General features: G+C 44.0%; 117 protein-coding genes, 3 tRNA genes and 1 riboswitch (1 of these 121 running past the window's edge). Of the genes, 29 read left to right on the plus strand and 91 right to left on the minus strand.

Translation table 11 applies throughout. The features are described from left to right. Nucleotides 1–3: 3 nt before the first annotated feature. The 4 genes from AYW75_RS11660 to AYW75_RS11675 all read left to right on the plus strand — a co-directional run bounded on the left by AYW75_RS11660 (nt 4) and on the right by AYW75_RS11675 (nt 1,068). Nucleotides 4–80: transfer RNA gene (locus AYW75_RS11660), tRNA-Met, on the plus strand. 12 nt (nt 81–92) lie between these two features. After that, nucleotides 93–167, plus strand: a tRNA-Gln gene (locus tag AYW75_RS11665). A 55-nt stretch (nt 168–222) separates the two neighbouring features. Then, a tRNA-Gln gene (locus AYW75_RS11670) sits at nt 223–297 on the plus strand. A gap of 117 nt (nt 298–414) precedes the next feature. Further along, the gene (locus tag AYW75_RS11675) at nt 415–1,068 is read left to right on the plus strand and encodes a TIGR04219 family outer membrane beta-barrel protein (protein ID WP_067099634.1); all 654 of its coding nucleotides are present in this window, start codon (nt 415–417) and stop codon (nt 1,066–1,068) included. 82 nt (nt 1,069–1,150) lie between these two features. Here AYW75_RS11675 and clpB read toward each other — a convergent pair whose 3' ends face one another. The 3 genes from clpB to rluD all read right to left on the minus strand — a co-directional run bounded on the left by clpB (nt 1,151) and on the right by rluD (nt 5,618). Further along, the gene (gene clpB, locus AYW75_RS11680) at nt 1,151–3,745 is read right to left on the minus strand and encodes an ATP-dependent chaperone ClpB (protein WP_067099636.1); all 2,595 of its coding nucleotides are present in this window, start codon (nt 3,743–3,745) and stop codon (nt 1,151–1,153) included. Nucleotides 3,746–3,848: 103 nt separating this feature from the next. Then, the gene (gene pgeF, locus AYW75_RS11685) at nt 3,849–4,580 is read right to left on the minus strand and encodes a peptidoglycan editing factor PgeF (RefSeq protein ID WP_067099639.1); all 732 of its coding nucleotides are present in this window, start codon (nt 4,578–4,580) and stop codon (nt 3,849–3,851) included. 60 nt (nt 4,581–4,640) lie between these two features. After that, nucleotides 4,641–5,618, minus strand: coding sequence for a 23S rRNA pseudouridine(1911/1915/1917) synthase RluD (gene rluD, locus AYW75_RS11690; RefSeq protein ID WP_067099641.1), 978 nt, complete (start codon nt 5,616–5,618; stop codon nt 4,641–4,643). 107 nt (nt 5,619–5,725) lie between these two features. Between rluD and AYW75_RS11695 the strand changes: the two genes are divergently transcribed. Beyond that, the gene (locus tag AYW75_RS11695) at nt 5,726–6,571 is read left to right on the plus strand and encodes an outer membrane protein assembly factor BamD (protein WP_067099643.1); all 846 of its coding nucleotides are present in this window, start codon (nt 5,726–5,728) and stop codon (nt 6,569–6,571) included. Between the two features lie 65 nt (nt 6,572–6,636). On the opposite strand, the gene AYW75_RS11700 is transcribed toward AYW75_RS11695, so the two are convergent. Next, on the minus strand, nt 6,637–6,849 hold the full coding sequence (locus AYW75_RS11700; protein WP_067099645.1) for a cold-shock protein: 213 nt from the start codon (nt 6,847–6,849) through the stop codon (nt 6,637–6,639). Between the two features lie 477 nt (nt 6,850–7,326). On the opposite strand from AYW75_RS11700, the gene AYW75_RS11705 reads away from it, so the two are divergent. Continuing rightward, entirely contained in the window at nt 7,327–8,538 is a 1,212-nt protein-coding gene (locus AYW75_RS11705) for an ammonium transporter (RefSeq protein ID WP_067099647.1), read from the plus strand. Between the two features lie 47 nt (nt 8,539–8,585). Next, the gene (locus tag AYW75_RS11710; RefSeq protein ID WP_067099648.1) at nt 8,586–9,092 is read left to right on the plus strand and encodes a DTW domain-containing protein; all 507 of its coding nucleotides are present in this window, start codon (nt 8,586–8,588) and stop codon (nt 9,090–9,092) included. Here AYW75_RS11710 and AYW75_RS11715 read toward each other — a convergent pair. From AYW75_RS11715 to AYW75_RS11725, 3 genes are all read right to left on the minus strand, one after another. After that, the gene (locus tag AYW75_RS11715) at nt 9,089–9,790 is read right to left on the minus strand and encodes a fumarylacetoacetate hydrolase family protein (RefSeq protein ID WP_067099650.1); all 702 of its coding nucleotides are present in this window, start codon (nt 9,788–9,790) and stop codon (nt 9,089–9,091) included. The genes AYW75_RS11710 and AYW75_RS11715 overlap by 4 nt on opposite strands. 11 nt (nt 9,791–9,801) lie before the next feature. After that, nucleotides 9,802–10,443 (minus strand): cupin domain-containing protein, encoded by a 642-nt coding sequence (locus tag AYW75_RS11720; protein WP_067099652.1) that lies wholly within the window; start codon nt 10,441–10,443, stop codon nt 9,802–9,804. 226 nt (nt 10,444–10,669) lie between these two features. Next, the gene (locus AYW75_RS11725; protein ID WP_067099654.1) at nt 10,670–11,611 is read right to left on the minus strand and encodes a porin; all 942 of its coding nucleotides are present in this window, start codon (nt 11,609–11,611) and stop codon (nt 10,670–10,672) included. Nucleotides 11,612–12,074: 463 nt separating this feature from the next. On the opposite strand from AYW75_RS11725, the gene AYW75_RS11730 reads away from it, so the two are divergent. Further along, nucleotides 12,075–12,833: a sulfite exporter TauE/SafE family protein gene (locus tag AYW75_RS11730; protein ID WP_067099656.1), complete on the plus strand. Its 759-nt coding sequence runs from the start codon at nt 12,075–12,077 to the stop codon at nt 12,831–12,833. A gap of 77 nt (nt 12,834–12,910) precedes the next feature. Here AYW75_RS11730 and AYW75_RS11735 read toward each other — a convergent pair whose 3' ends face one another. Beyond that, nucleotides 12,911–13,120 carry a cold-shock protein gene (locus AYW75_RS11735; protein WP_067030652.1) on the minus strand — a complete coding sequence of 70 codons (210 nt, stop codon included), beginning with the start codon at nt 13,118–13,120 and terminating at the stop codon, nt 12,911–12,913. Between the two features lie 339 nt (nt 13,121–13,459). Here AYW75_RS11735 and AYW75_RS11740 point away from each other — a divergent pair, with 339 nt between their 5' ends. Together AYW75_RS11740 and AYW75_RS11745 are read left to right on the plus strand one after the other, a co-directional pair. After that, entirely contained in the window at nt 13,460–14,464 is a 1,005-nt protein-coding gene (locus AYW75_RS11740) for a 2-hydroxyacid dehydrogenase (RefSeq protein ID WP_067099658.1), read from the plus strand. A gap of 133 nt (nt 14,465–14,597) precedes the next feature. Continuing rightward, entirely contained in the window at nt 14,598–15,551 is a 954-nt protein-coding gene (locus AYW75_RS11745) for a LysR family transcriptional regulator (RefSeq protein ID WP_067099660.1), read from the plus strand. Between the two features lie 87 nt (nt 15,552–15,638). On the opposite strand, the gene grxD is transcribed toward AYW75_RS11745, so the two are convergent. After that, nucleotides 15,639–15,968, minus strand: coding sequence for a Grx4 family monothiol glutaredoxin (gene grxD / locus AYW75_RS11750; protein ID WP_067099662.1), 330 nt, complete (start codon nt 15,966–15,968; stop codon nt 15,639–15,641). A gap of 201 nt (nt 15,969–16,169) precedes the next feature. Between grxD and argF the strand changes: the two genes are divergently transcribed. Together argF and AYW75_RS11760 are read left to right on the plus strand one after the other, a co-directional pair. After that, nucleotides 16,170–17,075, plus strand: a complete 906-nt coding sequence (gene argF, locus AYW75_RS11755; RefSeq protein ID WP_067099664.1) for an ornithine carbamoyltransferase — start codon at nt 16,170–16,172, stop codon at nt 17,073–17,075. Between the two features lie 92 nt (nt 17,076–17,167). After that, the gene (locus AYW75_RS11760) at nt 17,168–18,094 is read left to right on the plus strand and encodes a LysR family transcriptional regulator (protein WP_269447786.1); all 927 of its coding nucleotides are present in this window, start codon (nt 17,168–17,170) and stop codon (nt 18,092–18,094) included. A 23-nt stretch (nt 18,095–18,117) separates the two neighbouring features. Here the strand turns inward: AYW75_RS11760 and AYW75_RS11765 are convergent, their stop codons facing one another. The 6 genes from AYW75_RS11765 to AYW75_RS11790 form a co-directional block, all read right to left on the minus strand. Continuing rightward, the gene (locus AYW75_RS11765) at nt 18,118–19,608 is read right to left on the minus strand and encodes an ATP-binding protein (protein WP_067099666.1); all 1,491 of its coding nucleotides are present in this window, start codon (nt 19,606–19,608) and stop codon (nt 18,118–18,120) included. 5 nt (nt 19,609–19,613) lie between these two features. Then, nucleotides 19,614–20,333, minus strand: a complete 720-nt coding sequence (locus AYW75_RS11770; RefSeq protein WP_067099668.1) for a response regulator — start codon at nt 20,331–20,333, stop codon at nt 19,614–19,616. 42 nt (nt 20,334–20,375) lie between these two features. Continuing rightward, nucleotides 20,376–20,837 carry a DUF1499 domain-containing protein gene (locus tag AYW75_RS11775; RefSeq protein WP_082856503.1) on the minus strand — a complete coding sequence of 154 codons (462 nt, stop codon included), beginning with the start codon at nt 20,835–20,837 and terminating at the stop codon, nt 20,376–20,378. 16 nt (nt 20,838–20,853) lie between these two features. Next, the gene (rluB, locus tag AYW75_RS11780) at nt 20,854–21,771 is read right to left on the minus strand and encodes a 23S rRNA pseudouridine(2605) synthase RluB (RefSeq protein WP_067099672.1); all 918 of its coding nucleotides are present in this window, start codon (nt 21,769–21,771) and stop codon (nt 20,854–20,856) included. Nucleotides 21,772–21,910: 139 nt separating this feature from the next. Next, nucleotides 21,911–22,531 carry an L-threonylcarbamoyladenylate synthase gene (locus AYW75_RS11785; RefSeq protein WP_067099674.1) on the minus strand — a complete coding sequence of 207 codons (621 nt, stop codon included), beginning with the start codon at nt 22,529–22,531 and terminating at the stop codon, nt 21,911–21,913. A gap of 65 nt (nt 22,532–22,596) precedes the next feature. Next, entirely contained in the window at nt 22,597–23,442 is an 846-nt protein-coding gene (locus tag AYW75_RS11790) for a PHP domain-containing protein (protein WP_067099677.1), read from the minus strand. A 66-nt stretch (nt 23,443–23,508) separates the two neighbouring features. On the opposite strand from AYW75_RS11790, the gene AYW75_RS11795 reads away from it, so the two are divergent. Next, a complete protein-coding gene (locus AYW75_RS11795; protein WP_067099679.1) occupies nt 23,509–24,045 on the plus strand; it encodes a septation protein A in 537 nt (178 codons plus the stop codon). A gap of 4 nt (nt 24,046–24,049) precedes the next feature. After that, nucleotides 24,050–24,346 carry a YciI family protein gene (locus AYW75_RS11800; RefSeq protein ID WP_067099681.1) on the plus strand — a complete coding sequence of 99 codons (297 nt, stop codon included), beginning with the start codon at nt 24,050–24,052 and terminating at the stop codon, nt 24,344–24,346. A gap of 63 nt (nt 24,347–24,409) precedes the next feature. On the opposite strand, the gene AYW75_RS11805 is transcribed toward AYW75_RS11800, so the two are convergent. Next, nucleotides 24,410–24,697, minus strand: coding sequence for a SelT/SelW/SelH family protein (locus AYW75_RS11805; RefSeq protein ID WP_067099683.1), 288 nt, complete (start codon nt 24,695–24,697; stop codon nt 24,410–24,412). Nucleotides 24,698–24,784: 87 nt separating this feature from the next. Between AYW75_RS11805 and AYW75_RS11810 the strand changes: the two genes are divergently transcribed. After that, nucleotides 24,785–25,336, plus strand: coding sequence for a peptidylprolyl isomerase (locus tag AYW75_RS11810; RefSeq protein ID WP_067099685.1), 552 nt, complete (start codon nt 24,785–24,787; stop codon nt 25,334–25,336). After that, nucleotides 25,326–27,272, plus strand: a complete 1,947-nt coding sequence (gene mnmC / locus AYW75_RS11815; protein ID WP_067099687.1) for a bifunctional tRNA (5-methylaminomethyl-2-thiouridine)(34)-methyltransferase MnmD/FAD-dependent 5-carboxymethylaminomethyl-2-thiouridine(34) oxidoreductase MnmC — start codon at nt 25,326–25,328, stop codon at nt 27,270–27,272. Before AYW75_RS11810 ends, mnmC begins: the two co-directional genes overlap by 11 nt. 18 nt (nt 27,273–27,290) lie before the next feature. Here mnmC and AYW75_RS11820 read toward each other — a convergent pair whose 3' ends face one another. Continuing rightward, entirely contained in the window at nt 27,291–27,620 is a 330-nt protein-coding gene (locus AYW75_RS11820; protein WP_067030694.1) for a hypothetical protein, read from the minus strand. Between the two features lie 116 nt (nt 27,621–27,736). Between AYW75_RS11820 and cysE the strand changes: the two genes are divergently transcribed. Beyond that, nucleotides 27,737–28,543 carry a serine O-acetyltransferase gene (cysE, locus tag AYW75_RS11825; RefSeq protein WP_139084472.1) on the plus strand — a complete coding sequence of 269 codons (807 nt, stop codon included), beginning with the start codon at nt 27,737–27,739 and terminating at the stop codon, nt 28,541–28,543. 78 nt (nt 28,544–28,621) lie between these two features. Here cysE and AYW75_RS11830 read toward each other — a convergent pair whose 3' ends face one another. The 12 genes from AYW75_RS11830 to ccmA form a co-directional block, all read right to left on the minus strand. Next, nucleotides 28,622–28,852, minus strand: coding sequence for a YheU family protein (locus tag AYW75_RS11830; RefSeq protein ID WP_067099689.1), 231 nt, complete (start codon nt 28,850–28,852; stop codon nt 28,622–28,624). Further along, a complete protein-coding gene (gene ligA, locus AYW75_RS11835; RefSeq protein ID WP_067099691.1) occupies nt 28,852–30,888 on the minus strand; it encodes an NAD-dependent DNA ligase LigA in 2,037 nt (678 codons plus the stop codon). Before ligA ends, AYW75_RS11830 begins: the two co-directional genes overlap by 1 nt. 68 nt (nt 30,889–30,956) lie before the next feature. Beyond that, nucleotides 30,957–32,024 carry a cell division protein ZipA gene (gene zipA / locus AYW75_RS11840; protein ID WP_067099693.1) on the minus strand — a complete coding sequence of 356 codons (1,068 nt, stop codon included), beginning with the start codon at nt 32,022–32,024 and terminating at the stop codon, nt 30,957–30,959. A gap of 66 nt (nt 32,025–32,090) precedes the next feature. Beyond that, the gene (ccmI, locus tag AYW75_RS11845) at nt 32,091–33,269 is read right to left on the minus strand and encodes a c-type cytochrome biogenesis protein CcmI (protein WP_082856504.1); all 1,179 of its coding nucleotides are present in this window, start codon (nt 33,267–33,269) and stop codon (nt 32,091–32,093) included. Continuing rightward, entirely contained in the window at nt 33,266–33,688 is a 423-nt protein-coding gene (locus AYW75_RS11850) for a cytochrome c-type biogenesis protein (protein ID WP_067099695.1), read from the minus strand. The genes ccmI and AYW75_RS11850 overlap by 4 nt, the downstream gene beginning before the upstream one ends. Next, nucleotides 33,688–34,194 carry a DsbE family thiol:disulfide interchange protein gene (locus tag AYW75_RS11855; RefSeq protein ID WP_067099696.1) on the minus strand — a complete coding sequence of 169 codons (507 nt, stop codon included), beginning with the start codon at nt 34,192–34,194 and terminating at the stop codon, nt 33,688–33,690. Before AYW75_RS11855 ends, AYW75_RS11850 begins: the two co-directional genes overlap by 1 nt. Before the next feature lies 1 nt (nt 34,195). After that, the gene (locus tag AYW75_RS11860; RefSeq protein ID WP_067100136.1) at nt 34,196–36,133 is read right to left on the minus strand and encodes a heme lyase CcmF/NrfE family subunit; all 1,938 of its coding nucleotides are present in this window, start codon (nt 36,131–36,133) and stop codon (nt 34,196–34,198) included. 15 nt (nt 36,134–36,148) lie between these two features. Then, complete coding sequence (ccmE, locus tag AYW75_RS11865) at nt 36,149–36,580, minus strand: cytochrome c maturation protein CcmE (RefSeq protein ID WP_067099698.1); 432 nt, start codon at nt 36,578–36,580, stop codon at nt 36,149–36,151. After that, entirely contained in the window at nt 36,581–36,757 is a 177-nt protein-coding gene (gene ccmD, locus AYW75_RS11870; protein ID WP_067099700.1) for a heme exporter protein CcmD, read from the minus strand. Then, nucleotides 36,747–37,493, minus strand: coding sequence for a heme ABC transporter permease (locus tag AYW75_RS11875; protein ID WP_067099702.1), 747 nt, complete (start codon nt 37,491–37,493; stop codon nt 36,747–36,749). The genes ccmD and AYW75_RS11875 overlap by 11 nt, the downstream gene beginning before the upstream one ends. Then, the gene (gene ccmB, locus AYW75_RS11880) at nt 37,493–38,155 is read right to left on the minus strand and encodes a heme exporter protein CcmB (protein WP_067099704.1); all 663 of its coding nucleotides are present in this window, start codon (nt 38,153–38,155) and stop codon (nt 37,493–37,495) included. The genes AYW75_RS11875 and ccmB overlap by 1 nt, the downstream gene beginning before the upstream one ends. Further along, on the minus strand, nt 38,152–38,754 hold the full coding sequence (ccmA, locus tag AYW75_RS11885) for a cytochrome c biogenesis heme-transporting ATPase CcmA (protein WP_231886200.1): 603 nt from the start codon (nt 38,752–38,754) through the stop codon (nt 38,152–38,154). The genes ccmB and ccmA overlap by 4 nt, the downstream gene beginning before the upstream one ends. Nucleotides 38,755–38,871: 117 nt before the next feature. Between ccmA and fliK the strand changes: the two genes are divergently transcribed. Both fliK and AYW75_RS11895 read left to right on the plus strand, forming a co-directional pair. After that, nucleotides 38,872–40,626 carry a flagellar hook-length control protein FliK gene (fliK, locus tag AYW75_RS11890; protein ID WP_067099709.1) on the plus strand — a complete coding sequence of 585 codons (1,755 nt, stop codon included), beginning with the start codon at nt 38,872–38,874 and terminating at the stop codon, nt 40,624–40,626. After that, nucleotides 40,627–40,893 (plus strand): EscU/YscU/HrcU family type III secretion system export apparatus switch protein, encoded by a 267-nt coding sequence (locus tag AYW75_RS11895; protein ID WP_067099712.1) that lies wholly within the window; start codon nt 40,627–40,629, stop codon nt 40,891–40,893. It abuts the gene before it with no gap. A gap of 3 nt (nt 40,894–40,896) precedes the next feature. Here AYW75_RS11895 and AYW75_RS11900 read toward each other — a convergent pair whose 3' ends face one another. The 40 genes from AYW75_RS11900 to bioB form a co-directional block, all read right to left on the minus strand. After that, complete coding sequence (locus tag AYW75_RS11900; protein WP_067099714.1) at nt 40,897–41,313, minus strand: DUF2802 domain-containing protein; 417 nt, start codon at nt 41,311–41,313, stop codon at nt 40,897–40,899. A 26-nt stretch (nt 41,314–41,339) separates the two neighbouring features. Then, entirely contained in the window at nt 41,340–41,834 is a 495-nt protein-coding gene (locus AYW75_RS11905; RefSeq protein WP_067099716.1) for a chemotaxis protein CheW, read from the minus strand. A gap of 16 nt (nt 41,835–41,850) precedes the next feature. Then, nucleotides 41,851–42,984: a chemotaxis protein CheW gene (locus tag AYW75_RS11910; RefSeq protein ID WP_082856505.1), complete on the minus strand. Its 1,134-nt coding sequence runs from the start codon at nt 42,982–42,984 to the stop codon at nt 41,851–41,853. A gap of 5 nt (nt 42,985–42,989) precedes the next feature. Continuing rightward, nucleotides 42,990–43,763 (minus strand): ParA family protein, encoded by a 774-nt coding sequence (locus AYW75_RS11915; protein ID WP_067099718.1) that lies wholly within the window; start codon nt 43,761–43,763, stop codon nt 42,990–42,992. Between the two features lie 68 nt (nt 43,764–43,831). Continuing rightward, the gene (locus AYW75_RS11920; RefSeq protein ID WP_067099720.1) at nt 43,832–44,647 is read right to left on the minus strand and encodes a flagellar motor protein MotB; all 816 of its coding nucleotides are present in this window, start codon (nt 44,645–44,647) and stop codon (nt 43,832–43,834) included. Beyond that, complete coding sequence (locus AYW75_RS11925; RefSeq protein ID WP_067099722.1) at nt 44,640–45,377, minus strand: motility protein A; 738 nt, start codon at nt 45,375–45,377, stop codon at nt 44,640–44,642. The genes AYW75_RS11920 and AYW75_RS11925 overlap by 8 nt, the downstream gene beginning before the upstream one ends. After that, a complete protein-coding gene (locus tag AYW75_RS11930) occupies nt 45,377–46,447 on the minus strand; it encodes a protein-glutamate methylesterase/protein-glutamine glutaminase (protein ID WP_067099724.1) in 1,071 nt (356 codons plus the stop codon). The genes AYW75_RS11925 and AYW75_RS11930 overlap by 1 nt, the downstream gene beginning before the upstream one ends. Nucleotides 46,448–46,468: 21 nt before the next feature. Next, nucleotides 46,469–48,787, minus strand: a complete 2,319-nt coding sequence (locus tag AYW75_RS11935; RefSeq protein WP_067099726.1) for a chemotaxis protein CheA — start codon at nt 48,785–48,787, stop codon at nt 46,469–46,471. 15 nt (nt 48,788–48,802) lie between these two features. Beyond that, the gene (locus AYW75_RS11940) at nt 48,803–49,609 is read right to left on the minus strand and encodes a protein phosphatase CheZ (RefSeq protein WP_067099727.1); all 807 of its coding nucleotides are present in this window, start codon (nt 49,607–49,609) and stop codon (nt 48,803–48,805) included. A 9-nt stretch (nt 49,610–49,618) separates the two neighbouring features. Beyond that, nucleotides 49,619–49,999, minus strand: a complete 381-nt coding sequence (locus AYW75_RS11945) for a chemotaxis response regulator CheY (RefSeq protein ID WP_425643020.1) — start codon at nt 49,997–49,999, stop codon at nt 49,619–49,621. Nucleotides 50,000–50,056: 57 nt separating this feature from the next. Then, nucleotides 50,057–50,776 carry an RNA polymerase sigma factor FliA gene (locus AYW75_RS11950; RefSeq protein ID WP_067099731.1) on the minus strand — a complete coding sequence of 240 codons (720 nt, stop codon included), beginning with the start codon at nt 50,774–50,776 and terminating at the stop codon, nt 50,057–50,059. Between the two features lie 117 nt (nt 50,777–50,893). Beyond that, complete coding sequence (flhF, locus tag AYW75_RS11955) at nt 50,894–52,243, minus strand: flagellar biosynthesis protein FlhF (protein ID WP_231886201.1); 1,350 nt, start codon at nt 52,241–52,243, stop codon at nt 50,894–50,896. Nucleotides 52,244–52,371: 128 nt separating this feature from the next. Then, on the minus strand, nt 52,372–54,498 hold the full coding sequence (gene flhA / locus AYW75_RS11960; RefSeq protein ID WP_082856506.1) for a flagellar biosynthesis protein FlhA: 2,127 nt from the start codon (nt 54,496–54,498) through the stop codon (nt 52,372–52,374). A 20-nt stretch (nt 54,499–54,518) separates the two neighbouring features. Further along, nucleotides 54,519–55,658 (minus strand): flagellar biosynthesis protein FlhB, encoded by a 1,140-nt coding sequence (gene flhB / locus AYW75_RS11965; RefSeq protein WP_067099736.1) that lies wholly within the window; start codon nt 55,656–55,658, stop codon nt 54,519–54,521. Then, on the minus strand, nt 55,651–56,433 hold the full coding sequence (fliR, locus tag AYW75_RS11970; RefSeq protein ID WP_067099738.1) for a flagellar biosynthetic protein FliR: 783 nt from the start codon (nt 56,431–56,433) through the stop codon (nt 55,651–55,653). The genes flhB and fliR overlap by 8 nt, the downstream gene beginning before the upstream one ends. Beyond that, nucleotides 56,433–56,702 carry a flagellar biosynthesis protein FliQ gene (gene fliQ / locus AYW75_RS11975; RefSeq protein WP_067099740.1) on the minus strand — a complete coding sequence of 90 codons (270 nt, stop codon included), beginning with the start codon at nt 56,700–56,702 and terminating at the stop codon, nt 56,433–56,435. The genes fliR and fliQ overlap by 1 nt, the downstream gene beginning before the upstream one ends. A gap of 2 nt (nt 56,703–56,704) precedes the next feature. Continuing rightward, a complete protein-coding gene (gene fliP, locus AYW75_RS11980; protein WP_067099741.1) occupies nt 56,705–57,463 on the minus strand; it encodes a flagellar type III secretion system pore protein FliP in 759 nt (252 codons plus the stop codon). Then, the gene (gene fliO / locus AYW75_RS11985) at nt 57,453–57,758 is read right to left on the minus strand and encodes a flagellar biosynthetic protein FliO (RefSeq protein WP_231886202.1); all 306 of its coding nucleotides are present in this window, start codon (nt 57,756–57,758) and stop codon (nt 57,453–57,455) included. Before fliO ends, fliP begins: the two co-directional genes overlap by 11 nt. Before the next feature lie 89 nt (nt 57,759–57,847). Next, on the minus strand, nt 57,848–58,309 hold the full coding sequence (fliN, locus tag AYW75_RS11990; RefSeq protein ID WP_067099745.1) for a flagellar motor switch protein FliN: 462 nt from the start codon (nt 58,307–58,309) through the stop codon (nt 57,848–57,850). Between the two features lie 13 nt (nt 58,310–58,322). Next, nucleotides 58,323–59,294: a flagellar motor switch protein FliM gene (fliM, locus tag AYW75_RS11995; protein ID WP_067099747.1), complete on the minus strand. Its 972-nt coding sequence runs from the start codon at nt 59,292–59,294 to the stop codon at nt 58,323–58,325. Between the two features lie 9 nt (nt 59,295–59,303). After that, nucleotides 59,304–59,825: a flagellar basal body-associated FliL family protein gene (locus AYW75_RS12000; protein ID WP_067099749.1), complete on the minus strand. Its 522-nt coding sequence runs from the start codon at nt 59,823–59,825 to the stop codon at nt 59,304–59,306. 92 nt (nt 59,826–59,917) lie between these two features. Further along, on the minus strand, nt 59,918–61,723 hold the full coding sequence (locus tag AYW75_RS12005) for a flagellar hook-length control protein FliK (RefSeq protein ID WP_067099751.1): 1,806 nt from the start codon (nt 61,721–61,723) through the stop codon (nt 59,918–59,920). 47 nt (nt 61,724–61,770) lie between these two features. Then, on the minus strand, nt 61,771–63,465 hold the full coding sequence (locus AYW75_RS12010) for a fused response regulator/phosphatase (RefSeq protein WP_067099753.1): 1,695 nt from the start codon (nt 63,463–63,465) through the stop codon (nt 61,771–61,773). Between the two features lie 17 nt (nt 63,466–63,482). Beyond that, on the minus strand, nt 63,483–63,782 hold the full coding sequence (locus AYW75_RS12015) for an STAS domain-containing protein (protein ID WP_067099755.1): 300 nt from the start codon (nt 63,780–63,782) through the stop codon (nt 63,483–63,485). 45 nt (nt 63,783–63,827) lie between these two features. Further along, nucleotides 63,828–65,561 carry a hypothetical protein gene (locus tag AYW75_RS12020; protein ID WP_067099757.1) on the minus strand — a complete coding sequence of 578 codons (1,734 nt, stop codon included), beginning with the start codon at nt 65,559–65,561 and terminating at the stop codon, nt 63,828–63,830. A 1-nt stretch (nt 65,562) separates the two neighbouring features. Further along, complete coding sequence (locus AYW75_RS12025) at nt 65,563–67,284, minus strand: hypothetical protein (protein ID WP_067099758.1); 1,722 nt, start codon at nt 67,282–67,284, stop codon at nt 65,563–65,565. Continuing rightward, complete coding sequence (gene fliJ, locus AYW75_RS12030; RefSeq protein WP_067099760.1) at nt 67,284–67,721, minus strand: flagellar export protein FliJ; 438 nt, start codon at nt 67,719–67,721, stop codon at nt 67,284–67,286. Before fliJ ends, AYW75_RS12025 begins: the two co-directional genes overlap by 1 nt. Before the next feature lie 52 nt (nt 67,722–67,773). Then, nucleotides 67,774–69,108, minus strand: a complete 1,335-nt coding sequence (fliI, locus tag AYW75_RS12035) for a flagellar protein export ATPase FliI (protein ID WP_067099762.1) — start codon at nt 69,106–69,108, stop codon at nt 67,774–67,776. Between the two features lie 8 nt (nt 69,109–69,116). Continuing rightward, entirely contained in the window at nt 69,117–69,899 is a 783-nt protein-coding gene (locus AYW75_RS12040) for a FliH/SctL family protein (protein WP_067099764.1), read from the minus strand. Between the two features lie 3 nt (nt 69,900–69,902). After that, nucleotides 69,903–70,913, minus strand: a complete 1,011-nt coding sequence (fliG, locus tag AYW75_RS12045; RefSeq protein ID WP_067099766.1) for a flagellar motor switch protein FliG — start codon at nt 70,911–70,913, stop codon at nt 69,903–69,905. 1 nt (nt 70,914) lies between these two features. Beyond that, entirely contained in the window at nt 70,915–72,591 is a 1,677-nt protein-coding gene (fliF, locus tag AYW75_RS12050; protein ID WP_067099768.1) for a flagellar basal-body MS-ring/collar protein FliF, read from the minus strand. Nucleotides 72,592–72,617: 26 nt separating this feature from the next. Continuing rightward, nucleotides 72,618–72,977 carry a flagellar hook-basal body complex protein FliE gene (gene fliE / locus AYW75_RS12055; protein ID WP_067099770.1) on the minus strand — a complete coding sequence of 120 codons (360 nt, stop codon included), beginning with the start codon at nt 72,975–72,977 and terminating at the stop codon, nt 72,618–72,620. A gap of 70 nt (nt 72,978–73,047) precedes the next feature. Further along, complete coding sequence (locus AYW75_RS12060; RefSeq protein WP_067099772.1) at nt 73,048–74,394, minus strand: sigma-54-dependent transcriptional regulator; 1,347 nt, start codon at nt 74,392–74,394, stop codon at nt 73,048–73,050. Further along, nucleotides 74,387–75,547: a sensor histidine kinase gene (locus AYW75_RS12065; RefSeq protein WP_067099774.1), complete on the minus strand. Its 1,161-nt coding sequence runs from the start codon at nt 75,545–75,547 to the stop codon at nt 74,387–74,389. Before AYW75_RS12065 ends, AYW75_RS12060 begins: the two co-directional genes overlap by 8 nt. Continuing rightward, a complete protein-coding gene (locus tag AYW75_RS12070) occupies nt 75,548–76,018 on the minus strand; it encodes a helix-turn-helix domain-containing protein (RefSeq protein ID WP_067099776.1) in 471 nt (156 codons plus the stop codon). Nucleotides 76,019–76,125: 107 nt separating this feature from the next. Next, a complete protein-coding gene (bioD, locus tag AYW75_RS12075; protein WP_067099778.1) occupies nt 76,126–76,812 on the minus strand; it encodes a dethiobiotin synthase in 687 nt (228 codons plus the stop codon). Next, a complete protein-coding gene (gene bioC / locus AYW75_RS12080; RefSeq protein ID WP_067099780.1) occupies nt 76,805–77,593 on the minus strand; it encodes a malonyl-ACP O-methyltransferase BioC in 789 nt (262 codons plus the stop codon). Before bioC ends, bioD begins: the two co-directional genes overlap by 8 nt. Beyond that, nucleotides 77,574–78,380, minus strand: a complete 807-nt coding sequence (locus AYW75_RS12085) for an alpha/beta fold hydrolase (protein WP_067099782.1) — start codon at nt 78,378–78,380, stop codon at nt 77,574–77,576. The genes bioC and AYW75_RS12085 overlap by 20 nt, the downstream gene beginning before the upstream one ends. Nucleotides 78,381–78,386: 6 nt before the next feature. Further along, on the minus strand, nt 78,387–79,571 hold the full coding sequence (bioF, locus tag AYW75_RS12090; protein WP_067099784.1) for an 8-amino-7-oxononanoate synthase: 1,185 nt from the start codon (nt 79,569–79,571) through the stop codon (nt 78,387–78,389). Then, nucleotides 79,558–80,544, minus strand: coding sequence for a biotin synthase BioB (gene bioB / locus AYW75_RS12095; RefSeq protein WP_067031439.1), 987 nt, complete (start codon nt 80,542–80,544; stop codon nt 79,558–79,560). Before bioB ends, bioF begins: the two co-directional genes overlap by 14 nt. 107 nt (nt 80,545–80,651) lie before the next feature. Here bioB and AYW75_RS12100 point away from each other — a divergent pair, with 107 nt between their 5' ends. Together AYW75_RS12100 and bioA are read left to right on the plus strand one after the other, a co-directional pair. Further along, nucleotides 80,652–81,371: a ComF family protein gene (locus AYW75_RS12100; protein WP_067099786.1), complete on the plus strand. Its 720-nt coding sequence runs from the start codon at nt 80,652–80,654 to the stop codon at nt 81,369–81,371. 87 nt (nt 81,372–81,458) lie between these two features. Continuing rightward, entirely contained in the window at nt 81,459–82,748 is a 1,290-nt protein-coding gene (gene bioA / locus AYW75_RS12105; protein ID WP_067099788.1) for an adenosylmethionine--8-amino-7-oxononanoate transaminase, read from the plus strand. A 60-nt stretch (nt 82,749–82,808) separates the two neighbouring features. Here the strand turns inward: bioA and AYW75_RS12110 are convergent, their stop codons facing one another. From AYW75_RS12110 to rpsF, 6 genes are all read right to left on the minus strand, one after another. Further along, entirely contained in the window at nt 82,809–84,371 is a 1,563-nt protein-coding gene (locus tag AYW75_RS12110) for a methyl-accepting chemotaxis protein (protein WP_067099790.1), read from the minus strand. Between the two features lie 87 nt (nt 84,372–84,458). Further along, nucleotides 84,459–85,835, minus strand: a complete 1,377-nt coding sequence (gene dnaB, locus AYW75_RS12115; RefSeq protein ID WP_067099792.1) for a replicative DNA helicase — start codon at nt 85,833–85,835, stop codon at nt 84,459–84,461. Between the two features lie 164 nt (nt 85,836–85,999). Further along, complete coding sequence (gene rplI, locus AYW75_RS12120) at nt 86,000–86,446, minus strand: 50S ribosomal protein L9 (protein WP_067099794.1); 447 nt, start codon at nt 86,444–86,446, stop codon at nt 86,000–86,002. A 32-nt stretch (nt 86,447–86,478) separates the two neighbouring features. After that, on the minus strand, nt 86,479–87,336 hold the full coding sequence (locus tag AYW75_RS12125) for a hypothetical protein (RefSeq protein ID WP_067099796.1): 858 nt from the start codon (nt 87,334–87,336) through the stop codon (nt 86,479–86,481). Between the two features lie 22 nt (nt 87,337–87,358). After that, nucleotides 87,359–87,589, minus strand: a complete 231-nt coding sequence (gene rpsR, locus AYW75_RS12130) for a 30S ribosomal protein S18 (protein ID WP_067030853.1) — start codon at nt 87,587–87,589, stop codon at nt 87,359–87,361. Between the two features lie 22 nt (nt 87,590–87,611). Next, on the minus strand, nt 87,612–88,019 hold the full coding sequence (gene rpsF / locus AYW75_RS12135) for a 30S ribosomal protein S6 (protein ID WP_067099798.1): 408 nt from the start codon (nt 88,017–88,019) through the stop codon (nt 87,612–87,614). Nucleotides 88,020–88,290: 271 nt separating this feature from the next. Between rpsF and AYW75_RS12140 the strand changes: the two genes are divergently transcribed. Then, on the plus strand, nt 88,291–89,202 hold the full coding sequence (locus tag AYW75_RS12140; RefSeq protein ID WP_067030860.1) for a DMT family transporter: 912 nt from the start codon (nt 88,291–88,293) through the stop codon (nt 89,200–89,202). On the opposite strand, the gene AYW75_RS12145 is transcribed toward AYW75_RS12140, so the two are convergent. The 7 genes from AYW75_RS12145 to hldE all read right to left on the minus strand — a co-directional run bounded on the left by AYW75_RS12145 (nt 89,183) and on the right by hldE (nt 97,989). Continuing rightward, nucleotides 89,183–90,046: a DMT family transporter gene (locus AYW75_RS12145; protein ID WP_067099799.1), complete on the minus strand. Its 864-nt coding sequence runs from the start codon at nt 90,044–90,046 to the stop codon at nt 89,183–89,185. The genes AYW75_RS12140 and AYW75_RS12145 overlap by 20 nt on opposite strands. 85 nt (nt 90,047–90,131) lie before the next feature. Continuing rightward, nucleotides 90,132–90,821 carry a thiamine ABC transporter ATP-binding protein gene (locus AYW75_RS12150; protein ID WP_067099801.1) on the minus strand — a complete coding sequence of 230 codons (690 nt, stop codon included), beginning with the start codon at nt 90,819–90,821 and terminating at the stop codon, nt 90,132–90,134. Next, nucleotides 90,808–92,388 (minus strand): thiamine/thiamine pyrophosphate ABC transporter permease, encoded by a 1,581-nt coding sequence (thiP, locus tag AYW75_RS12155; protein ID WP_231886203.1) that lies wholly within the window; start codon nt 92,386–92,388, stop codon nt 90,808–90,810. Before thiP ends, AYW75_RS12150 begins: the two co-directional genes overlap by 14 nt. 3 nt (nt 92,389–92,391) lie before the next feature. After that, a complete protein-coding gene (gene thiB, locus AYW75_RS12160; protein ID WP_067099803.1) occupies nt 92,392–93,384 on the minus strand; it encodes a thiamine ABC transporter substrate binding subunit in 993 nt (330 codons plus the stop codon). A 46-nt stretch (nt 93,385–93,430) separates the two neighbouring features. Then, a riboswitch (TPP riboswitch) is annotated at nt 93,431–93,537 on the minus strand. A 21-nt stretch (nt 93,538–93,558) separates the two neighbouring features. After that, nucleotides 93,559–94,791, minus strand: a complete 1,233-nt coding sequence (locus AYW75_RS12165) for a 3-deoxy-D-manno-octulosonic acid transferase (RefSeq protein ID WP_067099805.1) — start codon at nt 94,789–94,791, stop codon at nt 93,559–93,561. 4 nt (nt 94,792–94,795) lie between these two features. Then, on the minus strand, nt 94,796–96,562 hold the full coding sequence (gene msbA, locus AYW75_RS12170; RefSeq protein ID WP_067099807.1) for a lipid A export permease/ATP-binding protein MsbA: 1,767 nt from the start codon (nt 96,560–96,562) through the stop codon (nt 94,796–94,798). Continuing rightward, entirely contained in the window at nt 96,562–97,989 is a 1,428-nt protein-coding gene (gene hldE, locus AYW75_RS12175; RefSeq protein ID WP_067100141.1) for a bifunctional D-glycero-beta-D-manno-heptose-7-phosphate kinase/D-glycero-beta-D-manno-heptose 1-phosphate adenylyltransferase HldE, read from the minus strand. Before hldE ends, msbA begins: the two co-directional genes overlap by 1 nt. A gap of 64 nt (nt 97,990–98,053) precedes the next feature. On the opposite strand from hldE, the gene AYW75_RS12180 reads away from it, so the two are divergent. From AYW75_RS12180 to AYW75_RS12195, 4 genes are read left to right on the plus strand one after another with little or no spacing between them, the layout of a single operon-like run. Next, the gene (locus tag AYW75_RS12180) at nt 98,054–99,205 is read left to right on the plus strand and encodes an AGE family epimerase/isomerase (protein WP_231886204.1); all 1,152 of its coding nucleotides are present in this window, start codon (nt 98,054–98,056) and stop codon (nt 99,203–99,205) included. A gap of 19 nt (nt 99,206–99,224) precedes the next feature. Next, a complete protein-coding gene (rfaD, locus tag AYW75_RS12185) occupies nt 99,225–100,172 on the plus strand; it encodes an ADP-glyceromanno-heptose 6-epimerase (protein WP_067099809.1) in 948 nt (315 codons plus the stop codon). Next, nucleotides 100,165–101,175, plus strand: coding sequence for a lipopolysaccharide heptosyltransferase II (gene waaF / locus AYW75_RS12190; protein WP_067099811.1), 1,011 nt, complete (start codon nt 100,165–100,167; stop codon nt 101,173–101,175). Before rfaD ends, waaF begins: the two co-directional genes overlap by 8 nt. Nucleotides 101,176–101,186: 11 nt before the next feature. Beyond that, nucleotides 101,187–101,984: a glycosyltransferase family 2 protein gene (locus AYW75_RS12195; RefSeq protein WP_067099812.1), complete on the plus strand. Its 798-nt coding sequence runs from the start codon at nt 101,187–101,189 to the stop codon at nt 101,982–101,984. On the opposite strand, the gene AYW75_RS12200 is transcribed toward AYW75_RS12195, so the two are convergent. The 4 genes from AYW75_RS12200 to AYW75_RS12215 all read right to left on the minus strand — a co-directional run bounded on the left by AYW75_RS12200 (nt 101,981) and on the right by AYW75_RS12215 (nt 106,367). Beyond that, entirely contained in the window at nt 101,981–103,069 is a 1,089-nt protein-coding gene (locus AYW75_RS12200; protein ID WP_156490851.1) for a glycosyltransferase family 4 protein, read from the minus strand. The two genes, AYW75_RS12195 and AYW75_RS12200, sit on opposite strands and share 4 nt — an antisense overlap. A 5-nt stretch (nt 103,070–103,074) precedes the next feature. Continuing rightward, on the minus strand, nt 103,075–104,091 hold the full coding sequence (locus tag AYW75_RS12205; protein ID WP_197478948.1) for a glycosyltransferase family 9 protein: 1,017 nt from the start codon (nt 104,089–104,091) through the stop codon (nt 103,075–103,077). Nucleotides 104,092–104,284: 193 nt separating this feature from the next. Then, nucleotides 104,285–105,454: a nucleotide sugar dehydrogenase gene (locus tag AYW75_RS12210; RefSeq protein ID WP_067099815.1), complete on the minus strand. Its 1,170-nt coding sequence runs from the start codon at nt 105,452–105,454 to the stop codon at nt 104,285–104,287. Between the two features lie 67 nt (nt 105,455–105,521). Beyond that, nucleotides 105,522–106,367, minus strand: a complete 846-nt coding sequence (locus tag AYW75_RS12215) for a sulfurtransferase (protein WP_067099817.1) — start codon at nt 106,365–106,367, stop codon at nt 105,522–105,524. A 100-nt stretch (nt 106,368–106,467) separates the two neighbouring features. Here AYW75_RS12215 and AYW75_RS12220 point away from each other — a divergent pair, with 100 nt between their 5' ends. Then, entirely contained in the window at nt 106,468–107,232 is a 765-nt protein-coding gene (locus AYW75_RS12220) for a TlyA family RNA methyltransferase (RefSeq protein WP_331709526.1), read from the plus strand. 4 nt (nt 107,233–107,236) lie between these two features. Here AYW75_RS12220 and AYW75_RS12225 read toward each other — a convergent pair whose 3' ends face one another. The 5 genes from AYW75_RS12225 to AYW75_RS12245 form a co-directional block, all read right to left on the minus strand. Then, nucleotides 107,237–108,619, minus strand: coding sequence for an MATE family efflux transporter (locus tag AYW75_RS12225; protein ID WP_067099821.1), 1,383 nt, complete (start codon nt 108,617–108,619; stop codon nt 107,237–107,239). 118 nt (nt 108,620–108,737) lie between these two features. Continuing rightward, on the minus strand, nt 108,738–111,170 hold the full coding sequence (gene lon, locus AYW75_RS12230) for an endopeptidase La (RefSeq protein WP_067099822.1): 2,433 nt from the start codon (nt 111,168–111,170) through the stop codon (nt 108,738–108,740). A 138-nt stretch (nt 111,171–111,308) separates the two neighbouring features. Next, entirely contained in the window at nt 111,309–111,929 is a 621-nt protein-coding gene (locus AYW75_RS12235; RefSeq protein WP_067099824.1) for a LysE family translocator, read from the minus strand. Next, complete coding sequence (locus AYW75_RS12240) at nt 111,926–112,579, minus strand: TetR/AcrR family transcriptional regulator (protein WP_067099826.1); 654 nt, start codon at nt 112,577–112,579, stop codon at nt 111,926–111,928. The genes AYW75_RS12235 and AYW75_RS12240 overlap by 4 nt, the downstream gene beginning before the upstream one ends. 274 nt (nt 112,580–112,853) lie before the next feature. Continuing rightward, nucleotides 112,854–113,996, minus strand: coding sequence for a GGDEF domain-containing protein (locus tag AYW75_RS12245; RefSeq protein WP_067099828.1), 1,143 nt, complete (start codon nt 113,994–113,996; stop codon nt 112,854–112,856). A 103-nt stretch (nt 113,997–114,099) separates the two neighbouring features. On the opposite strand from AYW75_RS12245, the gene AYW75_RS12250 reads away from it, so the two are divergent. After that, a complete protein-coding gene (locus tag AYW75_RS12250; protein ID WP_067099830.1) occupies nt 114,100–115,080 on the plus strand; it encodes a glutathione S-transferase family protein in 981 nt (326 codons plus the stop codon). Between the two features lie 171 nt (nt 115,081–115,251). Next, nucleotides 115,252–115,343 carry the 5' end (the start) of a glucosaminidase domain-containing protein gene (locus AYW75_RS12255; RefSeq protein WP_067099832.1) on the plus strand. It continues 814 nt past the right edge of the window, so the window shows 92 of its 906 coding nt (coding positions 1–92); it begins with the start codon at nt 115,252–115,254; the stop codon falls past the right edge of the window.

Raw genomic sequence — 115,343 nt, forward strand, 5'->3', positions numbered from 1 at the left:
AAAGGCTATGTAGCTCAGTTGGTTAGAGCACATCACTCATAATGATGGGGTCACTAGTTCGAATCTAGTCATAGCCACCAATATTGATGTATTGGGGTATAGCCAAGCGGTAAGGCAACGGGTTTTGATCTCGTCATGCGTTGGTTCGAATCCAGCTACCCCAGCCATCAAGCACTTCCTAAAACATTCAGCTCTACTGGTTAGAACGACTTCTCGTCCTGATGGGGTATAGCCAAGCGGTAAGGCAACGGGTTTTGATCTCGTCATGCGTTGGTTCGAATCCAGCTACCCCAGCCATCTAAACTTCTCCTATTAAAGATTCAAATTTCTTCACTATTTAATACTCTTCCTTAGCTTTTTTGATTGGCTTCTATATAATTCACAGAAATCTAAATCAAAAAAGGGATTCCTTTCATGAAGAAAGCTCTGATTGCCTCTACATTAATTTTAGCAAGCACTGCTCACGCTGATATTTTGGGTCTAACGGCAGAAGTTGGACAATTTTCACCAGACTTATCATTTGATGGACGTATCAATAATCAATCTGCTAACGTTGATATTGCTGGCGAAGACAACACTTATTACGGCATTGCTTTTGAACATCCAGTACCGCTTATTCCAAATGTACGCTTACAAGGCTCTTCAATGGAAGGCAAAAGCAACAACGTCGACATGAAAATCGACAGTACAGATTACACACTTTATTATGAGTTTTTAGACGGTCTTGCTTGGCTTGACCTTGATGCTGGCATTTCAATCCGCGATATGAACATTGATGCTCGCGTAAACAGCAGTGCCACCTCAGAAAGCGTTGTATTACCAACGGGTTACCTATCGGCTTACTTCACCATCCCAACACTTCCTATTCAAATTGGTGGTGAAATCAAAGCTATTTCTGCTGGTGATTCAAGCATCAGTGATACAACATTTAAAATTAAATACCAATCACCGTTTGTGGTCGGCGTAGAAGGCGGTTACCGCAATGCTAACTTCGATATCAACGAAGGCAGCATCGACTCTGAGATCGAATTTGATGGATTCTTCGTAGGTGTCTTTGCGGATTTCTAAACACTCTTTCTAGCACGTAATGCAAAGACATAAAAAAGCCAGCTTAATTAAGCTGGCTTTTTCGTTTCAAGTAATGCGCACTTTAAAGTGACTCTTTCAATGCCTCAAATGTCATATCGTCCCCAGCCACATCGACTTTTATCAAATCCCCCGCAACAAACTTACCCGCAAGCAATTCATTTGCCAGAGGGTTTTCAATCCATTGTTGAATCGCTCGCTTCAATGGGCGAGCACCGTAAATAGGGTCATACCCGACTTCGGCTAGACGCTCCATCGCAGCGTCACTTAAATTCATCGCCATCCCCATTTCAACTAGACGCTCATTAAGATGCGCTAGCTGGATCTTAGCAATCCCTTTAATTTGCGACTGCATTAATGGGTGGAAGACGACAGTTTCATCAATACGGTTAATGAATTCAGGACGGAAATGCTGCCCCACCACTTCCATTACCTTACTCTTGATGGCTTGGTACTCTTCATTGCCTCGATATTCCTGAATAACATCTGAACCCAAGTTAGAGGTCATCACAATGACCGTATTACGAAAATCGACGGTTCGGCCTTGTCCATCAGTAAGACGTCCATCATCCAAGACCTGCAGAAGAATGCTAAACACATCCGGATGCGCCTTCTCGACTTCATCCAGCAGCAATACTGAATATGGACGACGACGCACTGCTTCTGTTAAGTAGCCGCCCTCTTCATAGCCAACATAACCTGGCGGCGCACCGATCAGACGGGCGACAGAGTGCTTCTCCATAAATTCCGACATATCGACACGCACCATAGCCTGTTCAGTATCGAATAAGAACTTCGCCAACGATTTACACAACTCGGTTTTACCCACACCAGTTGGACCAAGGAACAAGAAAGAACCGTTAGGACGATTAGGATCAGCCAAACCTGAACGAGATCGACGCACAGCATTAGACACTGCGTTAACCGCTTCGTTTTGACCGATAACCGATTCATGTAAGGCATCTTCCATGCGTAACAATTTATCACGCTCGCCTTCTAGCATTTTATCTACTGGAATGCCGGTCCAGCGCGACACGACGGTTGCAATCTCTTCTTCTGTCACACGGTTCTTGAGCAGCTGAGTGACAGCTTCACTCTCTTCTGCAAGGGCCGCTTTTTCGATTTCGGCTTCCAACATCGGAATGACACCATATTGGAGCTCTGACATTTTCGCCAGATTACCTTGGCGACGAGCTTCCTCCATCTCATGACGAACACTTTCAAGCTCTTCTTTTAATTTTTGAGCACCTTGGACTGCTGCCTTTTCTGCATTCCAGATTTCTTCTAAATCTGAGAACTGCTTCTGCAAAGCGTCTATTTCACCTTCAAGCTCCTCAAGGCGTAGCTTAGAAGCCCTGTCTTTTTCTTTCTTCAGCGCTTCTTTTTCAATTTTCAGTTGAATCAAACGTCGCTCAAGTCGGTCCATTTCTTCAGGCTTAGAGTCCATCTCCATCCGAATACGACTGGCTGCTTCATCGATAAGGTCAATGGCTTTATCTGGCAACTGACGGTCTGTTATGTAGCGCTGCGATAGCTTAGCTGCAGCAATGATCGCAGAATCTGTGATATCGACACCATGATGCACCTCATAGCGCTCTTTTAAACCACGTAAAATAGCAATCGAATCAAGTACACTAGGCTCTTCAACCAGCACTTTTTGGAAACGACGTTCTAAGGCAGCATCTTTCTCGATGAATTGGCGATATTCATTAAGTGTCGTTGCACCCACACAGTGCAGCTCACCTCGGGCTAATGCGGGCTTCAGCATATTTCCAGCGTCCATTGAGCCTTCCGATTTACCAGCGCCAACCATCGTGTGAATTTCATCGATAAACAGAATGATTTGACCTTCCTGTTTAGACAGTTCATTCAACACACCTTTTAGGCGCTCTTCAAACTCACCTCGATACTTGGCGCCTGCAATCAAAGCAGCCATATCCAAAGACAACACACGTTTATTCTTTAATCCTTCCGGCACCTCACCATTAATGATTCGCTGAGCCAATCCTTCAACGATAGCAGTTTTACCCACGCCAGGTTCACCAATAAGCACTGGGTTATTTTTCCGGCGACGCTGTAGCACTTGAACTGTACGACGAATTTCATCATCACGGCCAATAACAGGATCCAACTTACCTTCCGCAGCGCGCGCCGTTAAATCTACCGTATATTTATCCAATGACTGCCTATTCTCTTCAGCATTAGGGTCGTTTACCGCATCACCACCACGTACAGAATCCACTACGGAGGCGATATCAGCTTTCGTTACGCCGGTTGCTTTTAATGCTTTCGTTACATCGTCTTTGCCATCAAATATGGCCAGTAGCAGTAACTCAGACGAGATATATTGATCTTTGCGCTTCTGAGCCTCTTTATCCGCTAAGTTTAATAAACGCCCCAGCTCTGGTGACATTTGAACATTGCCATCGTGATTATTCACTTTTGGCATACGCTCTAAAATGGCATTGAGTTCCTCTCGAAACTTGGCAACATTAACACCCGCCTGCTGCAAAATAGGACGCGTTCCACCACCTTGTTGATCCAATAAGGCCATTAATAAATGGGCCGATTCAATATATGAATGGTCGTGTCCTAGCGCCACAGACTGCGCGTCTGAAAGAGCTACTTGTAATTTACTGGTTAATCTATCAATTCGCATATTGACCTCCGAGGAATCGACAACAAAATTTAGCTTCTGATTGCTTTATAGGATCAGTATTTTGCTTTTCAATGGCGCAGTGTCATTTTTTTGACACCTATCATCATTCTTGCCAAATAAGTGAGGCCATTCGCCCTGTAACGCCATCTCTGCGATAGGAATAAAAACGCTCAACATCACTGAAGGTACAAAATTCCCCACCGTATATATTGCAACAGCCCAGACTCGACAAACGCTGCCGAGCAATCGAATACAGATCACCTAACCACTTCCCATCGTGACTACTGGGCTTAAAAGCCAGCTCTGCCTTAGGATCAACAGCCATGAACGCACTGCGAACTTCTGGGCCAACCTCAAATGCATCCGGACCAATAGCAGGACCAAACCAAACCACAACATCTTGAGGATTGGAAAACTTCTTCAGCGTCTCTTCCAACACACCATCGCACAAGCCACGCCAACCTGCATGAGCGGCAGCCACTTGCAATGTATTAGGGTCACAAAACAAAACAGGCAAACAATCTGCTGTTAACACTGCGCAGACGGTATCCGCTTGGTTCGTGTAACACGCATCGGCATTACGATCTTTTTCCGAAGAAGGAAGCTCTAAAACAAAGGTGCTGTGAGTTTGGTTAAGCCATTGAATGTCGCCGGGATAACATGCCAATGTTTTCAGCAAAAGACGATTGCTCATAACGTCTTGCATCACATCACCAACGTGCCCTCCCATATTAAAACTGTCATAAGGCTGCTGACTGACACCACCAATACGAGTAGATACAAACGCTTTGATATTACTCGGCACAGGCCAATTAGGGGTAATGATTGAGTCCATGTTATTTCCACCTAAGAAAAAGGCAGCTAAGCGCTGCCTTTGGAATATTTTTTGATCGGGTTACATGTAGTGGTTCTCACCACCGTTATGCAAATCTGCTTCAAGTACTTCTAAGATTTCAAGCATATCGTCCGGTAAATCTATCTCCCACTCCATCCACTGACCTGTAGCAGGATGAGCCAACTCGAGCTTTTTCGCATGCAAAGCCTGTCGACGAAACCCTCTAAGCGCATCTTGAAGTTCAGGAGAACAGCCCTTTGGCATTTTCAGTCGACCAGCATACTGCGGGTCACCTACCAGCGGATACTGAATGAAAGCCATATGTACACGTATTTGATGCGTACGCCCCGTTTCTAACTTCAAACGGATATGCGTGTGGTTATTGTAGCGTTTAACTAGGCGGTAATGAGTGATCGCCTCTTTTCCATTCACAGGCTCGACCGCCATTTTTTGACGGTTATGTGGATGACGGCCAATCGGTTCATCAACTGCACCACCACCGGTCATAGCGCCAATAGCGATGGCTTCGTATTCACGTCCCATGCTTCGATCTTGCAGCTGAGCAACGAGATCCGTTTGCGCCTGAAGCGTTTTCGCTACTACCATCAAGCCAGTGGTCTCTTTATCAAGACGATGCACAATACCTGCTCGGGGTACAGTGGCTGTTTCCGGAGCATGATGCAAAATAGCATTTAACAATGTCCCGTCATGATGCCCCGCCGCTGGGTGTACAACAATCCCTGCTGGCTTGTTGATGATTAAAATATCATCGTCTTCATAAACGATGTTTAGTGGGATTTCTTGAGCGTTATGTACTACCTGCTCTTCCAATTCCACACTTAATGTGATTTTCTCACCACCAAAGAGTTTCTCTTTTGGCTTAGTCTGTTTACCATCAACCAGAAGTACTCCATCTTTGATCCAACTTTGGATTCTAGAACGTGAGTAATCTGAAAATAATTCGGTAGCAATTTGATCAAATCGCTGTCCTGAGAAATCCAATGCAACTTGGGCTTCTTTTACAATGCGCTCTGCCATACAATAAACTTTCTATGCTCGATGCTGCGTCATCGTGACGCGAAATATGCCAATCGCATAGCAATTTTTCAAAATGCTATGCCTCTTTTACTAGGGTTGTATTATACATGGGATTTAATAAGACATTGTCACGAATTCTGACAATTGCTGGCTTTTACACCGCTTTGACGGCCTGTTCAGCCAATCAACCAACTGTAGAACCTGATTTACCGGAGAAAGAATATTTCCGTCTTGCTCAAGAGGCACTAGATAACAATCTTCCAACGACTGCGGCAGAGCAGCTGAAAGAACTTGAAACGCGCTATCCATTTGGCGAATACTCGATTCCAGCACGTTTAGATTTAATCTATGCTCAGTTTGAAGCGGGGAATTTTGCTGCTGCGCACGCCACTGCAGACCGTTTTATCAAAAACTATCCTGACAATCATGCCATTGATTACGCCTACTATATGCGAGGCCTGTCAACTTACAAAGGTGCCGAAACGTTTTTAGGCCGCTATTTGGACTTAAATCCTGCCGAACGAGATACCACGGAGTTCGACAAAGCGTTTAGTGAGTTTGCAGACTTTTTACGTCGTTATCCATACAGTGAGTTTGCACCGGATGCGAAAGCGCGCATGGTGTATTTGCGTAATCTAATCGCCGAACATGAAGTCTCCATTGCGCATTATTACTTCAAACGCAAAGCGCCGATGTCAGCATTGCGCCGTGCTCAAGAAGTCGTGAAAAGCTACCCTTCTACGCCAGCAGTAGAAGAGGCATTAGCAATCACCATACAAGCCTATATCGACCTTGGGTTGTACAACGAAGCAAAACAGAATTTATCTGTATTAGCTAATAGCTTCTCGGACAGCAAGCATCTAAATGAAGATAATAAGTTCATTCCATTTGAACTACCGCGTGAAGCTGATCCGGATACACTTTACTGGGTAAGTTTAGGATTAATTGAATAATTCCAGATAAGGCACAATCAAAAAAGCCAAGCAAAACTGCTTGGCTTTTTTGGTTCTATGCCAGATCAAACAATCGTGACATTCTCAGCTTGAGGACCTTTCTGGCCTTGAGTAACTTCGAAGGTGACTTTTTGGCCTTCTTGCAAAGTACGGCGACCAGTTCCATTAATTGCACGAAAATGAACGAATACATCTGCACCGCTATCGCGCTCAATAAAACCAAAACCTTTCTCATCGTTGAACCATTTAACGATACCGGATACCAATTGATCTGACATAACAACCTCTTTTACGCTAACTACCACGAAGCGGTAGTTTGTTAAACTTTTTCATCTTGTTATTCACAAGACAATGTTCCTTTGCACTGCCTCAACAGCTTTTTATTAAGGCTATTTTTAAGCAGCACTTCGATAATAAGTTGACTGTGAAGAAATATAAACCCTGAATTCACACAAATAGTGCACACTAAAATCAACCATCACCAACTTCTATACTGACAATATCCTAGCTCTGCTTCTTGATAATTGATTGACAGTAATAACAAAACTTTCAACAACAGGCCGCACCAAAACAAACCAAACAAAAGCACCAGCATATAACACGGCACCAAATAAACGCACTTCAGGCACATTTTTTGCTTAATAAAAAGCCATTAAGGAAAGGACACCTCAAAGCACACCTTCAACGAACCATATGAAGGCAGATAAAAAACAAACAACACCATATTGGTGCAAAAATCTCATTTAGGAGTGCATGTGGAACAGATTAACAGTGCAGTCGAAACATTAGTTTCTAGCTCAAACACCTTATTTATATTACTCGGTGCCATCATGGTTTTTGCCATGCATGCAGGATTTGCATTCTTAGAAGTAGGTACTGTTCGCCACAAAAACCAAGTAAACGCTTTAGTGAAAATCATGACTGATTTTGCGGTTTCTGCTCTCGTTTACTTCTTTATCGGTTACCAAATTGCCTATGGTGTTACCTTCTTTGATAGTGCAGAAGTTTTATCGCAAAACAATGGCTATGAGTTAGTGAAGTTTTTCTTTCTAATGACCTTTGCTGCCGCAATACCCGCGATTATCTCAGGCGGAGTCGCTGAACGTGCCAAATTTTATCCAATGCTTATCTCAGCGGCCTTTATTGTTGGTATCGTTTACCCTTTCTTTGAAGGGATTATCTGGAATGGCAATTACGGTTTCCAAAGCTGGCTAGAAAGCACTTTTGGGGCCGCATTTCATGATTTTGCTGGCTCTATCGTAGTACACGGCGTAGGTGGTTGGGTTGCCTTGGCAGCAGTTATTTTACTTGGCACCCGTAACGGACGTTTTCGCCAAGGCCGATTAGTTGCTTTCGCCCCCTCAAATATCCCATTTCTTGCATTGGGTGCTTGGATTCTATGCATTGGATGGTTTGGTTTTAATGTTATGTCTGCTCAGACCTTAGATGGTGTTAGTGGACTGGTGGCCGTCAATTCATTAATGGCCATGGTTGGTGGCGTTATTACGGCGATGCTTATTGGCAAGAATGACCCAGGCTTTATCCATAACGGCCCATTAGCAGGGCTTGTCGCAGTATGCGCTGGCTCAGATATTATGCATCCAATTGGCGCTTTGATGACCGGAGCTGTGGCTGGTGCACTGTTCACTATTTTGTTTACTTGGATCCAGCAAAAACTTCACTCTGTTGATGACGTTCTTGGGGTATGGCCTCTTCACGGCGTGTGTGGTGCATGGGGAGCAATCGCGGCCGGTATTTTCGGTAGCACGTCTTTCGGTGGCCTTGGCGGTGTAAGTTTTATGGCTCAGCTGGTCGGCACATTTGCAGGTATAACCATCGCTTTAGTTGGAGGCTTCGCAGTATATGGCGCAACAAAAGCCATCTCGGGGCTACGCCTAACCGAAGAGGATGAATTTAATGGCGCTGATTTGAGTATTCATAGAATTGGTTCTACAGGAAAAGAATAACACGTTAGATTGGGGCGCTATAGGCGCCCCAATCTGCATTTGCTACTATGAACACCCCTCAAAACCACTCTATACTTACTATGCATATTTGGCTATTAACACATTCTGAAGAGCTCAAAAAAGCTAATGGCACGGGCCAACTTATCTGTAAACATTTGCCAGATAACTGCACCCTCATCGCATGGCAGCGCAATGAGCCCTCGCAGGTTCTAGCAAGCCTTCCTTATGAGAGCACTCTCGTCATCTACCCCACCGCACTGTCTTTAGATAAAAGTACTGCTTTAAGTGCATCTATTGAAGCGGTAGAACATGTCATTATTTTAGATGGCACATGGCAGCAAGCTCGAAAAATGTATAACCGCACGCCTTACCTACATAACTACTCAACCTATGAGATAACTGGACAAGTTTCTCGTTACGTTCGCCGTAAAAACCAACAAAAAAGCGGCCTCTGCACCGCTGAGACCGCCATTTATTTATTGCAAAAACAAGGGCTAACAGACCAAGCAGGAACCCTTGAGTCAGCTTTTAAAGCTTTTAACACCGTTATTTAAACTACTTTCATCTTAAAGCTTGCAACACCTTCAACCGAAGCCTCAATTTTATCACCGATCACGACAGGGCCAACATTTTCAGGCGTTCCAGTCATTATTAAATCTCCCGGATACAACTCAAACTGCTCAGAAAGCTTAACAATCACTTCAGCAATCCCCCATGTTAGATGGGTCAGGTTACTGCTTTGCTTCACTTCACCATTAACAGATAACTCTATTTTTCCTGCTTCCAATACTGGAGCGTCATCTCGAGGAACTATCGGCGTCATAGGCGCACTGAACTCAAATGCCTTACCGGCTTCCCATGGGCGTCCTTTCTGCTTCGCTAAACTCTGTAAATCACGTCGAGTCATATCTAATCCAACGCTGTAGCCATAAACCGCTGACTGTGCTTCATCTAATGTTAAATTACCACCACCTTGAGACAACGCTACTACCAACTCCACTTCATACTCAAAGCGCTCTGTCGCTTCAGGATAAGGTAAAGGTGTTACATCGTTTAAGGTAACCTGTTGCACACAACTACGATCTTTACAAAAAAAGAAAGGCAAATCTCGATTAGGATCATCACCCATCTCTCGTGCATGAGCCGCATAATTTCGGCCTACACAATACACTCTACGAACAGGAAAAAGCTCTTTTCGACCCACAATAGGTAACGCAACTTCCGCTATAGGAGGGATTACATACAACGACATTTTGATTCCTTCTAAAAGTGCCCACTCTTAATCCACAACAAACTGTCATGGCTAACGGCTAACTGCTCAAAATCCATACAAGGCACTCTGAACCAGCTTAATGCAGGTAAGTTAAATTTTTCATAGGATATCAGTCCGTTGACAACTAAAATTTCGACGGCATCACCCATGTCAGGAAAAAGAGCAGACATATCATCACCCTCACGGGCATAAAGTAGATAGACTCTTTCATTTTGATATTGATGTAAACAGTATGGCTGTGTGTATTCTAAACAGCCTAGTAAATCTGAGTTAATAACAACTTGCTTGCTATCAAGGGGTGAAAATTGGTGTAGCTTTACAAATAAAGTACAACCCTCAGAACTAAAAGGTGCATGACTTGAGCCTGGAGGGTTTCGGAAATATGTACCAGAAGGGTAATGACCTGTTTCATCACTGAACACCCCATCAAGCACTAGAATTTCTTCACCAAGTGGATGAGGGTGGGCTCTAAATACTGAGCCTGGCGCATAACGAACAATGCTAGTCGCATGCCCTCTTTCTGCATCTTCACGCGCTAGAGGCTTTCGTTCGACCCCAAGCATAGGACTTGAGCACCACTCAAGGTCATCAATATTTATTAACACTGGAACAGTAAAATCCATATTCAACATAAGCCATACGCCTGATTAAATAATAGACTAGCTAGTCTAGCGACAGAGTGGCTGACAAGGCAAACTCTAAGCAAAAAAAAGCACTAGATCGAAACCTAATGCTTAAATGCTCCAGTAAGTCTATCGCCGAACGAAAAAGGACATATGGAACCTTGAATGAGCACATTTAACATAAGGCTCCCGATAGGGAGCCTTAGAGTAAACGTAATCTACTATCTAAAAGATATTAGAATAGGTATGTAGCACCTAGAGCTGTGACATCGTCTTCATTTGCGCCATTTTGACCAAGTTCAGCATAAACATACATGTTAGATGCTAAACTGTATGTTGCACCTACACCGTATTCGTTAAAATCACTAGAACCAGCTGCATCAGGATCTACGTTTTGGTAAGTCGCGTATACATCGCCAGAACCATAATTAAAGCGTGCCGCTAGACCAATGATAGAGTTTTGATCTTCTTCTTCTTCCCATTTAGCGCCAACAGAAAGTGCTGGAGTTGCTTGGAAAGTTGCACTTACACCGTACGTTGCAGAGTCAGCATTTGAGCGAGCGGTATTGTTCTCTAGGCTGTCGTAACCAGCGGCGATTGTTAACGCGTCTACAGAGTATTTTGCAACAGCGGTTACAGCAGTGCCATCTTCTACTGAAGCGCCTGCACCTTTAGTTTCTGATTCAGCTTTACCTTTAACCTGTGCAGAAAGTTGAACTTCAAAACCACCCATTGATGGCGAGAAGTAAGCGATTGTGTCGCCTTCACTAGTTAAACCAGCATCAGTAATACCGTAGTATTCAAATTGGTCATAAGTGTCTTGAATAGCGTTGTTGTAGATGCTGTCAAAAGAACCAACTTGTACCTTACCGAAGCCACCTTGAAGACCAACATATGCTTGGTCAAGATTGACATCGATATCGCTAGTTTTTTCATCTGCATCGGCTTCAAGTTCGTACTTGAAGAAGCCAGTTAGATCATCATTGATCGCTGTACTACCTTGGAAGCCAAAAGTAGAGCCGTTATCCGTGATTTCAGAGTCGTTCGCATCAGAATCCGCATACACTAATTGGATGTTACCGTAAACATCAAAATTAACTGTATCTTCAGCAGCAAAAGCAGATACTGATGTCAATGCGGCACTTGAAACTGCGATAGCTACAAGAGTCTTTTTCATAAATCGGTTTCCTTTATGTTGATTCACTTTTATGTACAGCGCTCGAACTATGCAAGCTACTTACCGACACTCTAATATTCATTCACATTTAATCAATACTAAGCACTATACTTGCACCCTCTATTCACTCTACATGCCATTTGCGTTCTTATTCTTAAAATTTGCATACCAACAAAATATTGAATATTAATTTTATTTTTAAAAATCAATAACTTAATTAAATTCAATAAGACATAACATTTTCCATATGTCTTTAACTATCCAATTTAAAGCAAACAATACGACCTTAAAACAAAAGAAATAACTAATAGTGATCAAAGAAATAACAAAAAACACCGAAACATACATGTTTAATGCTAAATATGCGCACCATGAAAGATAACTAAATGGGCGAGTGAACTTATTTAATGCAAATTAAATCAACAAGTTTGTTAGTCTATAGAAAAAATAAGGAGCCAATTAGGTGGATGTAAATTTCTTATATGCTGTTTTACTTGTTGTGACCGGTTTTATAGCAGGCATTATTAACACATTAGCTGGAGGCGGCTCCAATTTGACCATTCCAGCCCTAATGGTAATGGGAATGCCTGCCGACATCGCCAATGCAACTAACCGAGTCGGCGTAATCTTACAGGGTATCGTCGGCGTAAAAGGTTTTCATAAGGCAGGGAAAGTGGAAAGAGGGGATATCGTACCCGTTTTAATTCCAACGCTTTTAGGAGGCTTATTCGGCGCACTGTTAGCATCTTATGCGCCAGAGTCCATTTTAAAGCCGTTACTCCTAACAACAATGATATCCATGACAGTTGTCATGCTTATTAAACCAAGCGTCATTGCCGCACCTGAGGGTACTATCCCTTTTAAAGTGTCAGATAAACCTAGTGCTTGGTTTGCTTTATTTTTTGCTGGTATTTATGGCGGGTTTGTTCAAGCTGGGGTTGGGTTTGTCTTAATCGCCGCTCTTGCAGGAACTCTTAGGTACGACCTAGTTAGAACAAATGCGCTTAAAATGGTATGCACTATTGGTTTTACAGCGCTAGCATTAGCGGTATTTATTTGGAACGACCAAGTTTGGTGGATACCTGGGCTCATACTCGCTTCAGGTACAATGCTTGGTTCTTTCATTGCTGTTCGATTTGCCATCAAAGCAAAAGCCAAACATTTAAAATGGTTTTTATTCTTCATGACAGTTTTAGGAAGCATTGCAGCATACTTCAGCTGATATCCATTTGCTGGGCTGCCTTGTAAACGAAAAAAGGCAGCCTAAGGCTGCCTTCTCAGAAACGATATACTCTAAAATTATAGAGGTTTAACGTTTTGAGCTTCTGGGCCTTTTTTGCCTTGAGCTACTTGAAACTCAACTTTTTGACCTTCAGCAAGCGTTTTGAAGCCAGCAACGTCAATTGCAGAGAAGTGAACAAACACATCTGGGCCTGATTCTTGAGTAATGAAGCCAAAACCTTTAGTTTCGTTGAAAAATTTAACTGTACCAGTAACTGAGTCTGACATGATGTATTCCTGTTTGAAATAAGTTTATTAAAGCCACATTGCTGCAGCCGGTAGTGCTTAAAAAACTCGGTATTACTTATGACAAAACAGGACAAAACCGTATTCGGTCGCAAGCGACACTGTACATAAATAGCGCCAATTATTTAAACACCTTGATTGTAAGATTGTTTTATAAACTTGGTCAACGAAATACGCAGATTTTTTTGTAACAACATCCTCAAGTAATTTACACCAAACTAGGTTAATAATTGAGACAAATCAACAACCTACAAAACACCTATACCATTTCCAGTAAATCAACCTATATTACTAGCTCTATACGCTCCCTAGGAGGGCCTTATGAAAGTCGCTGTCTTCTCTTGCAAGCCTTACGATAAACGCACCTTAGAATCAGCCTCCGAGGCGGCGGCTGATATTGAGTTAATCTACTTTGAAAGCCGCTTGAGCCCTGAAACGGTCTCACTTGCAAAAGACTATGACGCGGTCTCTTGCTTCGTAAATGACGACTTAAGCCGCCCTGTGCTAGAGCGACTAGCAAGCTTTGGAATTACAGCCATCGCCATGCGCTGCGCGGGCTACAATAATGTTGATTTATACTGTGCAAAAGCTTGTGACATCTCTGTCTTTCATGTGCCTGATTACAGCCCTACATCGGTAGCAGAACACGCAGTCGCTTTAATCATGGCCCTGAATAGAAAAACCCATAGAGCCTACCATCGAGTAAAAGAAGGGAACTTTGCATTAGAAGGACTTATGGGGTTTAACCTAGAGGGGAAAACCGTTGGCTGCATTGGCACAGGAAGAATCGGCCAAGCGTTTTGCCGTATTATGAATGGGTTTGGCTGTCGGGTTCTTTGTTATGACTTATTACCCAACGAATCATTAGTATCGCAGGGTGCTGAATACGTTGACCTTGAAACGCTGTACTCCGAAAGTGACATTATCAGCCTACATTGCCCTTTAAATGCCTCTACACATCACTTAATAAATCAGACTTCAATTGAAAAAATGAAAAAAGGCGTGATGATAATTAATACAAGTCGCGGTGCATTAGTTAATGCCCAAGAAGCGATTGATGGACTGTACAGTGGAAAAATTGGCTATTTAGGCCTAGATGTTTATGAGCAGGAAGGCAAAATCTTCTTTGAAGATATGTCTGATCACATTATTTATGACAGTGTTTTTCAGTTACTACTGACCTTTCCAAACGTCGTCGTCACTGGACATCAAGGTTACTTTACCGATATCGCTTTACACCATATCGCCGATACAACACTCGCAAACCTTAAGCAATTGAAAAGCTCACCTAAAGACTATCAACGAGAACTCACCGCAATACATTAAAAACAATACGAAAACTTAATCTTTAGCCCCCCTTTTGTAGATACTGTCGTATCAAGAAAGGGGTTGTACTTTATGAATACAAGCCTACAATTAATCACAATTGATTATTAAAGACTTGGCTTTCATAACACTAATGAATATCAATAAAATTGATTTAAACCTGCTTATCTACTTAGATGTATTACTAAGAGAGTGCAACGTCACACGCTCGGCTAATAAGCTAAATATTACCCAGCCAGCAATGAGCAATGGTCTGAAACGCTTACGCGACCTATTAGGCGATCCCTTACTTGTTCGCACCAGCGAAGGCATGAAGCCGACAGAAAAAGCCCTACGCTTACAACCAATTGTTCGAAAAGTGCTACTTGAACTGGAAGAAGCACTGCAACCCGAAGCAGATTTCAATGAGAAAACCTCAACTCGAGTCTTTCGCATTATGGCCAGCGATTATGCTGCCTCTACAGTCATTCCGCGACTTTTAACACGGCTTCGCGAAAATGCACCAGGCATAACCATTGATATTATGACCCCTAGTGATGTCACGTTTCATGATGTTGAAGCGGGGAAAATAGACATGGCGATCAACCGTTTTGAAGAACTCCCGCAGTCATTCCACGAAAAAAGTGTCTGGCTTGATACATTTGTGTGCATGATGGCTGCAGATAACCCGATTGCTAAAAACTTTACCCTTGAAACATATCTAGAAGCACAACATATTTGGGTCAGCAAAACTGGGTTTGGTGTCGGAGTAGGAATGGACCCTACCGATGTTCAGAAGCTAGGCTGGGTAGATGAAGCACTACAAAGACAAGGCCGTAAACGCACCATTCGAGTATTTACACGTAGTTATCATACCGCCATGCACTTAGCACTCGAGCAAGACCTAATTGCCACACTACCTCGTAAAGTGGCTTTAATTAACCGAAGCAACCCAAACCTTGTTATCTTGGAGCCTCCATTTGCGATTCCTCCTATTGAACTAAAAATGATTTGGAGTCCTCTGTTGCATCATGATGCCAGTCATATATGGTTCCGAAAGCAGGTCATAGAACTTGCCAATGAACTCAAATCACAGAGTTATAGTTAATATAAGTCCATGACTAGGGTTTTAGATAGGCATAAAAAAACGCGCTTTCACAGCGCGTTTTTTACGACACAACCCAAAAAGTAAAACTTATTCTTCTTCTTGAGGCGCAGCTTCTTTGATAAGTGTTTGAAGCTCACCATTTGCTGCCATTTCAACAACGATATCACAACCACCAACAAGCTCACCTTTCACCCACAACTGCGGGAAAGTCGGCCAGTTTGCAAACTTAGGTAGTTCAGCACGAATATCAGGATTCTCGAGAATATTAACAAACGCGAAGCGCTCACCACATGCCATTAATGCCTGCACCGTCTGTGCTGAAAAACCACACTGAGGCATACGAGGCGTACCTTTCATGTAAAGCAAAATTGGGTTGCCGTTTATTTGTTCTTGGATTTTTTCAATTGTAGTACTCACGATCGCTAACCTCACTTATCTGCCGCTATGATCTGCGGCTTTGTATATAGATGAATTTGCAGTGAAGTATGGGGATGTTTACTTTTTTTACAACCCTCTTTATAGCAAAAGCTTTGATAAATGCCCCTTTACTCCACGCGATCAGTGTATTAAATTGGCGGATTCCCTAATTATTGGTTGAATTTTGACAGGAGCAACGTCGTGTCGCCGAGACATTTTTTGACTCTAAAAGACTTATCGTCTGAAGAGCTAAAGCAACTACTTTCACGTGCTATTGAACTTAAAAAAATGCACCGTGAAGGTACGCAATACCAACCTTTAAAGAACAAGGTTTTAGCGATGATTTTTGAAAAATCATCGACGCGAACCCGAGTCTCTTTTGAAGCCGGTATGGCACAATTTGGCGGACATGCTTTGTTCTTATCGCCGCGAGATACCCAACTTGGCCGTGGTGAGCCAGTTGAAGACAGCGCACGCGTTATCTCAAGTATGGTCGATGCGATCATGATCCGTACTTTTGATCACGCTACAGTAGAAACCTTTGCTGCAAACTCTCGAGTCCCTGTGATCAATGCATTAACTGATGATTACCATCCCTGTCAGCTCCTAGCAGACATGCAGACTTACTTGGAGCATCGTGGCTCTATTGAAGGTAAGAAGGTTGTCTGGGTTGGTGATGGTAACAATATGTGCCACTCCTACATGAATGCCGCTGATTTGCTTGGCTTCCAGCTAGTCGTTGCATGCCCTAAAGGCTACGAACCAAATGAACAAATACTGACCGAAAATAAACACTGCGTCTCGGTGACAAATATTGTGCAAGATGCCGTACAAGACGCTGACTTAGTAGTAACAGACGTGTTTGCGTCAATGGGTCAAGAAGACGAACAAGAACAACGTATGCGTGATTTTGACGGCTTCCAAGTCAATCAAAAACTTATGGCCTTGGCTAAGTCAGATGCCCTGTTTATGCACTGCTTACCTGCCCACCGTGGCGAAGAAGTAACAACCGAGGTCATTGATCATCCTGACTCTGTTGTTTGGGATGAAGCAGAAAACCGCCTGCACGCTCAGAAAGCACTACTTGAATTTTTGATCCGTAACTAAGACAATCTCGTAAGGCTCGTGGTTAGAAAAATCTGACACGAGCCTTTTTTATACGTTACGAGCTGAATAAAACTCAAAAACTCGAGATTACTATGAGCATTATTGAAGTTAGGCATCTAAAAACTCTGACAGCACTAAGAGAAACCGGAAGCCTTGTAGAAGCGGCTGAGCGCGTACATCTAACACAGTCTGCCCTTTCTCACCAACTTAAAGACCTAGAAGAAAAGTTAGGCTGTCCCCTATTCATCCGTAAAACAAAACCTGTGCGATTCACTAGCGCTGGTTTGCGTTTATTGCAACTCGCAGATGATGTACTGTTAGCTTTTCGATCTGCACAACGAGACATTCAACGTTTCGCCGAAGGTGAAAGTGGACGTTTACACATCGCAATCGAGTGTCACAGCTGTTATGAATGGCTGATGCCCACAATAGACCATTTCCGTGAACATTGGCCAGATGTTGAATTAGATTTATCCACTGCCTTTAGCTTTATGCCTCTGCCTGCTTTGGCGCGCGGCGATCTTGATCTAGTGGTTACATCCGACCCTCAAGATCTACCCAATATTGAATACATTCCATTGTTTCAATACGAGTCTCAGGTGGCGTTGTCACGACACCACCCTCTAGCAAAGAAAGAGTTCTTAGTGCCTGAAGACTTTAAAAACGAAACCCTAATCACTTACCCTGTTGAGTCAGAGCGTCTAGATATTTTTAAACACTTCTTAACGCCTGCAGGTGTAGCGCCCGCAAAGATACGTCACAGCGAATTGACGTTAATGATGATGCAACTGGTGGCAAGTGGTCGTGGTGTATGCTGCTTACCCAATTGGGCTTTAACGGAGTACACAAACAGGCAATATGCGATCACAAAGTCTCTAGGGGAAGAAGGTGTTTGGTGTAAGTTGTATCTAGCGATTCGTAAGGATCAGCGTGAAAACGCTTACATGGATGATTTAATTACAACCGCATCTAAAACGTGTTTCAAAAATCTTCGCGGAATTTTGTCACCAGATCTTTAATCATCAACAACACTCAGCCAGCCCTAACTTAAACTATTTTGGTGCTGGCTTCGTGACCAAATCAGGCTGAATTTAGCTCCGCCCAACGTTTCCGACTCCTCAACTAACACTGCGCCACCATGCCAGAAAGCAATACGCTGAACGATTGCTAAGCCCAGACCATATCCGCCGGATGCACGAGTACGGGAATTATCCAATCGTTGAAACGGAATAAAAACTTTATCTCGATCTTCAGCAGGAATCCCTGGACCATCGTCTTCAATATCAACCTGCCAACGCTCGGTATCTTCTGTAAAAGTAATCGCTATACTTGAGTTTGCATATTTGGATGCATTTAAGATTAAGTTTTGTAACGCTCGATGCAGATGGTGTGTATCTGCATTGACGGTATCATCACCAATTACAGTCACTTTGACATCAAGCTTTTGTAGTAATGCTTGGTTGTGTTCAACAATGCCTTCAAGAATTTGCTTAATGCTGGTTTTTTCAAAATTCAGCGCTAGCGTACCTTCCTCGAGCTTGCCATACGTTAAGACCTCATCAACCAATGTATTAAGCTCTTCTACATCAAACTCTAGCGCGCTGATAGACTGCTCAAGCTGATCATCTACATCATCCTTTAATACCTCTAACCCAAAACGTAATCGTGCTATGGGGGTTCTGAGTTCATGAGATATAGCATTAATCATCTCGCGCTGAACTTTTAGTAATCGCTGAATATGTGTTGACATAGAGTCAAAAGAATACGCCAACTCTTTAAGCGTTCCAGAGCTATCAGCGACACCTTGAGGTAACGTACCGCGACCTCGTGCAATCTGTCGCATTACCGTCTCAAAGTGAGCCCTTTTACGATCCAGATGCAAAAACTCAATCCACACCATCACTAATAAAGCAGCAATAGATAAAATAACCAGCAACAACACAGCTAGATTTAACGGTATTGTTTCAGCTTCAGCAACTATAATGCGCCACTGGGAATCAACGTCTGGGGTCTGCCATAAAACACTATTTTCAGGGCCAGCCTCTAACTCGACGAATGTTGGCATCCAAATAGGTTCTGCAATTTTTTGCAGTCTAACACCTGAAAGACTTTTTAAAATGACTAATTTTTCGGATATTGAAAGAGAAGGGATCGCAAGAAAGTCACGAAGAATATACAGCACGGCGTGCGTACGAGAATCTTGTAAAACGCCAGTGACTAAAATGTTATTGTTGTCACTGAAAGTGGCTTCAACCAAATCATTTTGCGTAAAAGAAACCTCTAAATTTGAACCTATTCGAGGAGAGCTTTTTGATTGCCAAAAAAAGGCTGAACGCTCATTAATTTGCTCAATTGTTAGTAAACTTTGATTATACAGGCGTGAAGACAGTTCAGCATCTAGCAATAAGTAGTGCTCTTGTTGATGCTCATCATAGCGGTGTTCAAGCCATTCAATAACACCATAACAAAGAAGCGATATAATGATGCCCCCAATCAAAATATGTCGATAGAGACGCCACATATCGCTTCGCATAACGCTTACACCTCTTTAACGAATAGGTAGCCTTTACTACGTATCGTTTTAATCCTACGAGGGTGAATTGGGTCATCCCCAATTTTCGAGCGTATACGGGAAATACGTACATCAACAGATCGATCCTGACCATCGTATTCGATTCCACGAAGCTCACTGAAAATCTCTTCGCGACTCAAAATTCGACCTGAGTTACTAGCAAGAAGCCATAACAAATCAAACTCCGCACTCGTTAGCTCTATCTCTTCACCTTCTCGCCATGCTTCGCGTCGAGAATTGTCAATTACTAGACTGCCAAATTCTAAGGTTTGCTCAGCGTCAGAACTTCCCGCTGACAAATCGATGTCTTGGGTACTACGACGAAGTAACGATTGAACACGGGCTAACAAAACACGTGGTTTAGCAGGTTTTGAGACATAATCGTCTGCACCAATTTCTAAGCCGAGTATCTGATCAACATCATCACTGCGTGCTGTCAACATCAGGATCGGACCGTGGTAATCGTTGCGAACGCTACGACACACGGTAAAACCATCGGCACCAGGAAGCATCAAATCAAGAATGACCAAAGAAGGTTGTTCATCAATGATACGAGCGATGGCATTTCGACCATCTGGCTCTACTTCTACATTGAAGCCATTCTTTTGTAGATATTCTTGGGTAAGCGTAGCAAGGCGCTCATCGTCTTCAACAATCAAAATTGATTGGGGTTCATTCGCGCTCATAGTCTATCCTCGTCCATTTGATATTTAATAAAGCCTTCTATATCAATCTACTAAAAGATCACGAATTTGTCTAACACGTTCACGATTAACATTTAGGTCATCATAGCCAACCCGTGAAGCTGATCGTATGTGCATAACACTATCTGCTTCAGGAAAATACACTTCAAGGTCATCTTTGAAACCAAAGAAATCACTAGAGACTTCAAAATGTGAATAACCTAGACGACTCTCAATCAAACGCGCACGGCCACCTTCCAACAGCGATTGTTCAATCGTAAGCTGCGCATCTTTGACATTTGAACGGTAAATAATTGGCTCAACAAAATGTTGAGCATCATCAACTGAAGCTTGAGAAGAAACACAATTCGGCATGTCTGGGCATGGCGCTAACAGTCCGTCATTAACCCCCAAGTTTTCGGGCACGCCATTGTTCATGTCTACATAAACAAAAAATCCGATTAGCATTGCAATGACAACGACTAAAATCCATCGCACCATGCTCATAACATCCTACCTTCTTTTATCTAAACGACCGCTGCCCTGGGCGACGCGGTTTAAATTCTGGCTGTTTTTTCTCTGACGCTTGCCAATCAAAGCCTTTTTCGCGAGCTTTGGCTTTAGCAACGCTACCCGTTACACGAGATCCACTTTGGCGACGGCGGTCATGTTTCTCTTGCTGACTCTTAAGACCTGTCAGCTTATGCTCTAAACCAACGATTTCGCATAGTGCACTAACATCGGTTTCATCCATTTCTACCCAGCGCCCAACTTTTGCTTTCGAGGGTAAAAAAACAGGCCCAAAACGAACGCGCTTCAAGCGGTTTACCTTAACACCTTGTGATTCCCATAGACGGCGAACTTCACGGTTACGACCTTCCATTAAACAAACATAGAACCAATGGTTAATGCCTTCACCGCCGCCATCTACGACGTCGGTAAACTGAGCGATACCATCTTCAAGCAAGACCCCCTTTTTAAGGTTGGAGATATGCTCCTCCGTTACCGTACCCATCACTCGAACCAAATACTCACGATCGACTTCGGTCGATGGGTGCATCAAGCGATTGGCCAATTCCCCATCTGTCGTGAACAACAACAAACCAGAGGTATTGATGTCTAAACGGCCTACGGCAATCCAACGGCTACCACGTAACTTCGGAAGCCGATCGAAAACAGTTGGGCGACCTTCAGGGTCTTTACGTGTACATACTTCACCTTCAGGCTTGTTGTAAATAATGACACGGCGATCAACATCACTTGACGCGCTGGTCTTTACTTCAAAGCCATTCAGCTCAATAGTATCAGTAGGGCGAACACGGTCACCGAGTTTTGCAACAGTACCATTGACAGTCACTCGACCTTCGCGAATACGGTTTTCCATTTCACGACGAGATCCTGTACCTGCCCTCGCCAACACTTTCTGTAATTTTTCGTCCATTACGACCTCTTTCGGGAATGCTTCGCAGCAACCCTTTTATGTTGAATTCTTAAATGCGCCAAGGCTTTTAGTGCTTGACAAACGCTACTTGCATTATAGTCACATCAAGTCTCAGTTGATAGCATGCAAACAACTGTTTTTACTCAAATGGCGTAGGGTCACCAGCACCGACTCGAAGCACTTCAACAGCCTCGGTAATCATCGCAATGACCGTGGTTGGCTGCATACCGCAGAAGCCGCCGTCAATCACTAGGTCTAACTGATGTTGTAGCGTGTCACGAATATCATAAGGATCCATCATAGGATCCGTTTCACCAGGAAGAATCAAGGATGCACTCATTATCGGCTCACCCAATTCTTCTAATAAAGCCTGAACGATTTTATTGTCTGGTACACGTATACCAATCGTTTTACGTTTCGGATGCATTAATCGACGAGGCACTTCTGACGTCGCGTTAAAAATAAACGTATAAGGACCCGGCGTATGGTGCTTTAGCAGTCGGTATAACGAATTATCAAAACGCGCGTAGGTCGATATTTCAGATAAATCTCGACAAACCAACGTGAAATTATGCTTATCGTCTAAACGGCGAATTGTACGAATTTTCTCTAATGCGGCTTTATCACCAATATGGCAACCTAGGGAATAGCCGCAATCGGTTGGATAGGCAATCACACCACCGTCACGAATAACTTGCGCGGCCTGTTTAACTAAGCGCGCCTGAGGGTTTTCTGGGTGAATCTGAAAAAATTGACTCAAGATACTTTCTCCATTTCTCCTCTTGTAGAGGCTTACTCATCAAAACAGGGTAAAACTTGGTAAGCCTACCACTGATACCAAAGGGGGGTTACTTCTTGCTCATGTACTTGAGTATAGCGCCCAACTTGAGTCCATGGGCCAAAAGGGCCATGAAAATCACTGCCGACCGATGCTTTAAACTCAAACTCACGCGAGAGCCGCTCTAAAAAACGAACATAATCGGGGCGTTCATTACCGGATGCAATTTCAATGCTTGTGCCCCCAAAGGCTTTAAAATCTTTCATAACGGCCTTAAGCTTCGTGACCGTCAAGGGGTATCGCTTGGGATGAGCAAGTACTAGCTCACACTCCGTTTCAGCTAAATCAGGAATAATGTCTTCTAGCTGGGGCCACACATCACGAATTTGACCGAGTTTTTTATTGCCCAAATAATGGTCAAACGCTTTGTTCATGTCTTTTACTAACCCTTCTCGCACCATCACTTTGGCAAAGTGAGGGCGGCCTAGCTGACTTTCGCCAGCCTCTTCAACCGCTTTCTCAAACAGGTCCGGCAACCCTTTTTTACGAAGCAAATCGGCTATCTGTCGACCACGCTCTAACCTGACTTTTTGATTGCGCAACGTCCAAGCTGCGATGCGCTCACATTGCTCATCAAAACCAAGCGCCACCATATGCAACGGAATTTTTTTCCACGACACAGATAATTCACAGCCATTAATTAATCTCATGCCCACTGAATCTGCGACCTGTCGTGCCTCAACTAAACCAGCAATGGTGTCATGATCTGTTAAAGCGAGCATTTCTACATTTTCTTGATGGGCTAAATTGACGAGCTCCGTCGGGGTCAGCTTGCCATCCGAGGCAGTAGAATGAGTATGTAAGTCTACTCGTTGATAGGCTTGATCAGACATTAAAGGGGTATTCTTTCCGACAGTTGCTAGGTATTATCGTTCGAGCATACATAAACTGGCTTGACTATGAAATTACTATTCGACTTTTTACCGATTCTTGTATTTTTCTTGGTATACAAATCGACCGACGACATTATCCTCGCGACCGCAGTACTGATACCAGCAACACTTATTCAAGTAGGCTTTACTTGGTTTAAGAACAGACAAATAGAAAAGATGCATATCATTTCTTTAGTGCTTGTCGTGTTATTAGGCGGTGCTACAGTGCTACTGGGTGATGGCGACTTTATTAAATGGAAGCCAACTATTGTCAACTGGCTCTTTGCAATCGCATTTTTCGGAAGCCAATTTATTGGTCAACGAAACATCATTGAACGCATGATGGGCGATAAAATTGAGCTGCCTCACAAAACGTGGCGTACATTAAACCTAGCATGGGTTGGCTTTTTCATCCTATCTGGCTCGGTCAACTTGTACGTTGCCTTTAACTTCAGTGAAGACTTCTGGGTAGACTTCAAACTGTTCGGTCTGCTTGGAATGACTATCGTTTTTATTATTCTGCAGGGAATCTACTTGTCTTCCCATTTACAAAATAAGGAATAACCGCATGCTTTATTCTATTGTTGGACACGACGTTGATAACAGTCTTGAAAGCCGCCTATCGGCTCGCCCGGCGCATTTAGAGCGATTACAAGTGCTTCGAGATCAAGGCCGTTTGGTACTTGCCGGACCCAATCCAGCGATTGACTCCAGTGACCCAGGTAATGCTGGCTTCACGGGCAGTGTCGTAATCGCTCAGTTCGAGTCGCTAGAAGAAGCGACAACTTGGGCTGATGCTGACCCTTATGTTGCCGCAGGCGTGTACGCGAACGTTGACGTAAAACCGTTTAAACAAGTTTTCTAGAAACGAAATTAATCCCCCAAAGCGGCTTTAGCCGCTTTTTTTATATCTTCCATCGTCACTGATCTATGTCGATTCCTTCACATCCGAGTGTCCTAAATCGCGCTCAGGATCAATCACATCACGCATGCGCTGCTTTAACACCTTGGCTTCTGGAAACCCATCTTCGGTTTTACGGCACCATATCTCTTCGCCATTGACTCGCACCTTGAAAATACCGCCTTGTGTTGGAATCAAGGTCACACTTTTAATATCATCGTCAAATGTCATCAGTAATTCTTGCGATAGCCAAGCAGCGCGTAACATCCAACGACATAGCGTACAATATTCAATTTCAACCACTGCAGTTCTCATGTTTAGCCCTCTAAACTCAATTTCATCTTGGCGTACCGATACGAACCCCCTAGTATTATGGGCAAATTGCTTATAAGGAAGACTTCCATGAAAAAAAGTTTATTCGCTGGCTTACTCTTAACCACCCTAAGCCTACCTAGCTTCGCTACCGAAGTGGATATCCAAACCAATCTTGGCACCATCCGCGTCGACCTGAAAGAACAGGAAGCTCCGCAAACTGTGAAAAACTTTTTACGCTATGTCGATGAAGGCTTTTACGAAGGTCTGATTTTTCATCGCGTCATCAAAGGCTTTATGGTACAAGGCGGAGGCTTTGATAAAGACCTAGATCGTCAAAAAACACATCGCGCAATCGCCTACGAAGGTGATAACGACTTATACAATTACCGTGGCACACTTGCCATGGCTCGTACCAATGACCCAAACAGTGCAACATCTCAATTTTTTATTAACCTTGTTGATAATGAATTCTTAAATCATGGTGCTCAAGGCCGCGCAGGCTACGCTGTATTTGGTGATGTCATTTCTGGCTTAGACGTGGTCGATGACATTGCTAAAGTACCAACGCGTACGGTTGGACCTTATCAGAACGTTCCCACCACGCCTGTCACTATCGAGAAAATTACGCGTGTTAACTAGTTATCGACTTGAACTGCCTGCGCTCAACTTCGGCGACGATGGCGTACCTCGCTCTAGCACATTTGATGATGTCTATTTCGACAAGGATGCAGGAATTGAAGAAACACGTTACGTGTTTCTTCAGCACAACCATATCGCCTCGCGCTGTCAACAATTGCAAGAACACCAATGTTTTACCATTGCCGAAACAGGGTTTGGTACTGGGCTTAACTTTTTGTGTGCTTGGCAACAGTTCTTGGAGTCAAGCGATGACGGATGGCTACACTTTGTCTCGGTTGAAAAGTTTCCTTTAGATAAAGACAAGCTTGCCCAATCACTGGTTATGTGGCCAAGCTTAAATCATCTTGCTGAGCGACTTTGCGAACGTTATCCAACGCTTTGTTATGGCCTTCATGTTGTTGAATTCCCTGAATACAGAACGACCTTAACACTTTGGTTTGGTGAAGCCAGTGCTGGCTTCCAAGCGCTTAATGGTCGTGTTGATGCTTGGTTTCTAGACGGATTTGCACCCAGCAAAAATCCAGAGATGTGGAGTGAAGAACTGTTTCAAAATATCCAGCGTTTAAGCCACACAGGGACAACGTTTGCAACGTTTACAGCAGCGGGTATTGTCCGCCGCGGGCTTAAATCCCATGGTTTTGATGTTCAAAAGGTCAAAGGGTTTGGCCACAAACGTGAAATGATGGTCGGCACGTTTGAATCAGAACAAGGACCTTCCTCCGCATTAGGCAAACCTTGGTTTAATGTCCGCCACTCAACGCCTCTTTCAAAGGTATTAGTCATTGGCTCTGGGATAGCGGGTGCCACAACCGCCTCTACGCTTGCCTATAAAGGCATAGAAGTGGATGTTTGGGAACAAGACAGCGAGATCGCTAACGGCGGCTCAGGTAATGAGCAAGGTATGCTATACCCCAAGCTAAGTGCGTCGGATAAGCCTTTAAATCGTTTCTATTTAAGTGCGTATTTATTTGCTCAACGTTTTTATCAACAACAAAAAACAACTGAACCCGCTTGGCAACAGTGTGGTTTACTACAATTGCCTAAAGACGCAACCGAACACGTCAAATTCGAAAAGATTTTAGCAGACAAACTTTATCCTAAATGCGTGTTAGCAAACCATCCCGAAGGACTGCATTTACCGTTATCTGGCTGGGTTCGCCCTAAAGTGATGTGCGAACACCTGTTGACACATGACAAGATAAACGTGTCACTTAACAAACCATTGACGAAACTTGAGCGCATCAAAAATGGTTTTATAGCAAGCAGCGAAGAAGAGCAAACACTCTATTCCCACGTCGTATTTTGTACAGCGAATCATTTAGAAGTCTTAACTGATTGGCAATCTTGGCCAACCAAACCGATTCGAGGCCAAGTAACACAATTGGCAGTGGAAGTCTTATCAGACGATGACCGTACTCGGGCTGATCAATTGCAACATGTATTGTGTGCGGATGGTTATGTTTCCCCTGAGCTGGGCGGCCATTTAAATTTTGGCGCTACCTATGATTTAGGCAGTGAGAATACTGAAGTCTCTGAAAAAAGCCATCAGGAAAATTTACAAAAATTACAGGCACTCCTATCAATTGATGTACAGAAAATCCCTTTAGAGGAGTGCTCTGGCAGGGTTGGTATGCGCTGTACGGTAACGGACTACACTCCGATTGTTGGGCCAGTCAGTTCACATCAAAGCCTAATTGAGCATTACGCTCCTCTTAGAAAGAATGCGAAATGGCAAACAGACACTGAATCCGAAGCAATCCCTGGCTTATATATCAATACTGGACATGGTTCACGAGGTCTTGTCAGTGCACCATTGTGTGCTCAGTACCTAAGCAGTTTGATTGCTAATGAAATGGCGCCACTTGAGCAAAGTATTATTGAAGCGTTGCACCCCAATCGTTTTTCTATAAGGCAATTAAAAAGAGGAGAAGCTTAGGCTCCTCCTCTTTTACGATCAGATTTCAAATAAGTTACAGGCATTTGGAATTAAATCGTCTAAATTACGATATGTTTTTGGTCGCAAAACAATCGACCCCATTAAGGGATGAAGGTCTCTTAACTTATCACTTAACTGTCCTACGCCAGGGTTGATTGGCTCATAGGGATAGATATGATCTTGGATACTCAACTTGTGTAGTTCATCAAGCTCGTCCTGAAGCATGGATTTCATAGCGAAAAACAAATCCTTGCTGTTTATATCATTTGTTTCCCAATATGCATCAGACAAAGCGCTATTTAGTTCGTAAAATATATGTAACGCATCAGATACGGTTTTTTGACTCATAGTGTCTCCATAAAACGAGCATTCTGTTTACATTCACCCTTGTATTGGTAGATGCTACCCCCATAACCACACTCTAGCCACGAAAAAATGCAGGTAAATTGATTTTGAGTACTACAATCCAATCAGACGTGACATCTGACAACTTGTGGCCATCGTTACAAGCTGAAGCTGAAAAACTAGCACAAGATGAACCTATTTTGGCAAGTTATTTTAATACAACCATACTTCGTCATGATTCTCTTAGTTCTGCTTTAAGTTTTTTACTAGCCAGCAAGCTTGATAGTATTTCCATTCCCGCAATGGTTTTGCGAGAGGTTTTTGAAGAAGCAATGTCCGACAACCATTCAAACATTGTCGACTGTATTAAGCAGGATATATTATCCATAAAAGAACGTGATGCAGCCTGCGACTGCTTGACGACGCCGTTGCTTTTCTTCAAAGGTTTCCATGCACTGCAAACCTACCGCGTTGCTAACTGGCTCTGGAAGCAAGGTCGCGAAAGCTTAGCGCTGTACCTTCAAGGGCAAATGTCCATGGTGTTTGGGGTTGATATACACCCTGCTGCACGTATTGGCTGTGGCGTCATGCTAGACCACGCATCAGGTTTAGTGGTCGGTGAAACCTGTGTGATTGAGGATAATGTCTCGATTCTACAATCTGTTACCTTAGGTGGTACCGGTAAAGAAACCGGTGACCGTCACCCGAAAATCCGCTCAGGCGTATTAATCGGTGCGGGTGCCAAAATTCTAGGCAACATCGAAGTGGGCGAAGGCGCAAAAGTAGGTGCCAACAGCGTGGTCTTAGACCAAGTAGAACCACATACGACTGTGGCTGGCGTCCCTGCGAAAGTGGTTGGTCGCAATAAAGAGAAAGAACCTTCCCGCGAAATGGATCACACCATCGGTGGCTGTATCAAAGAATAGCGTTTGGTTGCCAAGCTCGCTAGACATTGAAAAAGGGCTTAAATAGCCCTTTTTCAATGTCTGATCTTATTAACTGAACTAATAGCGTTGCTGCACAGCCTGTTTCGACACCAACTGTATCGTTTCGCTTTCCGTATCAAACAGCAATACCGCTTCACCACTTTTTAATGAGCGAAGCGCTTGTTCGCGTTTCTGTTCGGTTGATAAATCATATTCTCCATAGTCTGTGCCATCACGGGAAACAATGTCGTTGAGCACATTATTTAGAGTGTCAGAATCTAAAGAATCAAACGGGATCAACGTATCCATTATACCGCCCCTAACGTTATCAACATTTCATGTAAGGCTTCTTCATCCATTACAGGCACCTCAAGCGACTGCGCCTTAGTCAGTTTAGAGCCAGCTTTTTCGCCAGCCACCAAACAATCAGTCTTACCCGACACAGAGCCACTGACTTTCGCACCTAACTTAATCAGCATGTCTTTGACTTGGTCCCGCGAATAACGCGTTAAAGTTCCGGTGACAACGTAGATTTTACCTTCTAAAGGCTGCTCGCCAACCTCATCAGCGTCTTCTGATTGCCATGTAATGCCTTGCTCTAATAGCCCTTGTACTGTTGCAACGTTGTCTTCCTGATCAAAGAACATGCGAATGTGCTGAGCAACAATTGGTCCAACGTCTTCCACTTCAATCAAGTTTTCTTCCGTTGCCGTCATCAGTTTTTCAAGAGTTCCGAAATACTGTGTGACGGTGCGTGCCGTTGCTTCACCTACTTCGCGAATACCAAGGGAATAGACAAAGCGATTGAACAAGGTTTGTTTTGAAGCTTCGATGGCATCAAGTAGCTTCTCAACCGACTTGTCCCCCATACGCTCCATAGCTAATAGACGCGCAGGCTTATCTTTGAGCAAATAGATATCTACGGGCGTTGCCACCAACTTTGCTTCGACCAACTGTTCAATCAGCTTATCACCCAGACCGTCTATATCCATGGCCTTACGCGATACGAAGTGCTTTAGACGCTCCTTCAACTGAGCACCACACACTAAGCCGCCGGTACAGCGCTGAACAGCCTCACCTTCAACACGCTCAATATCTGACTCACATACCGGGCATTGGGTTGGGAACTGAATCTCTTGCGCATCATCAGGACGACGCTCTTCAATCACTTGCACGACTTGTGGGATAACATCACCAGCACGACGAATGACCACCCAATCATTCACCTTAACACCTAGACGGTCCATCTCATCTTGATTATGCAGTGTTGCATTAGACACCGTAACACCGCCTACAAAAGTAGGCTGTAAGCGCGCGACTGGCGTAATGGCGCCCGTTCGACCGACTTGAAAATCAACGCCTAAGATCTGTGTCACTTCTTCTTGAGCAGGAAACTTACGTGCAATCGCCCAACGCGGTGCCCGCGCAACAAACCCAAGCTGTTTTTGTTGCGCAATGCTGTCGACCTTATAGACAATCCCATCGATATCATAACTTAGGCCATCACGTTGCTCTGAAAGCTGAGCAAAGTAATCCAAGCAACCTTGAACACCCTCTACGCGAGACATTAAATCGTTCACTTTAAAGCCCCACTCCGATAACTGTAGCAGCCCGTCGTAATGACTGTCTGGCTGCGACCAGCCTTCCGCATAACCAATACTGTACGCGCAGAGCACCAAAGGCCGCGCAGCTGTCACTTTAGGATCTAGCTGACGTAAGCTACCAGCCGCCGCATTACGCGGATTAACAAACGCCTTCTCGCCTTTTTCAGCCGCTATTTGATTGAGCTTTTCAAAACCAGCTTTCGGCATGTAAATCTCACCACGAACCTCAAGTACAGGTGGCGGTGTTTCAGTCCGCAGTTTTAAAGGTACTGAATAGATCGTTTTAATATTCGAGGTGATATCTTCGCCCGTCAAGCCATCGCCACGGGTAAGGCCGCGTACCAAATGCCCATCTTCATAACGTAAACTGATGGCCAATCCGTCTAATTTAGGTTCACAGCAATAAGTAATCGATGCTTTGCCCGACAGCTTCTGAATACGCTCATCAAAGTCCACCATACTGTCATTATCAAAGGCATTATCCAGCGATAACATAGGCACAGTATGAAGGACGGAAGAGAAACCATTATCAGGCTTTTCACCAACTCTCTGAGTGGGTGAATCGGGTTGTATCCATTCTGGATGTTTCACTTCAATTTTCTGTAACTCCCGATAGCAGCGATCATATTCTGCATCCGGTACTAATGGTTCATCCTTTACATGATAAGCGTAGCTATAGTCATTTAGTTGATTGGTCAACGCTTTTAGGTTTTCTAAGGTAAAGGCTTGATGGTCGCTCATAGTGTTCTCAAACAGGTACTGATAGAAAGAATAAAGGCCCCTATAGGGGCCTTATGAAAATAGATGGGCTAAGAGTTACGTATTTTCTTAGTCAACTGCCTGCGCTCAAAATCTTTGATACGCTGGCGACAATGAGCAATGGTTTGATCGCTCATAGGTTCGCGACGCTCGTCACGTAACTCTCCTCCTAGGTTTCGCACTAGGGTTTGTGCCGTTTCCAACATAAAGTCGTAGGCTTTCATGCTGTTCTTCGGCCCAGGTAGGCCCATGAAGAAACTCACGCCTGGGCAATCGGTTTCACCCATAGTATCCAGATCAAACGTGCCAGGCTCGATGGCATTGGCCATAGAAAACTGAATTTTACCTTTATCAAAACCTTCTTCGTGACGATGGAAAATATCCATGTCTCCGTAACGCATACCACAATTTAGAACCAGCTGAAGCAGCTCCATACCAGCAAACGGTTCATCTTCTGGAGAAAAGACATTAATCACGATGACTTCTTCGATTTCCGCTTCTTCATCGTCGTCTTCAACTGACTCAGACATTGGCGAAAGGTGAGACGATTGATCTAAATTGACGCTTGAATAATCACGCTCAAGATCAACCTCAACATCATCGTCTAGCTCAGAGTACGGCTCGTGGTTATCCTCCAGATCAACACCTGTCTCAGTATACGGGACACTACCTCGTAGATCATCATAGCCATCATAAAGTACATTGCCGTAATCATGTTCTCTATTGATTTCTTGATTTGGCTGCTCATCAAATCGGTTCGGAACTAACGAAGCCAACTCATCTAACTCGAATTGGTCATTTCGATCCAATTCAGGCCCTGCATCCACTTTATGAGGCAAATCCGTTAACGGACTGCGAGCTGTTTTTCGAGCATTCTCGAAGGCATTCATTACTGGGTCGGTGTGTTCCTCTTGATGGCCAACAGGACGGGCGCCACCATTAGGAAGCTCACGACGCAATAATGCTTCTTTTTTACGTTCTTCAGGGTCATCATAATGTGAGTCATCAAACGTACTTACCGCTTGGGATTTGCGGTAGCGACGATATCCATCAACCAATATGCCGATGATAATGATGACACCAATTACGATTAGCCACTCACGCAAGCTAAAATCCATTATAAAAAATCCGCTTCAGATCAATACATTTGCCCATATTATCAGCCTAAGCGAAGAGGAGTTCAATTATAAGGATACATTGACCTTAAAAATCTTACTGCTATTGCTTGGTAAGGACGATAAATAACCAACTTTTTGTCCCTGAGTGAGATCTTGAGCATCATTTCGAGAACGTTTTACCACAACATCCACTTGCTCAACCTCAGACAGTGTTTTACCTGGCATCAAATTATCAATATTTGTCAGCACTATTGGTGCACTAAATTGTGTTGCGGTAATGCGTTGAATCGCAACCGGCATGGGTTGATTCGCCAATTTTGCATACACCAAGAAGACATCGTTTTCTGACAAAGTGCCTTTATCCAACACCAACTGTAACTGTAACCGATGAGTGATCAGCGCAGGAACTTGCTCCTCACTAATTCCGCCTTGTTTACGTGCCGCTGCAATTCCAGAAAATAAATCGAAACGTTCTTGACGGTCTTGTCCCAAGCGAATAGCTTTTTGCCAGACCAAAATAGCGTTTTTATATTCACCGGCATCAAAATCTACAATACCTTGCAGACCAAGAGCTTTAACGTTGTCAGGATCTTTAGCCAAAACGCTTTCTACCTGATAGCGCATTTCTGAAGACACCGTATTGTTGTTAGCATAAAACATGGCTTGCGCCAGCTCTACTTTAACATTAATACGCTCCTCAGAATCTGGGGCTAATTTTTTTAATACCTGACGGTATGACGCAATGGCTTCTATGTAATTTTGCGCCAGCACTTGTTCACTGGCTAAATAATACCAATCTTCTGCTCGGTCGTAGCGTGCCACTCGATAGTTTAAAAATTCTGAAATGTCTTTTTCATCCGCACTACTGTCTATCATTTTTTGCGTAAATGCCACATCCGGCGCAAAACCTAGATGATGATATAAAGCCACCGAGCCAACTAACACGACCGCCACCATGGCGGCTAACAAAGTACGAGCTAAACGCGTTTTTGTATGTAACGTTAGATTGCCATGATTATTTATATAATTGGCTTCACTAACAATATCGTCATGCAGTTGCTCAGCCTCACTGTCCGTTAACCGTCCAGCATTACGCTCTTCTTCTACTTCGCTTTTACGAATCGCTAGAAACGTTTGCCCTGCATCTTCATTCGAAAATGCTCCACGATGACGCAAAATGAAGCGCACGAAATACAATAAACTCACTACGGTCAGAGAGACCATCACCAACCATGCCATCATCATGACTCACTATCCTTTTTCGATTGATGCCGTTTGTTTCTGACAATCACCAAAACAAAGATCAATGTACCAATGACCACTAAAGCAAATGGCCCATACCACAATAAAGCAGTACTCGCGTTATGTACTGGACGATACAAAACAAACTCGCCGTAACGCGCTACCATGTAGTCAATAATCTGCTCATTAGACTGACCATCATTGATCATTTTGTAGACTTGATTACGCAAATCGATGGCGATGCCAGCATTAGAATCTTCCAAATTCTGATTCTGACATTTTGGGCAACGCAACTCTTCTATCAATATACGATAACGTTGCTGCTGTTCAGGCGCGTCAAATGCTAAAACGTCATTTGCAATGGACGTACTGCTCCAAGTAGCCAATACTACCAGCAAGGATGCTAGGCAACGTCCAATCATTACATGTATTCCTTTAGGGTCTGCCAAACCTCTTCATTAACGACACCTTGATGGCGATAGAGAATTTTACCCGTCGCGCTGACAACGAACGTTTCAGGCGCGCCTGTAATCCCCATGTCGACGCCAAACTTACCCATTTCATCCAATAGAACCAATGAATATGGGTTGCCACGTTCGACAAGCCACTGCTTTGCTGCAGGTGTTTCATCTTTATAATCAATACCCACAATATTTACGCCTTGCTCTGCAAGCTCACCTAGATAGGCATGTTCAGCACTGCATGAAGGACACCAAGTAGCCCAAAAATTCAGTAAGTAAGGTTCATCCGGCATTGCCTCATTGGAAACCACTGAATCAGAAGCCATATCGACGAGTTTAAACTCTGGCATAGGTTGACCAACTAATGCAGAAGGCATGTACTCAGTGTCTTTGCCCAATTGCTGATAAAACACTACACCTAAAGCAATAAAGGCAATAAGAGGAATAAAGAACAATAATTTTTTCATGTTAAGCTCCTGTTTTGCGACGATAACGCTTATCCCAAGCAGCCAATAAACCACCTGCCATCATTAAAATACCGCCCAGCCAAATCCAACGTACAAAGGATTTAATATAAATTCGAACGCCCCAAGCACCATTGTCTAAAGGCTCACCTAGAGATATGTAAAGATCGCGGGTAAAACCTGGATTCAACGCAGCCTCTGTCATCATTTGACGACGAGCTTGGTATAAGCGTTTCTGCGGTAGCATTTGCGCCACAGATTGCCCGTCTTGGTACACATTAATTACAGCGGTATCCGCTGTATAGTTGGGTCCTTCGACATGCCGCGTCCCCAAAAATTCAAATTCATAATCACCCACCATAACCCGCTCACCGGGAGCCATACGTACAACTGCTTCGGTACTGTTCAAACTCACAAAGATCACGCCAACTAAGCTCACAGCGACCCCAAGGTGTGCTAACTGCATCCCGTAATAATGTCGCGGCAACTTGCGGGCACGAGTCCAGATCGATTGACGCTTAGATAACACTTTATCCAACCAATCGCGAACACACATAAAGAATAGCCACAATGCAATCGCAAAACTTAGCCACATGTACCAGTCAAAACTATGGAACGTAAACACAAAGGCTGATAAGGACACGGCTAAAACAGCAGGAAGAGCCGATGCACGCCACAATAACGCACCTTTCGTATTATGCCACTTAGACAATGGCGCTATACCCATAAATACAATAAGCAGCAAGGCTATAGGACTAAACACCGCATTAAAATACGGCGCGCCTACCGATATTTTACCTAAATTTAAGGCATCGAATATCAACGGGTACAAGGTGCCAAGCAACACTGTCAGTGTCAGTATTGTCAATAGAATATTATTAATCAGTAACCATGACTCTCGCCCAGTTAAGCCAAAACTAACCTGAGATTTCACCTGCGAAGCGCGCAACGCGTACAGTAATAAGCTGCTGCCAATAATAAGCACCAACAAAGCTAAAATGAATACACCACGAGTCGGATCGGCGGCAAACGCATGCACCGACGTTAGCACACCAGAACGAACCAGAAATGTACCGAGCAAAGACAAACTAAACGTAAAGATCGCCAGTAATACCGTCCAGCTTTTGAAAACCCCTCGCTTTTCCGCCACCGCTAAAGAATGGATCAACGCGGTACCCGCTAGCCAAGGCATAAGCGACGCATTTTCAACCGGATCCCAAAACCACCAACCGCCCCAACCTAATTCGTAGTATGCCCACCAGCTTCCTAAAGCAATACCAAGGGTTAAAAATGCCCAAGAAACATTGGTCCACGGTCGTGCCCAACGTGCCCATGAGGCGTTTAAATTACCCGTAATCAAAGCTGCAATAGCAAACGCAAACGCCACTGAGAAACCTACATAACCCATATACAACATGGGTGGATGAACAATTAAACCTATGTCTTGCAGCAGAGGGTTAAGGTCAACACCATCAGCCGGCGTATCAGGTAACAAACGAATAAAGGGCGAGGAAGTAAACAGAATAAACGCCAGAAACCCCGTTGCTACAATGCCTAAAACACTCAGAACCACAGGACCTGTGCTGTTTGGTAACGAGTCACTTTTATACGCTAAGGTGGCCGCCCAGATGCATAGAATTGTAATCCATAGTAACAACGACCCTTCATGCCCTCCCCAAACGGCACTGATTTTGTACCAAATTGGTAATAAGCTATTAGAATGCTGGCTGACATACAGAATAGAAAAGTCATCTTGCGCAAACGCAATGGCTAAAATAACAAAGCTGGTGCATGTCAGTGTTGCCATCAAATACGTCAAAGGCTTTGCTGTGACCAGTAAAATAGCGTTTCTCTGAAGGTAACCAACCATTGGCAGTACCGCCAATGCCAAAGCAAACATCATTGCGAGGATCAAAGCATAATGCCCGATCTCTGGAAGCATCATCATGTCAATTTCCTATTGCGCCTTGGATTGTTCTAGAGCCGCCGACACTTCTGGTGGCATATACTCTTCATCATGCTTTGCAAGCACTTCACTGGCGATCAACACACCACGCTCATCAAGCTTACCTTGTGCCACAATGCCCTGCCCTTCTCGAAACAAATCGGGCAGAATGCCCTTGTATTCAATGCGCAGTGAGTGTTTGTAATCTGTTACGCGAAACGCAACGTTCAAGCTATCGGAAGCGCGTTCAACACTGTTCTCTACGACCATACCACCTGCCCGCAACGTGACACCTTGTGGCGCTTCCCCTGCTTCAACCTGAGTCGGTGAATAAAACAGGTTTATATTTTGCGACAGGGCATACATCACCAACCCAATAGCCGTCGCTAACACAACTAAAATAACACTGATGGTCACTATGCGTTTCTTTCGAACTGGATGCATTTAACGGCTCTGCTCCCTCTGGTAACGTTTTTTTAACTGCTTTTTCAACAGCTTATTGTGATGGCGAGTTGAGAAAAATAACCCAACTAACGCCAAGGCACTAATGCCATAGGTAGACCATACGTAAAGCCCATGGGTTCCCATTTGTAAAAATGCTGAAATGGACTCAAATGCCATGTTCCAATACCTCTTTTTTCACCCAATTGGCTTTACGCTCGCGCATTAACACTTCGGTCTGCATACGCCACATCGAAACACCTGCCGCAAACAAATACAGACCTATCGCAGAGAACAACAATGGCAACCACATTTCCATCGGCATAGAGGGTTTCTCAGTCAGCTTAAACGTAGCGGGCTGATGAAGGGTATTCCACCATTCCACTGAATACTTAATAATTGGCAAATTAATCACCCCAACGAGGCTTACAACTGCCACAGCTTTATCGGCAAACACTTGATCGTCTAATGCGTTTTGAATCGCCATAACGCCCATGTAAAGTAAAAACAGTACGAGAACAGACGTAAGACGCGCATCCCATACCCACCATGTTCCCCAAGTTGGTTTGCCCCAAATTGCCCCTGACACCAATGCAATCAGCGCCATAATGGCGCCGACAGGCGCAACAGATTTGATAAACACAGGCGCTAACTTCATTTGCCACACCAATGAGACAAAGCCTGCGATGCCCATCGCTAGATAGCAGCTTTGTGCCAAAACAGCGACAGGAACATGAATATAAATAATGCGAAAACTATTGCCCTGCTGGTAATCCTGCGGCGCAAAGCCTAGTCCCCAAACAACGCCAACTAACAATAATGCCAGTCCCACATAGACACATCGGCCACCCCAGTTGCTGGCCCACTGGTAAAACCATTTTGGTGAGCCAAGTTTATGAAACCATGTCCAATTCATTAATTTACACTCGCTCTAATTGAAACCGCCGCCATAATTGGCGACAAAGCCAAAGCGACTAACGATATTGCCCCTAAAATAGCTAGCTGACCGCTGTAAGCCATTTCCATTTGTGCTGCGCGTACCGCACCAGTCGCAAAAACAATCACGGGGATGTATAAAGGTAAGATCAACAACAGCATCAACACAGCGCCACGGCGAAGAGAAACTGTCAACGCGGCACCAATTGATCCAATGAAAAAGAGCGCTGGCGTGCCAAGCAGAATCGACCACATCACCACACCGAGTGCTGAGGCAGGAAGAAACAACATCTGAGCCAATAAAGGTAACACCAACAATAGCGGCACCACGACCATGACCCACTGAGCAAATACCTTTAAAAACACCAAAATAGAAATCGATAAACCGCTCGCCAGCCATTGCTCTAAAGAGCCGTCGTTATAGTCTTCTTTGTACATTCCTTCTACCGCCATCAGAATGGCTAAAGCCGTCGCACACCAAATAATGCCGCCAGCCGCAGGTGAAAGAAATTCAGAGCTAGGGTCAACACCTAAAGGAAACAACGTAATGACCATGACAAAAAACAACAGCGCATTAAGCGTATCTTGTTTTCTACGCAATAAGGACAGCCACTCTGATTTAAAGTAGGAACGATAATTCATACCGATAACTCAATAACCTTAGGAGATAGGTGCAATAACGGTTGATGGGTAGTGATCACCACAGCCCCTCCTTCTGATAAATGCGCTGCCATTTTTTCTTCTAATACAGAAACCCCTTTAACATCGAGGGCCGTAAATGGTTCGTCCAAAAACCACAAGGATTTATCTGTTAGCCAAAGGCGAGCTAAGGCAATCCGACGCTTTTGGCCTGCCGATAGCTGTGCAGCAGGGATGTCAGCAAACGCAAAAAGTTGAACCTCTTCGAGGGCTTGTTCAAGTTGTCGATCGCTTTTATCAGGGCAGTACAACTTTAAATTTTCCAATGCCGTAAATACATTTTTTATGCCTGGCGTATGACCGAGGTACAATTGATCCTGAAGCAACATATCACGATGCTGTGTGACATCTTCGCCGTTATAAATTAATTCACCGTCTTCAATTGGCACCCAGCCTAAAATGGCTTTCATCAAAGAGCTTTTGCCAGCGCCATTTTCACCTGCAATTCTAATCAAATCACCACTTTGCACTGAGAACGATAATTCACAGCATAAATCTCGTTCACCACGCTCGATTGACAGGTTCTTTATGTCTAATTTCACTGTTTTTCGCAAAAGAAATACTCGTACAGGCCGATAAATGAGTTAGAGCACGTCTCTAAATTAGCGCCTATTATAAAATATATTTCTAGGTTTTCAGAAAGAAAGGGTGGTGAAAGCATGATCACGGACATAAATTCGCTTGTTTCTGGGGCAGGAAAACCCGCCTCTAGCCAATCGTCCGCAACTTCGTCTATTGGAACGATCGCCAAACTGAACAGCGAATTGAAATTGATCGAAGGCATGCAATCCGTTCAAATAACTTCGGTGAAGAATGCTCAGACCGCTTCCGGCAATAGTCAACTTATCGGTGTGACGCGCAACAACCAACAACAACTCACCTTAATCAACGATAAGCCTTCGCCTAATTTACACGCCGGGGATAAAGGCACCATCAATGTTACGGGCAATCAGGTTACATTGATGGTAAACGTAGCAACCAAAGACTCATCAACATACAATCAAACACCCACCTCAAACTCGCCACATTCGACTCAAACATCGCCATCAAGTTCAACATCCACTAGTAGTAATACGCAACAAAATTCAGCGCCTACACAGCAAACGTTGACAGCAAAACCGTCACCGCCAGCAACGACCTACCAAGCAGCGAATTCTTCAGCCATCCAACAAGCTAAAACCGTCGCTCAAGTGGCCATTGCGAGTCGTCCAATTACGCTCACCGTAATAAGCAGTAATGCAGAGCTTGCGCAACCTAGTGGAGCTAATAATGCTATGACCGATAAAGCGCCTTCAATTTCGGTTCAAAATGCGCCTACTGCCACGGTAAAAAATACGACAACGTCACCAATAAATTCGATCGCGCCAGCAAGTATACAAAATGCAACCCAACTTCAAACCTCATCCCTTAATTCACCACAAGTTAATTACTCCGCAATAGTCAGTGATGGGGAAGAGCAGTTTACATTAACGACCAAACACCCTCTTAAACCTGGCGATACGCTCAACGTCATCGTTGATAAGCAAGGGCAATTACAGCTGTACCCCACAGAACGCACTAACACTACAGCCGCTACCCTAACGGAAGGCCTTAAACAAACTCTGCCTAAACAAGTAACGCCCCAAGAGTTTATCTCGCTTATCCGACAATTAAGTACCTTGTCGCAAGCTCAAAACACCACAGCACTTCCTGAGAAGCTATCGTCTGCAATTGATCAGCTGATTAAGCAACTACCAAATATCCAAAGTTTGACCCAATCAGGCGATGGCATAAAACAAGCGATTCAAAATTCTGGCTTGTTTAGCGAAAACAACCTCGCTAAACAAGCGAATTTGGTCTCTGATTTGAAGCTTAATCTTTCTCGTTTAGAAGGCGTAAATAATGAGTTATCAAAAGTAGCGCCAACTACTAACAACCTTTCTATCAATAGCCCACAACAAGCACTGAGTATGGTGGCTGGAGCGATTGAACGCATTACAACTAGCCAAGTAAGGCACCTAATAGAAAGTGCTCAACAAGACGGTTCTATTTTGCCGTTAACCGTTGAAATACCAATTAAAGACGGACAATCGACATCCATCGTCAATTTACGCATTGATAAGGATGACTCTGATAACGAAACCCAAGAACCTCATAAACGCCGCTGGCTTGTTCAATTAAAGTTTGAATTTGAAGAAACAGGGCGATTTGAAGCACGTGCCAGTGTGCAGGATAAAAAAGTGGGTGTTCTTTTTGCTGTGGAAGAGGCCAATACTGAGCAAATGATTCGTGAGCGATTAGATGATCTAAGAGCAAACCTAAGAGGAAGAGATGTCGAAATTGAAACCTTGGATTGTTTCAGAGCAAAATTAAACGCTCAGCCTAATCAATACCAAGAAACATCGCACAAACGACTTATAGATGTGAGAACTTAAATGAATCCTAAAAAAGCGGTTGCTTTAAAATACGATTTTCAAAGTGCCCCCACTGTTACAGCAAAAGGAACCGGATATTTAGCTGAACAAATTATGCGTGTCGCGGAAGAAAACGATGTATTGCTTCATAAGAGCCCAGAACTAGTAGAAGTTTTGTCAACACTTGAACTGGGGGATGAAATACCGGAGACACTGTATCTTGCTGTCGCCGAGATTATCGCCTTTTCCCATTCGCTTAAAGGATCGGGCGACTATGGCATCAATTAATTGCTAATAAGATTGGCTAGAGCTAGGCGCTTTACGAGACTCTTTTTTTAACAAACTGATGAGCTCCGCTTCTGCTCGTATCAGACCGCACTTGGATACTAAGTCGTCCACCGAGGCTCCCATTTCAAGCAATTCCATGGCACGATTGTAAGAGACACTGCTGCCTTCTTTTGATATTAGTTCAGACTGTTTCTCGACGGCCATATTTAAACGCTTCTCTATAGCAACCAGACGACGCCCCATGCCAATAGAGCCAGATGCTAACACTTGAACTTGTTTCTTTTGTGCTTGCTCTGCGTCTTGCGCTGAGCGTTCAAATTTCTTCAGTTTTCGAGAAAGGCGAAATGCCCACACTGCTAACGCTACAAGAATTAAAAACTGTAGCACTAGCAAAAAGTTAAAAACCCATTGAGATTCCATTAATCGCCTTTTGAAACTCGCTTTTTCTAAATAGAAGCGATTTCGCTCCACTCATCTTCAGAAAGCATTTTATCTAAATCTACAAGAATCAACAAAGTATCATTTTTATGACAGACACCTTGAATAAATTTGGAAGATTCATCATTACCAACACTTGGCGATACTTCAATTTCAGACTGTCGTAGATAAACTACTTCAGAAACGGCATCCACTAAGATACCGATCACATGGCCGCCTACCTCAAGAATCATAATACGTGTTGCGTCTGAGATCTCACCTGAGACTAAGTCGAAACGCTGGCAGGTATCGATCACCGTAACAACGGTACCACGAAGATGAATGATACCTAACACAAAAGAAGGCGCACCTGGAACAGGCGCTATTTCTAAGTAACGCAACACTTCTTTCACTTGCATTACATTGACGCCATAAGTCTCGTTTTCAAGGCGGAATGTTACCCATTGAAGCATTGGATCATCGTTTTCTTTAACTTCATTTTTTAAAGCGATACTTGTCGACATCACGACCTCCACAAGCTTAATCTTTCAAATGTTTACGAAAACCGTTATCTGGGTCTTCCAGTAATTCGATAAACCCCTGTACATCTAATATAGCGCACATATGGTCAATTACCGTACCGGCTAACCATGGACGTCGACTTCGATCCGAACGCCACTTCACTTGAGACGGTTCCAGCGAGATTGCTTCTGCAACTTTCTCACAGGCTAAGCCCCAATCCGAGCGGTCTAGTTGAATCACAAATTTAAAGTGTTCTTTGAGCTCACCTTCATAGTGATTCGGCATTACCCACCGTGCTGTATCAACCGTACGAATGTTATGCTCACCAACATTGGCCATGCCCATGAACCATTGAGGTTGACCAAAGATTTCTGTGAGCTTCTCATCGCTCGATTGGTAAATACCACCTAATTCAACCAATGGCACAGCAATTTTTAAAGCACCAACATAAAATAACAGGCATTCAAAACGACTTTGAGCCCAAGGTAGCGGCTCTGTTTTCGCTATAAACCTAGATGGCTCTGGCTCTGGCTCTGGCTCTGGCTCTGGCTCTGGCTCTGGCTCTGGCTCTGGCTCTGGCTCTGACTCTGGCTCTGGCTCTGGCTCAATAGTGTCTTCTATTAGAGTATCATCTAACAACTCTGTTTCAGTTGCTACCTCTTCTACAAATGCACTTTCGTCTTGAGCAGCTTCAATGTCATCTAAAAGAACGTCTTGCTCTTGCTCTACTTCTTCAAATGATTCGTTCGCAAGACTGGCAAGATCAGATTCAATGTCCCAAGTTTGGATCTCAGCTTCTTGTAATACAGGCGGTTCATAATCCGCTTGGATGGTTTGAATCGCCGTTTCAAAGTCAGCAAATGATGCATCTAACACTTGGTAATCTATTCCACTTGAATCATACGGCTCCATTTCAAATGATGTTTCTAACCCAACGCTTTCAGGCTTATCAAAGCTTTTCTCAGAGACTTCTTCAACAGAGCTATTATCTTCAATAGCGCTTTGGGTATTTTCTAACTTTTCTTCTTGCTTAGCAGGTTCAGCTCGCTCAGGCTCCGAGAAAGTCGATTCCTGTAATAAGTCGTTTAAATAGCTCTGCAACGCTTGTTGCGGGCCATTTAATGTATAGTCTTTCGTTTTAGTATCTTTCATTCTTCTTAACCGGATGGATTCAGTAAAGTATCCATCAAACTGGCGTAAGCTTTCACACCTCGAGCGTTAGCATCCAGTGCAGAGGGGGCAACTCCTGCTGTACTCGCATCTCGTAGCTTGGTATCTACTGGAATGACAGAATGCCATACTGCGTCTTCATACAAATCTTTCAAACTACGTAAGCTTTTATTAGATGCTTGGGTCCTACGATCAAATAGCGTTGGCACAATCGTATAAGGAACAGGTCTTTTTCTAGCTCTATTGATCATGGTCAAGGTGCGTATCATTCGCTCTAAGCCTTTAATTGCTAGAAATTCCGTTTGCACAGGAATCACCAGCTGCTGACAAGCCGCTAGCGCATTAATCATCAACACCCCCAACACTGGAGGACTATCGATTAAAACATAATCGTAATCATCCCATAGTATGGCAAGCGTTTTTGAAATAACTAACCCCATGCCACCTTGTGCTTGGGCATGTCTCTCTAATGTCGCAAGCGCGGTTGATGCAGGAATTAAAGATAAATTAGGATGCCCTGTTTCTAAAATAACAGAACGCGGTAACTCTTCTGGGATCTTGCCACTTACTTGAAATAGATCATAACCACTGTGCTCAATGGAATCAGGGTCAAAGCGAAAATAACTAGTCAATGAACCATGGGGATCAAGATCGATCATTAATACACGATGGCCAGCATCCGCCAGTAAGCCGGATAAACTAACAACTGTTGTGGTTTTCCCCACGCCACCCTTTTGATTTGCCACCGCCCAAATGTGCACACCGACCCCTTAGATGTTATGCAAGAAATTTACGTAATTATTGCAACACAATCATATACATTAACTCGCTAGTTAAACAAGTAATCATGCAAGTTATCCGCCTGACGCTTGCTGATTTTTAACGTTACTCGTCGATTTTGTGCTCTCGCAAAGTCGTTGCTATTACGAACCTGCGGGTTTTCACTCGAAAAGCCGATAGGGGCCAACAGTTTAGGGTCTATTCCACGATATACGAGCTCATCAACAACAGAGGCCGCACGGAGACTTGAGAGATGCCAATTAGAAGGAATTCGAGTGGAGTTTGTAGGTAAATCATCGGTATTGCCAAGCACCATGATTGGAGCGGGATAAGATCGTAATATATTGGAAATTACGATCATCAAAGCAGCTGCTTCATTAGTTAGCTCAAAGTCTCCTTGGTCAAATACAAGTGATGACTTCATATCTAAGGAAATCCAATTAGCATCTTCAGTTATAGACACTTGGCCTGATGACTGAAGAACCGGAAATTGAGAATTAATTGACTCATTAAGAGCGTCATAAAGCGGACTTTTGCCCTCGACTTCGCTAGGAGCATTTTCAGCTTCAGATTGATCATCAGGAACAACTTCTAGTAATCGCTCACTTTCAGGTTGCCCAGAAACCGGATCACCAATATTAATCGGTTTTATCGACTTTTGTACCGCATCAAACACACCGTTCAATGTTTCACTTAACACCTTTTCATTGCCTGCTTCTTTTAATGAAATTGAATAAAGAGCCACAAAAAAAGCGAAAAGAAGTGTTATAAAGTCTGCGTAGGAGAGTATCCAACGATCTTGATGTGGAGCATCCTGCCCCCCCCGACTACGCGATTTTCGCCGGCGTCGGTTACCATTACTCATAACCACTCAATTCCAAATCAAGTCGTTGCGGATGTTTACCAATTGCTATTCCATGAATACCATCAATAAACATTTGATTATTAAGTAATTCAAGATCTGCATAACGATACAGTTTACGGCAAATAGGAAAAATCACTAGATTAGCAAAACCTTGTCCATACAGCGTTGAGACAAAAGCAACCGCAATACCGTGTCCTAAGGCCTCGGGACTGTCGAGATTAGCCATAGCTTGTATCAAGCCTAATACAGACCCCATAATACCAAGCGTTGGAGCATAACCGCCAATTGACTCTAGAAAGCTAATATAGATACCGCGGCGATCTCGAATACGCTCTGCTTCGTCATGTAATCGATCAGAAAGAAGTTCTGGATCTGCACCATCAACAGCCATTTGCATCGCTCGAATTGCAAATTCATTATTTAGCGACTGAACATCGTTTTCCAAAGCAATAATTGAAAAGCGTCTGGCTTTATGAGCCAATTGATTTAGCGTACGACGATTACCACTGAGATCAAAAACAGGAGGGAACAATGACCAAGAAAGCATGCGTAATGCAGATACAGCTTCGTGGAGGCTACTTTGCGCTAAGGCAGCACCTAGGCTTCCAACAACAACGATAATAGCTGAAGGAAGGTTAAGCAATAAAACAACCTCCCCCCCTCCTAGCCAATTCGCTAGGAATACCGATGCAAAAGCAACAATCAATCCACCTAGCGTTAAAAAATCCACTAACCAACCTCTTTAACAATTCGCTCGCCAATGTGATCTAAATGAATCACATCGTCTGCTAAATCCGCTTTTTCAACAGCTTGAGGCATACCATAAATCACACAAGAGTCTTCACTCTGAATCCAAACACGAGAGCCAGAATTTTTCAACATCCGAGCACCTTCACGACCATCTGCGCCCATCCCAGTCATAACAACTGACAATACTTTTCCTGGATAACATTTTGAAGCTGACCCAAAAGTGACATCAACAGAAGGTTTATAATTCAACCGCTCATCACCTTCAAGAATGCGAACACACCCACCGTTACGAGGGTCAACCATCATTTGTTTTCCGCCTGGAGCAAGCAAAGCCACACCTGGTTGAAGTTTATCGCCATCTTCGGCTTCTTTAACGGTAATCTGACAAATATTATTTAACCGCTCAGCAAACGCATGAGTAAAAGCTGCAGGCATATGCTGAACCAATACTAATGGCGCGGAAAAGTCTTTTGGCAATTTTGATAGAACAGCTTGCAGTGCCATGGGACCGCCTGTAGATGTACCAATAGCAACCAAACTCACTTTCTTACGGGCGCGTGGAATAATGACGCCTCGATCACCACTCACAACAATCGGTCGAGGTGCAACCTTGGTTGCAGCTCTTGCAATAGGCTTAGAAACACCACCGGTTCTAGTTCTAGCAACCGTTAAAACTCGCTCTACTAAGGTATGCTTAACGACTGCCGAATCTCGAGATATATCCTCAAAGTTTTTCGGCATGAAGTCGACAGCTCCAGCTTCAAGCGCATCAAGTGTTACTCGAGCACCTTCATGGGTCAGCGAGGAGAACATAAGCACAGGTGTTGGCTTACTTTTCATAATTTCAGAAACAGCCGAAATGCCATCCAGAACAGGCATTTCATAATCCATCGTCACAACATCAGGAGACAGTGCTTTGACCTTATCAACAGCTTCCTTGCCATTATTGGCTGTCCCGACCACTTGCAAGCGAGGATCAGCACTAAATATTTCTACTAGACGACGTCGGAAGAATCCCGAGTCATCAACGACCAGCACCTTCACTGGCATAATACAGCTCCTGTAACTTGTCTAGCGTGAAGCATAGCTCTTCAGCATACTTGGCACATCAAGAATGATTGCAATACGACCATCACCAGTGATAGTGGCACCCGCCATACCAGGCGTACCTTGCAGCATTCTGCCTAGTGGTTTGATAACCACCTCTTCTTGTCCAACTAATTGGTCAACAACAAAGCCGACTTCGTTCATGCCCACTTGAACCACGACAACATGTGCTTCTGCCGGTTTCTCGTCGAATGCAGCACCTTTAATCAGCCAGTTTTTCAGATGGAAGATCGGCAAGGTTTTACCTCGAATAACCACAACCTGCTGACCATCTACAATATTTGTTTTGTTAAGATTTAAATGGAAAATTTCATTAACACTGACAAGAGGGAAGGCAAATGCCTGATCATTCAGCATAACCATCAAAGTTGGCATAATGGCTAGAGTCAATGGTACTTTGATGCTGAAACGAGACCCCTGACCTAAAACGGATTTAATCTCTAACGTACCGTTCAACTGCGAGATCTTCGTTTTCACAACATCCATACCAACACCACGGCCCGATACATCGGTGATCTCAACCTTGGTTGAGAAACCTGGCGCAAATATCAAGTTAAACGCTTCATCGTCAGAAAGTCGTTCTGCGGCATCTGTATCCATCAAGCCTTTTTCTACTGCTTTACGACGCAATACATCCGCATCCATACCTGCACCATCATCATCAATAGACAGTAAGATATGATCGCCTTCTTGCTCAGCAGATAGAATAACGTGACCTACACGCGGTTTGCCCTTGGCTTCCCGCACGTCTGGTGCCTCTACACCATGATCTACAGAGTTTCGCACTAAGTGGACCAAGGGATCAGCCAAGGCCTCAACTAAGTTTTTATCTAGATCGGTATCTTCACCCCGAAGCTCTAAATTCACTTCTTTTTTCAGATTACGAGCCAAGTCACGAACAACTCGAGGGAAGCGGCCAAACACTTTCTTGATTGGCTGCATCCGTGTTTTCATAACAGCATTTTGTAAATCACCTGTCACTACATCTAAGTTAGCAACGGCTTTACTCATAGACTCGTCGTCACTCTGAAGACCTAAGCGAACTAGGCGGTTACGAACCAATACCAGCTCACCTACCATGTTCATAATGTCATCGAGACGTTTAGTATCAACTCGTACTGTTGTTTCTTGAACAACTGGCGCATGCTGAGATTTCTCTTTGGCCTCGGCATCAGCAGCTTCAGGCTTAGGAGCAGGTGCTGGTGCTTTTTTAGGAGCGGCTTTCGGTTTCGTAGCTTTCTTTTCAGGTTCTGGCTTAGCAGTTTTAGCTTTTTCTTTCGTTTCAGGTTGCGGAGCAGTTTTTGAGTCGGCTTTTGGAGCAGCTACATCTTCTTTAGGGCTCTGTCCTTTTCCATGCAAACTATCAAGAAGCTGCTCAAATTCGTCTTCTGTAATAAGATCTGATTCCGATGAATTTGGAGCAGCATCACTTTTAGGAGGTTCTGGGGCTGACTTTTCAGCTGGTTTAGTTTCTTCTTCAGTGATACCTGGAGCACTGCCACCGTGCAGTTGATCTAACAATGCTTCAAACTCATCTTCTGTAATATCATCAGAGTCTGAACCGCTTGTAGGAGTAGGCTCATCAATTGGTGCGCTATCGCGCTGAGCAGCCTCAATACCGGGAGCACTGCCGCCATGCAACTGATCTAGTAACGCATCGAACTCGTCTTCAGTGATCTCATCTGAATCAGGTTCAGCACTGCCGGCTTGTGGCTCCTCAGACGGTGTATCGGAGGAACCTAAGGCACTTAGCAAAGACTCGAACTCATCGTCTGAGATATCCTCATGATCAGAATCTGCGGCTGGCTCGCTAATCTCAGAATCCACATCATCTTCAACGTTATCTTCTTCAGCATCCTCGTCATCTGAATCGTCATTCAATTCATCTTCAGACGGCGGCTTAGCATAGAAACTCAAAGACTCAATAATTTGAGGGTCAGCAGGTTCAGGGTCACCACCTGAACGAACAGTTTCAAACATTTCATTCACAGCATCTAGAGCTTGCAGTACAACGTCCATCAACTCCGAATCGACTTTACGCTGGTGGTTACGTAATATGTCAAAGACGTTTTCTGCATAGTGACAACAGTCAACAAGCGCGGTTAGCTGTAAAAATCCAGCACCACCTTTAACTGTGTGGAACCCACGGAATATTGCATTCAATAGTCCCGTATCTTCCGGATTTTGTTCCAAATCCACTAATTGCTCTGAGAGCTGTTCCAGGATTTCTCCAGCTTCTACTAAAAAATCCTGTAGAATTTCTTCATCAACCTCGAAACTCATCCGCAGCAGCTCCTATTAAAAACCAAGACTCGAAAGAAGATCGTCGACTTCATCTTGGTTATTCAGTACTTCAGGGTTATCATTCTTATTAATCGCGGGCCCGTGGCCTCGATCGTCATCACGTTCCTTGTTCTCTGCCTCATGCTCCATACCAGAGATACTATCAACTCGACCCGCAACAGATACAAGATGGACTAAACGTTCCTCTACGTCACGTATCAGTTCGTTAACTCGTGTAATAACTTGTCCTGTTAGGTCTTGGTAACCTTGTTCTAACAGTATGGTATTAAGATTGTTATGCAAGGTTGTGGCACTTTCATCGGTATACTTTAAGAACACATCAATTCGTTTATACAAATCACGAAATTCTTGTGGTGTCAGATCTCTCTGTATTAACCGACTCCAATCTTTATGTAATGCTTTTGCTTGGTTTTGCAGTTCACTTGCGACTGGCACACTACTATCAACCATATCCATGGTTTTATTTGCTGCAGAGCTGGTCATTTCGATTACATAATTTAATCGATCTGATGCATCCGTTATACGCGTTGGAGAATCACTGTCTGCATCCGTTGAGCCGGCACCGCTTTGGACCATCATTTCCACTGAATCTAGCTGAAAATCACGAATCGCATCGTGTAAACTACGTGTTAGATAACCAACTTCATTGTAAAAGCTATTATGGCGAGCCTCGCTTAACTCTTGGATGATCTTGATCGCACCACTAAAGTCACCGACTTCAATTTTATTGAGCAAGTCTACGGCACCATCTTTTACAACAGCTTCGAACTCTCCAAGTTTTGACTCGTTTTCACTAGACATTTACAACCCCTATTTTGCGGAATCAATACGTTCGAAAATCTTTTCAATCTTTTCCTTCAAGGCCACTGCTGTAAAAGGCTTAACAACATAGCCATTTACGCCAGCCTGAGCAGCCGCGATAATCTGGTCTCGTTTAGCTTCCGCAGTTACCATTAAAACTGGGGTAGTTTTTAATTTCTCGTCAGCACGAACAGCGCGAAGCAACTCAATACCTGTCATCCCAGGCATATTCCAGTCAGTCACAAGAAAATCAATTGTGCCTGTTTGAAGAATAGGCAGTGCAGTCGTTCCATCATCCGCTTCGACTGTATTGGTAAATCCCAAATCCCTCAGTAGATTTTTGATGATACGTCTCATCGTTGAGAAATCATCAACAATCAGGATTTTCATATTTTTATCCAATGCAACCTCCACAACCCTTAGGTAAAGTCATTTCTATCATAGTAATTAATCCTGCCAATCTGTCAGTCGAGAGCGTAGACGCATCGCTGCTTGACTGTGTATTTGACTGACACGTGATTCACTAACGCCCAATACAGCGCCAATTTCTTTTAAATTCAATTCATCATTGTAATATAGAGAGAGAACTAACTTCTCGCGCTCTGGCAATCGATCAATCTCTTGAGCCAGATTTACTTGAAATCCTGCTTCCTCTACTAAATGATCTGGTTGGCTGCTATGACCATCTACTTTAATATCAAGCTCATGGCTACCTGTTTCGCTGTCCAACATTTCCTCATAACTAAACAATTGGGTCGACATAGAGGAATGTAAAATTTCATGATATTCGTCAATACCAATGTCCATATGGGCAGCAACTTCTAGATCAGTTGCCTCACGCCCGCTGAGTAACTCTACTTCACGAATGGCGCTTGCCACCGCTCTGCTGTTTCGTCTTACTGAACGTGGCGCCCAATCACTTTTACGCACCTCATCCATCATAGAGCCACGAATTCGAATTCCTGCGTATGTTTCAAATGAAGCGCCTTTAGTCGATTCGAATCGCTTATGGGCTTCAATGAGCCCCATCATCCCAGCTTGAATCAAATCATCAATATCAACACTACTTGGTAATCTTGCAAGCAGATGATAGGCGATTTTTTTCACAAGAGAATCATACTTCAGTACAATCGCATCAATCGATAACGTCGCCTTCTTTGTATACATGCTACATCCATCTTCGCGTCTTGATATGCTACAACTTAAAATTTATTATCAGGGAGCGTACAAACATAAATGTACTATATAGTTCCCTCTAGCGCTCTGCCAAATAACATATTTTTACTAACTCCCATACTTAAGTGACCCATATAACTGCCCAAATTGCTCAGCAGTATACACTGCACGGCTAATTAAGTTATGCGCTCGCGCGGGTTCTATGTCATCAGGGATTCGCTGACCGTATGCAACATACATAACTGGCAAACCTTCTTCAATCACAACGCTAATCGCTTCACCGAGCGAAGCGGACTCATCAATCTTACTTAATACACAACCATCTAACTGTATCTGAGAATAAACATCCACAACAGTTTTTAACACCTGACGCTGACTTGTACAGGGTAAAACTAACAATTTCTTTAAATATCCGCGCGCTCTTTTCATCATAGCAAGCTGCCGTTCAAGGTTCTGATCCCTTGGATTCATGCCTGCTGTATCCACAAGCACTAGCGAGTAATCTGCATATTTATCTAACACTTCATTTAAGTCAGTGTACTCATTAACAACCTCAACAGGGACATTTAAAATCCGGCCAAACGTGCGAAGCTGCTCATGAGCGGCTATACGGTAAGTGTCCGTAGTTATTAATACCACATTATTAGAGCCATATTTCAAAACATACTGAGCTGCTATTTTGCCTATAGTTGTTGTTTTTCCAACACCCGTCGGTCCCATAAATGCAATACACCCGCTGAACGCCTCTACCGTAGAGCGTATAGGGATACTATCTGCTAAATGGGAAAGTGCTTTCTTCCAATCTTCCTCTCTACCCGTTAAGGATAGATCAGACATAATCTTATCAATGACTTTTTCTGACAATCCTAACGTGGTTAATTGTTCTTGAAGCCGTTGATCATAGGTCTGCCTCTTAGATGCAGAAGCTTGAGCAACAACCTGCTGATTATCTTGCTGTGTCTGTTCTAATAGCCTTCGAACTTGTTCGAGCTCTTTCTCCATCGCTCGAAGCTTCTCTTCGTCAGGCGATGGGCGTTCAGGAACATGATCCTTTAATGATAGGCTTTCTTGTATTGAAGGCTCTGGATCAGGTTCATAAGATTTTGTGACAGGGGCATAATCATCAACATAATGATTTTTAGCAGGATTTTGTCTAGGTGGTGGTGAATCATCAAAAACTTCGTACACTTCACCTTTAGGCTTTGATGACGATTGGGGAGCCATGCCGCGCGCTTGCTCTAAACGCTCTTTGTAGTGTGCGCTAGGCTCTGGTGTTGTGGGCTGTGGGGGAGCTTTTCGCTGTACTGGGTCTGGTTTGTGGTTTGTACTAGGTGTCATTGAACCGTCATAATCGATTGCTATAACAATTTCAACTTCGCCACTTGGCAGGCGTTTATTGGACATAATGACAGCATCAGGCCCGACGGCTTCACGTATCTTACGTATCGCCTTCTGCATATCGGGAGCTCTAAACCGCCTATACTGCATTTAATACCAGTCCTTTAAGTCTATTTATGCATACAAATCCATAGCTTACCCGAAAGGTTTTCATAAATATAGCTAGAAAATCAATGCTTTTCCTTAATTCACTGGCCAATGACAGCGACCACCGTCACCCGTTTGTTATCAGGCACCTCTTGGTAAGAAAGTACAGACATTCCCACACCACCATAACGCATAAAACGAGCCAACATAGGACGTATCGGAGCCGATACGATGAGTATAGGCGTGTTACCCATTGCTTCTTGTTGCTCTGCATGTTCACGGAATGACTTTTGTAACTGCTCAGCCATTTGAGGCTCTAGTATAAGCGCTTCTTCGTTTTTAATTCCGGATTGCTGGCTTTGCTGAACCGTCTGCATTAGCATTTTCTCAAGCTGCGGATCTAAAGTCATAACAGGTACTTCTTCGACACCTTCGGCCAATGATTGCATAATCATGCGCGATAATGATGTACGAACTGCTGATGTCAAGATCATAGGATCTTGTGATTTTGGTTGTACGCCCATAATAGCTTCCGCAATAGTACGCATATCTCTAAGCGGAACATTTTCTTGCAGTAGGTTTTGCAGCACTTTTAGTAAAACACTTAAAGGCACCGTATTCGGCACTAATTCTTCTGCTAATTTAGGATTATGCTGTTTTAGCAAACCAAGCAATTGTTGCACCTCATCATGACCAATCAGCTCAAAGGCATGTTTTTGCATCACTTGGTTGATATGGGTTGCAACTACCGTACTGACGTCTACGACGGTATAACCATAGGTTTGAGCTTGATCCCGCTTCTTGGTATCAATCCAAATAGCATCTAAGCCAAATGAGGGATCCTTTCCTGGAATACCGTCTACCTTGCCAAATACTTGACCGGGGTCGATCGCCAATTCTTTATCTGGATGCACTTCAGCCTCAGCAAGACTCACCCCCATTAGGGTAATTCGGTAAGCGTTCGGCATTAAATCTAAGTTATCTCGTATATGTACACTGGGAACCAAAAAACCGAGTTCTTGAGATAACTTTCGACGAACGCCTTTGATGCGTGAAAGGAGCTCTCCACCTTGGCTTTTATCTACAAGAGGTATCAAACGATAGCCAACTTCTAAGCCAAGCATATCTACTGGCGCAACATCTTCCCAACTTAAATCTTTACTTTCTGCTGGAGGCTGAGCACCACCTGAGTCCCCCTTCGTAGCTCCCTTCGATGCCGTTTTTGTTCGGGCCTTTATCTTCTTACGATACTCAATAAAGTATGCACCACCTGCAACACATGCGGCTAATGACAGGAAAGAAAGGTGAGGCATGCCTGGCACGACGCCCATTATGGTTAAAATGCCCGCCGCAACATAAAGCGCTTTAGATGAGGCAAACATCTGACCAAAAATCTGCTGCCCCATATCACCCGCTTCATTAACACGAGTAACCATGATCGCAGCCGCGGTCGATAACATTAAAGAAGGCAATTGAGCAACAAGCCCATCACCGATAGTCAGAAGAGAGTAGACTTGAACAGCTTCAACAAATGACAAACCATGTTGCGCCATACCAATAGCCAGACCACCAATGATATTAATACCCAAAATCATCAGGCCGGCGACGGCATCACCTTTTACAAACTTCGACGCACCATCCATCGAACCGTAAAATTCCGCTTCTGCTGCTATTTCATCACGGCGCTGCTTGGCTTGATCAGAGTCAATCATGCCAGCATTCAAATCCGCATCGATTGCCATTTGCTTACCTGGCATAGCATCCAGCGTAAATCGAGCACTTACTTCCGAAATACGCCCTGCACCTTTGGTCACTACGGCAAAGTTAATGATCATCAAGATGGCAAAAACCACAAAACCTACAACGTAATCGCCACCAATCACTACTTCACCAAAAGCTTGGATAACCTTTCCGGCAGCATCCCCGCCTTCATGACCATTTAGTAGGACAACTCGGGTTGAGGCGACATTCAACGCCAGTCGCATCAAGGTTGAAATCAATAGAATTGTAGGGAAGACAGCAAAATCTAATGGCCGCATGGAGTATACAGCCACCAATAGAACCACTATTGCTAACGCAATATTAAAGGTAAATAGAACATCTAGCAGGAAAGGAGGCAGTGGTAGAATCATCATGGCAAGCAATGCCAATAAAATAAAAGGAACACCTAAATTGCCACTTAGGATACCTTTCATTTGTCCACCTAATCGTTGGCGATCAAATTCCACTTACACCTCTGCACATCAAATTAGCGCTCCCCATTCCACTGAAACTCCTCTGGTACATCTAATGGTGGCATGCTTTCAGGGGGCTTATCACCTGTTCGAGCCATTCTTATTTGATAGACATAAGCCAACAGCTGAGCTATCACTTGAAATAACCCTTCAGGAATTTCATCACCGATCTCTGTATGTCGATAAACTGCACGGGTTAATTCCGGCGATTGTATCACAGGGATTTCATAGTAATTGCCAATCTCTCGAATCTTTAGGGCAATGAAATCATTTCCTTTCGCCAATAAAACCGGAGCCTTTCCATTTGCCTGATCATATTTTAATGCTACGGAAAAGTGTGTCGGGTTGGTAATGATGACATCAGCTTGAGGCACATCGGCCATCATACGCCGCATTGCAGCCTGACGTTGCAACTGACGTATACGCCCCTTTACTTGAGGGTCACCCTCTGCATTCTTATATTCGTCCTTAACTTCTTGCTTAGTCATTTTGAGTTTATCTTTGTGCTGCCAAGCTTGGAAAGGCACATCTACTGCAGCAATAATGATGAGAGACGAAGACACTAGAATAAACGCCCAAATCAGAACTTCAACCGCATGATTAAGTGCTGTCCCTGTTGCTTCAAAAGTCAAATCAGTTAGCGTAGGAACATAGTAGCGCAATACAAAGTAAGCCGCAGTTCCGACAAGAGCCACCTTCAAAATAGACTTACCAAGCTCCACCAAAGACTGGACGGAGAACATTCGCTTGATCCCCGTAATAGGGTTCATTTTAGATAATTTTGGTGTTATTGCTTCAAACGAAAAGTTAAAACCACCTAAAGCGACACTACCAATGATGCCTGCCACCGATACAATCACCATGAAAACAGTAATAGAGTCCATTGCCGCCATGATCGATACATACAAATGATGAATCATCATGGCTTTATCAAATAAATCTTCACGAGCCAAAGAAAAATTGAAGGCATACAGTCGTGTCAAATCGTCCACTATTAGCATGCCAACCATATACATTGAAAAAGCCGCTACAACTAGTAAAACAGCACTACTTAGATCTTTAGAACGAGCAACATTGCCCTTTTCTCTTGCTTGTTCGAGTTTTTTGGCACTGGCGTCTTCGGTCTTTTCTGTGCCGTTTTCATTCTCAGCCATTACTATCGAACCCCCATGTCTCTTGCAACCAAGTCGTCATTTCCTGAAAAAACAACCGATAGATGTCTAAAAAGTCTTCCAACATAATCCAAATAAAGACAAGTGAAAACAGCATGATAATCGGGAAGCCAAGTGCGAAGACATTTAACTGAGCGGATGCTTTTGCTACAACACCAAATGAAATATTCATAACAAGAGTGGCTACAGCAAGCGGAAGAACCATTAATAGGCCTTTTTCAAATAGCCAGCTACCCAGCTGCAACACATCCCAATAACGCTGACTATCAAAGCCGTTACCAATCGGCCAATACTCAAAACTACTCACCAGATACTCGATCATCACAAGATGACCATTTGTGCCCAAAAAAGCCAGCCCCGCCATCGTCATATAGTATTGGCCTACTGTAGCAACAGTAATACCGTTTGCGGGATCATTCGACATAGCAAAACCAAGCCCAGCTTTCATTGCTGCTAATTGTCCTGCTAAAGAAAATATCTGAAATAAAACCGTTACAACGAACCCCAAGACAATACCGACAATAAGCTGTTCAGCAATCAGCAAGATAAAGGCAGGTGAGATTGGGTCATAGCTAGGTACTGTGACGATAGGCGTCACAATGATAGAAATCACAAAGGCAAAAAGCAGACGAACACGGATGCTTACAAGTTTACTGCCAAATAATGGCAATGCCATTAAAAAAGCCCCAATCCTAAAAAAAGGCAACAAGAAGCTGACAGCTAATGCCATTAATTGATCAGGATTTAATTCCAGCATCAGCCAATCATCATGGGAATATCAATAAACAGCTGTGTAAAAAAGTCTGTCAGTGTTGTTAAAACCCATGGTCCAAGATGCATGATGGCAAAAATAGTGACAATAAAACGAGGTAAGAAAGTCAGTGTCTGTTCGTTAATCTGAGTTGCCGCTTGAAAGATACTCACGATTAAGCCTACAACCAAACTGGGTACCATTAATGCCGAGACAATAACGACGATCAAATAAAAGCCCTGCCCATACAAATCGAGAACAATTTGGGGATCCATGACTAAATTCCAAAACTAGCGGCTAACGTTCCCATAATCATAGACCAGCCGTCTACCATCACAAACAACATAATCTTAAAGGGTAACGAAATGATCACTGGGGATAACATCATCATACCCATCGCCATCAATACACTGGCAACAACCATATCAACGATCAAAAACGGGATAAATAACATAAAACCAATCTGAAATGCCGTTTTTAACTCACTGGTCACGAAGGCAGGCATCAATATTGTGAATGGGAGTGTGTCTAATGAATCAATTTGGCCTTCTTTACCTGCTAATTTGACGTATAGCGCTATATCATCTTCACGTGTCTGAGCCAGCATGAACTCACGCACAGGCTTAGAAGCAGCCTCCACGGCTTGAAGTGATGTCATTTCATTATTTAAGTAAGGCTGCAAAGCCTTAGCATTAATTTCATCAAGGGTCGGCGTCATAATAAACAACGTTAAAAACAAGGCCATTCCTAGCATTATTTGGTTAGAAGGCGATTGTTGCAAACCAATAGCCTGACGAAGAATGGATAACACGATAATGATTCGAGTAAAGGAAGTCATCATAATTAACGCTGAAGGAAGCAGCGTTAAAGCTGTCATGATGAACAAGATTTGCAGTGTTACTGAATATTCTTGGCTACCATCTGCATTAGTGATCACTGATACGGCTGGTAACCCTTGATCTGCCCAAACAAAAAAAGGCAAGATAGAGATTGCAACCAACGACCACTTTAGAAGTCTTAATATATTACTTCTCATTAGCTAACTGCTCGCTCATCATCTCAGCAAACTGGCTTCCAGCCGAATCAAATTCATTCAAGCAGGTAATATGGTTAGCCGTTGCACCAAGCAACATTCGCTTCCCCTGAACTTCAACCAAAATAAGCTTTTCTTTAGTGCCAATTGATTGTATTGCTATAATTTGAATTTCAGATTTTGATAGCTTATGTTGCAGCCCTTGTAAACGCTTTAGGCCCCAAATAACTGCGGGAATCAGGGCAATCAAAAAAGCTAATGCAAAAAACAGACGCCAAATTGAAGACGTATCAGCCATTTTTATACCACCAGAAAAAGGCTCTGCAAGCACGCCTACTGAAATAAAAAAGGTACTTAATACAAAAAAATATCGCGTCATTTAAAAGTTTATTTTAACCGTTTAATACGTTCACTGGGGCTAACAACATCCGTTAGACGAATACCATACCTGTCGTTGACCACCACAACTTCTCCATGAGCAATCAAAGTACCATTTACCAATACATCTAGTGGTTCACCAGCAAATCTATCCAACTCTACAACAGATCCTTGTGTTAGCTGTAGCAAGTTACGAATAGCGATTTCCGTGCTCCCCAGCTCCATGGATAAAGTAACAGGAATATCCATTATAAGCTCCATATCAGAGCTTAATGCGGGCACTCCAGATGCACCACCTAGTTCCTCTAGCTGTACAGGTTTTACATCCTGCTCAGACATAGCAGCAGCCCATTCATCATCAACGTCGCCACTCTCTCCTTCATCATCACCCGCTTCAGACATTGCAGCTGCCCATTCATCAGCTAAATCAGCGTCCATTCCTTCTGCATCTGGGTTAGTTTCTTCTGCCATTTTTTAGACCTAACTAATTCTTAGAATTCTTACAATTTTCAACCATTTCAACGGCGTAATAACCGTTACTTACACCAAGTTTACCTTTAAAAGTAGGTACGTTATTGGCTCGCACCGTGACTAATTCTGGCATCTCAATCGGTATAACATCTCCTTTCTTAAACTTCATAACTTCACCCAGCTTAACTTTTTTATTAACAACGTTGACCTGGATATCGACATCAAGTTCTTGCACATCTTGCTCTAACGACTTCCCCCAGCGTTCATCTTTTTCATCAACATCACTTTGAACACCGGCATCAAGCAGCTCTCTCACTGGTTCAATCATTGAATAGGGCAAGGTAATATGAAGTTCACCACCGCCGCCATCAAGTTCGATATGAAAGGTTGAGACCACAACAACTTCACTTGGACTAACAATATTAGCCATTGCAGGGTTTACTTCCGAACTGATGTACTCAAGATCTACTTTTAACACAGGGGCCCAAGCTTCAGTCAAATCCACAAAGACCTGCTCAAGCATCAACTGCACGATTCGGATTTCGGTAGGCGTAAATTCTCGACCTTCAATTTTAGCGTGACGACCGTCACCACCAAAAAAGTTATCTACTAACTTAAACACCAGTTTTGCATCTAAGATAAACAACGCTGTGCTTCGCAATGGGCGAAACTTAACAAGGTTCAAACTGGTAGGGACATACAGAGTATGAACGTACTCACCAAATTTCATGATTTGAAGACCACCTGATGACACATCGGCAGTTCGACGCAATAAATTAAAAAGGCTTATACGTGTATATCGAGCAAAACGCTCATTAATCATTTCAAGCGTGGGCATTCGCCCACGCACAATTCTCTCTTGGCTGGTGATATCATAAGATGAGACACCGCCTGCATCGGCATTATCATCCGCTTCAGGCTTTTCATCTGCACCGTGTAAGAGTGCATCAATTTCATCTTGAGATAATAAATCTTGCGCAGCCATCTATCGTCCTTATTGCATCACAAAGTTTGTGAACAATACGTCTTCAATGCCGCCTAAACCGGTTTCTTGAGTCAGAATGCTGTTGATTGTTTCAACAGAAGCCACTTTCAAAGCCTTTTTACCGTCCACTGTTTGCAGCTCATCAAAGGATTGACTTGAGAAAAGTAATACAAGACTGTTTCTAATCAACGGCATATGCAACTTCACGGCGTCAATTTGACCTTGATCACGAGACTTCAGTGTCATATTCAACTGCAAATAACGCTGCTTCCCAGATACCATGAAATCAACGACAAACGCTTGATCAAGATCCAAATAAATTGCCGGACCATCTAATTGAACCATTTCTTCTGCTGAGGCCGCCTCTCCATCAGCAGCTTCTTCTGTATCGTCACCACTGAATAAAAATAGGTACGCAGCAGCACCACCGCCACCTAATACCAACAGCGCCACAACAATAATGATGATCAGTTTTTTCTTGCCGCCCTTTTTTCCTTCTTCAGCGCCAACATCTAATTCATCGTCTGCCATATACAACCCTTGTTCATGCAAATTAGCTAATACATTCTACGAATGTGCAAGATCACTATTCTACAAAGATTATAGTGAATCACCATGGTTTTCTACGCGTAATAATCAATCCCTTGTTCTGTAGGCGATACATAACTCACATTTTCCAAGCCATCCATATCTCCTACATCGTCATTGCCAGGGTTTCCCCCCCCTTTTCCTTGTCCATTTTGGCCATCAGACGCATCCGAGCCATAAGCTTGCCCATTATCTTGTGAGACTTCCACATCAACTGAGCCTAAGTCCATGCCTTGTTGCTGTAACATATCTCGAAGGCGTTGCATCTGCCCCTCAAGGGCTTCTTTCGCGTGCGCCGAGCTGGCAACAAAGCTAACGTGCGTATTGGAATCTTGATCAATACTAACCTTTACCGTCAAACTCCCCAACTCAGGTGGATCTAATTGTATATGTGCGGTTTTGAACCCTTCTTTAACCACCCATGACACCTTAGAAGTCATCTCTGATGACCAAGCTTGGGTGTTCGGTAAAGCGTGCATCGTTAACTGTGCAGCAGCACCTTCTGGGCGGACATTAGAAGTTCCAGCCCCCACAAGAGCATTTACTGAACTCAGGCTATTAAGCCCCTGACTAGCAGGTTGCAATGAGCTATTAAATCCTGACTCAACTTGCTCAAGTACTTTTTTAGCGCCGATTAATTCGCTTAAATCTTTAGGAAGCTCAATCAAGTCCTTGTCCATTAGCACAGATAAATCGCCGTCCTGAAGCGCAGCAGCTAAAGATTCTCCCGATAAAGTACTATTAGACACATTCATAGCATTGGGTGCAGCACTTAAACCATTTGTTGATTGCTCCGTTTTTTTCGACAGTTGCTCCATCATCCAACGTAGGTTTTCATTAGGTCGAAGAGTTTCTGCCTCACCTTCTGTGTCTTCAATGTTTAAAGCAAAAGAGGCTCTAGGACCTAAATCACTAACAGGTGTAGCATCATCGAATGTTCCCGATATATTCTCTGCGGCTCCTGTTGCCTTTCCTGCAGCAAGTATCGATGATGACTCCCCCTCTAAAGTTCCCGACACTTTTTCTTCAGCAAGAACCGATGATGACTCCCCCTCCAAAGTTCCCGATACTTTTTCTTCAGCAAGAACCGATGATGACTCCCCCTCTAAAGTTCCCGACACTTTTTCTTCAGCAAGAATCGATGATGACTCCCCTTCTAAAGTTCCCGACACTTTTTCAAAAGTCTTACCTTCTGAAGAGGCAGTATCATCTAAAGCTGGTTCAGTTTTATTTAAAATCGAAGAGTCTCGCTCTGATGAAGAAATAGATTCACCTTTGACTTCGAGCGAAATATTTGTATCAGCTTCACCGTCTTGCGATAACTGCTCGGCACTTGTTTCAGGTGGGGATTGAATCACACTTGAAGTATTTCCTGAGCCTGTATTTTGATAATTAGCCTCTTGAGTAGAAACATCAACTGCAACGGCTTGCCCATCGATTTGCCGCTCTTTGCCATCCTCATCGACAACGGAAGACTTTGATGTATCCACCTCGACACCTTCTTGGTACGCGGCTTTGCCCTCATCAGACTTTTCTTTCTTATCAGAATCTTTTAACGTTGCTTCTTTCTCTAAAGGTTTGGACTGCGTATCGTGATATTCAACTGAATCTTTTTTCGGGGCTTCATTCATTAAAACGCGAGATTCTTCAAGATCTTGATTTTTATTAACTTTATCATCAGAAACCGGACTTGTTTTAGGCTTTCTTTCTGTACTCGATAGACGATTCGTTGCATCAAAAACAGAACCAAAATCTCCTCCGCTGTTAGATTGGGATAAAGAAGATGTTTTTGCGACTTTGGGAGTCGTTGGTACGACAGATAAAGATGGGCTATTAATCATGGGCAACCTCCACTATTCGCAATAAGGATGCAAATAAAAGGCCAAGTTCACCAAGTATATTTAATGGATATTTTAGTGCCATTACTTGATAGCTCAACTTCATTACAAAGCTGATTAATTAAGCTCAACCCTCTATTAAAAGGGCGGTCATGGTCAAAATCGTTAAGCTGTATATTAGAGGTATCAAAACCTTTACCGCTGTCCGATACAGCAAGACACAAACACCCAGCTCCCTGTTCGGCAACCACTTTTACATCTATAACAACTTTGCCTTCAAGTAACTGCTCAAGCTTAGATTCTCTTGAGGAATAATATTCAGCAAAACCTTCCACCGTCGACTTTAAACTCGAATCAAGATTAAGAATGCCATGCTCTAAAGCATTAGAATACATCTCAGAGAGAATCATGTAGACCTCACTAGAACGTTTATTCAATTCTGGAACTGTCGTTAATATTTGCAACAAGTAAGGCAAAGGATCGGTATTCTTTAACGAATCAGCGTTCAGTTCATAACAAAATGCGAAACTAGCGGGAGCATTAAAACTTCGTCCTTGAGCTAAGGACTGAGATTGTGGGCTATTATCCAATGCCAGAGACAAATCTATTCCCAGGACAGAAATATCATCGTGGGGGTCTTCAAGAATACCTTCATCATGCAGCATTTTCTCCAACCAATTAAAAGGACAACCTTTCACTTGGCCTTCATAGAGAGGGTTTAAAGCGCTATTATAATGGATCTTATTATCTTTACTTCTAGCTTCATAAACCCCATCCGTAAAAGCAACAAAATAATCCCCAGGCTCATAGGAAAACATATCGATATTGGCTTCAAACTCATGCTCATTTAGTATCCCTAGAGGTAATGAGTCAGAACTAATCAATTTTGGCAGGATTTCATCTGCAGAAAAATACAGTAAATCGGGTAAGCCTGCATTCCACACAGCAACAGTGCGATTGTGCGCATTAATGTCAATAAAGGCCGCAGCGCAAAACATATTTGGAGGGAGTATCTTGTGTAACCGCTTGTTAATTTCTGGAAGGATCTGACGCATAACAAATCCTTTCTCCGTCCAGTCGAAGAAAATGTCTGCTAATGGCAAAGCGCCTATCGCGGCAGATAATCCATGCCCAGTAAAATCACCAAGCAATAGATGCATTCCACCATTAGGCTTATACGCGGCCAAAATAACATCACCGTTAAAAATATGACTACCGTGATGAAGCGTGGAGAGGGCTCGATCCGATAAACAATTTGAATGAGTTATACGTTCATAAACCATTTTCGCCACTTCTTGATCATGAACCATCTGTTGATTTAAGGATGACAATTCATCACGTTGATCAGATAAAGCATTTTGCAATACCAACAATCGTGCAATGGCATTTAGTTTAGCGGAAACCAAAGTGGGGTTGTAAGGCTTAGAGATGAAGTCAGTGGCACCAACATCTAAGCAGTTTTGCAGCACAGCAGGATCAGAAACACCTGATAAAAAGACAATAGGAACAAGCCTTTCTTGAGATTTTCTTTGAATTTCAATGGCTGCCTCCCAACCGTCTTTACGAGGCATTTTAATATCTAGACAGACCAGTTGAATTTTATCAGGATCAAAGCAATCTACCGCGTCTTGGCCATCTTCAGCGGTCACAACCACATGCCCAAGCTGGCTCAGCATGGTTTCAAGTAACATTCTATCCGATGGGTTGTCATCCGCGACCAGTATCGTTAGCTTCTGTTCCTTCATAGCCACTCCGGAAATCATTACGCAAATGAAAACAGACGTTCAAACCTTGCCATCTTTAATGCACTACCCACAAAGTCAGACGCGCCTTTTAATTCTATCGTTGCTCCATCACCGCCTGCGTGGTCACGCAGTAGTAACAACATACCTAATGCAGAACTATCAATATAGCTTACATCTTTCAAATCTACGATAAAATCAGTGCCTTTAGGATAGCGACTAAAGCCATCTCGAAACGCTTGTTGGCAAGAATAATCAAACCTCCCTTTAATAACTAGGTTCGCTGTCTTTGCGTTTTCATCATATTGACTAATAATCATAGACTTGCCTCACAGAATTTGGGCCCAAAAAATGACTTTAAACGATTAATGAGAGAGAAGTTTTTGCTTATTAACCAAATCCGAAACATGATCTAACTTTGATTGAACATCGTTTAGGCGACGCATTAAATCTGATTCTGTACTCTTAATATGTTCCAACTTCAAGTCACCAGGTGCTGGCTTAGAGTTAAGAATCTCGGTTAACACAGTATCTATATCATGAGATAGATCAATGACGCTATGTTCAATAACACTCGCACTTGAAGGCTCTGTATGCACTATACTCAGCAAGTTTAAAATCGCTTCTTTGGTGTTTACTAAACCTTCATTCACCACTGCAACCCATGTATTTTGAGATGCCTGCCATCCAGCCAATTGCTGTATATAAGCTTCATATAACTCAAAACGATATTCTATTTGCTCTCTCACTAACAAAAAGTCTTGTTTACTTACTTCTATATCTGAAGCGAGTATATTTTGACTATCAAGACTTTCATTCATCTCGACTTCATTGCTGTTGAGTTTAGCAATCAGCCACTCGAACAACTGTTGCAGTTTAGTAATCTTGGGATATTCTTTGTCACAGTTATTAACTAAGACATTAGAACGCGTAAGAAAATCGAACACTTGCTTACGGTTTGCTTCCAGTTTATTAGAAAAGCTAAAGTATGGGGAGGTATCATCTAATATTCTAACTGGAGCATCCCACACGTCATTGGCCATTAAACTCAACGTTGCCTCAAGCACTCTAAGCTCTGCATGAGACTCTAACTGAACCAACTCGACCAAATAGCCCTGCTCTTTACAGGTCATAATCTCCGTACAACGCAACTCATAATTCTTCTTTCCGATACGCTGAGACGTTATTGTATTTTTAGCTATTAAAGCACTTGAAAGCTGTTCACCCTCTAAACTTGAAAGATGTATATCCACTCCTAAAAAATCGGATAAAGATTCTGACTCTAGGATCCACAGCGCTGACATCCCTTCACTTACGCTAAGGATTTCTCCGCCCTCATTAACCAATAGTTTCAGCGATAAAGAAGAAGACATAGCCGCTTGATACAGCTGAGCAAGGGCTTTTTGTGCTAACAAATCAGAATTAACGCCGTTTAAAAAACTATCTAAATAACGGGCGAAATCCCCAAATTCATCACTGCGTAGAACAGGAACAGAAACCGAAGAGCCAGACTGTGCTCGATCAATTTGTGAGTGAAAAAAGCTTAATGCTACTCGTCTGTCTAATAGTATTCGACGCCACCCCCAAATGAGGTATATAAGTAACAGGAACCACCCTAAAGAAAGCAACATCACATAAGGGTGGTGAAACAAATCCATGTCACCTATTCTTGAGTTACGCTCAGCTGCAATTTGCTTAATTTGAGATAGCCGATTCAATGCTAATTGGATTTGCTCTGCTATTGTAAATTGTGAAATAGTGACAGGCGCGCTGGGTAAACTCAAAATTACGGAACTATTTTGGCGTAACCGCTGACCTAGGGAGCGCTCCCACTGTAACAACTCAGGAATATAAGCTGAGCCTTGGTCTTCAGAAATTGCTTGCCACCGAGTCATCAACTCTAAAGTTTGATAAGTAATATCATATAGCTCATTTGATGATCGCTGAGATTCTTGTAGACGCTCACTTGCAGAGAAGTAAGTACCTACTAGCAAAGCCGAAAACAGCAAAATAAACAGCACCGCATACTGAACTATCCAGTCTGAAAAGCGCATTCGACGTCTATCAAATGCTGTATGAGTTGAAGTGGTTACGTTCATCTTATTCAAGAATCTCTAACAGCTGTTTAAGAAAAAAATAGGTATGGCGTTGGTCCAACAGAAACCATCCATCTTCTTTTAGGGTGATCCGAATTCGTTCTTGATGCCAATTTAGCATAATCGCATCAGCGTCTACTAATTTATGAACAGTATTCTTATCTGAACTATATTGCCCTCTAAAAGCGAAATTAATGCCTTTAGACTCAATAAAAATGACTAAATCGTCATCGCTGCAATCCAGATCACCCGATTCAATTAAGGGCAACACATAACCGCCATGATAAACAAAGCCAGGCATGAGATGCACAACGGAACGATACGGTGTAATACCTATAACCATATCAGCGTAAAGCTCAATACCATGAGTAGAAGCGAACTGAAACATAACAGGAGAGCGGTTCTTACAACGCCCATATACAGCACCACTGTGCCTTAGCATTAACGATTGACAAAACGATTCTTCTGGTAACATGGGCTCTTTATAAAACTGCCCTCTCACGTTCCAAACATTATGGGTCGTTTTAGGTAAAAAGGTAGCACGTAAAACAACACCGTAATCTCGAGCCAATGAGTTTGGCTGTAACCAGTAAACATCCTCATTTATTACAATCGATACTAATGGACTAAGCTCATGTAATGTTTCAACTGACTCCCACCCACTGTCGCCATAACACCATACTTTTGTATCCAACGGCACTTGAGCAACTTGACCCTTTTCACTAATTACTGTCACTCGAAATGCAGGAAATACAATAGTTTGGTCTTCCCAATACAAACAGTAAACCGGAACAACCGACTCAGACAAAGGCAACACTTGCGTCGCGCGCGACTGATCGTCCAGAAGAAAAACACGCCCTCTATAAAGATTTATCCCATGAGCAGTTTCTAGACTGATACTCTGAGACATCACCCTTAGATTGCTCCTATTAGCAACCTGAATAGCATCATCAATACTAACGGAAAACTGCTCTCGAACCTGATCATGCAGTGACTTATAAAAACTTAGAAAAGAAGGGCTTCTACGCCACACCTCACGCTCTGAGGCCAATAAGTGCAGCCAATCAACCCAATAATTCTGACTTTCTTCAGGCAACATCAAAGCCTGACTTGTGCCATGCTCCAACGCTTGCCAATGCCATTTAGGCAACTTAGAAGCTAGTTGCTTTAAGTCTAATCCCGTTTCTAGCACAACTTGCATTTGCACGTTGTCAAAACTATCACCCCGAATACCAGAACGGTTTTCTGCATGATCAATGACCCAATACCCCAAGTCAGACAGACTTGAAAAGTCCTCAAACCCTTGAGCAACTTGGCCTTGATATTCACCTTTATAAGATCGTACAGAATCGCATTGAGTCTGCGCTAAAAAACTTTTCAATCCTCGCTGAATATTCTCGAGTAAATCAGTCTCAACAATATTCGAAAAAGCCAATTCGGCTACATAAAGTGACCGAAATTCGCTCGTCCATGCCATCCAACAAGCCATTTGTGCATCATTAAAAAACGTACCTTGTTCAATCAACGTGGCGAAGTCATTTATCAACAAATTTAAATGACTGTAAAGTTGGCTTTGTTCAGAGAGGTGGTACTTTAGATCTGTAAGCAATGACTGAATGGTCAAATACGATTTCAACGGTGCAAGTTTAGATTCATAGATAGAAGACTCAATGTTAAACAATGCCGAGATAACAGAAGTTTGCGAGGATGCTTGAATATCTCTCATTAAGAACGCATCCGCTGAAAGAAAGCACGGTTTGCAAACTCGTCTATCTGCTTTTGCTCTTGCTTATCGGCCAGCGCATTTTCTTCACTAACGCTTTTTCCTTTTAGCCAATCCATACCTTTGGTTTTTGCACGTGCATCCTGCCAACGTTTCATCGCCATATTAACCTGTTGTTCTGTACGCCTAACCTGTTGCTCTTGCTGTTTGACAGCCTGATGCAGGCGCGTAACAAAATGCTGGTAATTAGTTGTTAAATAGGGAGATAAGCCAAGCAGGTTTCGCTGCTGTTCATACTGTTCAGCATATTCTTTCAACTCTTGCAGTTTCTGTTGATCATGCTGAAGACGAGCCTGTTCTTTCGCCACAACTTTCGCTACGTCGTCTTCTTTGCGTTTTGAAATATCAACCAGTACCTGCATGCGTTCAGATTTTTTCATGCGCTTCCCTCGGAATTAGTTTGATATTAGCGGCTTAGGGTATAGGCGTCTACTAAGATGAGTTAGAAGTCATTGCTGCAACAAGAGCCTCTAGACTTTGATCAATGCTAAAACTTTCACCGAGTGATTGACGCAAAAAGTCATTAATAGCCGGAATCAAAGTAATTGCTTGATCTAATTCAGGATCCGAGCCTTTTGTGTAAGCCCCGACGGCAATCAAGTCTCTATTCTGCTGATAACGCGAATAGAGTTGCTTCACACGCATCGCTCCTTGCATGTGAGCATCAGAAACAATATGAGGCATTGCACGGGAAATGGAAGCTTCTATATCAATCGCAGGGTAATGTCCTTCTTCCGCCAAACGCCGTGACAATACAATATGGCCATCCAAGATGGCTCGAGAGGCATCTGCAATAGGGTCTTGCTGATCATCCCCTTCTGTAAGCACAGTATAAAAAGCCGTTACGGAACCACCGCCCTCTTTACCGTTACCAGCACGTTCCACCAGCCAAGGTAGTTTAGAAAAAACCGAGGGGGGATAGCCTTTGGTTGCTGGCGGCTCCCCGACTGACAAGGCAATTTCACGCTGGGCTTGGGCATAACGTGTCAAAGAATCCATCAGTAGTAATACGTTTTTACCTTGATCGCGATAATACTCAGCGATACGTGACGTCAGAACCGCTGCACGTAAGCGCATTAAGGCGGAGTCATCAGCAGGCGAAGCCACCACAACAGAACGCGCTAACCCTTCTTCGCCAAGAATCTGCTCAATAAACTCTTTAACTTCTCGACCACGCTCGCCAATCAATCCGACGACGGTTATATCTGCTTCGGTAAAACGTGTCATCATACCAAGTAGCATACTTTTACCCACACCACTGCCGGCAAATAGACCTAAACGTTGGCCTTTACCCACCGTTAATAATGAGTTGATTGCTTTAATACCAACATCTAATGGCTCACTGATCGGCTTTCGCTGAAGCGGGTTTATTATTTCTCCCTGTAAGCTAATACTCTCATCAGCAATAATTGGCCCTTTACCATCCAGCGGTCGACCAAGCCCATTAACAACACGTCCTAATAGCCCTGGACCAACCGGCATTTGACTGTCTTCACGCAATGGTCGCACTCGAGCCCCTGGAGATATACCATCAATCGCTTCCGTTGGCATCAAATAGGTCAAATCCCCAGTAAAGCCCACAACCTCAGATTCAACCCAACGATTTTCACCAATTTGGACCGCACATCGATCACCCAACGAAGCAGCACAACCTACAGCTTCCATTGTCAGGCCGACCATACGTGTTACCTTACCCTCGATATCAATGGAGTAATCTGGCAATGAGTGTTGCTGCAGCTTGCTTAATCGATCAAGGAGTGTGGTCATAGAATGTTTTATTGAGGCTTATCAAGAGAGTTTAGAACGTCTTTTAAACGAGACTCAACCGTACCGTCTACATAAAATTCATTTGATTCAAGGACAAAGCCTCCTTCAATCAAAGACGGATCCTCTTTTACTTTTATCGTGAGTCGTTGGTCAGCGGCCAATGCTTCAATCGCTTCAACACAACTAGGATGAACGGTCAGTGAAGCACGGCCCTCATGCTCACCTAACGTAGCCAGTACTTTACTTAATTCAGAGTGAATCATTTGCTCACTCTCTTCCCCTAATTCACGACGAACAACATGCTCAACAATCCGTTTAGTAGCACTCTGTAACAGTTCCTCTAAACGCTCTCGGGTACTTTCAAGAGGTTGCTCAAATTCTTTTAAAACATTATTGAGAAACGTTTCAAGTTCACCAACCTGCGACTGCGCAAGCTCAACACCTTGTGTTAATGCTTCAGCCTTACCTTCTTCTAGGCCTTGTTCAAAACCCTGTTGATGGCCTTCTTCTTGCCCTTTAGCGAAACCTTCTTTATGCCCTGCTTCTTGACCATCTCCTTGACCTTGAGAAAAGCCCTCTTCGTAAGCAGCTAAGCGTATTTCTTCAAGTTGTTGCGCCGTTAGTGGTTCATAGACTAAAGAATCTTCATCAATTTCTTCTGTAATCTCAAAGGCTTCATCGTCGGTCTTTATCGCAATACCTGAGGCCGTTTTACGCGGTGCTTCGCCAGAACCTAAATTCGGCAACTCCCAACGCTCATAAGCAGTAAGTTTTTTTTCGTTATCAGACATTCACTAAACCATCTGCTCACCACCGCCACCAAGGACGATTTCACCGTTATCAGCTAAGCGACGGGCAATCGCAAGAATCTCTTTCTGCGATACTTCAACTTCGCTAACACGTACCGGCCCTTTGGCCTCTAAATCATCCTTTAGCATGTCAGCAGCACGCGAAGACATGTTTTTATAGACTTTTTCTTGCATGTCAGGATCAGCCCCCTTCAATGCCAAAATCAGCGTTTCAGATTCGACTTCACGTAAGATAGCTTGAATGCCTCGATCATCGACTTCCAGTAGATTATCAAAAACAAACATCAAATCTTGAATTCCACTTGCTAGATCCTCATCCACATCGCGAATAGACTCCATCAATTCAGCCTCAACTGAGCTATCAATAAAGTTCATGATATTAGCTGCCGTACGAATACCGCCAATAGATGTAGACTTGGTAGAGTTATTACCAGAGAACTGACGTTCAAGAATATTATTCAATTCTTGCAATGCTGCAGGCTGAACAGTTTCTAAAGAAGCGACACGTAGAACGATATCAAGCCGCACACGCTCATCAAAGTTCGATAAGATATCAGCAGCTTGATCAGGGTCTAAGTACGAAATAACAATGGCTTGAATTTGAGGATGTTCATAACGTATTACATCCGCCACTGCACGTGATTCCATCCATTTAAGTGTATCTAGGCCGGTGGTATTACCACCTAAAAGAATTCGATCAACTAAACTGCCGGCTTTTTCTTCACCAAGCGCTTCTTTGAGCATATTTCGGATATAGCCATCCGCACCTAACCCAAGGCCTGTTTGATCACCAACGAGAATTAAAAACTCATCCAAAACCTTTTCAACTTGATGTCTTTGGATATTTGCTAACTGCGCCATTGACTGGCCAATACGCTGGACTTCTTTTGGGCCCATATGTTTTAAAACTTGAGCAGCGTCAGACTCTCCTAACGACATTAATAAAACTGCTGCTTTTTCCAGCGAGCTCATGTTCCCAGTATCTTGATCACTCATACTAGCTGCCTTCCATTACCCACTGCTTGACTACTTGAGCCACACGCTCGGGCTCTTCTGCGATAAGACCACGTATGGCATTCAGCTGTCGTTCAATTTTCTCTGGTGAGCCAGGCACAGAGACATCTTCGGCACTAACCAGAGACACTTGATCATCAGAAATTTCATCCGTTTCATCGGCAAAAATTGCTGCCTCGGTATCTTCTGCCACAGCAATTTTATTTTGATCACCCAGTGTTTTCAGGATTGGACGTACTACCATCAATAGAAGCAATAGAATAAACATACCGACAAGTACAGGCTGCAATAATTCTAAGAACCAACTTTGCTTATAAAATGGAATAGCTTCAGGGGCTTCAGGAGGCTCAGGCACAGCAAACGGAGAATTAATAACACTCACGCTGTCACCACGAGATGGATCGTAACCAACAGCATCACGCACTAGAAGTGTTAAACGACTCAGTTCTTCATCGCTCCAAGGTGTTCGAATAATTGCTGAGGTATCAGGATCTATCGACACAATATCGTCAACAACCACAGCAACTGAAAGCCTTCGAACGGTACCTTGTTGTCGCTTGGTATAGCTAATACTTCGATCTAGTTCAAAGTTTCGTGTCGTTTCTTCACGTGATTGCCCATTCGCTCCATTTGAACCACCGCCAATCGCAGCGCCATTTTCATCCGCCGCTTCAGGAATATTAACAGCGCCAGGAGGCTGATTGGTTAACGAGCCAGGTACACCATTATTACCACCATTTGCAGACCGACGTTCTCGTAAAGTTTGCTCACTACGAAGTGCTAGCAAGTCTGGATTGTACTGTTCATCCGTTTGTTCTACAGCAGTAAAATCAATATCAGTAGAAACTTCTGCCTTAAATCTTCCGCTTCCCACAACCGGTGACAAGATATTATTTACTCGCTGGAGCATGACATCCTCAACACGGCGCGAGTATTCAAACTGCTTTCCGGCAATTGAAAGTTGTGAGCTGGTATCTTTTTCAGTTAACAGTGTCCCGCGCTGATCAACAACCGTGATGTCCTTATCACTCAGCTGTGAAATACTCGATGCGACAAGATTCACAATTGCATCGACTTGGCTACGATCTAAACGACGACCAGGATAAAGTTCAAGAAATACCGAAGCACTCGGCTTACGTGTATCTCGAACAAAGACAGATTCTTTAGGGATAGCAAGGTGAACACGAGCAGATTTAACACTTTGTAGACTGGTAATGGTTCTACTTAATTCCCCCTCAAGACCACGACGGTAGCGAGTAGTTTCTACAAATTGAGACGTACCTAGAGACTGCTCTTGGTCCATAATCTCAAGACCAACAATGTTATCTGAAACAATACCTGAACCGGCTAATTTGAGCCTAGCCTGATGATAGAAATCCGACTCAACCAACAACGCGCCAGTGTTTTCGTCAAGCTTGAAAGGAATGTTGTTAACATTCAGAATCTCAACAATTTGATCAGCGTTGTAGTCTGTAATACTGCTTAACACAGGCTTGTAATCTGGCCCGGATGACCAAAGTACAGCAGCCAATGCAATAGCAATAGATGCAGCAAGACCGACCATCAACGAAAGCTGACGAATTACCGTCAATTTGTTGAAGCCAGTCAATAACTCCATATAGAGTTTTTGCTCAGATCGATCTGCTGGGACATTATCCATTCAGTACTGCCGCGTCTAACCCACTCTTAAATGGGCATATTCATTATTTTCTCGTAGGCGTCTACCAGCTTATTCCTTACCTGGGTCATCGCTTCAAAGGATACGCTCGATTTCTGCAAACCAATCATTACTTGAGGTAAGTCTACCCCTTCTTCACCGCGCTCATAGGCTTGCGCTAGTGCTTTAGACTCTTTCTGCAATGAGTTTACATTATCAACAGCAGTTTTCAGCATGTCGGAAAAATCAGGACGCTCTACCCCTTGGGCGGCTTGCGGCCCCACTTGCTGAATAACGTTTTGACTATTCGAGCTAGGGGTTTGAATCTGACTTCGCAAGTCACGCATTTGAGAAAGCACCTGATTAATGTCAGGTCTGTCTGTCACCATTTTACTCGCACCAAAAAATGATTAAGTGCTAATAGCTTAGCACACTGTTATTAAAAACTAGACTTTAATATCAATCAACTTCTATGCCACATTCTCGCATCTTTGCGATTTTATAGCGTAATGTTCGGGGGCTAATGCCCAATTTTTCCGCCACGTCTTTGCGCTTACCTTTGGCATCGACTAGTGCTTGAGCAATAATACGGAATTCATGTTGCTGAACACCTCGTCCAAGTATCGATGCGGCTTCATTTGCATCTTCGTCTTCTGGCTCTTCTACTTTTGGCGCAGAAACCATATCAAACACAATATGCTCCTCGCTCACCCTGCCTTGTGTACACAATATTAAGGCGCGCTGAATCACATTCTCTAATTCACGTACATTACCTGGCCAGCCATGAGATTCCAGCTTACTTAACGCAGACGGTGCCAAGGAAACACTATCAATGCGCATCTTTTGTGCATGCTTTAACAATAAAGCTTCTGCCAGCGGTTGTATATCGCCTTTACGCTCACGGATAGGAGACCACCGCAAAGGAAATACATTCAATCGGTAATATAAGTCTTCCCGAAAACCACCCTCTCGTACATATTCAGCCAAATCACGGTTTGTTGTAGCAATGATTCTCACATCTAACTTAATGGCTTTTTTACCACCCAATCGCTCAACTTCGTGTTCTTGTAATACGCGCAATAATTTTGCCTGCAGTCCGACATCCATTTCAGTCACTTCATCTAGTAACAAAGTGCCGCCATTGGCTTGTTCGAATTTACCCGCCTGAGAAGAAACAGCTCCCGTATAGGCCCCTTTCTCGTAACCAAACAGCATGGCTTCGAGCATATTTTCAGGGATGGCGGCGCAATTAATAGCAATAAAAGGGTGTCCATTGCGCTCTGATACAGAATGAATGTATTGCGCTAAAACTTCTTTACCTGTTCCACTTTCACCACAGATTAAAACCGTTGAATCCGTTACCGCCACTCGCTTTGCCAATTCCAATAAAGCCACACTGGTTGGATCTTTAGCAATCGGCGTATAACTTTTAACTTTTGCAACTCGGGACGTATGTTTAGCGATAACATCGAGCAACTCATTTTCTTTGAAGGGCTTAAGCAAATAGTCTACTGCGCCATTACGCATCGCCTCAACTGCATGAGCAATATCACCATAGGCGGTCATCAGCATCATCGGTAATTCAGGAAAATGCTCAACGACATGCTGAAGTAATCCGTAGCCATCCATTCCAGGCAAATTGACATCCGATACCACCATATCAAAACTCTGACGCTTTAACGCGACAATGGCATCCTCCGAACTTTCAACCATAAAACATTTATAACCCGCCAGTAACAGCGTGTCTTCCAATGCTTCAGCTAATCCTCGGTCATCTTCTACGACCAACAAACTCACTTCAGACATACTCACTCCCTAAAATTGGCAATGTGATGGTCGCCTTTGTACCAACCTCAGGCTGACTTTCGATTGTAAAGGTACCATGATGGGCACGGATAATCGCTTTCACTACCATCAGCCCCAACCCTGTTCCGTGTTGTTTTGTCGTAACAAAACCTTCTTGTACTTTATTGAGCTGTTCATTGCTCATCCCTCGTCCATGATCTTCAACCGTGATACGTAAAACTTGGTCATGAGCCGAGACCCACAAATCTATTTCTGCACCGCGCTCAGAAGCTTCGATACCATTGTTCACCAAATTCAGTATTGATCCGACCAACACATCTTGATGACACTGTATTTGTCCTGTTGGCAAACCGTCAACATGAACATTAAGCACAGCATTATTTAGTTCCGTCTGTTCATGTGCACGCTCAGACACTTTATCAACCAGCACTGTCAGCAGTAGTTTTTCATCCAACTTAATATCTGACTTTGAGAAAATTAGCATATCTCGAATTTGGCGCTCAATATTATTCAATCGGTCAGACAACTTCCCCGAAAAACGAACGCGCATATCCTCAGACAAAGATTCTTTCTGTAAGTGCCCTGCGTATAACATGGCAGAAGACAACGGCGTGCGTATTTGATGCGCCAGCGCCGCTACCATTTTGCCCATGGTGGAAAGGCGCTCATGATGCGCTAATTGACGTTGCAGCGAATGAGTTTCTGTTAGGTCAACAAGAATAATCAATTGCCCAGGCACATCACCCAGAGAAGATGTTTCAACACGAACACGCCGTCCAGTGACCATGGTAATCTCGTGGCCATCGTCTTTCTGAGGCCGAAAACTTTTAGGCACAATATCCGACCACACACCACCCAAAATAGACTCACCAAATAACCGGTCCACAATGGGATTAGTCATCACAACTCGTCCTTCCGAATTGAGCAACATGACGCCGACAGGCATGGACCAAAAAAGCTGCTGAAATTGCTTCAGCAGTACTTGATTTTTCGTTTCTTCTTCTCGTTTGGCGTGCTCTGCCTGTTCCAGTTTTGCGGTTAACAAGCGAACTTCATTTTGCAGTTCTTCATAAGCGTTTTCTAAGGAACGTGAAGTCTCTTCAAACAGACTGAATGCTTCTTTTAGACGGGCAATTTCTTCGTCCTTGTCCACTTAGAACTCCGACTTATCTATACGGTAACGACGCATCTTTTCAATCAATGTTGTTCGTTGAATTTGCAGTAAACTAGCCGCTTTAGAAACCACACCATTTGAAGACGTTAACGCATGACGAATCAACACCGACTCAAGATGCCGAATATAAACGTTAAGGTTTACAGCTTGCGTACGTGGCATATTAGGAGATTCAGCCAAGCGATTCAAAATAGGCAAAATCTGTTCTTGGCGCCATGGTATAGGACAACACCAGATCGCTTCATCAGACGCCATATCTTCTCGCTCTTGCAGCCAAATAGAAGGCAGCGGTAAAGACAGCTTGGTGACGTCAACCAAACTTCCAACAACAAAGAAATCAACAAGTTCGTCCTGTTGCGGGTCCATGACAATCTCAATTCCGAGAAAATGCAGGATCGGCGCAACCGCTTGAGTCTCTTCTTGACTGACACCAATGATACAAGCTTTCATGATTCTCAATTAATGGCTGCATTAACCCTAAACTTTAGCACAGTGTTACCAAAGAGACATGCTATCAGCTTAGTAAAATGACAATAATTTCTATATAAGGCAATGGTTTAACTGTTTAGGCTTTTGAACAGCAAATCAAACTCGGCTTCGGCTGTTGATACATCTTGATGCCAAGAAAGGCGTCCTAATAACGGTGCCGATAGCATGCTATTCAACGTTGCTAGGTTCTCTTCATAGCAACTCATGTAATCTTGTCCACCATTAGCTACCCAACCAGCGATTTTCAGACCATCGCGACGAATCGCCTCCATAGTCAAAAATGCATGATTCAAACAACCTAAACGCATATTGACGACAACGATTACCGGCATAGCTAAACGCTTCGCTAAATCAGACAATAACTCTCGATCGTTCACTGGCACGCGCCAACCTCCAGCCCCCTCAACCAAAGCAAAATCATGAGGTGTTAATAAGCTACCCCGAACAAAGCCTTCTAAACGCGTTACCGTGATGATTTTGTTTTCTTTTGCGGCCGCGATATGTGGTGCAACAGCAGGCTCAAATACAACTGGATTTACTTGTTCATAATGCAATGACACCGAACTCGCCGCCTGAATTTTCAAGGCATCATCATTTCGCAACTTACCATCAATCATTTCCGCCCCAGCAGAAATGGGCTTCACTCCCATTGAGCGTAAATTTTGACGAGCCGCCGCCGCCAATAAACCCACACATACATGGGTTTTGCCTGCATCTGTATCAGTGCCGGTGATAAAGTACTGTTGCTTAGCCATGATCAACCTTCGTCAATTGAATAAACGCCACCTCATAAGACAATGGAATACCAAGCGGGGTTTGCAGCTGCTTGTATTGTAATTCAAAGGCTTTCCACTTAGAGGGGGAAATAACACTGGAGTCTTCCATTACAACCGAAGCTCCTACTTTTTTTAGTGAATAGACGGCTTCTTTTACCGTAGGATAATGCACTGTCATGGTATGCTGTTGCGCTCTCTGGATAATAAAACCAGCAGCTTTACAGTCATCTAGGATCTTAGCCATGCTCGGGTAATGGTTATGATGCGAACGGCCGTCTACCCCTTGCCAAGCTTGACTAAGTTCAGGCATCGAGCCAGACACCAAAGTAGACACAAGCACTTGGCCTTGATCATTCAACACTCTAAACAGCTCACTAAAAAGCCTGGATGGCGTTAAACACCACTGAATGGCCAAGCTGGACATCACGCCATCAAAAATACTGTTTGCAAAAGGCAAGGCCTCTGCATCTGCACATACGAATGCTGCGCTAGGTACTCTTTGGCGTGCTTTGTGAAGCATCGAGAAGGACAAATCCAGCCCGACCACTTGCTGACCGTTTAACACCGAAAGCGCTCGTCCAGTCCCTGTGCCCAAATCAAGCCAACGTTGATCCATAACAGGGAAATACCACTCTATCAGTTGCGTTAAGACCTGCTCTTGAAACACCGCATATTGATCATAACTGTGCGCAGCTCGTGAGAAACTGTTTGCCACTTTTTGTTTGTAAACAATGTCTGAGTTAGTTAAACGTGTTGTCATTAATGTACTGGGTTACCGTCGCCACAAACTGTGACGGGTCTTCTAAAAAAGGTTGATGGGCCTGATTTGGTAAAGCCAACACCGTTTGCTGGTAGTTCTTTGGCAGCCACTGAATCACTTTTTCTGTATCAACCAAAGCATCTTGAGCACCATACATATGTAAATTTGGCACATCCAGCAGTTCAATTTCGCGCCGTACATCTAATGTTTCTAGCAAAGCCAAACCACGAATTAATGCTTCTGGGTCTATCAACTCTTTAGGCTGCAGATTAGACAAAATTTTGGTTAAACCTTTCACGTCTGAGGCACCCTGAGCCTGCAAAGTCAAAAAACGGCGAAAGCCTTTCTCTGGTGATTGTTTTACAAGGTCGAAAAAGTGCGAGAACGCATCCGGCTCCATGCCAATTGGCCATTCACCAATAGCGGTAAAACATGGCGCACTTGCCACCGATATGACCCCTTTTACGCAACTAGAACGTCGCGCAGCAACATAGTTTGCAATCATCCCGCCTAACGACCAGCCGACCCACCAACAGGGCTTTGGCGCAGCACGGAGCAATTGCTCAGCAAGTGCATCAATATCGTAGTTTGGCCCGAAGCGATTACGTTTATGCCAGTTTGGATCTACAGAGACACCCGGTAAATTAGCCAATACCACATAAAAATGCTGACTCAGCTTAGTCGCCGTCTCATGGAAAACTTCTTTTGGCATAGCCCATCCAGGCACCAAAAAAATTGCGGGAAGGTTAGGATCACCAAAGGTTTCGGTTTCAATCGGAGTTCGCATTTTTAATCACTCAGACACATCGTTAAAGATGGCATCTAGGGTATCACACAAATGCACGACTTCCCCATGAGTGTGTTCAGCACTCAACGTAATGCGAATCCTAGCAGTATTTGGCGGGACGGTCGGAGGTCGAATCGCTTTACATAAGATTCCCGCCTTCGCCAACGCAGCACTGATGTGCAGTGCCTCATCACTCTGACCAATTAACATAGGCTGAATAGCGCTGTCAGATGGCATCATCGGATACGGCCATGCTGCGGATCGCTGTCGTAGCAGCTGAATATGGCTCGCTAGCTGCTCTCGACGTCGCTGACCTTCATCCGTTCGAATCAACTCTAGACTGGCTAAAACCGTTGCCGCAATCGCAGGAGACATCGCTGTGGTGTAAATATAAGGACGCGCAAATTGCGTTAGATAATCAGCCATGTCTTGAGAGCAAGCAACAAAAGCTCCGGCAACACCAAATGCTTTACCAAACGTCCCCATTAAAAACGGTACATCTTGAGCACCTAAGCCTTCTAGATCTATTGCACCTTTACCTTCATGCCCCATACAGCCTAAGCCATGAGCGTCATCTACCATCAATAACCATTCATGCTCACGAGCAAGTGAGGCCAATGATGCGAGTGGTGCTCTATCGCCGTCCATACTGAAAATACCATCTGTTGCCAGCACACCCGGCTGGTCAAAAGATTGAAGGTATTTTTGAGCGCTGGTCACATCATTATGTAAATAACGTTTAAAGATTGCACCGCTTAATCGAGCACCGTCAATGAGCGACGCATGATTCAACTTATCCATCAAGACAGGGTGTTGTTTGCTAGCAAGCGCAGAAATAACCGCAAGGTTTGCCATATAACCGGTACTAAATAACAATACACGCTCATACCCTAACCAATCTGATAACGTTTGCTCTAAGCGCTCATGTATATCCAAATGACCACAGACAAGGTGAGAAGCGCCACTGCCGACACCATATTGGTGTGCGGCATCGGATAAGCACTGCTTTAACTGAGGGTGATTGGCTAAACCTAGATAGTCATTTGAGCAAAATGATAAATAGCGTCGATCGCCTTGCATCATCCATGTGGTTTGCGGACTCGAAACCACTTGAGTAGAGCGAAATAAGTACTGCTCTCGGCGCTCTTCAAGCGCCTCAAGCATCCAAGCAGGTGTTTTAAACGGTGGCATCGTAGAAAAACTTGGCTTCGTTTTGTGCTTTAGCCTGAGCCGCAATCGCTTCCGTTACGGCTTCATCAGACACATCGTGACGTCGTTCAGGTTGAATACCCAACTTCTCAAACAACATACGATCTTTATCTGCTTCAGGATTACCCGTTGTCAGCAGCTTTTCGCCGTAGAAAATAGAGTTAGCGCCCGCCATAAAGCACAAGGCTTGAGTTTGTTCACTCATGCCTTGACGGCCTGCAGATAGACGCACATGAGACGTTGGCATAATAATACGCGCTACAGCGATGGTTCGAATAAATTCAAATTCATCTAAATCATCAACATTTTCTAGCGGCGTCCCTTCTACTTTTACCAGCATATTAATTGGCACGCTTTCTGGATGCGGTGTCATCAAAGCCAATTGGCGTAATAAGCCCACACGATCTTTTTGCTCTTCTCCCAGCCCCATAATACCGCCACAACACAGCTTCACACCGGTATCACGAACGTTGGATAACGTATCCAAACGCTCTTGGTATGAACGCGTAGTGATAATACTGTCGTAAAACTCAGGAGAGGTGTCTAAGTTGTGGTTATAATAATCAAGACCCACATCGGCCAACTGCTTTGCTTGCGCTTTATTCAGTGTCCCCAGCGTCACACAAGACTCTAGACCGAGCTGTTTGACACCTTTGATCATCTCTAACACATAAGGGAAGTCTTTTTCTGAAGGATGCTTCCAAGCCGCGCCCATACAGAAACGTGTGGCGCCTTCTTTCTTTGCAAGTGTCGCTTCTTCCAACACTTTCTGCACTTCCATTAACTTCTCTTTTTCCAATTCTGTGTTGTAGTGGCCACTTTGCGGACAGTATTTACAGTCTTCTGGACATGCGCCGGTTTTGATGGACAATAGAGTACTGACTTGCACTTCATTGGGTGCAAAGTTTGCACGGTGAACGGTTTGCGCATGGAAGAGCAAATCCATAAAAGGCATGTCAAACAATGCTTGAACTTCTTGGCTAGTCCAGTCGTATCGAGGTTGAGTCGAAATATTCACCGCTATGGCTCCATCATTTTATTGTTGCAAGGAACGCAATACTAATGAACCACTCCGATCTGTCAACCACATTAATAACCAAGGTTTACAAGAGGCTATTTTTTAACCAATGCTATGTTTGCGGCTTCAAACAAGAAGGCTGCCTCTGCTCCAGCTGCACTACTTTTTTAAAACGAAACGACCACTGCTGTGATCGTTGCGCAAGCCCCACTCTGTCTACTTTAGCACTGTGTGGAGAATGCCAAAAAGAACCGCCCAGCTTCTCAAAAGCCATCGCACCTTTTGAATACGAAGGTCTCTGTCGCGCTCTAATCACTCAGGCAAAATTTGAAAACCGCCCTTACCTTCTACGCCCTTTAATTACTCAACTTGCAGACCACATACTGCAACTGGATCAGCCTATTCCTAAACTCTGGAGTCATGTACCAACAGCCACCAGCTCACTAATCGAACGCGGTTTTTGTCAAACCGAGTTTATAAGCCAGCTGTTATTGAAACATCTGCGCCACTATCACCCCGACCTTAAAATCGAGCTAATAACAATAGAGCGGATAAAAACAAACCAAGCGCAACACACACTAGCAAAACGTGAGCGCCATAAACTCACTCATAAACACTTTCATGTACCACCATTACCTTCCGAACCCATTTTATTGATTGACGATATCATCACGACAGGCAGCACCGTAAACGCTTGCGCCAAGGCCCTAACACTCGCAGGAGCGGAAAATGTGACAGTCTGGGCGCTAGCAAGGACGCCATAAGTACAAACACCGAAAATATAGCGCCATTCATAGAATTTCGATAATATGCCGTTCAAATTTGCTCCCCCGCTGTACAGGCCAAAAACTATGAACCAAGAAGAACACCAACATCTAACCGAGCTAGACAAACAGCTGTTGTGGCACCCATACACTTCTATGAGTCATCCGACGCCTCATTATTTAGTAGAAAGTGCATCTGGCTGCGAATTCCATTTGGCCGATGGTCGCACTCTTACCGATGGCATGTCTTCTTGGTGGAGCGTCATTCACGGTTACAGCCACCCACAGATTAACCAAGCCTTACACCAACAAGTGGATCAGTTTTCACACGTTATGTTTGGCGGCCTTACTCACAAACCAGCGATTGAACTTGGGCAAAAGCTGGTGGCAATGACTCCTGAATCATTAACACGGGTTTTCTTTTCCGATTCAGGCTCAGTCTCTGTTGAAGTCGCACTTAAAATGGCGATTCAATACTGGCACACACAAGGTCACCCCAATAAACAGCATTTTGCGACCCCTCGTTCTGGATATCATGGTGATACCTTTGCTGCTATGTCCGTCTGCGATCCAGTGAATGGTATGCACAGCATGTTCAACCAAGCACTGACGCCGCAATGTTTTGTCTCACCGCCGCCAACGGGAATCGATACGCCACTTGATAAAAAATACTTACATGAAATTCGTGAGTTATTTGCCGAACAGCACGAGCATTTAGCAGGGTTCATCATTGAACCTGTCGTTCAAAATGCCGGCGGTATGCGTTTTTACAACCCTGCCTATCTTGATGAAATCAGAGCACTATGCGACGAATTTAACATTTTGTTGATCTTTGATGAGATAGCGACGGGCTTTGGTCGAACAGGCAAACTGTTCGCGACCGAGCACACCAATATCGAGCCTGACATCCTGTGTCTTGGCAAAGCACTTACCGGTGGCTACATCACGCTTGCCGCAACACTTACCAATGATAAAGTCGCTCTAGGAATCAGTGACCAAGATGGCGTATTTATGCACGGTCCGACCTTTATGGGGAATGCACTAGCTTGTGCGGCAGCCAATGCAAGTTTAGATCTTGTGAACAGTTATCATATCGAGGACAAGGTCGGCCAAATTCAAGTGTGGTTAAAAAGTGCGCTAAGCCCCTGTTTAGATTTAGAGATGGTGACTGATGTTCGATGTCTTGGCGCTATTGGTGTCGTAGAGCTGTCACACCCCGTAGACCTTCATAAAATTCAGCCACTGTTTGTCGAGCAAGGCGTTTGGGTGCGCCCCTTTGGCAAACTTATCTACCTAATGCCTCCTTATGTTATTACTCAAGAGCAAGTCACTAAGCTGGGCCATGCAATTCAGACAGTGATACAACAACATTTTTAATCCCTCAGACAAACATAAAAAAACGAGCCATTGGCTCGTTTTTTTTTCGCATATCTAACGTTACTGCTTCATGCGCTCAGCTAAGTTACCTTGCTCGTAAGCTTCTTCTTCAATATGAGCAATATTCGAAACAATATTTTCCGCCCGCTCAATGCTTTCGATACTCAACTGGTCTACATCCATCATTTGTTGACTGAGTGAACTGGCCACATCCGCTTGCTCTGCGGTAGCAGAATTAATCTGAGCCGTTGTCTCCACAATATGATGAATCGCTGCTTCTATGGCGTTCATACTTTCAGCAACCTCATTCACACCTTGAACACCTTCATCAGCAACCGTCGCCCCTTTCACAATGGCTTCTAGTACAGCTTGGGTATTTCGCTTCAGATCTTCAGTTGTATCATGAATGCTTTGAGTAGCATCTTGCGTTCGAATGGCAAGTGCTCGTACCTCATCCGCTACCACGGCAAAACCACGACCCGCTTCACCTGCTCGCGCTGACTCAATCGCAGCATTCAACGCCAACAAGTTAGTTTGCTCCGCGATGTCACTAATTGATTTAACCAGACCGTTAATTAGATCGCTTTGCTTCGCTAAATCTTCTACTACATCTTTTGCAGAATTTACTTCAGCGTATACTTTCTGCATGGTTTCACCAGTATGCTTGGCCATCGCTCGGCTTGCCTTGGCTTTATCTTCAACCGATGCTGTATCTTCCGCAGCGATGCGAACATGATCTGCGATTTGGTTTACACTGGCCTGAAGCTGTGTGCTTGCTGACACAACCGTTTGGAAACTTTCACGCTGCTTGTTAAAATTAACTAGATTAGATGTGACGCTGTCTTTAGCGCGCTCCGCTCGTTGCTGTAGTTGCTTAGAACCCACAACTAAACGATGCCTAAACGTAAATGCTGCAGCATTTTTATGTGACTGTGAAAAGCTGAGCGCTACATTGGGACCAACTGCTTTAAAATACAAATACTGGCCAATCGGATTGTGAGCTTCAGGGGGAAGCTTAGCAATCGTTGAACGCAGTGCGTGACGTTGTGTAAGGTTAAGCGTTGCACCGACAACGGCTAAAATTGGCGATAGAATTTGCCACCATAACCAAGGTGAAAACAGCCCCATGATACCGAACACAACAAAAAATATTGCGTTTAACCATGTTTGACGCCACATCCACCCTTTAAAACGAGGCATACTCGGAACAGGATGCTTACCCGCATTTACCCGCTCATACACCATTTGTGCATGGGCTTTTTGGTCATTGGTCACTTTTTGGCGAACAGACTCGTAACCTACCACCTTGCCGTTATCTATAAGCGGACTTACATGCGCACTTACCCAGTAGTGGTCACCATTTTTACAGCGGTTTTTTACAATCCCCATCCAGCTTCTACCAGCTTTTAAGTTTTCCCACATATCGGCAAACACAGCAGATGGAACATCAGGATGACGAATCAAGTTGTGCGGTTGGCCGACTAGCTCTTCACGCTCATAACCGGCCACTTTACAAAAATCATCATTTACGAAGGTAATACGACCCTTTGTATCCGTACTGGAAACAAGGGTGTAGTTGACAGGAAAATCATTTTCCCTGTTTGTAACAGACATCTTTCGCATAACTTCTCTCGATAAATATATCTAATCACTCACACAACCATAAGTTTTACATACAGTTTTAGCAACTAAAAGGCATCACTTTTTGCACTATTCATCCGCAAAATCACGGTAGGCATCCGGTGCTAAATCTTCAAAACGCGTAAATTTGCCAATAAAGGCCAAGCGACAAGTACCAATTGGACCATTACGCTGCTTACCAATAATTATCTCTGCAATACCTTTATGCGGCGTATCTTCATGATAAACCTCATCACGGTAAACAAATGAAATGACGTCCGCATCCTGCTCGATCGCACCTGATTCACGCAAATCCGAGTTGACCGGTCGCTTATTGGGACGCTGCTCCAAACTTCGGTTAAGCTGTGAAAGCGCAATAACAGGGCACTCCATTTCTTTTGCAATGGCCTTTAATGATCGCGAAATTTCTGAGATCTCATTGGTTCGACCCTCACTGTAGCCTGGGATTTGCATCAACTGCAGATAGTCGATCATGATCATTGCCACACCACCATGCTCGCGTGCAATACGACGCACACGTGAACGCATTTCTGTTGGGCTAATCCCCGCGGTATCATCGATGAAGAGCTTACGATCTTTTAGCATCTTCACCGCTGACATAAGTTTATCCCAATCCTCTTGAACCAGTTGCCCAGAGCGCATTCGAGTTTGGTCTATTCGCCCCAAAGATGACAACATACGCATCATCAACTGCTCAGCTGGCATCTCTAAACTAAACACCACTACTGGAATCTCACTGATCATGGTCGCGTTTTCGACCAAGTTCATGGCAAACGTCGTTTTACCCATCGAAGGACGACCTGCCACAATAATCAAGTCAGAAGGCTGTAATCCCGACGTCATCGCATCGAGGTCGGTAAAGCCTGTACTTAAACCAGTGATCGAGCCCTCTTGATGATACAACTCATCAATTTTATCTACGGTCTTGCTGAGAATGTCGGCAACGATACGAGGGCCGCCTTTCTTATCTCCACCCTCTGCTAGTTGAAAGATTTGACGCTCAGCATCTTCCAGCACTTCCGCAGCTGTCATGCCTTCTGGCTGATAAGCTCGGCTATTGATGTCATTGGTGGTTGAAATAAGCCGACGCAATATTGAGCGCTCACGCACAATCTCAGCGTAAGACGCAATATTAGAAGCACTGGGTGTCCCTTCTACAACCTCTATAAGATAGGTCACGCCGCCAATGTCTCCCAGCTCTCCACGCTTATCAAGCCTTTCACTGATAGTGACCACATCGGCAGGTTCGGAGTCATCCGCAAGACGAGCAATCACTGCAAAAATTGCACGATGTTCTGGACGGTAAAAATCATCTGCCATCACCAGCTCAGATACTTTTTCCCAAGCTTGTGGGTCAAGCATTAAACCACCAATGACAGAGCGCTCTGCCTCTATCGAATAAGGTGGTAGTTTAATAGAGGAGACTTCTGAATCTTCAAACTGCACGTAACACTCTCTCGCAAATTGGATTGAAAAAAGACATCAAAGCTTACCATTAAGACTGTGAAACATCAGCTAACGATCATGCTTAGGAAAGAAAAAAGACAGGCATAAAAAAAGGCATCCCACTTACGTGAAATGCCTTTCTTTGAAACTATAATTCCGAAGGATTATAGAGCTACAACGTCTAGAGTAACTGTAGCAGTTACTTCAGAGTGTACCTGAACGTCGATCTCGTAAGAGCCTACGTTACGTAGAGCACCTTCTGGAAGACGTACTTCAGATTTAGATACTTCAGAACCCGCAGCAACAATCGCATCAGCGATGTCACGAGTACCGATAGAACCAAATAGCTTACCTTCATCACCAGCGTTAGCTGTGATAGTGAAAGTTTTGCCATTTAGTGTCTCAGCACGTGCTTCTGCAGAAGCTTTACGCTCAGCAGCTTGAGCTTCAAGCTCAGCACGACGCTCTTCAAAAGTAGCCAAGTTAGCTTTGTTAGCCATCACAGCTTTTTTGTTTGGAATCAAAAAGTTACGCGCGAAACCTGGTTTAACAGTAACAACGTCACCGATACCGCCTAGTTTGCCGACTTTGTCGAGTAGAATCACATTCATCTCGATCACCTCTAAAATAAAATATCTAGCTTTTAATTGATGTCAGAAGGTTTTGATTGCATTCGTCCACGAATGTCTACAAAGCTATCGACCACCGCGAGGAAGATCAAAATATTTGCAAAATAAACACTCAGTACCAAAATGCCAATCAGATAAAAAACAACCAGACCAACAATCCCAATTTTTTTCAATGCCAGAACACCGTGAACCAATGCAAGACCAGGAATCACTAATGCTGGAACAGCCGCTCGAGATAAAATCTCAAATCCGCCGCCTAGGCTTTCGCCAACCAACACCATCGCTCCTAAGACTAGAGCAATAACAAGAGGGAGTCTAAATTCATGAAACTCCTTCTTAAGCCCACCTGGGTTATACAAGCGTGATTGCCAACGGCGTGCTAAAAATAGCGCTCCTACGGCAACATAAGCCTGAACCACTGACATGGCGATCACCGCTTGGCGAACAATCATTTCCTTAGAAGGTATGTCTGCTTCGCCCTCATTGCTTAATACTTGCTGAATTAGGTCTGCAACCATATCCAACAAATTTGCCATGAGTAGTGGCTGAACTAAAGACGATATAGCGGCAAGTAAACTCGCCCCTAGCATCACCCAAGCCCAAGAAACTTTTTCTCTTAACACATAAGCCAAGATAAAAGTATCGATCAACACCATGAGTGCTGTTGCATCGCCTTGAATCCCCCACAACACAAGTGCTGGTAGGCCACCCCAAGCAATAACCGGTATTCCGTCCTTTACACCTTTTCGAAGTACAACCAGTCCTAGGACCGCGGCGCTTAGCCAAAACATCATTGGAATGAAGCTACACAACGCCACCACAAGGATAGCATTGAAGCGTTTTTTCATTACCCAGTTAACTAAACCACTCATGAAATACTTCTTATATCACTTATTAATTAAAGTGACCGTCAGTGTACGGAAGCAAAGCAATGTAGCGAGCGCGTTTGATAGCAGTCGCTAGCTGACGCTGGTAACGTGCACGTGTGCCAGTAATACGGCTAGGTACGATTTTACCAGTTTCAGTGATGTAACCTTTTAGAGTTTCTAGATCTTTGTAATCGATCTCTTTAACGCCTTCTGCAGTAAAACGGCAGAACTTACGACGACGGAAAAAACGAGCCATAATGTATCTCCTAATTAATCAATTATTCAGCAGAGTCATCTGCAGCTTTATCAGCAGCAGCTTCTGTTGGTTTTTGCTCTTCACGCTGTGGAGCACGACGCTCTTCACGGCTTTCAGACGCTTTGATTGGAGACACGTCAGTTACCGCATCTTTACGACGGATAACTAGGTTACGGATGATTGCATCGTTGTAACGGAATGTGTCGTTTAGCTCAGACAAAACACCTTCAGACGCTTCAATGTTCATAAGAACATAATGCGCTTTGTGAATTTTGTTGATTGGGTATGCAAGTTGGCGACGGCCCCAGTCTTCAAGACGGTGTACTTGACCGCCATCTTCAGTGATCAAGTTAGTGTAACGCTCGATCATTGCTGGTACTTGTTCGCTCTGATCTGGATGAACCAGAAACACGATTTCATAATGACGCATGATTGCTCCTTATGGGTTCTTAGTCTCCACGCTTTCCCCGTTAAAAAGCTGTGAGACAAGGAGTAGAATGTACGGGGACGCGCATTATATACTTACCCAGCTAAGATAAAAAGGTTATGTGGGTATTTTTTAATCTTTAAAAGTAATGAGTCGCTCACTCCCGCCCTTTTATATGGCATCACAAAAGGGGTGATGCTCGACAGAAAGCATTTTACTCGCTATGTTGACCCAAGCTCATTCTGATTCACCTTCTTCAAAGCAAGGATCCGCTATGCCAGCATTTGTATATCTCCTGCTGCCTATTCTCTTTTGGTCTGGTAATTATGTGTTAGGTCGACTTACTGTATCGGGCGGTATTGACCCCTATACGATCTCTTTTTTTAGATGGGGCTTCGCGTGTTTACTCATTATGCCTTTTGCTTTGCCAAAGATCCGTAAAGACTGGCCACTTGTTATCAAACATTGGCCTATGCTGCTCTTTTTTGCCTTTTTAGGCATCTGTAATTACAACCTATTTTTGTACATTGGTTTGACGTCTACTACCGTGACTAATGCGGTGCTGCTTAATTCCATCATGCCTGTGATGATATTGATTACCGCGCGCTTACTGTTAGGCAGTAAAACTAGCCAGCTACAAAATGTAGGGATCATCATTTCAACCATCGGCGCAATCGTCATTGTCAGCCGAGGCAGCCTGGATACCCTATTACATTTGACCGTTTCTAAGGGAGACCTTTGGATTATCACAGCCGCAGTGAGCTGGGCAGTCTATTCCGTATTACTCATTCGACGTCCTGGCATGCATCTCTTAAGCTTCTTTGCTGTCACCGCCATAATGGGGACCTGCATCCAATTCCCGCTCTATGTTTTATTTTCACACACCGAAATTAGCACCCTCACGACCGCTAACTGGGGAGCCATTCTATATATGGCCATCTTTGCCTCTATCGGCGCTTTTATCTGCTGGAACGTCGGCATCCAACAACTGGGTGCTGCAACCGCTGGCCACTTTGTACATTTATTACCGGTATTCAGCATTTTTCTCTCAATCATCTTTCTCGAAGAAACAATTCAGAGCTTTCACGGTATTGGTATCATGTTGATATTTTCAGGAATCGGCATTGCCACGATACTGAATCAACGTGTCAAAAAACACGCTCTTACTAAGTCTTTTGGCGATTAAGTCGCGCACTTAATAGCACACTTATAAAAATCAGAACCGTCCCAGATATGGCCAGCCAATCTGGGACATGCCCCCAAATTACCCATCCCCAAAATCCGGCAAACACAATTCCAATGTAACTTACTGGAGACACAACACTTGCCGGGGCATAGGTATAGGCCAATGTGTATAAATGCATGCCAACGTACAACGTCACCGCGACCACCAATACCCATAGCCACGTATCCGCCGGCAACGCCAAACTTTCGCATTGGACCAACGCAAGAGGCAATGACAATAAGGCAGAAAATGCAAAATATACAATCATCGTTTCTTGGCTAGACACATGGGAACTCAATACTCGTGTTGTCACCATAGAAAACGCCAAGCCAACCGCCGATAGCAAACCGATAATATGCCATGGATTAAAGTGCTCTGGGGTCGGATTAATGACCAAGGCCACACCAATAAAGCCAATAATGAGGGGCAACCAGCGCGACTTAGGAATAAAGACTCGATGCATCAGCAGCACGACAAAAGGCACACATAACGGCGCACAAGAGCGTAACAATGAGGCTTCAACTATCGGGATATGATTTAAAGCCCAGTAATAAAATAAAAACCCAAGAAAGCCACCAAGACTGCGCAGAAAGTGCGCTTTAACAATATGCAGCGGACGACGCTGCCACTTCCCCCACATTTGCGGAATCAGAATCACAATACAAAACAAGCTCTGCCAGAAAACTAAAACAGGGACGGCAATTTGCGTCTGAACCTGCTTCGCGGCCACTGCCGTTATAGACATAATCAGAGCATACGCCAAGGTGGCATAAATCCCCTTTTTAACCAAATATAGATCACTCACCGAGTGCGTCCTTAATAATGTAACGGCTTATCGAAATAACTGGGTACAAACACATATAATCAAACGTTGCTGTCAGTCACTGTGCTTATAGACCAAGATACTGAGCAAAAAGCGAGCCTGACTCTGGTGCAGATAACGCTTGCACATCAACCAATGCCTGTACCTGACCATGCTCCACTAGCATCACTTGACCACCTAACGTTTTCGCATCGTTTGGAGCGTGCGTCACCATCACCGTCGTCCAGTTAAATTGATGCGTCAGTGAACGCACTAACTGCAGCATTTCATCACGTAATCGGGGATCTAATGCACTGAACGGCTCATCTAACAACAGCACTGGCTTGTCACGCACCAACACCCTTGCAATCGCTACACGCTGCGCTTGGCCACCAGACAATTGCTCAGGAAATTTTTGCGCAAAACCCAATAGCTGGGTCTGCTCTAATGCCCACTTTAGTTTACTATTTTGCTCATTTGTTAAACGCCTTGTTGGCGACATACCAATAGCCACATTATCCCAAACATTTAACTGCGGAAACAAATTATCACTTTGAAATAACATCGAAACAGGACGCTCATAGGGAGCCAAATGATCCAGCTTTTCCCCTGAGAACTCTATTATCCCTTGCCCAGATAAGTAACCACCTAATAAAGACAACAAGGTACTCTTACCACCGCCACTGGGCCCTAAAATACTGGTAATACCAGTCGGCAACTGAGCCTGATAATCGGCCTGAAAGTCTTGCCAATGGTATTGAATATCAAATGACAGCACGACGCCCCCCTGCTAAACGGGTAATCCCATAAAATAATGCAAGACAAAGCAAAATCAGCACAACAGCAACACAACCACCCTGTTCCACTCGATACGAGCCAATCAACTGGAACAAATACATAGGTAATGTCTCAAGCCCTTTTGAACCGAATAACGCCACCACACCCAGATCTCCTAAACTTAACAGCACCGCATAAGCCAAACCTTGTGCCATAGCAGTACGTATCTGCTGCCATTCAAGTCGTAAGCGCGACCAGCCAAATATTTGCAGCTGCTCATAAAGATGACGATAACGTTTTTCTTGCTGATACAAGGTTGGCATGATGGCACGAAGCACGAACGGCAGTGCCATAACCGCATTCACCCACACAACAATCCAGTAGGCATAGCGAATACCGATACCAAGATGACGTAATAACAGAAACAACCCTGTTGCTAATACGAGCCCCGGCACCATCAACACCAAATTGCCCGATTGCTCTAACTTATCCGCTAACCAGTCCCCTCTGCTACGCCAGCGTACGCTGCGCGCTAACGCAGCAATACTAAGCCCAATAACAAGCGCCAATAACCCAGAAGGCAAAGCAATGCGCACGGAATGCCAAACCGACCACCATAAATCGTTTGCCTGCAGTGTGTGCCAGAAAAGCGGGCTCACTATGGGCGATAATATGGCAATAAAAGGCGGTAACACCCACAACAAAACGACACTGAGTGACAAGCCATCAATAACGTTAGGTATCATACCTGAGCGTAATGGTAAACGCTGACCTTGGTACACACTCACATCTTGACGCACAGGGGGAGCAAACTTATACACAGCAAGAGCGACCGTACTGCATATAGCCACCTGAAGCAGAGACAAATAGCTCGCTTTATCCAAATCAAATTCAAAACGAAGCGCTTGGTAAATGGCCACTTCAAGTGTACTGGAGCGTGGTCCACCGCCTAGGCTTAATACCACAGCAAAACTTGAAAAACACAACATAAAGACCAGCAAAAACAACCCTGGTAGTGTCTTTTTCAAATAGCTCCACTCAATTAGATGAAACGCCTGCCAGCGTGAAAGCCCCAGTTGACTTGCCAAGCGCCATTGTGAATCCGGTATCAATCCATAAGCCTGTAAAATAACCCGCACGGCAAGAGGCATATTGAAAAACACATGTGCGAGCAGAATCCCACCCAGGCCATACAGCGGGAACGCAAAACCAAACACACTGGTAAACCAGCCATGACGGCCATAGACCACAACAATGCCAAGAATCGCAACAATGGAGGGCACCACCATCGAAATAGCAAATAGGTTTAGTAACGTTTGCCTTCCAGCAAAACGACGATGATACAGGCACGATGCCACTGGAATCGCCAACACCATGCTGAGCAAAGCACTGAGGCTCGCCTGCAAAAAGGAAAACCTTACTAATCGCCATATATAAGGATCCTCTATAAAACGCCCCCAATCACTTGGGGACGCATAAGAGAGCAAGGCTACAAAAGCGGCCATTGCGACAATGAAATACAGCGCTACACCCAACCAAGCTGGACGTAAATGAGAGGAAAATATCAAAACTTAGCGAGTCGTCGCCTCAAGCCATTCGTTCACCCACGCTTGACGCCGCTTAGCCACTTGTTCTGCAGGTAACGTCAACACTTTTGTTGCCTCAGGCAACGTTGAAAAAGCTTCAGGTAATGGCTCGATATTGTTCATCACAGGGTACATCCAGTTGCCCGTCGCGACGACATTCTGAAACTCTGGCGCCAAAATAAACTGCATAAATTCTTCAGCCAGTGCTTTGTTTGGTGCGCTGTTCATCATTGCAGCCACTTCAATTTGAGGATAAAAACCCTCACTGGCTTCGGCCGCTTTGTACTTTTTCTCACCTTCGGCCACCATATGATACGCGGGTGACGTGGTGTAGCTCAGCACAACATCCGCCTCGCCTTTTAAAAATAAACTGTAACCGTCATACCAACCTTTGGTCACAGTCACCGTGTGCTCAGACAACTGCGCCCAAGCATCCGCCGCTTGCTCACCGTACACCGACTTCATCCAGAGCAACAAACCTAAACCTGGTGTACTGGTGCGAGGATCTTGGTAAATCACTTTAAGGTCTTGATTCTCAACCACGTCTTTTAACGATGTGGGCGGTGTTTCAAGCTTTTCACTGTCATAGATAAACGCAAAATAGCCTTGATCAAACGGAACAAAATACTCATCACTCCATCCATTAGGTGTCTGTACGTCAGTCGTATCCACATTATGTTTAGCTAACAAACCGGTCTGCTTTGCCGACTGCATTAGATTGAGATCTAAACCCAATAACACATCGGCCTCAGAAGCGTCGCCTTCCAACTGAACGCGCGACAAAATACCCACCGATGAATCCAGCGCTACGAAGTTCACTTCACAATCACACTGCGCTTCAAAGCGGGTTTTGATTTTAGGACCTGGGCCCCACTCTGATGCAAACGAATCGTAGGTATACACATTCAGCGTGTTCGCCGCTGCTATAGACGACGCCAACAGCGCCGTCGCTGTCACCGCAAAAGATTTAAAAGACATAGTCGCTCCATAAATGAGCGGCGTATAACTGGATGGGCAAGGTATGAAGGGCTTGCTATCTCAATTCCTACGCCAGCATGATCTGGTTCAGGTTCAATGGGTTAGCCGGAAAAGCTTCTCAGTGGCTACATCGCCACACCCCATGAGATAAAACGTCGCTATTCTAACAGACCCTTAGGAGATGTCTAAGTATTGTAAAGCACGAGCCAGTGCACCTTGATTGGCTTTAGCATTACTTAATGCATTTTGCCCCATGCTCTGTCGCTGTGTTAAATCTTGCAGTAAAAGCAGTTGACCCTCTAATTCGCTCTCTGATCGAACTCTCACTGCGCCGCCGTCTTGTATCAGTGACTCAGTAATTTCAGCAAAGTTAAAGGTATGCGCACCAACAATCACAGGTTTGGACAAGATCGCCGGCTCAATCGGATTGTGCCCTCCTCGCTCAATCATGCTGCCCGCGACAAAAGCCACATCAGAGATAGCGAAGTAGCGCATCATTTCGCCCATGCTATCACCGATCAGAACGTCCGCCTGAGCCCAAGTATCCAGCTGATCATCTGAGCGTCGAACGGTCTGAAAGCCTTGTTGTTGGCTGAGTTCATAAACTGCTTCAAAGCGCTCAGGGTGACGTGGCACAAGGATTAACTTGGCATCAGGAACTTTCTGCAAAAAGGCCTTATGCGCTGCTAAAAATTGTAGATCTTCGCCGTCATGGGTGCTGGCGGCAATCCAAACAAACTCGTTCTTCGGTGCAATGGCTTGGCGCCAAACGGCTATCTCGCTGTCTTCTGGAGGGGAGATATCAAACTTGATATTGCCCACTACGGCGACATCTTTCGCCCCCAATGCTTTAAACCGCTCCGCATCGGTTGCCGCGTGGGCCAAGAAACGATCAGGCAACGCCATTAACGGTCGTGAGAAAAAGCCAAACTTTTCGTAACGCTTAGCAGAACGCTCACTGAGGCGAGCATTGATAACTTGAATCGTCATGCCCTTGGCTTTTGCCGCTTTTAATAGGTTTGGCCAAAGTTCCGTTTCTATGATTGCCAATTGCGGGCAGGACAGTTGCTTCAAGGCGCGCTGTACGCATACCGTATGGTCTAGAGGTAAGTAGCGATGCTGGACGCGTCCAGCAAACCACTTTTGCACTTGCGCTTCACCGGTAGGCGTTACGGTTGTTACCAATAACGTTTTATTGGGGTGCTGGGTTAGCCATTGCGTAATTAAGGTTTTGGCTGCCAAGACCTCACCGACCGACGCACAATGCAACCAAAGATCGGCTTTCATTGGCCCCCATTTACCGAGCGCTTCCGCAACTCGGTAATTGTCATAGCGTTTATGGAAGCGCCAGATACGTCGTGCAATAAAAGGCGTTGCAACAGCCAATAAGAAACGGTACAGCCACATACACTTAATCTTCGTTAAACTGATTTTGGTGCAATTTGGCGTACGCACCGCCTTGCTCAATCAATTCTTTGTGGGAGCCGACCTCAATAATTTGACCATGATCCACCACTGCTATTATATCGGCGTTTTCGATGGTTGATAATCGGTGAGCAATGGCGATGGTTGTACGATTCTTCATTAAGCTATCCAAGGCTTGCTGGATAGCACGCTCAGATTCTGAATCCAATGCCGAGGTTGCTTCGTCTAAAATCAGGATTGGGGCGTTTTTCAAAATAGCTCGCGCAATGGCGATACGTTGACGTTGGCCACCTGACATCAATACACCATTCTCACCGACCATGGTGTCTAAACCGTGCTCGAAACCCTGAATAAACTCCCACGCATTGGCGGCTTTTGCAGCGTTAATGACATCTTCATCTTGAGCATCGCGCAGATAGCCATAGGCTATATTGTCACGAATTGAACCATTAAATAACACGACATTTTGATTCACTAAAGCGATTTGGCTACGTAAACTTTTAAGGGAGTATTCACGGCTATCTTGCCCGTCTAATAACAACTCTCCGACTTCCACATCGTACAAACGCGGCACTAAGTTCGCTAACGTTGACTTACCACCACCCGATCGCCCTACCAGCGCCAATGTTTTTCCGGCTGGCAACAGTAAATTGATATTTTCCAACGTCAAACGGTCACTGCTTGGGTATTTGAAACTTAAGCTGCGCCACTCAACCGATCCTTTTGCATTGGATAACTCTTGCTTGCCTGCGTCCACCTCTTCGGTCATATCAATGAACTCGAAAATGCTTTGCGCTGCTGCAATACCCTTTTGCAAAATACTGTTTACATCGGTTAGCTGGCGCGCCGGTTTGCTGAGCATGCCTGCGGCTCCAATAAAAGCAACAAAATCGCCAGCTGACATGTTCTGACTAAGACTTGGATCTAACGCTAGCCATATCAATAAGGCTAACGAAATCGCTACCAGAAATTGCACAACCGGAATATTTAGGGCTTTTGTAAGCTCCATTTTGAGCTGCGAGCGCTTGTTGTCCCCTGCGGCTTGGCGAAAACGATCTCGCTCATACTCAAAACCACCGAAGATTTTTACAACCTCATGACCCTTAATCGACTCAGAAGCAACATCGGATACGCCACCCATGGCATTCTGAATGTGTTTACTAAGCTTACGAAAACGCTTTGATGCATAAGACACAACAAAGCCTATAACGGGAATAATCAGTATAAACAGCAACGATAGACGCCAGTTTGTGTAAAGCATATAACTCAATAAACCAACGACGGTTAAGCCTTCGCGTAGCAGTGTCTTAACGGCTGAAGTCACCGCGCCAATCACTTGCTCAGTGTCATAAGTCAGTTTAGACAGTAAGCGTCCAGACGGCATTTCGCTGTAATAACTCGTAGGCAGCAATACCAGCTTATCAAACATGGTGGTGCGTAAGTCATAGACAACTTTGTTGGCAATTTTCGCCATGAAGTAACTACCAAAGAAGGTCCCAATACCACGCAATAGAAAAATGGCTAAAATAGAAGCCGGTATTAAGAACCGGTTTTCCTCTATTGAGCCAGTAGAGACCACATCAACAATGTATTTTAACTGTGCGGCCAGAGCAGGTTCCATCGCGCCATAGAGCATGTAACCCATAACACTGACTAAAAAAATGGGCCATTGAGATTTAACATACCCCAATAGACGCAAATAGATCTTAACGCCAGATTGAGCTTCTGGAGTTTGCTGATCAGGTGACGTCATTAATTATTCGCCTTTTCAATAATCGAAGTCGTAGAATATCCGTCAACAAAAGAAAGTACTTTCACTTCTCCGCCATGTTCTAGCACATGTTCGGCACCTACGATGGATTCAATCGTGTAATCACCACCTTTTACCAACACATCTGGAGTTAACGTCTGAATGATGTCTAATGGTGTATCTTCATCAAACCAAGTCACCCAATCGATCGAGCCAACGCCTTCAAGAACAGCCATACGATGTGTTAAATCGTTTACTGGGCGTTTTTCCCCTTTAAGGCGTTTTACCGAGGCATCTGTATTGACAGCGACGACTAAACGATCGCCTAATGCTTTAGCTTGCCTCATATAGGCTACATGGCCGGGATGTAATATATCGAAGCAACCATTAGTAAATACGATCTTCTCTCCGTTTAGTTGGGCCAGCTTAATTTGCTCTTGTAAAGATTCAGGTGATAGCACGCCAAAATTGGTTGAATGAGATCGCGCAAACATAATCGCTTCTAGCGTTTCAGCATCAATCGAGGCGGTACCCAGTTTTCCAACAACATAACCTGCTGCTTGGTTTGCATAATCGACTGCGTCGGAAAAGCGTTTGCTCGTCGTATAAATAGCGGTTAATACCGCAACGACCGTGTCACCAGCGCCGGTAACATCAAAGACTTCTTTCGCAGCGGTTGCTAAAGAGAATGAATTCTTACCTTCTTCAAGCAACACTAAACCATCTTCACCACGTGTCACTAACAGAGATTGCCAACCGAAGCGCTCGCGCAGCTCTAGGCCCTTTTGCTCGATCTCGGTAAGATCAGCACATTTACCAACAATCGCTTCAAACTCAACCATATTAGGCTTAACTAACGTGGCACCTTGGTAAATAGAAAAGTCATCACCTTTCGGATCAACAAAACTCGGAACGCCCGCGTCGTTCGACAGACCAATCAAGGTGTTTACATCCGCTAAACAGCCTTTGGCATAGTCAGAGTAAATAACAGCGCTTGCATCGGGCAATAGAGCAGCGACTTTATCGGCTACTGCTTGGTTTTGGCTTAACGTGTCTTCACGTTCTTCAAAATCTAGGCGAATCAATTGTTGATGGCGACTGATAACACGCAGTTTGGTGATCGTCGGTAAACTGTCTGTTGTAACGAAATGACACTCAACACCAGACTGAGTCAGGGCATTCTCTAAAGCCGTTGCATTTTCATCCTGCCCCACTACACCGACTAGAGAAACGCGTACGCCTAGCTTCGCGAGACCTAATGCAACGTTTGCGGCACCACCAGGACGGTCTTCAACGCTTGAAACTTTGACAACCTGTACCGGAGCTTCAGGAGAAATACGTGAAGTGCCACCATGCCAATAGCGATCTAGCATAACGTCACCAACGACAAGGATATGTTTGTTCTTAAAGTTTAAATGTGAGGATATCATGGCGCTTTTCATCGATTTTTGAGGGCAAACATTTTATCATAACCGCCTTTCAATTTGGACTCATGTGAAATTGATCAACATGGAAATGCCTAAAACCTTGCACAAACGCATACAAAGCTGTGCAGACCACGTCTTTCAAGGTCTGATCCCAAACTGGGTAAACTACGGTTTTACTCCTCAGGGTTACAGTTACGAAAGTCTAACGCTTAACTGGGAACATAATCCAGTTGGGCGCATTCGGCTATTGACCCAATGTCGTCAACTTTACACTCTCAGTCACGCATCAGAACTGGGTTACCTTAACGGTTTTGAAGCACAAATCCGATCCTTATTTACGTTTACTGTCGAACAGTACTTTATTGATGGTCGTTGGATTTTCTCTCGTGATGACAATTTAAATATCCTTGACCGAAAAAGTGATGCCTATGCGCTCGCTTTTGTTTTGCTAGCTTTCAGCCATTATTACCAGCTGACAGGCGACCAAACGGCACTGCAATATATCGAGCTAACCGAGCAATTTTTAAAACAACATATGCGTCACCCCAATGGCGGGTTTTACGAAGCGTATCCTCTTGAAGCGCACATCACTCGCCGTCAGAATCCTCATATGCACTTACTGGAAGGCTTTGTTGCGGCATATCATGCAACCAAGCAAGCCAAGTACATCACTCACATAGAACAGATCTGTGAGCTGGCGCATCAGCATTTTGTCGAGCCAAAGACACACACATTGCGAGAATTCTTTAAGGCCGACCTAACCCTAGATGATAAAACGGGGCACTTGGTAGAACCAGGACACCATTTCGAATGGGCATGGCTACTGCACCAAACGTATAAAATCACCAACCGCCAGCAAGATTTAGATCTCGCAAATCGGCTATGGCAATCTGCCATTAAATTTAGTCAACCAGCTAATGGCGGTATCATTAACAGTTTTGATGGCAATACAGGTGAAACAGTCGATGCCGAAAAACGCATCTGGCCAATTACCGAGTATCTTAAAGCTTGCTGTGTAATACCTATATCAAAAGATGAACGCTTTGCACGTATAGAGACAGCCTTAGCGTTTATTCAAGAGCAATACTTCCTTGATAATGGTCGCTGGATTGAATATCTAGATGCGCAAAATTGTAGCAAAGACTTCCCTCTCCCGGGCACAACGGGCTATCACATATTTCTTGGCCTAGCAGAAGTGCTAAAATGGCAGGATTCATAAGCATTACAGGATACGGATTATGTACATTGTAACTGGCGGCGCCGGCTTCATCGGCAGCAATATAATTAAAGCGTTAAACGATCGTGGCATTCGTAACATTTTGCTGGTTGATGATCTAACGGATGGCAAGAAGTGCCTTAATTTGTCCGATTTAGACATTGCAGACTATATGGACATGTACGACTTCCTAGATTTAATCAAAAAAGATGCCCTGAATATCCAAGCAACTGCTGTTTTCCATGAGGGCGCATGCTCTGCGACCACGGAGTGGGATGGCAAGTTCGTGATGGACGTCAATTACCAATATTCAAAAGCGGTTTTGAAATGGTGTCTGGATCACAAAGTGCCATTTTCTTATGCGTCATCGGCTTCAGTATACGGCCCAGGCCCAGTATTCCAAGAATCGCGAGAATATGAACAGCCATTAAACATGTACGCGTTCTCTAAATTCCAGTTCGACCAATATGTACGTGAGATCTCTCCAAAAGCCACTTCCCAAATTGTTGGCTTTCGCTACTTTAATGTCTATGGTCCGCGTGAAAACCATAAAGGCAGCATGGCAAGTGTTGCTTTCCATTTACGCAATCAAGTGCTGGCTGACGAGAATCCTAAATTATTTGGTGCCTACGATGGTTATGAAGCAGGCGGCCAAAGCCGTGACTTCATCTATGTAGAAGACTTGGTAAACACGAAACTTTGGTTCTTAGACAATCCTGAAAAGTCAGGTATTTTCAACCTTGGTACGGGCAATGCTGAACCCTTCAAAACCATTGCAGAGACTGTTATTGGTCACTATGGCAAAGGAGAAATTGAATTTATTCCATTCCCTGAACACTTAAAAGGCGCTTACCAAAGCTTCACACAAGCTGACATCAGTAAGCTGCGCGAGGCTGGATACAATGGCTCGTTCCGCGGTCTTGCTCAAGGCGTGAAAGATTACATGATGTGGCTAGACCAACGTGGCTAAATATCTCATTGTAGGACCTTCTTGGGTCGGCGACATGGTCATGGCGCAGAGCCTCTTTAAAAAAATTAAAGAGCAAGATGTGGACGCTATCATTGATGTCATCGGCCCCGCTTGGTCAAGCCCTATTCTAGAGCGTATGGAAGAAGTACGCCAAGCGATCACCCTAAAAACAGGGCATGGCGAATGGGGTATTAGCACTCGTCGAAAATTGGGAAAATCACTTCGTAACGAGCATTACGATGAAGCCATCGTACTGCCCCGCTCATGGAAGTCTGCATTAGTTCCCTTCTTTGCAAAGATCCCGAAGCGGGTTGGCTATCATGGCGAGCAGCGCTTTGTCCTGCTGACTGAACGTCGCAAGTTAAATAAGAAAGTACTTAACCAGACGGTAAAGCGCTTCACTTCCCTGGGGATCGCTCAGAAAAATGCCTATCCACCAGAGTCATTGCCAAACCCTAAGTTATCCATCAATACAGAGAACCAAGCAGCACTTTACAAAAAGCTAGGGTTAGACCCCCAACGACCCGCCATTGCCATGATGGCAGGAGCTGAATACGGCCCAGCAAAACAATGGCCTATTGCTCACTTCCATGAACTTGCAGACACGTTGATAAAATCAGGCCATCAAATATGGGTGCTTGGAGGTCCGAAAGACATTGAAGATGCACAAGCCATTATTAAAGGTCTTGGACAACACGCCCATAATCTTTGCGGGAAAACAAAACTCGTTGACGCAATCGATTTATTGGCCGCCGCCAAAGAAGCGGTCAGCAATGATTCTGGACTGATGCATGTTGCAGCAGCGGTTGGCACTCGAGTACACGGTATATATGGCTCCACTAGTGAGCTCTTTACACCGCCGCTCACAGATAACAAGGTGATTCACAACTTACATTTGGACTGCGCACCCTGCTTTAAACGCACTTGCCCACTTGGTCACACCAATTGCTTGAAGCAGCTGGAGCCTAAGCAAATCATCCAGTCCATTGAACAAGCCTGCTAGGATGCGTATTTATGACCAGTAATTCAAAGCGAGCAACGGTTACAGCAGCGCTCATCGTTAAAAATGAAGAGAAGAATCTAGCAAGTTGCTTAGACAGCTTAGCCGATTGGGCCGATGAAATCGTCATTCTAGATTCAGGCAGTAGTGACAAAACACAAGACATTGCACTGAGCTATACACGCCATTTTTATGTAAAAGACAACTGGGAAGGCTTTGGCAAGCAACGTCAAGCTGCACAAGAATACATTACCACTGATTATGTCTTTTGGATTGATGCGGATGAAATCGTCACGCCAGAGTTAAAAGAAAGCATTTTGACAGCCCTTGAACAAGGGATCAGCAACACAGCGTATAGCGTGAATCGTAAAAGCTGGGTCTTTGGGCGTTTTATCACTCATTCAGGCTGGTACCCTGATCGTGTCACACGACTCTATCGCATAGCTGAAGGCAACTACTCGGATAACTTAGTTCACGAAAAGGTCTTACTTAAAGACGGCGTCGCCACTGAAAACCTTAAAGGTGATATGACACATTACACCTATGAAAATTTGCATCATTATCTAGTGAAGTCTGCTTCATATGCAAAACTGTCTGCGGACCAGAAACAAAAGCGAGGAAAAACGACCTCGTTAGGCTCTGCCAGTCTGCATGCTTTTGCTTGCTTTGTGAAAATGTATCTGCTTAAACGAGGTTTTTTAGATGGCAAACAAGGCTTTTTGCTTGCCATCCTGTCGGCTCACTCTACTTTTGTTAAATATGCTGATCTTTGGGTACGCTCACAGCCCAATAAACCTAAGGATCACGTTTAATCAAGTGCCTGATAGATCTTAAGCAACTTGTTAACATGTACGTTTTGATCGAAGTGTTGTTTTGCCCTGTCTCTTGCTGACAGGGCAAGTGCCTGTCTTTTTGAGGTATTTTTACATAGTTCTGCGATGGCATTTGCTAAGGCGTCTGAGTCAAATGGATCAACCAATATCCCCGTGTTTTCTAAGATTTCTGGGATAGCGCCTGCATTTGAACCAATAATAGCTTTCCCTTGGGCCATCGATTCGATCACCGTTAAGCCAAACGCTTCCAAATGCGAAGGAATAACCACCACATCAATAGAGGGTAGTAACGTTTCAGGCTCAGGAGTAAAGCCGTAAAAAGTGATGCGTTTGTCTAGCTTATGTCCACTAACGTACTGCTTGAGCTTGTCAATGTACTCATCGTCGCCACCCTGTTTAGCATTTAAACCACCAATAATAACTAAATGAAAGCGTTCCGCTTCCAGCTTTGCCATCGCTTTGATGAGCTCTAGATGCCCTTTGCCTGGCGATAAACGGCCGACAATGCCTACAACAGATACCTCATCACAAAGCTTTAGTTGTGACTTTAAATCGACACCCGCTTGGATATGATCTGGTATCGATGTGCCAAGCCAAAGCGCTTGAATCCGAGCATCAGCAATCGGCAAGGCCTTTTTATTAAACGCTAAAGTAAAGTTACTGATCGACAACAGCTGATCAACATTACGGTAAATAAAACGATGAAAAATGTCTTTTTTAGGCTTCTTAACGCCCATATGGTCTGTATAAATCAGCTTGAAACCACACAGCTTCTTTAGTAACACTGCTAAAAATAGATCTGAAGATTTATGACAGTGCACATATTGAATGTTGTGTTGCTTAATCCATTTAGACAATGATAAAAGATTGCGATACCCATGTCCTCGGCTGGGTATTGCCAAACAGCCATCAAACTCTCCTGACATTGCTTCATCAATGGAGGATTGAGCTAACGCAATACCAAAAACCTTGTGACCTACCTGCCTCATTTGCTTACCCACACGCAGTGGATACATCTCAAGCCCGCCAAACCCGTAGGACAAACACATATGAAGAATATTCACGTCTACTATTTTCCTATTTGCTGTGTATACCAGTTTTGAATATCCGAGAATCGATCTTTCACAATCAACTGAGACAGATCGTCTTGTCCCTCATTAGGCATAAAGGGCAGCCAACGACCAGCACTGTTCAAGGTCTGCCATCTAAGCGGCGTAGATGAACGTTTTTTGGGGTAAAAACCAATGGTCGGTACGTCTAAGGCCCCGGCGATATGCAGTGGCCCTGTGGAGCCTGCAATGAATAAGTCCGCTACCGCTATCGACCGCATAAAATCTTTCACACCGTCGTTTTTGTCATAAAGAGTAATTGAGGCAACTTTGCCGATGAGACTGTCGACTAACGCCTTAGATACCTCTCCTTCACCAGGTCCTGCTGTGACCACAAAATGAAAACGATCTAAACCGTCTAAAAAACAAATTAGTGACTGCCATTCGGTTTGAGATAACGTGTTCGATGACCCGCCAGTAACTGGGTGAACAAAGCAAGTTTTTCGATCAAACTGGATGCCTATTTGCATCAATTTAGCTTTTTGTTGCTCAAGCTCAACCTGAGAGAACTCAAGTAAACGATGAGGTTCAATCACCCTAGATGAACCTTTCAGGACGTCAATAAAATAATAAGCAAGATCGAGGTTATATTGGAATTCCGCTTTTTCAGACTTTGAACGACGCTGACGTAACGTATGAGTATATAAGAATTGTACCCATTTGGTCGCAGGTGCAACACGAACAGGAATGCGAGCTTTACGTAGCAAGGTCGCGTTATAAGCATTGGAAAAAAGACAAAGTGCTGCGTCAAAATGTAACGTACTGATGGTTTGAGCAAAGTCACTTTTGGCTTCATTGTCTTTCGGATCAATAAGTACGTCATCAATCCATTCACATGCCTCAGCTATTTCTTTTGTGTAGGAAGGAACAAGCGCGGTAACAGTGGCCTGAGGAAACGCTGCCTTGATTGCTTTGAAGGCGGGCAATGCAAGTACAAAGTCCCCAATTTTATCATTCCGAACCACTAATATTTTCATCAAAAAAACCACAACCGCTAACATTGAAGACCTTGCCGTCGCCAAAACACGCTCATATTAAAAGTGCGAGATTGATTGGGCGAACGATCAGAAATAGCCTGTAATTCTAAAGCTATTTTTGTCGCAAGTAGAGTAATTTAGCTAATTTAAACCCATCATACCCATGCTGAAGTGGGGAAATTCACCCCGACGTCTAGGCATCTCCACCAAATAAGTCACGAGTAAAGACTTTATCTAATACATCATCAAGGTTATCAGTGACGCGATTGGCAATGATCACATCGGCTTCATGTTTAAAACGTGCCAAGTCATTCACGATACGCGAATTAAAAAAGCTACTTTCTTCCATTACTGGCTCATAAACAATCACCTCAATGCCTTTTGCTTTAATTCGCTTCATTACTCCTTGAATAGCTGACGCACGAAAATTATCGGAGCCAGATTTCATGACCAGACGATAGATTCCAACCACCTTCGGCTGGCGCTTTATTACCTCATTTGCAATGAAGTCTTTGCGTGTGACATTGGCATCCACAATGGCTCGAATCAGGTTATTCGGCACTTGGTCGTAGTTAGCCAGCAGTTGCTTAGTGTCCTTAGGTAAACAGTAGCCGCCATACCCAAAGGATGGATTATTGTAATGACTGCCGATACGAGGGTCTAAACACACACCTTCAATAATCTGACGCGTATCCAAGCCGTACATAGAAGCATAAGAATCCAATTCATTAAAATACGCTACGCGCATAGCCAGATACGTATTCGCAAAAAGCTTAATCGCTTCCGCTTCCGTCGAGCCTGTCAGAAGAATATCGATGTCTTGTTTCTCTGCACCTTGAGCCAGTAAATTTGCAAAGAATTCAGCACGCTCAGAGCGCTCCCCCACGATAATACGTGATGGGTGTAAGTTATCGTACAATGCTTTTCCCTCACGCAAAAACTCGGGGGAAAAGACTAAATTTGGCGTATTGAATCTCTCTCGAGCTTCGCGCGTAAAGCCTACCGGCGTTGTCGACTTAATCACCATAGTGGCATTAGGGTTAAAACGGACAACGTCTTTAATCACTGACTCGACGTGCTCAGTGTTAAAATAGTTTGTTTCCGGATCATAGTCTGTTGGCGTTGCAATGATAACGAACTCAGCGCCTTCATAGGCCTCTGAAGGATCTAACGTTGCTCTAAAGTTTAACGTTTCATTCGCTAAATATTGCTCCACCTCATTATCTTGAATGGGTGAAATACCTTGATTTAATAATTCAACTTTTTCACGAATAACATCTAGTGCAACCACTTCATTATGCTTCGCCAACAATAAAGCATTTGAGATACCTACGTACCCCGTCCCCACTACTGCAATTTTCATTTACTGTCCTCAACCAGTGAACTCTTTTGCGTAGTGTGCGGGAGAAAGATAACAACTCTGTGACGGTCTAAGCGTTTAAGGCATTTAGTTGCTTGACCATGCGCTTAGCCCATTGGCTCCACGAACCAACATAAACATGCTTAGCTTCCAGTCCTGCATAGTTCATGGCTAAGACATTGTGGCAAGCGGTGACTCCTGAGCCGCAATAGTAAACAATCGGTTGCTCAACATGTTCAAGCAGTTGAGTCCATTCCTCCAGTAACAAGCTCGGAGCTTTCATTTCGCCTTTTTCATTAAGATTACGGCTAAACGGGCGGTTCATGGCACCTGGTATATGGCCCGCTACTGGGTCCATCGTTTCATTTTCGCCTTGAAAACGATCCTCGGCACGAGCATCCAATAATTGAAAACGATCTGCCTCGAAATTAGCGGCAACACCGTCCTCTGATATCAACCATGGGTAGCTAACCTCTATACGCTGATCACTTTTAGTAGCTTCATTAACCCCAGCCTCGATCATAAAGCCAGCCGCTTGCCATGCAGGCAAACCACCATCAAGGACGCGCACTTCAATACCCTGTTGCACCAACATCCACCAAGCTCGAGAGGCGATCGCTCCCCCCATATCATCGTAGACAATGACTTGAGTGCTTGGCCCAATTCCCAGCTGAGACAACGTAGCACTAAACATCTCAGGACTTGGTAATGGGTGTCGTCCGCTTAATGCTGTTTCTGGCCCTGCAAGTTGGTGATGCAAGTCGACAAACAGCGCACTGGGAATATGCCCGACTTCATACAACTCACGCCCCTTATCATGATCGGTCAGGTAAAAGCGGCTATCCAGAATGACTAAATCAGGCTGATCTATCATGGCCTGTAATTGTGCGGCTGAAATTATCGTTGGCAGAGCCATAAAACACCTCTTAAATCGGCTTTTTAAAAGATCTAAAAACAATAGCCTACTGCGATTAGCGTACGTTTGCTATGATGCTCGCGCATGGACTTTAGAAAATATGACAATGAAACGAATTGACCAACTACTCACCGAAAAAAAGCTTTGTAAATCACGTTCTCAGGCACAAACTTTTATCAGTCAAGGAAAGGTCTTGATGCACGATAAAGGTCAATGGCAAACCGTTGCCAAGCCCAGTTTGAAAGTTACTGAAAACATCGATATAAAGCTGGAGCTCGACGAAGAAGACCGCTACGTGTCACGTGGCGCGCTCAAGCTTGCAGGTGCGCTGTCTAGCTCAAAATTAAGCTTGGATGGGTTCACTGTATTGGATGTAGGGCAATCTACAGGCGGCTTTACAGACTGTGCCCTGCAGCACGGCGCCATCAAAGTAGTCGGCGTTGAAGTCGGTCATGACCAATTAGATGTTCGCCTTCGCAATCGAACAGATGTGATTTGTTTAGAGGGTCTAAATGCCCGAAATCTAACGCAAACAGATTTAGGAGAGCATTTTCCTGAATCGGGCTTTGACGCCGCCGTCATGGACGTGTCGTTCATTTCGCAGACGAAAATTTTGCCACAACTGCCTGCACTGATTCGCTCAGGGGGCTATTTAATCACACTGGTCAAACCGCAGTTTGAATTAGGTAAAGACGCCATAGGCAAAGGTGGCATTGTTAAAGACCAGCATTTGGTACAGCAGCTTGAAAAAGACATAAAAAACCTAATCGAGCAACTTGGTTTTGACGTCCTCAGCTATGAGAAAAGTGTCATTAAAGGCGGTGATGGCAATCAAGAGTTTGTGCTATTCGCTCAACGCCATTAATAAATTATTGGTTACTTGAAAAAAACGGTGCAGACGTTACTTCAGGTTCACGAAGTGCGTCTTTTTGCTCCAGCTTATTAAGGTAACGGCGAGCCATAACGAAGCCGACACAACCAAAAATAACAGAGCTCATCGCCTGACCCAGAATAATGCCCTCAGCCCCCATCAACCAGCCAAATACCATGATCAAAGGCCAAGTTCCGAGGATGGCTCGACCAAAATTCAATAACGTGCTACTAAGTGGTCTACCTAAGTTATTAAACACTGCAATCGCGATAAAAAGCAGACTTTGGAAGAAAAAACTGAATGATCCATAGGTTGCAAAAAAACGAATAACACTAGCCGTTTCACCCGTAGCATGAAAAATATTAATCAGAAAATCTTGTGATATATAAAGTATAGAACACAATACAAGGCAGTAGATAAAGGCATAAACCACGGCACTACTCACGGCATTATGCATCCGCTGAAAATAACCAGCACCGTAGTTTTGCGCCAAAATAGGTCCAACTGCACCTGATAGCGCAAATAAGCCGCCAAATACCACAGGGACAATACGACCAACAATCGCAATTCCTGCCACTGCATGATCTCCGAACTGAGCAGCGTAGCCCATGACAATGGCGTTTGCTAACGGTGATGACATGTTTGTCAGCATCGCTGGCACGGCAATTTTGGCAATGGGTTTTAAGTCTTTAACACTCTCAACTAAATCAAATTGACCCAGCATTTTATGCACGGTCACGACGCCATAGTAGCTCACTGCCACCATAGAGAAGCGTGCCAATAAAGAAGCGATCGCGGCGCCATCAACACCTAGACCAAAAACAAAAATCAGAATGGGATCCAACACAGCGTTTACAACACTGCATATCAACGTAGCGTACATCGCTCGCCGGGCATCACCCAGCGCTCGCATAATACCTGAAGCGATCATGCCAACCATAACAGCAGGCATACCTAATAACAGTATCTGAAGGTAGCTGGTGGCTAAATCTAGGGTACGAAAATCAGCACCGAGAAATACCAATAAATCGGGAATTATTGGCCAAAGGAACCATACGACCATACTGGAAAAAATAATGCCCATTCCGAGAACATTAGTGGCGCGACGCTTCGCTAGTTCATAGTCACCCTCACCAATCGCCTTAGCAACCAGTGCAGTCGCTGCAATCGATACCGCAATACTAATAGAGACAGTAAAGAACATGATGGTGCTGGCAAAGCCAACTGCCGCGACAGCTTCACGTTCGTCAAGCATCGACAGAAACAGCATGTCGACTAAGTCCACCATAAACATCGCCATCAAACCTAGCGCGCCCGTAAACGACATGATGGAGACATGTTTAAAGGTAGAGCCTTGAGTCAGTGTTGCCTGTTTCGGCATGAATACCCTCGAACAAATAAGCGCGGTGCGCAGACAGAAAAAGGCCGAACGAGGTTTCGTTCGGCCTTACCATTGTCGCACCTTTTACAAGGTGATAGAACGTTGGAATGTGGAGTTTTTAGTGAATACCACGGTCTGACTTAGCAAAGACAATTTTTTCAACGTCAGCAAAGCGCTCCGCAAAATGCACCGTCATATTATCTTTTACCGAATCGGGTAACTCTTCGAAATCACGACGGTTGGCTTCAGGTAGAATCACTTCGGTGATTTTACTGCGTTTCGCCGCGATAAGTTTCTCGCGAATGCCTCCAACAGGAAGGACTTGGCCAGTAAGCGTTAACTCACCTGTCATGGCAAGCGGTCTCTGGATCGGCTCTCCTTTCGCAAGCGACATCAATGCAGTTGCCATGGTAATCCCCGCACTAGGTCCATCTTTAGGTGTTGCCCCTTCCGGTACATGTAAATGCACCATGCATTTATCAAAGAATTCTGCATTCTTTTGATAGCTCTTGGTGTGGGACAATACATAAGAGTAAGCAATTTCAGCCGACTCTTTCATCACATCACCAAGCTTACCCGTCAGTTTTAGGCCTCGGCTTAAGTCATGCACTTTATTGGCTTCGACAGGCAGCGTCGCGCCTCCCATAGACGTCCATGCCAATCCCGTTACCACTCCAACACCGCGTAGCGTTTTCTCATTACGGAAATACGGCATTCCGAGGAATGTTTCTACATCTTTAACACCCACACTGATGCTGTCTTTCTCACCTGTCATCAGCTGCACCACCGCCTTACGCAGAATCTTTTGCAATAGCTTGTCTAACCCACGTACGCCCGCTTCACGTGCATAAGATTCAATGATGTATTTCAACGCCGCATCGGTGATGTTGAGTTGTTTCTTAAGAAGCTTATTACGCTTCAAAAGCTTCGGCCACAGATGCTGTTTGGCGATCGCCAGTTTCTCTTCGCCAATGTAGCCAGACAAACGAATCACGTCCATTCGGTCTAACAGGGGCGCTGGAATGGTATCCAGCTGGTTTGCCGTACACACAAACAATGTTTTTGACAAATCCACGCGCATATCAAGATAGTGATCTAGAAACTCGACATTTTGCTCAGGATCAAGTGCCTCCAGCAATGCTGACGCAGGGTCACCGTGGAAAGACGAACCGATTTTGTCTATTTCATCCAGCATGATGACAGGGTTTTCGACTTGAACGTCTTTCAGAGCTTGAACAAACTTACCGGGTAATGCACCGATATACGTACGACGATGGCCTTTGATTTCAGACTCATCGCGCATGCCACCCAAACTAAAACGGTAGAATTCACGATTGAGTGACTCTGCAATGGATTTACCAATCGAGGTTTTACCAACGCCCGGCGGGCCTACGAGCAACATAATTGAACCGCCCATTTCTTGGCGATGAGCGCCTAAGGCTAAAAACTCAATAATGCGGTCTTTTACATCGCCTAATCCAGCATGATGCTCTTCAAGCACCTCACGCGCTTTGTTTATGTCTAAGTTATCTTCTGAATGTACGCCCCAAGGAATAGACGTTGCCCAATCAAGGTAATTTCGAGTGACACCGTACTCTGGAGAGCCCGACTCCAAAATGCTCAACTTATGCAGTTCTTCATCGATTTTCTTCTTCGCCGCATCCGGAATCGTTTTATCAGCCAAGCGCTCCTCAAACATCTCCACATCAGACGTCCGATCATCCTTGGAAATACCAAGTTCTTTCTGAATCACTTTAAGCTGTTCTTTTAAGAAAAACTCACGTTGATGCTTGCTGATTTTGTCGTTTACTTCCGCACTGATTTCATTCTGCAGACGCGCGATTTCGAGTTCTTTTCGAAGCAATGTTAGCGAGGTATTTAAACGCGGTAAGATCGGCAACGTTGCCAATACATCGTACAACTCTTGCGGTTCAGCGGAGGTAATCGACGCGGCGAAATCAGCCAATAGCCCAGGCTCATTAAATGAGAAACGACCTAGATACTGGCGCAGGTCTTCACTGAAAAGGGGGTTTAAACGAATCAATTCTTTAATGGCGTCTAAAATCGCAATCGAATAAGCCTTAGATTGATCATCACGCACTTTGGAATCACTGATGTAACGCACTCTAGCGCGATAAGGTGCTTCAGTACTAAGCCACTCTACCACCTCAATACGTTTTAAGCCTTGCGCTAAGAAAGTAATTTTATCGTCTTTTTTTTCTGCATGATGCGTTTTAGCAACACAGCCTATCTCGGAAAAGGTTTCCACTTTAGGCGCGCCTTCAGCTTGACGCTCTGCATAAATTAAGCCAACGACGGCTTGTGGTTGATCTGCGATGTATTCAAGGGTTTCTTCCCAAGGCTCAGCGTCGACCATGACAGGTTGTACTTGAGCCGGAAAAAAAGGGCGGCTCGATACCGGTAAGATATATAAAATTTCAGGAAGGACATCATCTGGTAACGCGAGTGCACGAGGGTCGCTGATGGACACTTCATCGTTTTCAACAAGATTACTTTCTGATGGGTCAAAATACTTTTCGTCGTCACTCATAAGTTTCTATCTCTATAGGAATTAACTCTTTCGAATCATTCTAGGAACAATAAAACTTATGTAGTGACGTTTAGAGAAATTGCAATCCAAGAATGTCAGCTACGCAATTCATCCTTGATCTTGGCAAACGTTTTTGAACTAGCCTCGTAATGCTAAAAATGCACCCGCACCTGCCATCAGGCCACCAGCACCACGGTTCATACGTTTTACTGCACGAGCTGATTTCATCAAACGACGCGCTTGCGAAGCACCAAATGAAATCATCGTCAAACCAAGCATTAATGCCACAAACGCCAAACACGAAGCCAGCAAAACATCTTGGCTATCTAGCAGTGTGACATCCATAAAGGTCGGCAAAAAGGCAATGTAGAACAGCACCACCTTAGGGTTAGAGGATGAGATCAAGAAACCTTGCAACGCAGCACTCCAGCCTTGTTTACGAGAGTTTTCTTCTGTCTCCGAAGCCCCAATATCAATCGGTGCAGTCCACATTTTCCACCCTAAAAATAGCAAATAAGCCGCACCAATATAACGAATTGCAGTAAATACAACCTCCCACTGCTGCGCAATTGCCGCCAAACCAAAACAAGCCAACACTAAATAAAGAATATCACCACAAGCCATGCCTGCTGACAACGGTAATGTTTTAACAACCCCTTGAGTCAAACTCTTCGCCAAAATAGCAAATACCCCAGGGCCTGGGGTGATGCTAAAAATAAAAATAGCAACAAAAAATGTCAGTGCACTTTCGAGACTCATGTCCTTGCCTCCTCTATACCGCAACTTAACAACACCATTCGAGTGACAAACTGCTTTGCTTGTGCAAAGTCTTCCTCCTCAAGCGTTTCTTTTTGCAATAAAATTTTTACCTGCGCATCGAAGTCTGCATACGTTTGCGTCATGGCCCAAATATTAATAAACAGATGCTCAACAGAGACAGGCTTCATCAAGCCTTGCTCAACCCATGTGTTGATTGTTGTCTTTTCATTCTGTAACTCTTGAACAAAGTAACGACGTAAGTAATCAAGCACGAACGGTTCTTCGCCAATCAAGGCCATAGCAAATACTTTCGACGCATTAGCGTTAAAACGGGACTGATCTAATTTTTCACTGATATATCGTGTCAAATTATGACATGGTCCTAATTCAACATTAAACTGGCTTACCGAATCCAACCAAAGCTGCAAAATACGCTCTAGTACCGCTTCTAATAAATCTTTTTTAGAACGGTAATAATAGTGAATGTTCGCTTTCGGCAAACCTGCTTCATCAGCAATCATTTGCGTAGTCGTCTTTGCCAGCCCTTGTCGAGCAAAAATACGTTCAGCAGTACAAAGTATTAACTCTTGATTTTGCGCTCGAATATGGCTCTTTAACTGATTTTTTGGGCGTTTGGGGGTATCAGACATGATCGCCTCAGTAGATTTTAAAAACGTATAGGAAGTAGACGAATTATAAGGGAAAGATCACGAGCAAACATTAAAAAAGGGGAGCAAAGCTCCCCGTTCCCCTCACAACAGTCGGGTGTTAGGCGACACCCTTTGTGCTGTTGTACCACGTTGGCTCAGTTTGCAGAGTAAGACTCAACAAGCTGGTGTTGCTGCGCAGAACACAACAAAACTTGAATATTTGGTCAGAATACACAAAACCAATTAACCCTGCAATATAAAACTAACCGATCGTTCAGTTATTCTGGCTAGCAAGGATCACTTTATTTCGCCCTTTACGTTTAGCCTGATACAGCGCTTGGTCAGCTCGTTTCAAAACCTCGTTGGGCAATTCGCCCGTATTCGCAAATGCCAACCCCATACTGACTGAAACAGACACTTCTTTGTGCTTAGTTTCAGTAGAAACATCCAGACGCTGCTGATGAATTTCTTCTCGAATTTGCTCTAGCACAACTTCAGCATGCTCAGTGCCGCGTCCTTTAAAAAGCAATGTAAACTCTTCACCGCCATAACGAAATATTGAGGCCGAGCCAGAATATCTCTGCATCACTGTGGCTACCTGCTTCAACACATCGTCGCCTTTATCATGGCCATAGGAATCATTAAATTTTTTAAAATGATCAACATCCAGCATGGCTAATGCATAATGCCTTGGTAATGCTAGCATTGCCTCATTCAGCGCACGACGACTTGGCAGTTGCGTCAATTCATCACGATAAGCCATTCGATGGCTCTCCGACACGACAAACCATACCCATACTAAAATTTGTGCACTACGAACGGCAGCATCTTGATGTGCTGTGAACGACATACATTCAATCAGTAACAATGACGCCAAGCTGACTAAAACCGCTGTAGAAAACCCATCTGCATGGCGCCACCAAAAGATAAGACCGGTAACCACTGTTAATCCAATTATCAACCAGCAAAGTAAAGAAGACAGCGTAATGTTTACAATCGGGACTAAGACCGCGAGGAAATTAAAATTAATAATGCCTCTTTCGTAGCTCATACTCCAAGCTACCAACATCCCCAGAAACAAAATACGATTGAAACCATAGCGGTTAAAAAAACCACGTTCACGAAGTAACAATAAAAGCCCTAACCCTATGGCTGCAATCGTCGTAAAGCTATTCGGTAAATCATGATTCGAGACATAAGGATAAAATGTCGGCAATAAAAGCAATCCGCCAGCCAGTAATACTTTACCTCGGTTAAAGTGCCATGCCATAAATACCATAACAACGGAAAGTACATAAGGAAGCCATGGCAACAAATCCAATGCTAAAGATGGGAGTTGCGTTGTGTAAACACTGGCAAAAAGCCCCGCCAACAAAATTAAAAGAGGAATTAACAGTGAACCTGTTCTTTGCGGCATTATTAAACCTATCGAACCTATCGATCAAACCAAATCAATATCTTGCCCCGAAAATGGAACATTTTCATTAATAATTAAACAAAACGATCAAAGAGAGAATTTTATGGGTTTATTAATTGATGGCAAATGGCATGACCAATGGTACGACACTGAGGCAACGCAAGGTAAGTTTGTGCGCTCACAATCACAGTTTCGCAACTGGATTGTCGCTCCAGAAGTGTTTGACGCAAATGACGACACCCACTTCCCAGCGGAATCAGGACGTTACCATTTGTATGTGTCACTTGCGTGTCCATGGGCACACCGTACTCTGATTTTCCGTCATCTGAAACAGCTCGAGAATCACATTAGTGTCAGCTGTGTCCATCCGCATATGCTAGAAAATGGCTGGGAGCTGAAAAATGAATCACGCTTCCAAGACTCGCTAGTACCTGCAGGCGATCCTTTGCACGACTTCCAATATGCTTATCAGCTATACACTCACGCTAACAGTGAATATTCAGGTCGCGTCACTGTCCCAATTTTATGGGACAAGAAAAATCACACAATTGTCTCCAATGAGTCAGCTGACATCATTCGTATGTTCAACTCAGCCTTTAACCATCTCACTGGAGATGAACAAGACTTTTACCCTAAAGCACTTCGAAATGACATTGATCAACTGAATGCTCGTGTCTACGATACGGTCAATAACGGTGTCTATAAGTCTGGCTTTGCCACAACTCAAACGGCTTACGAAGAAGCTGTTTACCCATTATTTGAATCATTAGAGTTTTTAGAGAGCCGATTAAAAAACAGTCATTACCTTACGGGGGATACTGCCACTGAAGCAGATTGGCGTCTTTTCACTACCTTAATTCGTTTTGATCCCGTTTATCACGGACACTTCAAATGTAATTTTAAGCGTATCATCGACTTCCCTAATCTTAATGACTACCTTGAGCGTTTGTATAAAACTCAAGATGTGTCAAAAACGGTTAATTTTGAACATATAAAACAACATTACTACTACAGTCACGACACAATTAACCCAACACGAGTTGTGCCTGCAGGCCCGATGCTACTGTTTCGATCTGAGCTTTAAGGACAAATTTAGAGAAACCTGAGTACTTTTTGACAATATTCAAACTCCTGACTATCAAATTATTTGTTTTTTTCAGATAATGCTTTGCTCATATATTGAACGCTAAAAACGAGTATCAGAACTTACTGCTGCTCGTTTTGTATATTAACGCTCTAGAAATGATGGTTGGATATGGAACGTAAGTTACTTTGGGTTATCTCGACTCTCGTGATCTTAATTCTGTGGTTCAAAATTGAACCGCAAGAAACTCAGCAGTCTGGCTC

Source organism: Marinomonas atlantica, from assembly GCF_001639725.1.
GTDB lineage: Bacteria > Pseudomonadota > Gammaproteobacteria > Pseudomonadales > Marinomonadaceae > Marinomonas > Marinomonas atlantica.

Coding starts and splice junctions, on each gene's coding strand:
- AYW75_RS11675 (WP_067099634.1), top strand. CDS start 415: ATGAAGAAAGCTCTGATTGCCTCTACATTAATTTTAGCAAGCACTGCT.
- clpB (WP_067099636.1), bottom strand. CDS start 3,745: ATGCGAATTGATAGATTAACCAGTAAATTACAAGTAGCTCTTTCAGAC.
- pgeF (WP_067099639.1), bottom strand. CDS start 4,580: ATGGACTCAATCATTACCCCTAATTGGCCTGTGCCGAGTAATATCAAA.
- rluD (WP_067099641.1), bottom strand. CDS start 5,618: ATGGCAGAGCGCATTGTAAAAGAAGCCCAAGTTGCATTGGATTTCTCA.
- AYW75_RS11695 (WP_067099643.1), top strand. CDS start 5,726: ATGGGATTTAATAAGACATTGTCACGAATTCTGACAATTGCTGGCTTT.
- AYW75_RS11700 (WP_067099645.1), bottom strand. CDS start 6,849: ATGTCAGATCAATTGGTATCCGGTATCGTTAAATGGTTCAACGATGAG.
- AYW75_RS11710 (WP_067099648.1), top strand. CDS start 8,586: ATGAACACCCCTCAAAACCACTCTATACTTACTATGCATATTTGGCTA.
- AYW75_RS11715 (WP_067099650.1), bottom strand. CDS start 9,790: ATGTCGTTGTATGTAATCCCTCCTATAGCGGAAGTTGCGTTACCTATT.
- AYW75_RS11720 (WP_067099652.1), bottom strand. CDS start 10,443: ATGTTGAATATGGATTTTACTGTTCCAGTGTTAATAAATATTGATGAC.
- AYW75_RS11725 (WP_067099654.1), bottom strand. CDS start 11,611: ATGAAAAAGACTCTTGTAGCTATCGCAGTTTCAAGTGCCGCATTGACA.
- AYW75_RS11735 (WP_067030652.1), bottom strand. CDS start 13,120: ATGTCAGACTCAGTTACTGGTACAGTTAAATTTTTCAACGAAACTAAA.
- AYW75_RS11740 (WP_067099658.1), top strand. CDS start 13,460: ATGAAAGTCGCTGTCTTCTCTTGCAAGCCTTACGATAAACGCACCTTA.
- AYW75_RS11745 (WP_067099660.1), top strand. CDS start 14,598: ATGAATATCAATAAAATTGATTTAAACCTGCTTATCTACTTAGATGTA.
- AYW75_RS11760 (WP_269447786.1), top strand. CDS start 17,168: ATGAGCATTATTGAAGTTAGGCATCTAAAAACTCTGACAGCACTAAGA.
- AYW75_RS11765 (WP_067099666.1), bottom strand. CDS start 19,608: ATGCGAAGCGATATGTGGCGTCTCTATCGACATATTTTGATTGGGGGC.
- AYW75_RS11770 (WP_067099668.1), bottom strand. CDS start 20,333: ATGAGCGCGAATGAACCCCAATCAATTTTGATTGTTGAAGACGATGAG.
- AYW75_RS11775 (WP_082856503.1), bottom strand. CDS start 20,837: ATGAGCATGGTGCGATGGATTTTAGTCGTTGTCATTGCAATGCTAATC.
- rluB (WP_067099672.1), bottom strand. CDS start 21,771: ATGGACGAAAAATTACAGAAAGTGTTGGCGAGGGCAGGTACAGGATCT.
- AYW75_RS11790 (WP_067099677.1), bottom strand. CDS start 23,442: ATGTCTGATCAAGCCTATCAACGAGTAGACTTACATACTCATTCTACT.
- AYW75_RS11795 (WP_067099679.1), top strand. CDS start 23,509: ATGAAATTACTATTCGACTTTTTACCGATTCTTGTATTTTTCTTGGTA.
- AYW75_RS11800 (WP_067099681.1), top strand. CDS start 24,050: ATGCTTTATTCTATTGTTGGACACGACGTTGATAACAGTCTTGAAAGC.
- AYW75_RS11805 (WP_067099683.1), bottom strand. CDS start 24,697: ATGAGAACTGCAGTGGTTGAAATTGAATATTGTACGCTATGTCGTTGG.
- AYW75_RS11810 (WP_067099685.1), top strand. CDS start 24,785: ATGAAAAAAAGTTTATTCGCTGGCTTACTCTTAACCACCCTAAGCCTA.
- AYW75_RS11820 (WP_067030694.1), bottom strand. CDS start 27,620: ATGAGTCAAAAAACCGTATCTGATGCGTTACATATATTTTACGAACTA.
- AYW75_RS11830 (WP_067099689.1), bottom strand. CDS start 28,852: ATGGATACGTTGATCCCGTTTGATTCTTTAGATTCTGACACTCTAAAT.
- ligA (WP_067099691.1), bottom strand. CDS start 30,888: ATGAGCGACCATCAAGCCTTTACCTTAGAAAACCTAAAAGCGTTGACC.
- zipA (WP_067099693.1), bottom strand. CDS start 32,024: ATGGATTTTAGCTTGCGTGAGTGGCTAATCGTAATTGGTGTCATCATT.
- ccmI (WP_082856504.1), bottom strand. CDS start 33,269: ATGATGATGGCATGGTTGGTGATGGTCTCTCTGACCGTAGTGAGTTTA.
- AYW75_RS11850 (WP_067099695.1), bottom strand. CDS start 33,688: ATGATTGGACGTTGCCTAGCATCCTTGCTGGTAGTATTGGCTACTTGG.
- AYW75_RS11855 (WP_067099696.1), bottom strand. CDS start 34,194: ATGAAAAAATTATTGTTCTTTATTCCTCTTATTGCCTTTATTGCTTTA.
- AYW75_RS11860 (WP_067100136.1), bottom strand. CDS start 36,133: ATGCTTCCAGAGATCGGGCATTATGCTTTGATCCTCGCAATGATGTTT.
- ccmE (WP_067099698.1), bottom strand. CDS start 36,580: ATGCATCCAGTTCGAAAGAAACGCATAGTGACCATCAGTGTTATTTTA.
- ccmD (WP_067099700.1), bottom strand. CDS start 36,757: ATGGCATTTGAGTCCATTTCAGCATTTTTACAAATGGGAACCCATGGG.
- AYW75_RS11875 (WP_067099702.1), bottom strand. CDS start 37,493: ATGAATTGGACATGGTTTCATAAACTTGGCTCACCAAAATGGTTTTAC.
- ccmB (WP_067099704.1), bottom strand. CDS start 38,155: ATGAATTATCGTTCCTACTTTAAATCAGAGTGGCTGTCCTTATTGCGT.
- fliK (WP_067099709.1), top strand. CDS start 38,872: ATGATCACGGACATAAATTCGCTTGTTTCTGGGGCAGGAAAACCCGCC.
- AYW75_RS11895 (WP_067099712.1), top strand. CDS start 40,627: ATGAATCCTAAAAAAGCGGTTGCTTTAAAATACGATTTTCAAAGTGCC.
- AYW75_RS11900 (WP_067099714.1), bottom strand. CDS start 41,313: ATGGAATCTCAATGGGTTTTTAACTTTTTGCTAGTGCTACAGTTTTTA.
- AYW75_RS11905 (WP_067099716.1), bottom strand. CDS start 41,834: ATGTCGACAAGTATCGCTTTAAAAAATGAAGTTAAAGAAAACGATGAT.
- AYW75_RS11910 (WP_082856505.1), bottom strand. CDS start 42,984: ATGAAAGATACTAAAACGAAAGACTATACATTAAATGGCCCGCAACAA.
- AYW75_RS11920 (WP_067099720.1), bottom strand. CDS start 44,647: ATGAGTAATGGTAACCGACGCCGGCGAAAATCGCGTAGTCGGGGGGGG.
- AYW75_RS11930 (WP_067099724.1), bottom strand. CDS start 46,447: ATGCCAGTGAAGGTGCTGGTCGTTGATGACTCGGGATTCTTCCGACGT.
- AYW75_RS11935 (WP_067099726.1), bottom strand. CDS start 48,787: ATGAGTTTCGAGGTTGATGAAGAAATTCTACAGGATTTTTTAGTAGAA.
- AYW75_RS11940 (WP_067099727.1), bottom strand. CDS start 49,609: ATGTCTAGTGAAAACGAGTCAAAACTTGGAGAGTTCGAAGCTGTTGTA.
- AYW75_RS11945 (WP_425643020.1), bottom strand. CDS start 49,999: ATGAAAATCCTGATTGTTGATGATTTCTCAACGATGAGACGTATCATC.
- AYW75_RS11950 (WP_067099731.1), bottom strand. CDS start 50,776: ATGTATACAAAGAAGGCGACGTTATCGATTGATGCGATTGTACTGAAG.
- flhF (WP_231886201.1), bottom strand. CDS start 52,243: ATGCAGAAGGCGATACGTAAGATACGTGAAGCCGTCGGGCCTGATGCT.
- flhB (WP_067099736.1), bottom strand. CDS start 55,658: ATGGCTGAGAATGAAAACGGCACAGAAAAGACCGAAGACGCCAGTGCC.
- fliR (WP_067099738.1), bottom strand. CDS start 56,433: ATGCTGGAATTAAATCCTGATCAATTAATGGCATTAGCTGTCAGCTTC.
- fliQ (WP_067099740.1), bottom strand. CDS start 56,702: ATGGATCCCCAAATTGTTCTCGATTTGTATGGGCAGGGCTTTTATTTG.
- fliP (WP_067099741.1), bottom strand. CDS start 57,463: ATGAGAAGTAATATATTAAGACTTCTAAAGTGGTCGTTGGTTGCAATC.
- fliO (WP_231886202.1), bottom strand. CDS start 57,758: ATGGCTGATACGTCTTCAATTTGGCGTCTGTTTTTTGCATTAGCTTTT.
- fliN (WP_067099745.1), bottom strand. CDS start 58,309: ATGGCAGAAGAAACTAACCCAGATGCAGAAGGAATGGACGCTGATTTA.
- fliM (WP_067099747.1), bottom strand. CDS start 59,294: ATGGCTGCGCAAGATTTATTATCTCAAGATGAAATTGATGCACTCTTA.
- AYW75_RS12000 (WP_067099749.1), bottom strand. CDS start 59,825: ATGGCAGACGATGAATTAGATGTTGGCGCTGAAGAAGGAAAAAAGGGC.
- AYW75_RS12005 (WP_067099751.1), bottom strand. CDS start 61,723: ATGATTAATAGCCCATCTTTATCTGTCGTACCAACGACTCCCAAAGTC.
- AYW75_RS12010 (WP_067099753.1), bottom strand. CDS start 63,465: ATGAAGGAACAGAAGCTAACGATACTGGTCGCGGATGACAACCCATCG.
- AYW75_RS12015 (WP_067099755.1), bottom strand. CDS start 63,782: ATGATTATTAGTCAATATGATGAAAACGCAAAGACAGCGAACCTAGTT.
- AYW75_RS12020 (WP_067099757.1), bottom strand. CDS start 65,561: ATGAACGTAACCACTTCAACTCATACAGCATTTGATAGACGTCGAATG.
- AYW75_RS12025 (WP_067099758.1), bottom strand. CDS start 67,284: ATGAGAGATATTCAAGCATCCTCGCAAACTTCTGTTATCTCGGCATTG.
- fliJ (WP_067099760.1), bottom strand. CDS start 67,721: ATGAAAAAATCTGAACGCATGCAGGTACTGGTTGATATTTCAAAACGC.
- fliI (WP_067099762.1), bottom strand. CDS start 69,108: ATGACCACACTCCTTGATCGATTAAGCAAGCTGCAGCAACACTCATTG.
- AYW75_RS12040 (WP_067099764.1), bottom strand. CDS start 69,899: ATGTCTGATAACGAAAAAAAACTTACTGCTTATGAGCGTTGGGAGTTG.
- fliG (WP_067099766.1), bottom strand. CDS start 70,913: ATGAGTGATCAAGATACTGGGAACATGAGCTCGCTGGAAAAAGCAGCA.
- fliF (WP_067099768.1), bottom strand. CDS start 72,591: ATGGATAATGTCCCAGCAGATCGATCTGAGCAAAAACTCTATATGGAG.
- fliE (WP_067099770.1), bottom strand. CDS start 72,977: ATGGTGACAGACAGACCTGACATTAATCAGGTGCTTTCTCAAATGCGT.
- AYW75_RS12060 (WP_067099772.1), bottom strand. CDS start 74,394: ATGTCTGAAGTGAGTTTGTTGGTCGTAGAAGATGACCGAGGATTAGCT.
- AYW75_RS12070 (WP_067099776.1), bottom strand. CDS start 76,018: ATGAAAGCTTGTATCATTGGTGTCAGTCAAGAAGAGACTCAAGCGGTT.
- bioD (WP_067099778.1), bottom strand. CDS start 76,812: ATGGCTAAGCAACAGTACTTTATCACCGGCACTGATACAGATGCAGGC.
- bioC (WP_067099780.1), bottom strand. CDS start 77,593: ATGACAACACGTTTAACTAACTCAGACATTGTTTACAAACAAAAAGTG.
- AYW75_RS12085 (WP_067099782.1), bottom strand. CDS start 78,380: ATGCGAACTCCGATTGAAACCGAAACCTTTGGTGATCCTAACCTTCCC.
- bioF (WP_067099784.1), bottom strand. CDS start 79,571: ATGCCACCGTTTAAAACACCTGCTTGGATGCTTGAGGCGCTTGAAGAG.
- bioB (WP_067031439.1), bottom strand. CDS start 80,544: ATGCCTTTTATGGATTTGCTCTTCCATGCGCAAACCGTTCACCGTGCA.
- AYW75_RS12100 (WP_067099786.1), top strand. CDS start 80,652: ATGAACCACTCCGATCTGTCAACCACATTAATAACCAAGGTTTACAAG.
- bioA (WP_067099788.1), top strand. CDS start 81,459: ATGAACCAAGAAGAACACCAACATCTAACCGAGCTAGACAAACAGCTG.
- AYW75_RS12110 (WP_067099790.1), bottom strand. CDS start 84,371: ATGCGAAAGATGTCTGTTACAAACAGGGAAAATGATTTTCCTGTCAAC.
- rplI (WP_067099794.1), bottom strand. CDS start 86,446: ATGAATGTGATTCTACTCGACAAAGTCGGCAAACTAGGCGGTATCGGT.
- AYW75_RS12125 (WP_067099796.1), bottom strand. CDS start 87,336: ATGAGTGGTTTAGTTAACTGGGTAATGAAAAAACGCTTCAATGCTATC.
- rpsR (WP_067030853.1), bottom strand. CDS start 87,589: ATGGCTCGTTTTTTCCGTCGTCGTAAGTTCTGCCGTTTTACTGCAGAA.
- rpsF (WP_067099798.1), bottom strand. CDS start 88,019: ATGCGTCATTATGAAATCGTGTTTCTGGTTCATCCAGATCAGAGCGAA.
- AYW75_RS12140 (WP_067030860.1), top strand. CDS start 88,291: ATGCCAGCATTTGTATATCTCCTGCTGCCTATTCTCTTTTGGTCTGGT.
- thiB (WP_067099803.1), bottom strand. CDS start 93,384: ATGTCTTTTAAATCTTTTGCGGTGACAGCGACGGCGCTGTTGGCGTCG.
- AYW75_RS12165 (WP_067099805.1), bottom strand. CDS start 94,791: ATGTGGCTGTACCGTTTCTTATTGGCTGTTGCAACGCCTTTTATTGCA.
- msbA (WP_067099807.1), bottom strand. CDS start 96,562: ATGACGTCACCTGATCAGCAAACTCCAGAAGCTCAATCTGGCGTTAAG.
- hldE (WP_067100141.1), bottom strand. CDS start 97,989: ATGATATCCTCACATTTAAACTTTAAGAACAAACATATCCTTGTCGTT.
- rfaD (WP_067099809.1), top strand. CDS start 99,225: ATGTACATTGTAACTGGCGGCGCCGGCTTCATCGGCAGCAATATAATT.
- AYW75_RS12195 (WP_067099812.1), top strand. CDS start 101,187: ATGACCAGTAATTCAAAGCGAGCAACGGTTACAGCAGCGCTCATCGTT.
- AYW75_RS12205 (WP_197478948.1), bottom strand. CDS start 104,091: ATGAAAATATTAGTGGTTCGGAATGATAAAATTGGGGACTTTGTACTT.
- AYW75_RS12210 (WP_067099815.1), bottom strand. CDS start 105,454: ATGAAAATTGCAGTAGTGGGGACGGGGTACGTAGGTATCTCAAATGCT.
- AYW75_RS12215 (WP_067099817.1), bottom strand. CDS start 106,367: ATGGCTCTGCCAACGATAATTTCAGCCGCACAATTACAGGCCATGATA.
- AYW75_RS12220 (WP_331709526.1), top strand. CDS start 106,468: ATGACAATGAAACGAATTGACCAACTACTCACCGAAAAAAAGCTTTGT.
- AYW75_RS12225 (WP_067099821.1), bottom strand. CDS start 108,619: ATGCCGAAACAGGCAACACTGACTCAAGGCTCTACCTTTAAACATGTC.
- lon (WP_067099822.1), bottom strand. CDS start 111,170: ATGAGTGACGACGAAAAGTATTTTGACCCATCAGAAAGTAATCTTGTT.
- AYW75_RS12235 (WP_067099824.1), bottom strand. CDS start 111,929: ATGAGTCTCGAAAGTGCACTGACATTTTTTGTTGCTATTTTTATTTTT.
- AYW75_RS12240 (WP_067099826.1), bottom strand. CDS start 112,579: ATGTCTGATACCCCCAAACGCCCAAAAAATCAGTTAAAGAGCCATATT.
- AYW75_RS12245 (WP_067099828.1), bottom strand. CDS start 113,996: ATGCCGCAAAGAACAGGTTCACTGTTAATTCCTCTTTTAATTTTGTTG.
- AYW75_RS12250 (WP_067099830.1), top strand. CDS start 114,100: ATGGGTTTATTAATTGATGGCAAATGGCATGACCAATGGTACGACACT.